Source organism: Streptomyces sp. NBC_00122 (assembly GCF_045160845.1).
Classification (GTDB): Bacteria; Actinomycetota; Actinomycetes; order Streptomycetales; family Streptomycetaceae; genus Streptomyces.
Window position 1 is genome coordinate 6,258,967 of the sequence record NZ_CP108191.1, and the last position, 115,343, is coordinate 6,374,309.

73 protein-coding genes and 6 pseudogenes (2 of these 79 only partly in view) are annotated in these 115,343 nt (G+C 70.9%); 33 read left to right on the forward strand and 46 right to left on the reverse strand.

All coding sequences use genetic code 11. The features are described from left to right. The 7 genes and pseudogenes from OG737_RS28565 to sbnA form a co-directional block, all read left to right on the forward strand. Nucleotides 1-4,751, forward strand: a pseudogene (locus OG737_RS28565) (non-ribosomal peptide synthase/polyketide synthase) (its annotated part extends 17,266 nt beyond the left edge of the window); the annotation flags it as partial. A 312-nt stretch (nt 4,752-5,063) separates the two neighbouring features. Continuing rightward, a complete protein-coding gene (locus OG737_RS28570) occupies nt 5,064-18,455 on the forward strand; it encodes an amino acid adenylation domain-containing protein (protein WP_405922142.1) in 13,392 nt (4,463 codons plus the stop codon). A gap of 106 nt (nt 18,456-18,561) precedes the next feature. Further along, entirely contained in the window at nt 18,562-18,780 is a 219-nt protein-coding gene (locus tag OG737_RS28575) for an MbtH family protein (protein ID WP_328929089.1), read from the forward strand. A 92-nt stretch (nt 18,781-18,872) separates the two neighbouring features. Next, on the forward strand, nt 18,873-21,407 hold the full coding sequence (locus OG737_RS28580; RefSeq protein ID WP_405922143.1) for an amino acid adenylation domain-containing protein: 2,535 nt from the start codon (nt 18,873-18,875) through the stop codon (nt 21,405-21,407). Beyond that, nucleotides 21,404-22,426, forward strand: coding sequence for a TauD/TfdA family dioxygenase (locus OG737_RS28585; protein ID WP_405677202.1), 1,023 nt, complete (start codon nt 21,404-21,406; stop codon nt 22,424-22,426). Before OG737_RS28580 ends, OG737_RS28585 begins: the two co-directional genes overlap by 4 nt. A 71-nt stretch (nt 22,427-22,497) precedes the next feature. Further along, complete coding sequence (gene sbnB / locus OG737_RS28590) at nt 22,498-23,571, forward strand: 2,3-diaminopropionate biosynthesis protein SbnB (RefSeq protein ID WP_405677200.1); 1,074 nt, start codon at nt 22,498-22,500, stop codon at nt 23,569-23,571. A 15-nt stretch (nt 23,572-23,586) separates the two neighbouring features. Next, on the forward strand, nt 23,587-24,564 hold the full coding sequence (sbnA, locus tag OG737_RS28595) for a 2,3-diaminopropionate biosynthesis protein SbnA (protein ID WP_405922144.1): 978 nt from the start codon (nt 23,587-23,589) through the stop codon (nt 24,562-24,564). A 65-nt stretch (nt 24,565-24,629) separates the two neighbouring features. On the opposite strand, the gene OG737_RS28600 is transcribed toward sbnA, so the two are convergent. Then, nucleotides 24,630-26,159 carry an amino acid adenylation domain-containing protein gene (locus OG737_RS28600; RefSeq protein WP_405922145.1) on the reverse strand — a complete coding sequence of 510 codons (1,530 nt, stop codon included), beginning with the start codon at nt 26,157-26,159 and terminating at the stop codon, nt 24,630-24,632. Between the two features lie 117 nt (nt 26,160-26,276). Between OG737_RS28600 and OG737_RS28605 the strand changes: the two genes are divergently transcribed. Both OG737_RS28605 and OG737_RS28610 read left to right on the forward strand, forming a co-directional pair. Continuing rightward, nucleotides 26,277-26,552 carry an acyl carrier protein gene (locus OG737_RS28605; RefSeq protein ID WP_405677194.1) on the forward strand — a complete coding sequence of 92 codons (276 nt, stop codon included), beginning with the start codon at nt 26,277-26,279 and terminating at the stop codon, nt 26,550-26,552. Further along, the gene (locus tag OG737_RS28610) at nt 26,549-27,838 is read left to right on the forward strand and encodes a condensation domain-containing protein (protein WP_405677192.1); all 1,290 of its coding nucleotides are present in this window, start codon (nt 26,549-26,551) and stop codon (nt 27,836-27,838) included. The genes OG737_RS28605 and OG737_RS28610 overlap by 4 nt, the downstream gene beginning before the upstream one ends. A gap of 105 nt (nt 27,839-27,943) precedes the next feature. On the opposite strand, the gene OG737_RS28615 is transcribed toward OG737_RS28610, so the two are convergent. Next, the gene (locus OG737_RS28615) at nt 27,944-29,137 is read right to left on the reverse strand and encodes a transposase (RefSeq protein ID WP_328929097.1); all 1,194 of its coding nucleotides are present in this window, start codon (nt 29,135-29,137) and stop codon (nt 27,944-27,946) included. Between the two features lie 372 nt (nt 29,138-29,509). On the opposite strand from OG737_RS28615, the pseudogene OG737_RS28620 reads away from it, so the two are divergent. Further along, nucleotides 29,510-29,695, forward strand: a pseudogene (locus tag OG737_RS28620) (Chromate resistance protein ChrB); the annotation flags it as partial. On the opposite strand, the gene OG737_RS28625 reads toward OG737_RS28620, so the two are convergent. Together OG737_RS28625 and OG737_RS28630 are read right to left on the reverse strand one after the other, a co-directional pair. Then, entirely contained in the window at nt 29,626-30,123 is a 498-nt protein-coding gene (locus OG737_RS28625) for a transposase (protein ID WP_405681305.1), read from the reverse strand. The pseudogene OG737_RS28620 and the gene OG737_RS28625 sit on opposite strands and share 70 nt — an antisense overlap. A gap of 189 nt (nt 30,124-30,312) precedes the next feature. After that, nucleotides 30,313-30,609 carry a hypothetical protein gene (locus OG737_RS28630; protein ID WP_328929098.1) on the reverse strand — a complete coding sequence of 99 codons (297 nt, stop codon included), beginning with the start codon at nt 30,607-30,609 and terminating at the stop codon, nt 30,313-30,315. A 342-nt stretch (nt 30,610-30,951) separates the two neighbouring features. On the opposite strand from OG737_RS28630, the pseudogene OG737_RS28635 reads away from it, so the two are divergent. Then, nucleotides 30,952-31,170 (forward strand): annotated as a pseudogene (locus tag OG737_RS28635) (transposase); the annotation flags it as partial. A 235-nt stretch (nt 31,171-31,405) separates the two neighbouring features. On the opposite strand, the gene OG737_RS28640 reads toward OG737_RS28635, so the two are convergent. The 3 genes from OG737_RS28640 to OG737_RS28650 all read right to left on the reverse strand — a co-directional run bounded on the left by OG737_RS28640 (nt 31,406) and on the right by OG737_RS28650 (nt 36,658). Next, the gene (locus OG737_RS28640) at nt 31,406-33,313 is read right to left on the reverse strand and encodes a copper resistance CopC/CopD family protein (protein WP_405922146.1); all 1,908 of its coding nucleotides are present in this window, start codon (nt 33,311-33,313) and stop codon (nt 31,406-31,408) included. A 315-nt stretch (nt 33,314-33,628) separates the two neighbouring features. Then, nucleotides 33,629-34,357, reverse strand: coding sequence for a DUF1775 domain-containing protein (locus OG737_RS28645; RefSeq protein WP_328929100.1), 729 nt, complete (start codon nt 34,355-34,357; stop codon nt 33,629-33,631). Between the two features lie 1,026 nt (nt 34,358-35,383). Next, a complete protein-coding gene (locus OG737_RS28650; protein WP_405922147.1) occupies nt 35,384-36,658 on the reverse strand; it encodes a PucR family transcriptional regulator in 1,275 nt (424 codons plus the stop codon). A 495-nt stretch (nt 36,659-37,153) separates the two neighbouring features. On the opposite strand from OG737_RS28650, the gene OG737_RS28655 reads away from it, so the two are divergent. Beyond that, nucleotides 37,154-38,491: a lipase family protein gene (locus OG737_RS28655; protein WP_405922148.1), complete on the forward strand. Its 1,338-nt coding sequence runs from the start codon at nt 37,154-37,156 to the stop codon at nt 38,489-38,491. Between the two features lie 65 nt (nt 38,492-38,556). Here the strand turns inward: OG737_RS28655 and OG737_RS28660 are convergent. The 3 pseudogenes from OG737_RS28660 to OG737_RS28670 form a co-directional block, all read right to left on the reverse strand. After that, nucleotides 38,557-38,847: pseudogene (locus OG737_RS28660) on the reverse strand (hypothetical protein); the annotation flags it as partial. Between the two features lie 30 nt (nt 38,848-38,877). Next, nucleotides 38,878-39,126: pseudogene (locus OG737_RS28665) on the reverse strand (hypothetical protein); the annotation flags it as partial. 63 nt (nt 39,127-39,189) lie between these two features. Next, nucleotides 39,190-39,426, reverse strand: a pseudogene (locus OG737_RS28670) (hypothetical protein); the annotation flags it as partial. Between the two features lie 1,025 nt (nt 39,427-40,451). On the opposite strand from OG737_RS28670, the gene OG737_RS28675 reads away from it, so the two are divergent. Together OG737_RS28675 and OG737_RS28680 are read left to right on the forward strand one after the other, a co-directional pair. After that, nucleotides 40,452-40,820, forward strand: coding sequence for a hypothetical protein (locus tag OG737_RS28675; RefSeq protein ID WP_405922149.1), 369 nt, complete (start codon nt 40,452-40,454; stop codon nt 40,818-40,820). 267 nt (nt 40,821-41,087) lie between these two features. Beyond that, nucleotides 41,088-41,591: a nucleoside deaminase gene (locus OG737_RS28680; protein ID WP_328929106.1), complete on the forward strand. Its 504-nt coding sequence runs from the start codon at nt 41,088-41,090 to the stop codon at nt 41,589-41,591. Nucleotides 41,592-41,789: 198 nt separating this feature from the next. Here the strand turns inward: OG737_RS28680 and xdhC are convergent, their stop codons facing one another. The 7 genes from xdhC to OG737_RS28715 all read right to left on the reverse strand — a co-directional run bounded on the left by xdhC (nt 41,790) and on the right by OG737_RS28715 (nt 53,459). Continuing rightward, on the reverse strand, nt 41,790-42,599 hold the full coding sequence (gene xdhC / locus OG737_RS28685; protein ID WP_405922150.1) for a xanthine dehydrogenase accessory protein XdhC: 810 nt from the start codon (nt 42,597-42,599) through the stop codon (nt 41,790-41,792). Nucleotide 42,600: 1 nt separating this feature from the next. Further along, nucleotides 42,601-44,997 carry a xanthine dehydrogenase molybdopterin binding subunit gene (xdhB, locus tag OG737_RS28690; RefSeq protein ID WP_405922151.1) on the reverse strand — a complete coding sequence of 799 codons (2,397 nt, stop codon included), beginning with the start codon at nt 44,995-44,997 and terminating at the stop codon, nt 42,601-42,603. Further along, nucleotides 44,994-46,475 (reverse strand): xanthine dehydrogenase small subunit, encoded by a 1,482-nt coding sequence (locus tag OG737_RS28695; RefSeq protein WP_405681304.1) that lies wholly within the window; start codon nt 46,473-46,475, stop codon nt 44,994-44,996. The genes xdhB and OG737_RS28695 overlap by 4 nt, the downstream gene beginning before the upstream one ends. Before the next feature lie 545 nt (nt 46,476-47,020). Continuing rightward, nucleotides 47,021-48,385, reverse strand: coding sequence for a carotenoid oxygenase family protein (locus tag OG737_RS28700; protein WP_405922152.1), 1,365 nt, complete (start codon nt 48,383-48,385; stop codon nt 47,021-47,023). A gap of 52 nt (nt 48,386-48,437) precedes the next feature. After that, a complete protein-coding gene (locus OG737_RS28705) occupies nt 48,438-49,934 on the reverse strand; it encodes an MFS transporter (RefSeq protein WP_405677179.1) in 1,497 nt (498 codons plus the stop codon). Between the two features lie 135 nt (nt 49,935-50,069). Continuing rightward, nucleotides 50,070-52,070: an ATP-binding protein gene (locus OG737_RS28710; RefSeq protein ID WP_328929112.1), complete on the reverse strand. Its 2,001-nt coding sequence runs from the start codon at nt 52,068-52,070 to the stop codon at nt 50,070-50,072. A gap of 132 nt (nt 52,071-52,202) precedes the next feature. After that, on the reverse strand, nt 52,203-53,459 hold the full coding sequence (locus OG737_RS28715; protein WP_328929113.1) for a cytochrome P450, cyclodipeptide synthase-associated: 1,257 nt from the start codon (nt 53,457-53,459) through the stop codon (nt 52,203-52,205). Nucleotides 53,460-53,751: 292 nt separating this feature from the next. Between OG737_RS28715 and OG737_RS28720 the strand changes: the two genes are divergently transcribed. Next, complete coding sequence (locus OG737_RS28720) at nt 53,752-56,235, forward strand: SpoIIE family protein phosphatase (RefSeq protein WP_405677177.1); 2,484 nt, start codon at nt 53,752-53,754, stop codon at nt 56,233-56,235. Between the two features lie 54 nt (nt 56,236-56,289). Here the strand turns inward: OG737_RS28720 and OG737_RS28725 are convergent, their stop codons facing one another. Continuing rightward, nucleotides 56,290-56,775, reverse strand: coding sequence for a hypothetical protein (locus OG737_RS28725; RefSeq protein WP_328929115.1), 486 nt, complete (start codon nt 56,773-56,775; stop codon nt 56,290-56,292). Continuing rightward, nucleotides 56,772-57,971 (reverse strand): molybdopterin-dependent oxidoreductase, encoded by a 1,200-nt coding sequence (locus OG737_RS28730; RefSeq protein WP_328930507.1) that lies wholly within the window; start codon nt 57,969-57,971, stop codon nt 56,772-56,774. The genes OG737_RS28725 and OG737_RS28730 overlap by 4 nt, the downstream gene beginning before the upstream one ends. A gap of 409 nt (nt 57,972-58,380) precedes the next feature. On the opposite strand from OG737_RS28730, the gene OG737_RS28735 reads away from it, so the two are divergent. After that, a complete protein-coding gene (locus OG737_RS28735) occupies nt 58,381-59,580 on the forward strand; it encodes a molybdopterin molybdotransferase MoeA (protein WP_328929116.1) in 1,200 nt (399 codons plus the stop codon). A gap of 15 nt (nt 59,581-59,595) precedes the next feature. On the opposite strand, the gene OG737_RS28740 is transcribed toward OG737_RS28735, so the two are convergent. The 3 genes from OG737_RS28740 to OG737_RS28750 all read right to left on the reverse strand — a co-directional run bounded on the left by OG737_RS28740 (nt 59,596) and on the right by OG737_RS28750 (nt 63,685). After that, entirely contained in the window at nt 59,596-60,393 is a 798-nt protein-coding gene (locus OG737_RS28740; protein WP_328929117.1) for a VOC family protein, read from the reverse strand. Nucleotides 60,394-60,756: 363 nt separating this feature from the next. Further along, nucleotides 60,757-61,944 carry an IS4 family transposase gene (locus tag OG737_RS28745; RefSeq protein WP_405677048.1) on the reverse strand — a complete coding sequence of 396 codons (1,188 nt, stop codon included), beginning with the start codon at nt 61,942-61,944 and terminating at the stop codon, nt 60,757-60,759. 58 nt (nt 61,945-62,002) lie between these two features. Next, the gene (locus tag OG737_RS28750; protein ID WP_405677174.1) at nt 62,003-63,685 is read right to left on the reverse strand and encodes an ABC-F family ATP-binding cassette domain-containing protein; all 1,683 of its coding nucleotides are present in this window, start codon (nt 63,683-63,685) and stop codon (nt 62,003-62,005) included. 198 nt (nt 63,686-63,883) lie between these two features. Here OG737_RS28750 and OG737_RS28755 point away from each other — a divergent pair, with 198 nt between their 5' ends. The 4 genes from OG737_RS28755 (at nt 63,884) to OG737_RS28770 (ending at nt 66,680) form a co-directional block, all read left to right on the forward strand. Continuing rightward, nucleotides 63,884-65,089, forward strand: a complete 1,206-nt coding sequence (locus OG737_RS28755) for an alpha/beta hydrolase (protein WP_405677172.1) — start codon at nt 63,884-63,886, stop codon at nt 65,087-65,089. Between the two features lie 143 nt (nt 65,090-65,232). After that, nucleotides 65,233-65,607 (forward strand): hypothetical protein, encoded by a 375-nt coding sequence (locus OG737_RS28760; protein ID WP_328929120.1) that lies wholly within the window; start codon nt 65,233-65,235, stop codon nt 65,605-65,607. A gap of 188 nt (nt 65,608-65,795) precedes the next feature. Continuing rightward, nucleotides 65,796-66,179 carry a metalloregulator ArsR/SmtB family transcription factor gene (locus OG737_RS28765; protein WP_328930508.1) on the forward strand — a complete coding sequence of 128 codons (384 nt, stop codon included), beginning with the start codon at nt 65,796-65,798 and terminating at the stop codon, nt 66,177-66,179. Nucleotides 66,180-66,386: 207 nt separating this feature from the next. Further along, nucleotides 66,387-66,680: an SHOCT domain-containing protein gene (locus OG737_RS28770; protein WP_328929121.1), complete on the forward strand. Its 294-nt coding sequence runs from the start codon at nt 66,387-66,389 to the stop codon at nt 66,678-66,680. A 93-nt stretch (nt 66,681-66,773) separates the two neighbouring features. Here the strand turns inward: OG737_RS28770 and OG737_RS28775 are convergent, their stop codons facing one another. The 7 genes from OG737_RS28775 to OG737_RS28805 form a co-directional block, all read right to left on the reverse strand. Beyond that, nucleotides 66,774-67,244 carry a DUF6325 family protein gene (locus OG737_RS28775; RefSeq protein ID WP_328929122.1) on the reverse strand — a complete coding sequence of 157 codons (471 nt, stop codon included), beginning with the start codon at nt 67,242-67,244 and terminating at the stop codon, nt 66,774-66,776. Beyond that, the gene (locus OG737_RS28780; RefSeq protein WP_405677169.1) at nt 67,241-69,115 is read right to left on the reverse strand and encodes a glycoside hydrolase family 15 protein; all 1,875 of its coding nucleotides are present in this window, start codon (nt 69,113-69,115) and stop codon (nt 67,241-67,243) included. Before OG737_RS28780 ends, OG737_RS28775 begins: the two co-directional genes overlap by 4 nt. Before the next feature lie 88 nt (nt 69,116-69,203). Continuing rightward, nucleotides 69,204-69,623, reverse strand: coding sequence for an SHOCT domain-containing protein (locus tag OG737_RS28785; protein ID WP_328929124.1), 420 nt, complete (start codon nt 69,621-69,623; stop codon nt 69,204-69,206). A gap of 86 nt (nt 69,624-69,709) precedes the next feature. Next, nucleotides 69,710-70,543: a class II glutamine amidotransferase gene (locus tag OG737_RS28790; RefSeq protein ID WP_405677167.1), complete on the reverse strand. Its 834-nt coding sequence runs from the start codon at nt 70,541-70,543 to the stop codon at nt 69,710-69,712. Nucleotides 70,544-71,323: 780 nt separating this feature from the next. Further along, the gene (locus tag OG737_RS28795) at nt 71,324-71,770 is read right to left on the reverse strand and encodes a hypothetical protein (protein WP_328929126.1); all 447 of its coding nucleotides are present in this window, start codon (nt 71,768-71,770) and stop codon (nt 71,324-71,326) included. Nucleotides 71,771-71,887: 117 nt separating this feature from the next. Continuing rightward, complete coding sequence (locus OG737_RS28800; protein ID WP_328929127.1) at nt 71,888-72,163, reverse strand: isoamylase early set domain-containing protein; 276 nt, start codon at nt 72,161-72,163, stop codon at nt 71,888-71,890. Between the two features lie 115 nt (nt 72,164-72,278). After that, nucleotides 72,279-74,423, reverse strand: a complete 2,145-nt coding sequence (locus tag OG737_RS28805; RefSeq protein ID WP_405922153.1) for a SpoIIE family protein phosphatase — start codon at nt 74,421-74,423, stop codon at nt 72,279-72,281. 228 nt (nt 74,424-74,651) lie between these two features. Here OG737_RS28805 and OG737_RS28810 point away from each other — a divergent pair, with 228 nt between their 5' ends. Together OG737_RS28810 and OG737_RS28815 are read left to right on the forward strand one after the other, a co-directional pair. Next, nucleotides 74,652-76,097, forward strand: a complete 1,446-nt coding sequence (locus OG737_RS28810) for a glyceraldehyde-3-phosphate dehydrogenase (RefSeq protein ID WP_328929129.1) — start codon at nt 74,652-74,654, stop codon at nt 76,095-76,097. A 341-nt stretch (nt 76,098-76,438) separates the two neighbouring features. Continuing rightward, nucleotides 76,439-77,653, forward strand: a complete 1,215-nt coding sequence (locus OG737_RS28815; protein ID WP_328929130.1) for a S8 family serine peptidase — start codon at nt 76,439-76,441, stop codon at nt 77,651-77,653. Between the two features lie 84 nt (nt 77,654-77,737). Here OG737_RS28815 and OG737_RS28820 read toward each other — a convergent pair whose 3' ends face one another. The 9 genes from OG737_RS28820 to OG737_RS28860 all read right to left on the reverse strand — a co-directional run bounded on the left by OG737_RS28820 (nt 77,738) and on the right by OG737_RS28860 (nt 92,582). Continuing rightward, nucleotides 77,738-78,619 (reverse strand): ABC transporter substrate-binding protein, encoded by an 882-nt coding sequence (locus OG737_RS28820; RefSeq protein WP_405681303.1) that lies wholly within the window; start codon nt 78,617-78,619, stop codon nt 77,738-77,740. Nucleotides 78,620-78,737: 118 nt separating this feature from the next. Continuing rightward, on the reverse strand, nt 78,738-80,810 hold the full coding sequence (locus OG737_RS28825) for an ABC transporter permease subunit (protein WP_405922154.1): 2,073 nt from the start codon (nt 80,808-80,810) through the stop codon (nt 78,738-78,740). A gap of 64 nt (nt 80,811-80,874) precedes the next feature. Beyond that, complete coding sequence (locus OG737_RS28830) at nt 80,875-81,990, reverse strand: glycine betaine/L-proline ABC transporter ATP-binding protein (RefSeq protein WP_405677159.1); 1,116 nt, start codon at nt 81,988-81,990, stop codon at nt 80,875-80,877. After that, entirely contained in the window at nt 81,987-83,558 is a 1,572-nt protein-coding gene (locus OG737_RS28835; protein ID WP_328929133.1) for a GMC oxidoreductase, read from the reverse strand. Before OG737_RS28835 ends, OG737_RS28830 begins: the two co-directional genes overlap by 4 nt. A gap of 16 nt (nt 83,559-83,574) precedes the next feature. Continuing rightward, nucleotides 83,575-85,059 carry an aldehyde dehydrogenase family protein gene (locus OG737_RS28840; protein WP_405677157.1) on the reverse strand — a complete coding sequence of 495 codons (1,485 nt, stop codon included), beginning with the start codon at nt 85,057-85,059 and terminating at the stop codon, nt 83,575-83,577. A 179-nt stretch (nt 85,060-85,238) separates the two neighbouring features. Next, nucleotides 85,239-86,525, reverse strand: coding sequence for a ClC family H(+)/Cl(-) exchange transporter (locus OG737_RS28845; RefSeq protein ID WP_405677155.1), 1,287 nt, complete (start codon nt 86,523-86,525; stop codon nt 85,239-85,241). 200 nt (nt 86,526-86,725) lie between these two features. Further along, complete coding sequence (locus OG737_RS28850; protein WP_405922155.1) at nt 86,726-90,694, reverse strand: CHAT domain-containing protein; 3,969 nt, start codon at nt 90,692-90,694, stop codon at nt 86,726-86,728. Further along, complete coding sequence (locus tag OG737_RS28855) at nt 90,691-91,764, reverse strand: hypothetical protein (RefSeq protein WP_405922156.1); 1,074 nt, start codon at nt 91,762-91,764, stop codon at nt 90,691-90,693. Before OG737_RS28855 ends, OG737_RS28850 begins: the two co-directional genes overlap by 4 nt. Further along, complete coding sequence (locus OG737_RS28860; protein ID WP_328929138.1) at nt 91,761-92,582, reverse strand: hypothetical protein; 822 nt, start codon at nt 92,580-92,582, stop codon at nt 91,761-91,763. The genes OG737_RS28855 and OG737_RS28860 overlap by 4 nt, the downstream gene beginning before the upstream one ends. A 343-nt stretch (nt 92,583-92,925) precedes the next feature. Here OG737_RS28860 and OG737_RS28865 point away from each other — a divergent pair, with 343 nt between their 5' ends. Next, the gene (locus OG737_RS28865) at nt 92,926-93,162 is read left to right on the forward strand and encodes a chaplin (RefSeq protein ID WP_328929139.1); all 237 of its coding nucleotides are present in this window, start codon (nt 92,926-92,928) and stop codon (nt 93,160-93,162) included. Nucleotides 93,163-93,262: 100 nt separating this feature from the next. Here OG737_RS28865 and OG737_RS28870 read toward each other — a convergent pair whose 3' ends face one another. Then, on the reverse strand, nt 93,263-93,769 hold the full coding sequence (locus OG737_RS28870) for an NlpC/P60 family protein (protein WP_328930510.1): 507 nt from the start codon (nt 93,767-93,769) through the stop codon (nt 93,263-93,265). Nucleotides 93,770-94,096: 327 nt separating this feature from the next. Here OG737_RS28870 and OG737_RS28875 point away from each other — a divergent pair, with 327 nt between their 5' ends. Further along, on the forward strand, nt 94,097-94,861 hold the full coding sequence (locus OG737_RS28875) for an alpha/beta hydrolase (RefSeq protein ID WP_328929140.1): 765 nt from the start codon (nt 94,097-94,099) through the stop codon (nt 94,859-94,861). Nucleotides 94,862-94,971: 110 nt separating this feature from the next. Here OG737_RS28875 and lysA read toward each other — a convergent pair whose 3' ends face one another. Together lysA and OG737_RS28885 are read right to left on the reverse strand one after the other, a co-directional pair. Further along, nucleotides 94,972-96,306: a diaminopimelate decarboxylase gene (lysA, locus tag OG737_RS28880; protein WP_328929141.1), complete on the reverse strand. Its 1,335-nt coding sequence runs from the start codon at nt 96,304-96,306 to the stop codon at nt 94,972-94,974. A gap of 12 nt (nt 96,307-96,318) precedes the next feature. Next, the gene (locus OG737_RS28885) at nt 96,319-96,726 is read right to left on the reverse strand and encodes an SAV_915 family protein (protein WP_405677146.1); all 408 of its coding nucleotides are present in this window, start codon (nt 96,724-96,726) and stop codon (nt 96,319-96,321) included. A 389-nt stretch (nt 96,727-97,115) separates the two neighbouring features. Here OG737_RS28885 and OG737_RS28890 point away from each other — a divergent pair, with 389 nt between their 5' ends. Genes OG737_RS28890 through OG737_RS28900 form a run of 3 tightly spaced genes read left to right on the forward strand, consistent with a single transcriptional unit; the run spans nt 97,116 to nt 101,003 of the window. Beyond that, nucleotides 97,116-97,886 carry an ABC transporter ATP-binding protein gene (locus tag OG737_RS28890; protein ID WP_328929143.1) on the forward strand — a complete coding sequence of 257 codons (771 nt, stop codon included), beginning with the start codon at nt 97,116-97,118 and terminating at the stop codon, nt 97,884-97,886. A gap of 25 nt (nt 97,887-97,911) precedes the next feature. Beyond that, nucleotides 97,912-98,907 carry an ABC transporter substrate-binding protein gene (locus tag OG737_RS28895; protein WP_405922157.1) on the forward strand — a complete coding sequence of 332 codons (996 nt, stop codon included), beginning with the start codon at nt 97,912-97,914 and terminating at the stop codon, nt 98,905-98,907. Further along, the gene (locus tag OG737_RS28900) at nt 98,907-101,003 is read left to right on the forward strand and encodes an iron ABC transporter permease (protein ID WP_405922158.1); all 2,097 of its coding nucleotides are present in this window, start codon (nt 98,907-98,909) and stop codon (nt 101,001-101,003) included. Before OG737_RS28895 ends, OG737_RS28900 begins: the two co-directional genes overlap by 1 nt. Here OG737_RS28900 and OG737_RS28905 read toward each other — a convergent pair. After that, nucleotides 100,991-102,529 carry an MFS transporter gene (locus OG737_RS28905; protein WP_405922159.1) on the reverse strand — a complete coding sequence of 513 codons (1,539 nt, stop codon included), beginning with the start codon at nt 102,527-102,529 and terminating at the stop codon, nt 100,991-100,993. The two genes, OG737_RS28900 and OG737_RS28905, sit on opposite strands and share 13 nt — an antisense overlap. Nucleotides 102,530-102,726: 197 nt before the next feature. Between OG737_RS28905 and OG737_RS28910 the strand changes: the two genes are divergently transcribed. From OG737_RS28910 to OG737_RS28930, 5 genes are read left to right on the forward strand one after another with little or no spacing between them, the layout of a single operon-like run. Beyond that, nucleotides 102,727-104,538, forward strand: coding sequence for an IucA/IucC family protein (locus OG737_RS28910; RefSeq protein WP_405922160.1), 1,812 nt, complete (start codon nt 102,727-102,729; stop codon nt 104,536-104,538). Nucleotides 104,539-104,550: 12 nt separating this feature from the next. Next, complete coding sequence (locus tag OG737_RS28915) at nt 104,551-106,104, forward strand: pyridoxal phosphate-dependent decarboxylase family protein (protein WP_405922161.1); 1,554 nt, start codon at nt 104,551-104,553, stop codon at nt 106,102-106,104. Next, on the forward strand, nt 106,101-107,918 hold the full coding sequence (locus OG737_RS28920) for an IucA/IucC family protein (RefSeq protein WP_405922162.1): 1,818 nt from the start codon (nt 106,101-106,103) through the stop codon (nt 107,916-107,918). The genes OG737_RS28915 and OG737_RS28920 overlap by 4 nt, the downstream gene beginning before the upstream one ends. Next, entirely contained in the window at nt 107,915-108,529 is a 615-nt protein-coding gene (locus OG737_RS28925) for a GNAT family N-acetyltransferase (protein ID WP_328929150.1), read from the forward strand. Before OG737_RS28920 ends, OG737_RS28925 begins: the two co-directional genes overlap by 4 nt. After that, nucleotides 108,526-109,866: a SidA/IucD/PvdA family monooxygenase gene (locus OG737_RS28930; protein WP_328929151.1), complete on the forward strand. Its 1,341-nt coding sequence runs from the start codon at nt 108,526-108,528 to the stop codon at nt 109,864-109,866. The genes OG737_RS28925 and OG737_RS28930 overlap by 4 nt, the downstream gene beginning before the upstream one ends. A gap of 72 nt (nt 109,867-109,938) precedes the next feature. Here the strand turns inward: OG737_RS28930 and OG737_RS28935 are convergent, their stop codons facing one another. The 4 genes from OG737_RS28935 to OG737_RS28950 form a co-directional block, all read right to left on the reverse strand. Next, entirely contained in the window at nt 109,939-111,441 is a 1,503-nt protein-coding gene (locus tag OG737_RS28935) for a M4 family metallopeptidase (protein WP_328930511.1), read from the reverse strand. A 277-nt stretch (nt 111,442-111,718) separates the two neighbouring features. Continuing rightward, the gene (locus OG737_RS28940; RefSeq protein ID WP_328929152.1) at nt 111,719-112,774 is read right to left on the reverse strand and encodes a M4 family metallopeptidase; all 1,056 of its coding nucleotides are present in this window, start codon (nt 112,772-112,774) and stop codon (nt 111,719-111,721) included. Between the two features lie 157 nt (nt 112,775-112,931). Then, nucleotides 112,932-114,041: an alpha/beta hydrolase-fold protein gene (locus tag OG737_RS28945; protein ID WP_328929153.1), complete on the reverse strand. Its 1,110-nt coding sequence runs from the start codon at nt 114,039-114,041 to the stop codon at nt 112,932-112,934. 220 nt (nt 114,042-114,261) lie between these two features. Further along, nucleotides 114,262-115,005 carry a carbonic anhydrase gene (locus OG737_RS28950; RefSeq protein WP_405922163.1) on the reverse strand — a complete coding sequence of 248 codons (744 nt, stop codon included), beginning with the start codon at nt 115,003-115,005 and terminating at the stop codon, nt 114,262-114,264. A 217-nt stretch (nt 115,006-115,222) separates the two neighbouring features. On the opposite strand from OG737_RS28950, the gene OG737_RS28955 reads away from it, so the two are divergent. Next, nucleotides 115,223-115,343 carry the 5' end (the start) of a DUF6153 family protein gene (locus tag OG737_RS28955; RefSeq protein ID WP_328929155.1) on the forward strand. The gene runs 293 nt beyond the window's last position, so the window shows 121 of its 414 coding nt (coding positions 1-121); the start codon lies at nt 115,223-115,225; its stop codon lies beyond the right edge, outside the window.

Genomic DNA, 115,343 nt, shown 5'->3' on the forward strand with positions numbered 1-115,343 from the left:
ACGGGCTCGCGGATCTGCTGCGGGAACACCCCGGCGGCCTGCGGCTCACCAAAATCCCCAACAGCCGACTGACCGAGGACGCGGCAGCACTCCGCCGGATCGACGGCCTGGAGCCGGAACCCGCGCATGCCGTGGCGGACCCGGAGACCGTCATCACGTACGCCGAGCGGCTCGGCCTGCGGGCCGTCGCCACCCCGTCCGAGACCGGCGACCCGCATCGTTTCGACATGGTCCTCCTGCCGCAGGCGGACGGCCCGGTCGCCGCCTACCGGGGCAGGCGACAGCCGTCCGGCGAACCGGCCCACGCGGCGCCGTACTCCAACAGCCCGGCCCGGACCGCCCGGCTCGCCCGGCTCCACCGGGAACTGCCGGCCCGGCTGCGCGAATGGCTGCCCGACTACATGGTCCCGTCGGCCTTCGTCGTGCTCGACGAGCTGCCGGTGACCCCGATCGGAAAGCTGGACCGCGCGGCCCTGCCGGCCCCGGACTACGGCATCCTCAGCAGCGGACGGGCCCCCCGCACACCCCGCGAGGAGATCCTGTGCGAGCTCTTCGCCGACGTCCTCGGGCTGAAGCGGGTGACCGTCGACGACAGCTTCTTCGAGCTGGGCGGGCACTCGCTGCTCGCCACACGGCTGGTCAGCCGGATCCGCGGCGCCCTGGGGATCGAGGTACCGATCGCCGCGGTCTTCGACGCCCCGACCGTGGCCGGGCTGGCCGAACGCATCGACTCCGGCGCGGCGACCGCGCGTGCGGCCCTGCTGCCCATGGAGCGGCCCGAGGCGGTCCCGCTGTCGTTCGCGCAGCGCCGCCTCTGGTTCCTGCACAAGCTCGAAGGCCGGTCGGCGACCTACAACCTGCCCCTGGCACTGCGCCTGCGGGGAGCCGTCGACGAGGAAACGCTGCGGGCGGCGCTCGCCGATGTCATCGCCCGGCACGAGTCGCTGCGTACGGTCTTCCCCGAGACCGACGGGGAACCGCGCCAGCACGTGCGCGACGCCGGAGCGGCCGACTTCGGCTGGCGGGTCACCCGGGCCACGGAAGAGGAGTGGCCGCAGCGCATGGCGGCCGCCGTCTCGTACGCATTCGACCTCGGGACCGAGATCCCGGTGCGCGCCGAGCTGTGGCACGTGGCCGCCCCGGTCGACGGCGACGCGACGGACGAATCCGACGGAACCGACGGCTCCCGCGTCCTGCTGGTGCTCCTGCACCACATCGCGGGCGACGGCTGGTCAGCCGGACGGCTGCTCCGGGACCTGACCGCGGCCTACAGCGCACGGATCCACGGAACCGCGCCGCACTGGCCTCGGCTGCCCGTCCAGTACATCGACTACACGCTCTGGCAGCGTTACATCCTCGGCGACGAGGACGACCCGGACAGCACCGTCGCGCAGCAGATCGTCTACTGGCGCAAGCTGCTCGCCGGAGCGCCCGAGGAACTCGCCCTGCCGGCGGACCGGCCCCGCCCGGCGGAGCCGAGCTACCAGGGCGGCACCGTCCGCTTCGAACTGCCGGCACGGGTACACCGCGCCCTGGCCGCGCTCGCCGAGGCCTCCGGCGCGAGCACCGCCATGGTGCTCCAGTCCGCGGTGTCCGTACTGCTGTCCAAGCTGGGCGCGGGCGATGACATCGTGCTCGGCACGCCCGTCGCCGGGCGCACCGACGAGGCGCTGGAGGACCTGATCGGGTTCTTCGTCAATACGCTGGTGCTGCGCGCCGATCTGTCGGGTGACCCGACCTTCGGCGACCTCGTCGGCCGGGTCCGCCAGGCCGTACTGGAGTCGTACGTCCACCAGGACCTGCCGTTCGAGCGGCTGGTCGAGCTGGTCAACCCGTACCGGGCGACCGCGCGGCACCCGCTGTTCCAGGTCATGGTGGACTTCGGTGTCACGGGCGACGCGTACGAGGGCCCGGCCGAGCTGGACATCGAAGCGGTCGGCATCGAGACGCCCACGGCGAAGTTCGACGTCGACTTCACCTTCTCCGAGCGCATGACACAAGACGGTGCCCCGGCCGGGGTCACGGGGGCCCTGCGCTACGCCGCCGACCTGTTCGACCACGGGACTGCGGCGGCGATGGCCGACCGGTTGACCGCGCTGGTGGACACCATGGTGGCCGCCCCGCACCACAGGCTGAGCGCGTTCGATGTCCTCAGCCCCGCCGAACGGCAGCACTGGGAGACGTCCGGGGCACGGGACTCGGCACCGCGGACGCCGGACGACACGACCGTCGTACGGCTCTTCGAGGAGCAGGCGGCGGCCACCCCGGACGCGACGGCGGTCGTCGAGGACGGCATCGCGTTGACCTACGCGCAGGTCAACGCGTGGGCCAACCGGCTCGCCCGACGGCTGATCGGGCACGGCGCGGGCCCGGGACGGGTGCTGGCCCTGGCCCTGCCACCGTCCGCCGAGGCGGTGATCGGGCTGCTCGCCGTCCTCAAGACCGGCGCGGCCTGCCTGGCCCTGGAAGCCGACCCGGACACCGCGACGATCGAAGCGGCCGATCCACTGCTGATCGTCGGCGTCGCCCGGGCGAGCGGTGACCGGCCGGTCCTGACGGCCGGTTCGCCGGACATGGACCGGCAGGACGCGACCGAGGCGGACGCGACCGACACGGACGTGACCGACGCGGAGCGCATCGAGCCGCTGCTGCCTGCGCACGCCGCGCAGGTGTTCGCCGGGCCCTTCACCCACGCGGTCACCCACGCCGAGCTGGCAGCCCTCGCGGCGGACCACCGCATCCACGTCTTCGGCCAGGCCGGACCGCTGCGCGTGGGACTGACCCACCCCCTGTCCTCCGTCAACGCGTGGGACGCACTGACGGCGTTGCTCGACGGCCATGAGCTGCACCTGATCGGCGGGCCCGCCCCGGCCGATGCGCGGGCAACCGTCGACGCCCTGCGCGCCGCCCGGATCCACACGCTCGCCGCGACCCCGCGGTCCGCCGAACGGCTCGTCAACGCCGGCTTGTTCACAGCGGGCGAGCACCACCCGGCGGCCTTGCTGCTGTCCGGCGAACCGGTCGGCGCTGCGCTCTGGCACCGGCTTCGCGTACTGCCGGCGACACGGGCGTACGCCGTCCACCGCCCGGCGGGCTGCGGTGCCGCCGCCTTGGCGACGCCCGTCGGCAGCGTGACCGGTCCCGTGCTCGGCCGTCCCCTCAACGGGGCCGTCGCGTACGTACTCGACGCGGGGCTGCGTCCTGTGCCCCGGGGGGTGACCGGCGAGCTGTACCTGAAGGGAGCCCGCCCGGACACCACCCCGACCGCTCAGCGGTGTGTGCCGAGCCCGTTCCACTCCGGCGAGTGGATGCACCGTACGGGCGAACTGGTGCGGTGGGGAACCGGCACGGACGACCTGGAGTTCGTCGCGGACGAAGGCGAGCACGCGGTCCTGCGCGGCCTGCGCATCGAACCGCGGGCGATCGAGGCCGTGCTGACCTCTCACCCCGCCGTCGCGCAGGCCGTCGTGAGCGTGCGCGAGGACGGGGGCGGCGGGGCCGTTCTGGTCGCACACGCCGTACCGGTGAGCCCGGATGCGGGCGCCGACCCGATCGCGTTGCGGGCCCATCTGGCCCGACACCTCGCGGAACACCTTGTCCCGGTGGCCGTCGTCATTCTGGAGCGGCTGCCGCTGACCGACCACGGGGAACTGGACCGGACCGCCCTGCCGGAGCCGCCTGCGGACGAGGCTGCCGATGGGTACCGCGGGCCGCGCAACCCCCGGGAGGAAATGCTGTGCGCGCTCTTCTCCGAATTCCTCGACGTGCCCAAGGTGGGCATCGACGACAACTTCTTCGAACTGGGCGGACACTCCCTCTCGGCCATCCGGCTGCTGGTGCAGATCAAGTCAGTACTGGGCGTGGAACTCCCGGTGAAGGCGATGATGGAAACGCCCACGGTTGCCGGTCTGTCTCTGCGCATGGCCGGTGACTCCGAGGGGAACTCGCTCGCCGTCGTACTGCCGCTGCGCACGGGGGGAACCCGGAATCCGGTGTTCTGCGTGCACGCCGGAAGCGGGCTCGGCTGGACGTATTCCGGTCTGCTCCGCCATATCGACAAGGACATCCCCGTCTACGCCCTCCAGGCGAGCGGACTCGACGGAAAGGGAGCCCTCGCACAATCGGTCCGGGAGATGGCCGACGACTATGTGCGCCGCATTGTGGAAGTGCAGCCGGAAGGCCCCTACCGCATTCTCGGCTGGTCCTTCGGAGGAGTGGTCGCGCACCAGATCACGGAGATCCTGGAGGAGCGCGGCCGGACGGTCGAGCTGCTGGCCCTGCTCGACTGCCACCCGGTCAGCACAGTCAGCAGACAAGAGGTCGAGGAGGCGATGGCCAAGGTGGACGTCGCCGATATCTACCGCGCCATGCTGGGCCTGTTCGACCTCGAGCTGACGGACGAGGAGGCGGCCGAACTCACCCACGAGCGCGCCGTCGAGATGCTCCGGACGCACAACACGGCCCTGGCCGGCCTCAGTGCGTCCGAGGTCCGGGACATGATGGACGTGACGCTCAACAACGCCCGGATCGGCCTGGACGTGGTTCACCGCCCGGTGGCCGCGCCGACGCTGGTGCTGGCCGCCGTGGGCGAGGAAGCGGACCACAGACTGGAGGCGGGGGTCTGGGATCCGTACGTCGGTCCCGGGATCGACTACCGAACCGTCGACTGCAAGCACACGCACATGATGAACCCGGAACCGCTGCGCGAGATCGGCGCGATGGTTTCCGACCGGCTGCGCCGGGCGCAGTAGCCGCGCCACGGAGCGCTGAGGGCTAGCGCCGGGCCGGGGCCCCGCGGTGAAATCCGGGGCCCCGGCCGATCCACGTCCGATCCGTGTCCCATCTGCGTACGGGCCGAGGCGGTCCAGGATCAGATGCGCGGGAGTTGACATAGTGCCCCCGCCCCAGTTCGCAGGAGAGGCTTTGTCGTCGACGCTGTTCATGGCGGCTGATCGATCAGCCCGAACGGTGAACGCGTCCGCGGGGGACGGGATAAGGCACGAAGTGAATTCCTGCGGCGCGCCCGAACTGCGCCCGACACGCAGCTCTGACCGCTGCCGGAAATGAAATCAGCCGAGTTTCGGCAGAAGAACACCGTCTGGAAAGCGAGCATCACGTTGGACGCCAAGGCATCGTCGAATTCGGCTCACCCGAACCCCGGCGCGGACAGGCAGCACCCTTCCTCGAACGTCGAGGTGCTGCGCGGTCTGTTCGCGGAGGTCCTGGGACACTCCGAAGTGGGCCCGGACGACGATCTCTTCACGCTCGGCGGGCATTCGCTCACGGCGATCAGGCTGCTGGTCCGGGTCCGCGCCGTTCTGGGGATCGAGCTTTCGATCAAGGAGGTCTTCGAGGCCGCCAACCCGGCGGCTCTGGCCCGGCGTCTCGACGCACACGCGGCGGGCGGCAGCGACGACGGCGGCGATGACGGCGACGGCGGCGGCGAGGGCATCCGACGGCCCGAGCTCGTTCCGGCGGTGCGCCCCGCCCGGTTGCCACTGTCGTTCCCCCAGCGCCGCCTGTGGTTCCAGCACAGGCTGGAAGGCCCGTCGGCGACCTACAACGTGCCCATGGCGTTCCGGCTGACCGGCAAGGTCGACGCCGACGCGCTGCACGGCGCCCTGCTCGCCGTGATCGGCCGGCACGAGTCGCTCCGTACGGTCTTCCCCGAGAGTGACGGCGAGCCGAACCAGCTGGTGCTGGGGCCCGAGGACGTGCGGTTCGACTGGCAGCGCCGTACGGTCACGGAGGCCGAACTCCCCGCCGCCTTGGAAGAAGCGGCCCGGTACGGCTTCGACCTCTCCTCCGAAATCCCGTTCCGCGCATGGCTGTTCGAGCACGGGGACGACGAATGCGTCCTGCTCATGCTGCTGCACCACATCTCGGGTGACGGCTGGTCCCTGGCGCCGCTGGCTCGTGACGTCATCGCCGCGTACACGGCGTACTCCGCCGACGCCGCACCCACCTGGTCCGAACTCCCGGTGCAGTACGCCGATTACAGCCTCTGGAAGAGCGAGCTGCTCGGGGACCCGGCCGACCCCGAGAGCGTCTTCGCGCGGCAGGTCGACTACTGGAAGGATCAGCTGGCCGAGCTGCCGCAGCTGGTCACCTTCCCCGCCGACCGCCCCCGTCCAGCCGTGGCCTCGTACGACGGCGCCAACCTGCACTTCAGGCTGAACGGGCAACTTCACCGTCAGATCGTGGCGTTGGCGCACCGCTCCAACGCCACCGTATTCATGGTGCTGCAGGCCGGCATGGCAGCGCTCCTGACCCGGCTCGGCGCGGGCACGGACATCCCGCTCGGAAACGGTGTCGCGGGCCGCAGCGATGAAGGCCTGGACGATCTGATCGGCCTGTTCGTCAACACCTACGTCCTGCGTACGGACACCTCCGGCGACCCCGGCTTCGGAGAACTGCTCGGCCGCGTCCGGGAAGCCAGCCTCGCGGCGTTCGAGTACCAGGACGTGCCCTTCGAGTACCTGGTGGAACTCCTCAACCCGCAGCGCTCCACTCACCACCACCCGCTGTTCCAGGTCGCGATGGTGCAGCAGAACGCGCCGTCGGTCGACATGCTCCTGCCCGGACTCGCGGTCCGTGAAGAGTTCGTCACCACCTCCACCTCCCGATTCGACTTCCTCGTCGAGCTGTTCGAGCGCCACGACGAGAACGACGCGCCGGCCGGTATCGAGGCCGTCGTCGAGTACGCGACCGAATTGTTCGACCACGCGACGGTCGAAGACCTCCTGGAGCGCTGGGCGCGGCTGCTGCAGCAGGTGGTGGCCGAGCCGACGCTGCCGATCGGGCAGGTAGACCTGCTGGCGGAGGCGGAGCGCGGCCGACTGCTGGGGGACTGGAACGACACGTCCGTCGAGGTCCCCGAGGCGTCGATGACCGCGCTGTTCGAGGCCCGCGTTGCCGCGGCGCCCCAGGACACCGCGCTGGTGTGCGGTGCCGAATCACTCACGTACGGGGAACTCGACGCGCGGGCGAACCGGCTGGCGCACTGGCTGATCGAGCGGGGGGTGGCCCCGGAACAGCGGGTCGGTGTTCTCCTGCCGCGCTCGTCGGAATGGGTCGTCGCGGTGCTGGCCGTACTCAAGGCCGGTGGCGCGTACGTGCCGGTCGACCCGGAATATCCGGCGGAGCGCCGCGCCTTCATGCTGGCGGACGCCGCCCCGGTCCTCGTACTCGACGAGGAGACACTGCGAACCGCCCTGCCGGACCTGCCCAAGTACCCCGACACCGTCCCCGATGTGCGCGTTCGCCTCGAGAACCCCGCCTACATCATCTACACCTCCGGCTCCACCGGCGTTCCCAAGGGCGTCGCCGTGTCCCACAGCGGCGTGGCCAGCCTCGCGGCGGCGCAGGTCAGCAGGCTGGGCGTCACGCCCGCGAGCCGGGTACTGCAGTTCTCCTCGCTGAGCTTCGATGCCGCGTGGTGGGAACTGGTGATGGCGCTGACCTCCGGCGCCACGCTGATCGTGCCGCAGCAGGGTCGCCTCGTCGGTGAGGCGCTGCTGGAGGTGCTGGCCGGGCAGGGGATCACGCATGTGACGGTGCCGCCGTCGGTGCTGGGGGCTTTGCCTGCTGGTGTGGAGTCTGGGTCGGGGCTTTCGTCTTTGGAGACGGTTGTTCTGGCGGGTGAGGCTGCTCCTGTGGAGTTGGTGGCCCGGTGGTCGGGGTCGCGGCGTGTGGTGAATGCGTATGGTCCGACGGAGTCGACGGTGTGTGTGTCGATGAGCGGTGAGGTGTCGGACGGTGTGGTTCCCATCGGTCATCCGGTGGTGAACACGTCCGTGTATGTGCTGGATGAGGGTTTGTGTCCGGTGCCGGTGGGTGTTCCGGGTGAGTTGTATGTGGCGGGTTCGGGTCTGGCGCGCGGGTATGTGGGTCGTGCTGGTCTGACGGCTGAGCGGTTTGTGGCGTCTCCGTTCGGTGTGGGTGCGCGGATGTACCGGACGGGTGATCTGGTGCGTTGGCGTGCGGATGGGCAGCTGGAGTATCTGGGGCGTGCTGATGAGCAGGTGAAGGTGCGTGGGTTCCGGATCGAGCCGGGTGAGATCGAGTCGCTGCTGGTGGGTTTTGAGGGTGTCCGTCAGGCTGCGGTGATCGCTCGTGAGGACGTTCCGGGGGATCAGCGTCTGGTGGCCTATGTCGTGCCTGATCTTGAGGTGGCTTCGGCTGCCGTGTTGCCCGATGCCGCGGACTCCGCCGTGTCTTCTTCGGTCGGGATATCTGGTACCGAGGCGCAGGTGGAGGAGTGGCGGGAGATTTACGACTCGGTGTATTCCGGGGCGGGTTCTGGCGGCTTTGGTGAGGATTTCTCGGGCTGGGACAGTTCGTATTCGGGTGAGCCGATTGCGTTGGGTGAGATGCGTGCCTGGCGGGATGCGGTCGTGGAGCAGGTGCGCGGGTTCGGTGCGCGTCGGGTGCTGGAGATCGGTGTCGGTTCGGGTCTGCTGATGGCGCATCTGGCCGGCGGTGTGGAGGAGTACTGGGGCACGGATTTGTCGTCGGCGGTGATCGGGCGTCTGGAGGGCCAGGTTGCCGAGGCGGGTCTGGGGAACGTCCGTCTGCGGGCACAGCCGGCAGACGTGACGGAAGGCCTGCCGGAGGGCTTCTTCGACACGGTTCTGATCAATTCGGTGGTGCAGTACTTCCCTGATGGGGAGTATCTGGCGCGGGTGATCGACCGGGCGGTCGGGCTGCTGGCTCCTGGCGGCCGGCTGATTGTCGGTGACGTGCGGCATGCGGGTTCGCTGCGTGTTCTGCATGCGGCTGTTCACGCGGGCCGGGGTGCGGTGGCGCGCGCGGTGGTGGACCGTGCGGTGCTGCTGGAGAAGGAACTCGTGGCCGCACCCGAGTTCTTTGCGGATCTGGCCCGGCGGGATGGCCGGATTGGCGGGCTGGATATCCGGCTGAAGCGGGGCGGGTATCACAATGAGCTGACCCGGCATCGCTACGAGGTGGTGTTCCACAAGGATCCGGCCGGAGTGCTGGACGTTTCCGGTGCCCGTGAAGTGGTCTGGGAGTCCGGTCTCGACCTTGGGGACTTCGCCGGGATCGATGTTCCGGTGCGTGTGGTGCGCATTCCGAATGCGCGGCTGGTGGCCGAGGTTGCCGCTGAGCACGTGGTCGACGGGCATGACGCGGAGGACTTCGGGCCGGCTGTTGATCCGGAGGCTCTGGTTGTCCGGGGCGCCGGGCTGGGTCTGCGGGTCGTGCCGACCTGGTCACCGGGGTCGGTGGCCCACTTCGATGCCGTCATCCTCCCGGTGGGGACCGCGGCCGATGCCGCCCTGTCCGGTGTCTACATTCCCTCCAGTTCTACTTCTGCCTGGGTGAACAGCCCCGGTGCCGCTCGTGGAATCGGGGCGGTCGTCAAGGCGGCCCGTGCGCAGCTGGCCGAGGGCCTGCCCGATTACATGGTCCCGTCGGCGGTCATGGCCGTGGCGCGGCTTCCGCTGTCTCCGAACGGTAAGCTGGACCGCCGGGCGCTCCCGAAGCCCGACTATGCGGCGGCCTCGGGCGGGCGGACTCCGCGGACTCCGCAGGAAGAGGTCCTCGCCGGTCTGTTCGCCGAAGTCCTCGGCGTCGACCGCGTCGGCATCGACGACAGCTTCTTCGACCTCGGCGGCCACTCCCTCCTCGCCACCCGCCTCGTGAGCCGCATCCGGACCATCCTGGGCGTGGAGCTGCCCATCAAGGACGTCTTCGAAGCCTCCACCGTGTCCCGGCTGGTGGAACGACTGGACCTCGGCGGTAGGACGCGCACCGCCCTTCTGCCCATGGACCGCCCGGACAGCGTTCCACTGTCCTTCGCGCAGCGCCGCCTGTGGTTCCTCCACAAGCTCGAAGGCCGTTCCGCCACCTACAACATGCCGCTTGCCCTGCGGCTCACCGGTGTCGTCGACCACGCCGCGCTCCGCGCTGCCCTGAGCGACGTGATCGGGCGCCACGAGTCCCTGCGTACGGTCTTCCCCGAGAGCGGCGGCGAACCCCGACAGCTCGTACTGGACGCCGAGGAGACCGGGATCGGCTGGGAACGCCGTACGGTCACCGAGGCCGAGCTCCCGGCCGCGCTGGAAGAAGTGGCCCGGTACGGATTCGACCTGGCCACCGAAATCCCGGTTCGCAGCTGGCTGTTCGAAACGGGTGCCGAGGACGCAGTCCTGCTCCTGCTGCTGCACCACATCGCCGGCGACGGCTGGTCCATGGCGCCGCTGGCCCGCGACGTCGTGGCCGCGTACACCGCGCGACTCCAGGGTGTGGCTCCGCAGTGGGCGGAACTTCCGGTCCAATACGCCGACTACACCCTTTGGCAGAGCGAACTGCTCGGTGATGAGTCCGACCCGGACAGCCTGTTCGGACGCCAGGTCGCCTACTGGCACGATCAGCTGACGGACCTGCCGCAACTAGTGACCTTCCCCGCAGACCGGTCCCGTCCGGCGATCGCTTCCTACGTCGGCTCGTCCGCCGAGTTCGATGTCGATGCCACGCTGCACCGGCGGCTCAGCGAGCTGGCCCGCGCTTCGGGCGCGACCGTGTTCATGGTGCTCCAGGCGGGCATGGCAGCGCTCCTGACCCGGCTCGGCGCGGGCACGGACATCCCGCTCGGCAGTGGTGTCGCGGGCCGCACGGACGAGGCGCTCGATGACCTGGTCGGTCTCTTCGTCAACACCTTCGTGCTCCGCACGGACACCTCGGGCGATCCGACCTTCGAGGAGCTGCTGGGCCGGGTCCGTGAGACCAGTCTGGCGGCCTACGCCAACCAGGACGTGCCCTTCGAGCACCTGGTGGAACTCCTCAACCCCCAACGGTCGGCGGCCCACCACCCGCTCTTCCAGGTGGCCCTGGTCCTCCAGAACACCGGCCAGGGCGACTTCACCCTGCCGGCGCTGACGGTCCGGATGGAAGAGGTCGACTCCGGTACTTCCCGCTTCGACATGCTGCTTTCGCTCACCGAGCGGTACGACGCCGCGGGCAACCCCGCCGGGATCGCGACCGTGGTCGAGTACTCCACCGACCTCTTCGACCGGTCCACGATCGAGCAGCTCTTCGCCCGCTGGATCCGCTTCCTCGACGAGGCGCTGACCGCGCCGAAGCAGTCGATCAGCCGGGCCGATCTGCTCGTCGGCACCGAGCGCCGCCAGGTACTGGCCGACTGGAACGACACCGACGCCGAGGTTCGTCAGGAGAGCCTGGCCGTTCTCTTCGAAGCTCAGGTGCGGCGGACCCCCGACGCCACCGCGGTCCTGTTCGGCGCCGCCGAACTCACCTACGCCGAGCTGAACGCCCGAGCCAACCAACTGGCGCGCCACCTCGTCGCCTCCGCCCCGGGTACGGGCGGCGGCACCGGCACCGAGCTGCTCGTGGCCGTCGCGTTGCCGCGCTCGGCGGACACCGTCGTCGCGCTCCTCGCGGTGGTCAAGGCGGGCGGCGCCTACGTCCCCCTCGACCCTGAGGATCCGGCAGAGCGACTGCGCTACACGCTGGACGACGCCCGCCCGGGACTGCTGCTCACCTGTACCCCGACCCTGACCGGCCTGGGCACGGAGCTCCCGTCCGTTCTCCTCGACGACGAGGAGACCCGCGCGGAGATCGACCGGCAACCCGCGGGCGACCTGACCGATGACGAGCGCTGGGGGCGGCTGGTTCCGCAGAGCCCGCTCTACGTGATCTACACCTCGGGTTCCACCGGCCGTCCGAAGGGAGTCCTGGTCGAACACCGGGGCCTGGTCAACAACCTCCAGTGGATGGGCGACGCCTACCCGGTCGGAGCCGGTGACGTGCTGTTGTTCCGTACTTCGGTGCGATTCGACTCGGTGGGACTGGAGCTCTGGTTCCCGCTGCTGCATGGCGCGGCGATCTGCGTGGCCCCGGGCGAGGTACTCCGGGACCCTCATGCGCTCGTCTCCTACATGGTGGAGCACGGTGTCACCGTCGCCCAGTTCCCGCCGTCCCTGCTGGCCAATCTTCCGGCTCCGCCCGCCGGCCATGACGTCACCCGCATCTGGTCCAGCGGTGAGGCGCTGCGTCCGGAACTTGCGGCGGAGATCTCACGCACGTGGGGTGCGGAGCTCTCGAACCTGTACGGCCCGACCGAGATGACCATCCAGGTCGCCTCCTCGACCTGGCACGCCGACGAGCTGGGCGCGAGCGCGACCGCGGGCAGCGTCCCGATCGGCCGACCGATGTGGAACACCCGGCTTTATGTGCTGGACGAGGGTCTGTCTCCGGTGCCGGTGGGTGTTCCGGGTGAGTTGTACGCGACCGGTGTACAGGTGGCGCGTGGGTATGTGGGTCGTGCTGGTCTGACGGCTGAGCGGTTTGTGGCGTCTCCGTTCGGTGTGGGTGCGCGGATGTACCGGACGGGTGATCTGGTGCGTTGGCGTGCGGATGGGCAGTTGGAGTATCTGGGGCGTGCTGATGAGCAGGTGAAGGTGCGTGGGTTCCGGATCGAGCCGGGTGAGATCGAGTCGCTGCTGGTGGGTTTCGAGGGTGTCCGTCAGGCTGCGGTGATTGCTCGTGAGGACGTTCCGGGGGATCAGCGTCTGGTGGCCTATGTCGTGCCTGATCTTGAGGTGGCGGCCGCGTCGGGTGCTGCTGATGTGTCGGGTGCTGAGGCGCAGGTGGAGGAGTGGCGGGAGATTTACGACTCGGTGTATTCCGGGGCGGGTTCTGGCGGCTTTGGTGAGGATTTCTCGGGCTGGGACAGTTCGTATTCGGGTGAGCCGATTGCGTTGGGTGAGATGCGTGCCTGGCGGGATGCGGTCGTGGAGCAGGTGCGTGGGTTCGGTGCGCGTCGGGTGCTGGAGATCGGTGTCGGTTCGGGTCTGCTGATGGCGCATCTGGCCGGCGGTGTGGAGGAGTACTGGGGTACTGATCTGTCGTCGGCGGTGATCGGGCGTCTGGAGGGCCAGGTTGCCGAGGCGGGTCTGGGGAACGTCCGTCTGCGGGCGCAGGCTGCGGATGTCATGGAGGGGCTGCCGGAGGGCTTCTTCGACACGGTTCTGATCAATTCGGTGGTGCAGTACTTCCCTGACGGGGAGTATCTGGCGCGGGTGATCGACCGGGCGGTCGGGCTGCTGGCTCCTGGCGGGCGGCTGATTGTCGGTGACGTGCGGCATGCGGGTTCGCTGCGTGTGCTGCATGCGGCTGTTCACGCGGGCCGGGGTGCGGTGGCGCGCGCGGTGGTGGACCGTGCGGTGCTGCTGGAGAAGGAACTGGTCGCCGCACCCGAGTTCTTTGCGGATCTGGCCCGGCGGGATGGCCGGATTGGCGGGCTGGATATCCGGCTGAAGCGGGGCGGGTATCACAATGAGCTGACCCGGCATCGCTACGAGGTGGTGTTCCACAAGGACCCGGCCGGAGTGCTGGACGTTTCCGGTGCCCGTGAAGTGGTCTGGGAGTCCGGTCTCGACCTTGGGGACTTCGCCGGTACTGATCTTCCGGTGCGTGTGGTGCGCATTCCGAATGCGCGGCTGGTGGCCGAGGTCGCGGCCGAGCATGTCATTGACGGGCATGACGCGGAGGACTTCGGGCCGGCTGTTGATCCGGAGGCTCTGGTTGTCCGGGGCGCCGGGCTGGGTCTGCGGGTCGTGCCGACCTGGTCACCGGGGTCGGTGGCCCACTTCGAGGCCGTGATCCTCCCGGCCGGGGCTGATGATGCGGTTCTGTCGGGTGTTTACAGGCCTTCGGCCGCGTCGGGTTCCTGGGTGAACAGCCCGGGCGCTGCCCGTGGAATCGGTGCGGTCGTCATGGCCGCTCGTGCCCGCCTGGCCCAGGGGCTGCCGGAGTTCATGGTTCCGTCCGCGGTGATGGTTCTGGACAGGCTTCCGCTGTCTCCGAACGGCAAGCTGGACCGCCGGGCGCTCCCGAAGCCCGACTACGCGGCGGCCTCGGGCGGGCGGGCTCCGCGGACTCCGCAGGAAGAGGTCCTCGCCGGCCTGTTCGCCGAAGTCCTCGGCGTCGACCGCGTCGGAATCGATGACAGCTTCTTCGACCTCGGCGGCCACTCCCTCCTCATCACCCGCCTCGTGAGCCGCATCCGCGGCGCCATGGGTGTGGAAGTGCCCATCGCCACGGTCTTCGAGACCCCCACCGTCTCCGGCCTCGCGGTTCGCCTCGCCGAAGGCGGCAGTACTCGCCTCGCTCTGGAGCCGATGCCCCGCCCGGACATCGTGCCGCTCTCCTTCGCGCAGCGCCGCCTGTGGTTCCTCCACAAACTGGAAGGCCGCTCGTCCACCTACAACATGCCGATCGCCCTGCGCCTGAAGGGCGAGGTCGATGCCGAAGCACTCCGGGCCGCGCTCCACGACGTGATCGCCCGGCACGAATCGCTGCGTACGGTCTTTCCCGAGGCCGAAGGCGAGCCGCACCAGCTGGTTCTGGAGCCGTCGAACGCACGGCTGGAGTGGGAGTGCCGTACGGTCACCGAGGCGGAGCTGCCGGCCGCGCTGGAAGACGTGGCCCGGTACGGGTTCGACCTGGCTTCCGAAATCCCGCTCCGCTCCTGGCTGTTCGATTTGGACGGCGCCGGTGAGTGCGTCCTTATGCTCCTGGTCCACCACATCGCCGGTGACGGCTGGTCCATGGGCCCGCTGACGAGGGACCTCGTCGCCGCCTACACGGCGCGTACCCAGGGTGAGGCTCCGCAGTGGGTCGAACTCCCCGTTCAGTACGTCGACTACACGCTCTGGCAGAGCAAGCTGCTCGGCAACGCGTCCGACCCGGGAAGCATCTATGCCCGGCAGCTGGACTACTGGAGCCGCCAGCTGGCTGGGCTTCCCGAGCAGGTGACCTTCCCGACGGACCGGCCGCGCCCGGCGATGTCCTCCTTCGAGGGGACGCACCTCACCTGGGACATGAAGCCCGAACTGCACTCGGGCATAGTCAAGTTGGCCAGCCGCACGAACACCACGGTGTTCATGGTGCTCCAGGCGGCCATGGCGGTCCTGCTGACCCGCCTCGGCGCCGGGACCGACATTGCTCTGGGCAGCGGCGTGGCCGGTCGCACGGACGAGGCACTCGATGACCTGGTCGGTCTCTTCGTCAACACCTTCGTGCTGCGCACGGACACGTCCGGGGATCCGACCTTCGAGGAGCTGCTGGGCCAGGTCCGTGAGACCAGTCTGGCGGCCTATGCCAACCAGGACGTCCCGTTCGAGGACCTGGTGGAGCTGCTGAACCCGCAGCGGTCCAGCGGTCACCACCCCCTCTTCCAGGTGGCCCTCGTCCTCCAGAACACCCCCGCGAGCGAGTTCGTGCTGCCGGGGCTGCGAGTGGGCTCCGAGGACGTCGGCATCGGCCGCTCGCGCTTCGACATGCTGCTCAGCCTCACCGAACACGTCGGCGAGCAGGGTGTGACCGCGACGGTCGAGTATTCGACGGATCTGTTTGATCGTTCGTCGGTTGAGCGGTTGCTTGGGCGTTGGGTGTGGTTGCTGGAGCAGGTGGTGGCTGATCCGTTGGTGCGGGTTGGTGGGGTTGAGTTGTTGGCGGAGGCTGAGCGGGAGCTGGTGTTGTCGGGGTGGAATGAGACGGGGTGTGTGGTTCCGGAGGCTTCGCTGGCTGGGTTGTTCGAGGCTCAGGTGGTGCGGGATCCGGGTGCGACGGCGGTGGTGCGTGGTGGGGAGTCGTTGTCGTATGGGGAGTTGAATGCGCGGGCGAACCGGCTGGCGCATTGGCTGATCGGTGAGGGTGTGGGGCCGGAGTCGTTGGTGGGGGTGATGCTGCCGCGTTCGGTTGATCTGGTGGTGGCGGTCCTTGCTGTGCTGAAGGCCGGTGGCGGGTATGTGCCGATTGATGTGGAGTATCCGGCGGAGCGGCGTGCGTTCATTCTTGAGGATGCGGCGCCGGTGCTTGTGCTGGATGAGCGTGTGCTGGGTGGGGATTTTTCGGGGTTTGCGGATTCGGATCCTGGGGTGGTGGTGGATCTGGGGCATCCGGAGTATGTGATTTATACGTCGGGTTCTACGGGTCGGCCCAAGGGTGTGGTGGTGTCGCATCGGGGTGTGGCGAGTCTGGCGGTGACGCAGGTCGGGTTGCTGGAGCTGGGGCCGGAGAGCCGGGTGCTGCAGTTTGCTTCGCCGAGTTTTGATACTGCGTTCTGGGATTTGCTGGTGGCTTTTGCTTCGGGTGCGGTGTTGGTGGTGCCTGAGCGTGGTCGGCTGGTGGGTGGGGAGTTGTTGCGGGTCCTGGCTGAGGGTCGGGTGTCGCATGCGTTGATTCCGCCGTCGGTGGTGGCGACGTTGCCGGTGGATGCTCCGGCGTTGCTGGGGGATCTGTGCTGTCTGGTGGTGGGTGCTGAGGCGGTGCCGCTGGATCTGGTGGCGCGGTGGTCGCCGGGGCGTCGGGTGATGAATGCGTATGGTCCGACGGAGACGACGGTCATTGTGGCGATGGCCGGCCCGATGGTGGGTGATGTGCCGATCGGGCGGCCGGTGGCGAATACCCGGCTTTATGTGCTGGATGAGGGTTTGTGTCCGGTGCCGGTGGGTGTTCCGGGTGAGTTGTATGTGGCGGGTTCGGGTCTGGCGCGCGGGTATGTGGGTCGTGCTGGTCTGACGGCTGAGCGGTTTGTGGCGTCTCCGTTCGGTGTGGGTGCGCGGATGTACCGGACGGGTGATCTGGTGCGTTGGCGTGCGGATGGGCAGCTGGAGTATCTGGGGCGTGCTGATGAGCAGGTGAAGGTGCGTGGGTTCCGGATCGAGCCGGGTGAGATCGAGTCGCTGCTGGTGGGTTTTGAGGGTGTCCGTCAGGCTGCGGTGATCGCTCGTGAGGACGTTCCGGGGGATCAGCGTCTGGTGGCCTATGTCGTGCCTGATCTTGAGGTGGCGGCCGCGTGGGGTGCTGCTGATGTGTCGGGTGCTGAGGCGCAGGTGGAGGAGTGGCGGGAGATTTACGACTCGGTGTATTCCGGGGCGGGTTCTGGCGGCTTTGGTGAGGATTTCTCGGGCTGGGACAGTTCGTATTCGGGTGAGCCGATTGCGTTGGGTGAGATGCGTGCCTGGCGGGATGCGGTCGTGGAGCAGGTGCGCGGGTTCGGTGCGCGTCGGGTGCTGGAGATCGGTGTCGGTTCGGGTCTGCTGATGGCGCATCTGGCCGGCGGTGTGGAGGAGTACTGGGGCACGGATTTGTCGTCGGCGGTGATCGGGCGTCTGGAGGGCCAGGTTGCCGAGGCGGGTCTGGGGAACGTCCGTCTGCGGGCACAGCCGGCAGACGTGACGGAAGGCCTGCCGGAGGGCTTCTTCGACACGGTCCTGATCAATTCGGTGGTGCAGTACTTCCCTGACGGGGAGTATCTGGCGCGGGTGATCGACCGGGCGGTCGGGCTGCTGGCTCCTGGCGGCCGGCTGATTGTCGGTGACGTGCGGCATGCGGGTTCGCTGCGTGTTCTGCATGCGGCTGTTCACGCGGGCCGGGGTGCGGTGGCGCGCGCGGTGGTGGACCGTGCGGTGCTGCTGGAGAAGGAACTCGTGGCCGCACCCGAGTTCTTTGCGGATCTGGCCCGGCGGGATGGCCGGATTGGCGGGCTGGATATCCGGCTGAAGCGGGGCGGGTATCACAATGAGCTGACCCGGCATCGCTACGAGGTGGTGTTCCACAAGGATCCGGCCGGAGTGCTGGACGTTTCCGGTGCCCGTGAAGTGGTCTGGGAACCGGGCCAGGACCTTGAGGCTTTCGCCGGGATCGATGTTCCGGTGCGTGTGGTGCGCATTCCGAATGCGCGGCTGGTGGCCGAGGTCGCGGCCGAGCATGTCATTGACGGGCATGACGCGGAGGACTTCGGGCCGGCTGTTGATCCGGAGGCTCTGGTTGTCCGGGGCGCCGGGCTGGGTCTGCGGGTCGTGCCGACCTGGTCACCGGGGTCGGTGGCCCACTTCGATGCCGTCATCCTCCCGGTGGGGACGGCGGCCGATGCCGCCCTGTCCGGTGTCTACATTCCCTCCAGTTCTACTTCTGCCTGGGTAAACAGCCCCGGTGCCGCTCGTGGAATCGGGGCGGTCGTCAAGGCGGCCCGTGCGCAGCTGGCCGAGGGCCTGCCCGATTACATGGTCCCGTCGGCGGTCATGGCCGTGGCGCGGCTTCCGCTGTCTCCGAACGGCAAGCTGGACCGCCGGGCGCTCCCGAAGCCCGACTATGCGGCGGCCTCGGGCGGGCGGACTCCGCGGACTCCGCAGGAAGAGGTCCTCGCCGGCCTGTTCGCCGAAGTCCTCGGCGTCGACCGCGTCGGCATCGACGACAGCTTCTTCGACCTCGGCGGCCACTCCCTCCTCGCCACCCGCCTCGTGAGCCGCATCCGCGGCGCCATGGGTGTGGAAGTGCCCATCGCCACGGTCTTCGAGACCCCCACCGTCTCCGGGCTGGTCGCGCTGCTCGCGGCCACCACGCAGCCGACGGCCCGTCGGCCGGCCCTGCGCCGAATGACGCGGCCGACGGGAACATCCTGATTCGTCCTTCATCCGTAACGACGCACACCAGTGCATACGCGATGTGCATGACATACACCGCCACGTCGTGTGACAACCCATCAGATAACACGTGAGGAAACACATCATGACGAACCCGTTTGAGAACCCGAACGGCACCTACCTGGTCCTGATCAACGACGAGGGCCAGCACTCCGTGTGGCCCGAGTTCGCCGAGGTGCCGGCCGGCTGGACCGTGGTGAAGCCCGCCGACACCCGCGAGGCCGCCCTCGCCTACATCGAGGAGACCTGGACGGACATGCGCCCGGCGAGCCTGGTCAAGGCCATGGCCGACACAGCCTCCTGAGGCACAGCACACACATCCGGACACCACCAGGCAGGGGCGCCCTCCGAGGCGAGGGCGCCCCTGGACCACCCTTTGGCAAAGGCACTGAACCGATGGGCACACCGACAGACGCCGACCCGCACCGCGGAGCGGCAATCGCGACCGCCATCCCACGATGGCGGCGGGAACCACTGCATGCCGATACGCCTACGACCGAGTACGCGTCCGACGTTCCCGCCGCTCTGGCCGGCGGACTCGAGGCCCTCGCGGACCGCCTCGGGGTCCCGGTCGCCTCCCTACTCCTGGCCGTCCACGCGAAGGTGCTGGCCTCGCTCTCCGGTGAACAGGACGTGCTGACCGGGTACATCGACCCGGGTTCCCCCACCGACACCGACAGCGACACCGCGCCGGAGCCGGCGCCCGTACTCGTGGCCGTGGCGGACGGGGGATGGGAGCAGCTGGTCCAGGCCGCCCGCCAAGCGGTGGGGCAGCCGACCCTTCCCCGGGGCCTCTACGAGGTGGTGCTCGACCTCTCGGCGCTGACCCACGAACAGCCCTTGCGCGCACTGGAGTTCGGGAAGTCGATCGTCCTGCGCGTCGCCTTCTGTGGTGCATCGGAGGGAATGTGCCTGCGGCTGGCCGGCGACCCCGGCGTACTCGACCTTTCGTACGCGCAGCGCATCGCCGGGTACCTGATGACCGCCCTGGAGCGGCTGGTCGCCGACAGCACGGCCGAGCACCACACCCGGAACCTGCTTTCCGCCGACGAGTTCGCCTACCAGATCGACGGTCTGGCGGGTCCGAGCCGGGAGCTCCCGAACCGTCGTGCGCACGAGCTGATCGAAGAACGCGTACGCCGCCACCCCGACCGGATCGCCGCCGTACACGCCGGGACCACATGGACGTACGCCGAACTCAACCGCCGCGCCAACCGCATCGCCCACGCACTCCTGAACCGCGGGCTGCGGAGCGAGGACGTGGTCGCCGTGGTCACCGAGCGCAATCTCGACTGGCTGGCCGCGGCACTCGCGGTCTTCAAGGCCGGGGGTGTCTACCTGCCGATCGAGCCGCACTTTCCCGCCGCCCGGATCGGCGCCATGCTCGCCCGCAGCGAGTGCCGGTTCGTGCTCACGGAGGCCGGTAGCACCACCACCCTCGACGAGGCGCTCGTGGCGTACCAGCCCGCGGCTTACCTCCTCATCGACGATGCCGTCGACGGGGCGGTGGACACCGACCCCGGCATACCGGTCGGCCCCGGCCAACTGGCCTACGTCTACTTCACCTCCGGCTCCACCGGGGAGCCGAAGGGGGCGATGTGCGAGCACGCGGGGATGCTCAACCACCTGCTCGCCAAGATCGAGGACCTGGACATCCGCCCGGGTCAGGTCGTCGCCCAGACAGCGCCCCAGTGCTTCGACATCTCCTTGTGGCAGCTGATCAGTGGCCTCCTGGTCGGCGCTCGGACCCTGATCGTCGGGCAGCGGGAGATCCTCGACATCCGGCGTTACGTCGACACCCTCGTCGACGGCGGGGTCGAGGTGCTCCAGGTCGTTCCGTCCTATCTGGAGGTCATGCTCAGCCACCTGGAGGAGGAGCCGCGTCCGCTGGGCCGGCTGCGCAGCGTCTCCACAACTGGGGAGGCTCTGAAGAAAGAGCTGACCGAGCGCTGGTTCGCGGCCTTCTCCGACATCAAGCTGGTCAACGCTTACGGCCTCACAGAGACGTCGGACGACACCAACCACGAGGTGATGGACCGGGTTCCGGTCCACGAGCGGGTGCCGCTCGGCTCGGCGGTCCGCAATGTGCGGGTGTACGTGGTCGACGAGCGGACGGAACCCGTCCCGCTCGGGGCGCCGGGCGAGATCGTCTTCTCCGGTGTGTGCGTGGGCCGTGGCTACATCAACGATCCCGAGCGTACGGCGACGGCGTTCGGCACGGACCCGCACCGGGTGGGGGAGCGGCTGTACCGCTCCGGCGACTTCGGCCGTTGGCTGCCGGAGGGCACCCTGGAATTCCTCGGTCGGCGCGATGCGCAGATCAAGATCCGGGGTTTCCGCATCGAGATCGGCGAGATCGAGAACCATCTGGTGCGCGTCGACGGGGTCCGCGACTCCGCCGTCGTCGTGGCACAGAGCGCGGACCAGGAGGAATACCTGGTCGCCTTCTACGCCTCGGACGCCCCCCTCGACCCGGACCTGCTGCGCCGGTCACTGGGGGAGTCCCTGCCCGCGTACATGGTTCCCCAGCTGTTCCACCACCGCGGGGCGCTGCCGCTGACCGCCAACGGAAAGATCGACAAGAAGACGCTGCGGCGGGAGGCGGCCGCCCCGGCCACCCCGCCAGCAGGGGTGCCCGACCCCGGCCGGCCGACGGATTTCGGAGCGGACTGGACCGCGAGCGAGCTGCGGCTCGCCGAGGTCTGGGCGCGAGTGCTCAACATTCCCCTCGCGGACATCACCCGTGACATGAACTTCTTCGAGTCCGGTGGCACTTCGCTGTCCGCGGTCCGGGTCGGGGCCGCTCTCGGCGGCGCCGCACGCCTGGAGGACATCATCGGCCGCGCCGACCTCGCGAGCCTTGCCGTCGCCATCGACGAGCACGTCCAGCAGGCGGAGAAGCAGGAAGAGAAGAAGGAAGAGAACGCATGACCGATGTCGAACAGGCCGGCTCGGAACGGCTCGGCCTGGAACTGGCCCCGGGCAAGCCGGCGATCCTGCGGGTCGACTCAGTCGCCCCCGCCGATCTGGGGGACTGGACGCAGGAGTACCGGGCGGCCCTGGAGGCCGCGCTGCTGGTGCACGGCGCCGTACTGATCCGAGGCCTCGACGTGCGCGACGCCGCTTCCCTCGCCCTGGTCGGGGACAAGCTGTCGGGCGGTACGGTCGCACACGAGACGGAGGCGTTCGCCCGCCGCCGGCCGCTCGGCGGACCGGTGGTCTCCTCCCTGGAATGGCCGCCCGATCAGCCGATGTGCATGCACCACGAGCTGAGCTACGCGCTGGAGTTCCCCAGGCTGCTGACGATCGGCTGCTTCACGCCGCCCTCCCAGGGCGGGATCACCGGCCTCGCCGACGGCCAAGCCGTGCTCGACGCGCTGCCGGATGCGCTCGTCGACCGGTTCGTGGAGGTGGGCTGGACGCTGGTCCGCTCGTACAACAGCCTGGTCGGTGTGCCCTGGCAGGAGGCGCTCGCCGCCGCCGACGAGGCCGCCGCCGAGAAGTACTGTGAGGCCCATGGCATCGACTTCGCCTGGCAGCCGGGCGGGAGCCTGCGGACGGCCCAGCGGCGCTCCGCCGTCATCCACCACCCGCTGACCGGCAAGCGCGTCTGGTTCAACCAGGTCGCCTTCCTCAACGAGTGGACGATGGAGCCGTCGATCCGCGAGTTCCTGGTGGCGCAGTTCGGTGCGGACGGGCTTCCCTTCAACACCCGCTACGGCGACGGTTCGCCGATCGAAGCGGCCACCGTGCAGATCCTCAACGAGGTCTACGAGGCGGCCACCCTGCGGGAGCCCTGGCAGGCAGGGGACGTGCTCCTGGTCGACAACATCCGTATGGCGCACAGCCGGGAGCCCTACCAGGGGCAGCGTGAGATCGGCATGGTGCTCGGCGCCCCCGTCCGTCTCGCGGCCTGCTCCCCGACGCATCACCCCGCCGCGCGCCCCTGACGCCGGCCCGCTCGGTCGCGCGCACGTGCGTACGTCCTCCCACCACTTTCCGACACGGAGCCACCCACCCTATGAACGCATCCATACCTCCCTTCGCCGTTGTCACCGGCTCACAGGTCCACGATGTCCTCGCGGGCCGGGAGCAGCACGTCATCGAGCTGATCGAGGAGGCCTACCGGGTGCATGGCGAGGGCGACTCGGTCAACCCGCCGTCGTACTTCCTGCGCTTCCCCGACCGCCCCACATCGCGGATCATCGCCTTGCCCGCGTCCATCGGCGGCGACACCCAGGTCGACGGAATCAAGTGGATCTCCAGCTTCCCGGAGAACATCCACTCGGGCATCCCGCGAGCCTCGGCCGTCGCCGTGCTGAACGATCGGGCGACCGGCTACCCGATCGCCTGTATGGAGAGCTCCATCATCAGCGCGGCGCGCACCGCCGCGTCCGCCGCCCTCGCCGCCGACTGGCTCACCCGGGGTCGCGGCGACGGCCGCCCGCGCCGGGTCGGCTTCTTCGGGACGGGCTTCATCGCGCGCTACATCCACGGCTACCTCGCGGGCGCGGGCTGGTCCTTCGACGAGATCGGCGTTCACGACCTCGACATCGAGCACGCCAACAGCTTCCGCTCGTACCTGGAGCGCACCGGCGCCGGCACGCCCACCGGCGGGCGGGTCACGGTGTACGAGAGTGCCGAGGAGCTGATCCGTTCCTGCGACCTCCTGGTGTTCGCCACTGTCGCGGGAGCACCGCACGTCACCGACACCACCTGGTTCGCGCACAACCCGGTGGTCCTGCACGTATCGCTGCGGGACCTGTCGCCCGAGATCGTGCTGGAGTCGGTCAACGTGGTCGACGACATCGAGCACTGCCTGAAGGCCGACACCTCGCCGCATCTGGCCGAACAGCTGGTGGGACACCGCGACTTCATCGACGGCACCCTGTACGACGTCATGTCGGGAAAGGTCATCGTGCCCACCGGCCGGCCCGTCATCTTCTCGCCGTTCGGACTCGGCGTCCTCGACCTGGCGGTCGGCAAGCACGTCTACGACACGGTCAGCGCGCTGGGTGAACTGAACGTCATCGAGAACTTCTTCCACGAGACCAGCCGCTACGGCTCCGACTCGGCACGAGGCGACGATGAGTGAGACGGGGTGGCCGCGTTGCCGATAATCACCTCTCCCCAGGAGTTCAACACGGAGGACCTGTACGTCGACCTCCGGCCGGTCATCGGCACCGAACTGCTCCTCAAGTGCGAGGGGTTCAACTTCGCCGGCTCCATCAAACTGAAGGCCGCCGCGGCGATGGTGGAGCAAGCCGAGCGGTCGGGACTGCTCCACCACGGATCCGTGCTGGTCGAGTCCTCTTCGGGCAACCTCGGAGTGGCCCTGGCCATGATCGCCGCGAACAAGGGCTACCGGTTCCTCTGCGTGACCGACACCCGGTGCAACCTCGGCACGCGGCGGCTGATGGAGACGATGGGCGCCGAGGTCTACACCGTCACACAGCCTGACGCGGAGGGCGGATATCTGGCCGCCCGGCTGGACCACGTACGTCGGTTGTGCGCCTCGGACGCCCGCTACGTCTGGCTGAACCAGTACACGAACGTCAACAACTGGGAGGCACACCACCGGACCACCGCGCCCGCCATCGCCGAGCGGTTCCCCGGCCTGGACGTGCTGTTCGTAGGGGCGGGAACCACCGGCACGCTGATGGGATGCGCCAGGTACTTCCGGGCTCGGGGGCGGCCGGTGACCGTCGTGGCCGTCGACGTGGAGGGATCGGTGACCTTCGGCGGCCCCGCGGGGACCCGGATGATCCCCGGGCTCGGCGCCGGCGTCCGGCCCCAGTTGCTGGATCGCTCGTACCTCGACGACGTGGTGATCGTCTCGGAGGCCGAGACGATCCGGATGTGCCGCCGGTTCGCCCGGAGCGGCTACCTCTTCGGAGGTTCCACGGGCACGGTCGTCGCCGGGGCCCAGCGCTGGCTGGCCAGGTACCGCCCCGACACGCCGGTCACCGCCGTGGCGATCTCGCCGGACCTCGGCGAGCGCTATCTGGACACGGTGTACCAGAAGTCGTGGGTCGACGACGTGTACGGCGACGCCGTCTACGACGCGGACCAGGCGGAAGTGCGCTGACCGTCCCCAGGGGCGGCCGGGCGCACCCCCGCAGGTCCGGCGCGGATCCGGTCAGCGGGCGCCGGTCAGTGGGCGCCGGCCGGCTCCTGCGCGGAGGCCCGGGCAGTCAGCAGCCGGCGGTCGACCTTGCCGTTGGGATTGCGGGGCAGTGACGGCAGCCGGTGGACGGCGCCGATGATCGAATGCCGGGGAAGCTGCTGCGCGCAGTGCTTCTTGAGATCGAGCAGGGAGGGATCATGTCCGTCGGCGACGACGATGAACGCGACGATGTGTGCGTCGATGCCGGCGTCGGCCACCACGGCCGCCGCCTCGTCGACCCCGTCGTGGCTCTGCAGCACCGCCTCTACCTCACCGAGTTCGATGCGGTTGCCGCGTACCTTGACCATCACATCGCGCCGTCCGACGAAATCGAAACTGCCGTCCTCCAGCACGAGCGCGATGTCGCCGGTCGCGTACGTACGGTCGGTCACCGGCGAACGTCCCCAGTAACCCAGCATCACCCCCGGACCGCTGACCACCAGCTCGCCCTCCTCGCCGGGCCCCGCCTGCCGCCCGTCCTCGCGCAGCGCGACCACGGTGTTCCCGCAGACACCGCTGCCGATCCCGACGGGACGCACCCGGTCGGCGGGGATCACGCCGACGTCGTGGGCGGTGGAAATGATGGTCTCGGCGGGCCCGTAGAGATTCGTGAACCGAATGTGCGGAAGATGCGCCCGAAGCTCACGCAGCGGGCCGATGGGGAAGGGCTCGCCCGCGAACATCAGGCTGCGCAGCGCCGGCGCATCCGTCTCCAGCAGTTCGCCGTGGCGCATCATCAACAGGAGCGCGGCAGGAACCGAATACCATACGGTGATCTCGCGGTCCACGAGAAAGCGGACCAGCCCTTTCGCGGAGTAAGCGGTCTCCTGCGGAACCAGGTGGACGGAAGCGCCGACGGTGAAGGGCGCATAGATGTCGTTCACCGACAGATCGAAATGGAACGGTGCGTGATTCGCGTACCGGTCCCCGGGCTGCGCCTGCTGGGCCTCGGCGACCCAGGAGATGAAGGCCCAAGCCGTGTTGTGGCTGTGACAGACGCCCTTGGGTTCGCCGGTGGACCCCGAGGTGTAGAGGATGAAGGCGAGATCGTCGCCGTCGGCCGCAGGCCCGGGCAGCACCACCTCCGGTGCTTCGGCCCCCGCCGCGGGCAGCCGCGACCAGGGCGTTCCGTCTGGCCACGACGACAGCACGGGCGTGTCCGCGATGGCCGCGAAACCGGCCACCGACGCGCTCCGGTCAGGGGTCGTGACCAGGGCGGCAGGCGCGAAGTCGGCCGTCAGTCCGGCGATCCGCTGTGCCGGGGACTGCGGGTCGAGGGGTACGTAGGCGGCCCCGAGCCGCAGCACGGCCTGCATCGCGGCGATGGCGGCCACCGACTTGTCGAGCCAGATCCCGACCCGGTCGCCGGCGCGTACGCCCCGGCCCGCCAGGGCGAGGGCGAGTTCGTCGGCCAGCGCGTCCAGCCGGCCGTAGCTCGCCTGGCCGTCCGGCGCGGAGACCGCCAGGGCCTCGGGGGTGCGGCGGGCCGTGTCCCGGACGAGTTCGTGGAGCAGCATGAGACTTCGGTCTCCTCTTCAGTCCAATGTGATCGATTTCGGCGGCCGTAGCCTGTTCGGCGGTCCCTGGAAAGTCAATCAGCAGTGTCCATTCATGTCAGGTACGAGGAGATGCACATGCCGGCGCAGGAGATGACCGATGCGGTCGAGCCCGTCAGGGATTTCGTCAAGAAGTTCATCACGGAAGAATTGCTGAAAGGGCAGGAAGAAGTGGAAGATGATACTCCGCTGATTGAATGGGGAATCCTCGATTCGCTCTCCGTCGCCCGGCTCGGTGGATCCATCGAGAAGCATTTCGATGTCGTCATCCTCGGAGAGACACCCATAGCGGAGAAGTTCCGAACCGTGGACACGATTTGCGCCTTCGTCTCGGAACTGAGGGTCGCCCGATGACCGCGGAACTGCCCCTCTCTCTGGCGCAGACCGGGGTGTGGCTCGCGCAGCAGCTCAACCCGGACGAGCGCTCGTTCAACATCGCCGAGTACTGCGACATCGAGGGCCCCGTCGACCCGGTGCTGTTCGAAGCGGCGCTGCGCGAGGTCGTGGCCGCCACCCCCGCCCTGCGCGCCCGTTTCGGCATCGGCGCGGAGGGCCTGTGCCAGTACATCGACGACACGGTCGACGTGACCTTGCACTGCTTCGACCTCGTGGACGAACCGGACCCGCGCGCCGCGGCCGAACGCTGGATGGCCGACAACCTGGCCGAGGAGTACGACCTGGCTACGGGCCCGCTCTTCACGTGGGCGCTGTTCGCGATCGGGCCCGAGCGCACCCTCTGGTACCGGGCGGCGCACCACGTGGCCGTCGACGGCTTCGCTTTCGCACTGATCGCCTCCCACGTCGCGGACGTCTACACCGCGCTGGCCACCGGTGCCCCCCGCAGCCCCCGTCCGCCGGGCACCTTGGAACAGGCCATCGCCGCCGACACCGCCTACCAGGCCGGGGAGGAGTTCGCGCAGGACCGTCGATTCTGGCTCGACCGGATGGCCGGGTGGGGAGAGGTGGTCGCCCTGACCGACTGGCACCCCACCCGCACCCAGGCCTCCCACCGCGAATCCGGCCACCTCGCACCCGCGGACCTCGATGCCCTGCGCTCGGCCGCCCGCGACCTGGACGTCACCTGGCCGGAGGTCGTCATGGCCGCCGTCGCCGTCTGGCTCCACCGTGCGACCGGAGTCCGGGACCTGGTCGTCGGCCTGCCGGTCACCGCACGCACGGAACCCCTGCTGCGGCGCGTCCCGGCCATGTTGACCAATGTGGTCCCGCTGCGCTTCGAGCTGAGCCCGGAACTCGACTTCGCCTCGGTTGCGGCCCAGGCCTCGGACCGTCTACGGGAGGCAATGGCGCACCAGCGCTATCCGCAGGAGCGTCTGGTGCGGGAGCTTCCCGCCCTGCCCAGTGGCAGAAGGCAGTTCGGCCCCGACATCAACATCATGTCCTTCAACTACGGCCTCGGATACGGGGGACACCCCGCCACGGTGCACAACCTGCGCCCGGGCCCCGTCGACGACCTGACCGTCAACGTGTACGACCGCATGGACGGCCACGGCCTGGACATCGTGCTCGACGGCAACGCGGAGCTGTACGCCTCCACCGAGATCGCTGCCCATGTCGCGGACCTCGTCTCGCTGCTGTCCTCGGTCGCCGGACTCCTTGAGGCGGATTCCATCACGTCCTGAGCGGGCCGCACGCGCGCGATCCAGGGCGCGGGTCGATTTCGCACAGGGCGGCGCGCACCGGCGAGCCGCAGAGGGGGAAGCCGCAGTTTGGCGCCCTGCCGGTACTCAGGCGAGGCCCTGCCCGGCCGACACCCCGGTTTCCGACAGGCAGCGCGCCGCGTGCGCCACCGAAGCCATCGTCACGTGCCGGTGCCACCCTGACAGTGAACGCCCCGCGAAGTCCCGCAGCCCCACCTCCTGCGCGCTGCGGGCCGAGGTCGCCGACACCCGGCCCATGTGCTTCGTCAGCCGTAGCAGCGCGGCCGGGGTGAGCGGCGCGGGCTGGGTGAGGTCGGTGAGCCACAGCTGCGAGGGCGCGCGGTGTCCGTCGGTCCATTCGCCCAGCAGGGTCAGATGCCGGCGCCGCGCGGGCGCGGGGTCCGGCATCATCACCCGTACGGCGGCCACCAGTGTGGTGCGCGGCCGTCCCGGGTGTATCGGGTCGGCCCATTTGACGGGGGTGCGGAGCGTCCTCACCTTCTGCAGCACCTCCGAGGCCGTCACGGCACCCGCACCGTGGCCGGGCAGCGCCGGGTCGGTCACCAGCAGCCGCGCGTCCGGGCTGACCCGGGCCAGTACCGGAAGTCTCGCATCGGCGAAACGATTCATCGTGGAGCGGGTGCCGATGTTCTGAATGTCCAGCAGTACCGGCCGCGGAGGCAGCCCGACCTGCCGCGCAGCCTCCAATATGCCGGTCACCGCGCACTCTTCGTAGGTCTCCCCGAAGCCGTCGCCCTCTTCCTCCGGGAGGTGCAGCCGCCACCCCACCGGGGTGACCACATCGGCCGACGTGAACCAGATTCCGAAGGCCTGCTGCCCCCGGAACATCTGCGCGCGCTGCGGGTCGTACTGCCGCCCCACTCCGACGGAGTGCTCCCCGCCCTTCGGGATCGCCATGGGCTGGACCACCCACGCGGTCAACGGGCAGGACTGCTCCAGATACTGGGAGAGCGCGGTACGGATCGGCCGCCAGTCCCAGGTGGACCCGGCGATGAAATGGTGCAGGCTCTGATCGGTGGCGGCCCCTCCGATCTGCTGCGCGATGTTCCGGATCGACTTGCGGCCGGGGGTCGCGAGCAGCCCCTGTACGTATTGCAGTCCCTTCTCCCGCTGGTCCCGGCGCCGTAGCGAGGTCAAGACCGCTCCGCACAGATCCTCCGCCGCCTCGTGGACGCGGCTGCCCGGTGCGGCGTAGGCGCCGGCACCGGGACGGGGCCGTGGACGATTCTGCAGATGGCTCCTGTGGGTGGTGCTGCTCACGCTCTTCCCCTTAAAGCATTGTGAGTTTCTCTTCACGACCCCGGTGCCGACGTGTTCTGCCTCGTGGTGCCCCTTGGCCCCGAGCGCCGTCGGCCGGGATGAAACGAGGGATGATGGTCGGTCAACCAGTCGTTTCTGAGCGGTCGTTGCCGGTCCGTTTCGGGCAGGCTGGTGATCGCTGGGACGAGACCCTAGTGGCTACGACCTGCGGAATCAACCATGGTTGATCGGCCACATCTGTAGTTGATTTCCGGAGGGTGTCCGTCTAGGTTCTTGTTGGGTCCAGCATCCGAACACCCGGGCCCGTCGCCTTCGGAGCGTCTGATCGCCGGGCGGAGGTCGTGGAAGGAGGGGCGCTCGGGGAGCCGTCAGGTGACCTGGAAGTTGCCCATCATCGCCGGGCGCGACACCGCGTACGGCGAAGTCGTCGAGCGAGCCCCCGAACTCCTCACGGAGCTGAAGCAGGAGACCGCCCGGGGCAACGCCACCTACGCCGAGGTAGAGGAGTCCGAGGCCGACCTCGAACGCTTCGGCAAGTGGCTGGCCCTGCGCTCCGTCGTACGGCGATCCGGAATCGACGCGGTACGCGCCCAATGGCCCGGCACCGACGACGGCTTCGCCGCCCTGGCCCGTCTGATCGGATTCCACCGCGCGGGCAACACGCCCCGAGCCGACTGCGACCCGCACAGTGCAGGCCCTCGGGGCCGCTCGGGGCCGGAGCGGCGCCCGTCGCGCATCACTCCGCGGCTGGGGGCCGAGGCCTCGAACTTCGAGCCGTCGACGGCGAGCACAGCCACCTCGACCAGGCCGGCCTCGGCGCAGAGGCCGAGCACCTGGCCGAAGAGGTGGGCGAGGGCCTCCGGGTGGCGGACCCGGAAGCGGGCGATCGTCCGTCGTCGGGGGGCCTGGTGTGCGCAGATCGCCCTGAAGGCGACGTTCTCGCGGCCGCGGCGCTCGATCCCGCGCGAGGCGAGCAGGGGGAACATCGTCTTCGGCTCGTGGGCAGCCCGGCCGTGCCCGTCGGAGCGATAGGCGCCGCTGTCAGTCGCGCAGGTCAGGGGCTGCAGGGCTGCAGCAGCGGTCGGTCTCGATCGCAGGTGAGGAAGTTCTGTGGCTTGCCAGATGGTCCCCAACGGCCTGGACAGCGCAGGTTTGTGTGACAGCCTTCTTGAGAATCAGGTGCCAGAGTTGTCGACGAACCCCACGATATCGAGGTATTCGATTTTGGGCCGGACGCCATAAATCCCCGTCACCTTGTCGACGAGCTCCTCCGTGAAGAAGGAGCGGCCTTTCTCCTCGTCATCCCACACGTAGAAGTTCTTTGCCTGAACGCCGTCTTCGTCGAGCATGAAGCTCTTGAAGCGAAGGCCGGCCATGCCTTCGAACGGTCCGCGGAGTTCGCCGGCAACCTTTGCGAGAGTTGAACGATCGAACTTGTCGGTCTGCGTGAAAGTCACGAGCACGCCGATCATCGGGCCTCCTATCGATTGGGTGAGCAACGGTCGATCGAGTGATGCTAGCGGCGGATCCTAGTACACGCGGCCGGAAATTCTGGTCGTTGGGCCGCGAGTCGGAGGTGCGGCTCGCGGTCGGCGATGCGGGCCAGGAGCGCGTCAGGATTTGCATGTGTGAACGCCCGCTCGGACGGGTGGGTGATTTGGCGCACATCGTTCCGGCCAATACGTGCGGCCGCGCCTACCTGGCACGTATCGAGTCGTGATCAATTTACGGGATTTTGCCCTCGCTCCGAGGTCTGATCCGGTAGGTCATCTCGCGTGACGCGAATGCAACTGACCAACCAATAGTGGGAGTTCATTGGGCCGTACCTGCCGATTGGTGAATATGGCCCGTACCCCGAGCGGTTGCGCCAGAGTTCGAGGGCGTGATCTGGCGGTTCAAGACGGGCGGGCAGTGGCGGGAGATGCCGCAGGAGTTCGGCGCCTGGCCGACCGTCTCCCATCGCTGCCGGGGGTGGCGGCGGCGACGGCGTGTTCGAGGCCCTGCTGGAGGGACTGATCGCAGGGTCGCACCGGCCGCCGTGGGCTGCACGGATGCCGCGGCATCGGGTCCGGTACCTCCGCCGCAACCGGCGATCAGCAGCGCGCAGGCGGCGGCCAGGACGGGAGCGATGAGTATGCCGCGCAGCCGCACACCGGCGTTACGGATGGGGACCGGCTGGGGTGCATGAGTGATGTGTGCATGGCCCGTTGGGGCCTCGCGCACGGAGCCCTCCGTGGCCGGGCGCATGGGCCATCGCCACCGTGGTGGCTACGTGATGCGCACGGCCCCGTGCACGGTGACCTGGTCGATATCGGAGGTGCGCACCGTGAGGTCGATGGCCCACTCACCGGGCATGGGTAGCCGCAGGTCGTATGCGGCCCAGTACCCCTTCTGGTTGTTGAGCTTGGCGTCGAGCGGGCCGATTCCCAGGTCGCGCTGGGTGAGCGTGAGGCGGAGTTCGGGAACGGTGGCGAGGCCGCCGTCCGCGGTGTACACGACGGCTTCGACCGTGTTCTCGCCGACGCGTCCAGGGGCCAGCGTGATCTGGACCTCGCCGCGGTGGTTGGCCGTCCCCATGTCGAACGGAAGCGTGACCACCTTCACCTGCGGCTTCTGCACGATGGCCACAGAGGCGCCCTCGGCGGCTGCTGCGCGGCTGGGTTGGGTGCCGGTGAGCAAGGTGGTGATCGCCAGGACCACCACACCGAGTACGGCTTCGGCCGCCACGTTGCGGCGTAGGCTGCGGCGGTACCGTGCGGCCTCCGCGACGGGCGGCCCGACGGCATCGCCCGCCCGGCCTTCGGCGCGGGCATCGGGCCCCCTGCTCAGGCCCGTCACCTCCGGGGGCCCGGGCGCGCCGACCATCTGCGCCACTCTCACCTCCTCGGGCACGGGCGCCCTCGGTGTCTCCGCGGCCGGCACCGGTTCGTGGAGGAGGCGGGCGGTCCACCGGCGGGAGAAGGACGCCACGTACAGCACGAGCACCACGACGGCGACCTTCACGATGAGGGTCCTGCCGTACGACGTGGTGGTCAGCGCCTCCCATGAACCGACCTGTCGCCAGGACTGGTACACCCCGGTGCCGACCAGAACGGCGACCGCGGTGAAGGCCAGCGTCGAGAAGCGGCCCACCGCGGACGCGGGGACGTCGTGGCCGCCGGCCCCTCGGTCTCGCAGGGCGATCACCAGCGTGACCAGGCCGCCCAACCAGACTCCCATGGCCAGCAGATGGAGCGCGGCGACCGGAACGGCAAGCGGCACCTGGAGCCCGGCGGAGGCGTGTTCGGCGGCGGCCCAGGTGAACGCCAGGCCCGCGGCGAGCACCGCCCCGGCCAGGCGGACCCGGGCCCCGGGATCAGGCGGCTGCGATCCGTCATCATGGCGGGCGAGTGGCACGGCCGGGCGCCACAGCATCACCGCGGCAGCCACGAGCAACAGCGCGAGCCGTGCGATCAGTGCGACCCCGGGCCTCCCGGTGGCGGTTCGGCCCAGCTGAGCCAGGTCGAACGCCGACGTCAGCCGGTCCGCCGTCTCGTACGGGCCGCGCAGGAGGAGCAGGGCCACGGTGGCCACTGCCAGGGTCGCCCACCCGGCAACCAGCAGCCGCCGTACCGGGCGAAGCTCAGCTGCCGCGGGCCAGCACACGAGGATGAACGCGGCCGCACCCACGAGGAGGGCGAGGCCGCTGTAGGCGACGTAGCGGAAGAAGCCGTAGAGGCGGCCGACTGCCGAGTCGTCCGGTGAGCCCGTCGCCACCGCGGCGGCAGTCTCGGAGGGCTTGCCGATGGAGAAGGTGAACGCGCCCGAGATCGGGTGGCTGTCGGCGGAGACGACCCGCCAGGCCACCGTGTAGGTGCCCTGGGGCAACTTGTCGGACAGCTCCACCCGGGCTGTGTTCCCCTTGCCGTCGGCATGCTGTGCAGGGCGGGGGTTCACGCGTTCGTTCGCCGGTGACAGCACCCTGAGTGCGTCGTCGGGGAAGCTCACCGACTCGGTGAACGTGAGCGTGACCTGGCGGGGCGGTGTGTCGAGGACGGCTCCGTCCGCGGGATCGGATCCGCTGAGAGCGGTGTGTGCGAGGGCGGGGCCGGCCCCGCCGAGCAGCAGGGCGAGTACGGCGCCGACCAGTGCCAGGACGGTCAGCGGCTTCCTGGCAGGAGTTGAGCCTGTGTGCATGACGGGCGGTCTCCGGGGTGGCGGTCGTGAGCGGGGGCCATGGCCACCCGGGACTCGATCGTGCGGAGGGGCAGTCGGACGGTGTGGCTCACGGGAGGCGACACGGCGGACTCAGGCAGGGCAGGGACTGATGACGAGATGGCGACCATAGTGCTGCCGGACGGGGGACTGAGCCGGTTGCGCAACTTCGGCTAAAGCCGGGTACCGGAGTCTCGGATCGGGCGTTCTCCCTGTACATTGCATCCGCTGTTCGGGCCGGGCTCCGGTTCTCCCGGCGGGCCGGCGCAAGCCCTGCACGCGCCCCTGCCGCTTCGGTCAGGCCCGGCTGCGGCTGCGGCGCAGCCACCAGAAGGCGCCGACGGTGGCCAGCGCCACGACGGCCGCCACCACGCCGAGGATCGCTCCGGTATTGCTGCCCGCATCCTTCTCGTTCGTGGCCTCGGCGCTCGCGGCAGCGACGGGAGCAAGAGGAGCCGCCGTCGACGGCTGCACGGACGGGACGGCGCTCGGCGTCGGCGACGGGCTCGGGGCGATCGGCTTGGCCCCAGGGGCCGCTGCCTTCAGCTCCAGCACGGGAGCCGGGTTGTCGACCTTCTGCCCGTCGGTGGGCACCTCGATCCAGCGGGAGATCTTTCCGTCGCTGTAGGTCTCAAGGGTTTTGAACGCCAGGGACTTCTCGTCGGGCAGCTGGCGCACCGTGATGCTGTACTCGGCATCGGTTCCCGAGGCCAGGGCAGTGCCACCCACGCTGTACCCGTCGGGGGTGGCCGTCAGCTTCCACTCCTTGGGGGCTTCCTTCAGCGTGACGGCGTCCGGGGTGATGCCCTTCGGGAGGACGACCCGCAACTCCGTGATGCCCGCGGTGTCCGACTCGGCCTCGGAGGTGAAGGAGAGTGTGACGTTCTCGGCGAGGGCGCGCGAGTCCGAGGCGGTGACCTCGGCGTGCGCGGCGGCCGGCCCGGCGGTAACGCCGAGGACCACCAGGGCGCCGAAGGTTGCCAGGCCCAGGCTGCGGAGACGGGGGCGGGTGTGTGTTCCGGTCATGATGGAGGAACCTCTCGGTACGAGGGGCGGGCTTCACCGCGCAGGGGTGCTGCCCGCCGGGATCAGGGGAACGTCTCCCGCGCACGCGGCAGGAGGCCCCCGACGTACCACCGCGTGACAGAGCGTCGTCGTGACCGCCGGTCGTACGGCGAGATCGCTGTGAGGTACGGGTGCGGTCCGCCGGCGCGGGCCGGGCCATGGCCGGCAGAGGGCGCCGAAAACAGCGGCGGCAGCCGCGACGGCCCTCTGGCCCCACCGGCCCACCGTCTCCGGCAGGCGGCTGAGCGCCTGATCCGCGCGGTACATGAGCAGAGCCATCACACATGTGGCCACGCCATGCGCTGCCGCCATCGCCCACATGCTGTGGTGTGCGGCGTGCATGATCTGTGGCACTGCTGCGTGAGCTTCGGCGTGTCCGTGGAACACCGGATGCCGCACGGACAGAGCCCGGTGCAGGACGAGTTGGGCGGCGCCGGTGGCTGCGACCACGTGCCACCAAGGCCGGGATGTCCGCGTGACGAGCCACGACAGGGCGAAGGCGACCGCCGCCCCGCCCGCCACCCGCTGCCAGGAAACCGGGTCTCCCGCGGCCAGATGATGACCTACGACGGCCAACGCCGAGCTGAGCAGGGTGAACACGGCAGCCCGCAGCCACCGTCCGCTCCGCCACTCGGGCTGCGGACACGAGCGCATCCCTGCACGGGCTCCGGTCATGTCCGGCTCATCATCCACCGGCTCTGCCGCCGTCAGTCCGCAACTATCAAATGTGGAGCAGCTTTCCGGATCGGCTCCGATGCGGCGGGGTTTGGCCGGCACCGCACTACGCGAAGGCCGCCCTTGCCCTGCCTGCGGTCCTTGCCGCCGCCGTACCGAAGGATGCCGGGCCCGGCAGCAGGGGGCCGCCGGACCCGGGGGAGGGCTCGCCCGAACGCCCTCGTACCCCGGTCAGGCCGCGGGGCCTCGCCGTGCCGAAGAGGACCCCTGCGTGGCCCTGCACTCCGCGTTTGCCCAGTGTGGCGAGGACGCTCAGCCGGTGTCGGGCTCGCCCCGTCGTACGGCGTCGTGGGCAGCCAGTGCGGCGTGCAGCGTCAGCAGGTCGGCGCCCCGGGCCGCGTCCAGTGTGGTGAGCTCCGTCGCCTTGCGCAGGCGGTAGTCCACCGTGTTGGGGTGGACTAGGAGCCGGGCGGCGGCCCGGCGCCGGTCGAGGCCGCAGGCGAGGAAGGTGCGCAGTGTGTCGAGCAGTTCCGGGCGCCCGGCCAGTGGGCCGAGCAGCGCGGCGAGCCCGTCCCTGGCCCGGCTCGGGCGGCTCAGCTGGTACTCCAGCAGCACATCGTCGAGGAGGTAGAGTCCGGGCCCCCGGCCGGATGCCTCCGCCACTCTCCGTACCTCGCCGACCATCCGGGCGGCGTCCGCGACGCCGTCCGGCGCCGCCGCGGCCGCCGCCACCAGCAGCTCGGCGCCGCACATCCGACCGAGCTGCTCGACGAGCCGCGTGAGCCGCTCCCGGTCCGCGGCGGCGAAGCCGGCGGCCGGCGTCTCGTACGGGATCAGTACCAGCCCCCCGTCGCCGGACAGCACGGACAGTGGGACACCCGCTGTCTGGCGCTGCAATTCGTTGCGCAGCCGCCGGAGTTTGCGGCGAGCGGCGACAGAGTGGTTCACGCCGGGCCGCAGCTCATCCGGGTGCGGTCCGATCGCGATGCGCAGGACGAGGTAGGAAGGAGGCAGCCGGATGCCGGCGCGGTCGGCCGCGGCCTGCGGGTCGCCGCCCTCCAGCAGCCGGGACAGCAGGGACTGTCGGGCGACCTGCTCGTCACCGAGGGCCGCCTGCCGCTCTTGTACGTACCCTGCCGCGACCGCGCAGCTCACCTGCCGGAGGTAGCCGAGCAGCCGGCGCTGGACCAGCAGCACGTCCGGCAGGTCGCCCGGCTCGGCCGTCGAAAGGACCTGGGCCGCGCACTCCTCCGCACCGAAGTGGTAGGCGCCGACGACGGCCTCCAGCGGTACGCCCTCGTCAGCGCGCCGAGCCGATGACTCGCTGATCCTCGCCAGTTCGGCCTCCTCCGGCAGCTCGCCGCTGCGCAGCACCTGGATGAAGGCCCGGATTCCGCGGTCCACTTCCTTGGTGATCTCGCCGCGGAGCTGTTCCGAGGGCAGTGCTCCGTAGGCGGGCAGCTGCTCGACGAGCCGGGCCATCACCGCGGGCGCCAGGGCCGGCGCGGCAGCCAGAAGCCGCTTGTGGACCGGGATGCCGCCGAACTGCGGTCCCACCGCGCTTTCCGCGGGTTTGGACTCGGTCACAATCCACCTCACGTATCTCTGTTGTACAACCCGGAGACATCGCTCCGTCCCGCCCCCATTCTGGTTACCGGGACGTTACTTACTAGTTGGTAACACGCCCGCCCGGTGGATCGCCAGACGCGTTCCGACCCAGACCGCATCTCCACCGGATCCCCACGCCCCCACCCGCACCGGAGGACCGCCGTGCCCGCGCAACAGGCCGCCGCGCCCCCACCTGATCACGCCGCCTCCCTGCCGGGGCGACCCGCGCCACCTGATCGGTGCGCATTCCACGGACCGGAAACCTGAGCACACATCAGGCCCGGCACACGGCGGCCGATGGACCGCCACGGTGGCGTTGCTGCGCCCCCACCGTGGCGTTGCTAGGCCCCCGCGGTGGCGTTGTCCGGAACGTCCAGTTCCGGTCGGTCCACCAGACCGCGCGGAGCAGCCACTTCGCTGACACCTTCCCTCTCCGACAAGTCCAGCGATCCCATTCCACGATTCGGGGGAGTCATGCCCAAAAACACTGTCCGTCTCCTGGCCACCGCCCTTGTCGCCGCGATGGTCGTGACCGCGGCTCCGGCGGCCACGGCCGCCGCGGCCACGCCGTCGAGTGCCACCGCGAGCGATCCCTTTTACGCCTACACCGGCAACGAGCCCCTGTCCTCGTTCGCGCCGGGCACCGTGCTGAAGACGAGGACACTGCAGTACCACCTCGTGGGCCTTCCCACGCCGGTCACGGCGATCCAACTGCTCTATCGCACGACCGACGCCCAGGGCCGTCCGTCCGCCAACGTGACCACGGTGGTGCGCAGCCTGACGGGCGATGGCAGCAAGGCGGTGTCCTACCAGTCGTTCTACGACTCGCTCAACCCCGAGGACGGCCCGTCCCGGGCCATCGCCGGTGACCTCAGCCTGGGCGGCGTCATCGCGAACGCCGAGTCCGTCTTCCTGGCGCCGCTGCTGCTGCAGGGCTACAACCTCGTCATCCCGGACACGGAGGGGCAGACCGCCAACTTCGCGGCCGGCCCGGAGTACGCGACCAACACGCTGGACTCGATCCGCGCCGCGACCAGGTCCGCGGAGACCGGCATGAACCCCGACACCAGGTTCGGCCTGATGGGATACTCCGGCGGCGCCATCGCGACCAACTGGGCGGCCGCGCTCGCACCGTCCTACGCGCCCGAGGTCAACAGCAAGCTGGTGGGTTTCGCCGAGGGCGGTCTGCTCGTGGACCCGGCACACAACCTCAAGTACGTGGACGGCTCCCTCGTGTGGACGGGTGTCATCCCCATGGCGATCATCGGCGTCTCCCGGTCGTACGGCATCGACCTCAAGCCCTACCTGAACAGCTACGGCCTGGAGGTGTACGAGAAGCTGGAGCGCGGGTCGATCGTCGACGCGCTGGGCCACTACCCCGGGCTGACCTGGAAGAAGCTGGCGAAGCCGCAGTACGCCGACCCGAATTCGGTGCCTGCCTTCGCCGAGGCGGTGAACAGGATCAACCTCGGCTCGGCGCCCACCCCGGCCATCCCGGGGCTCATCGCGCAGGGCAACGGGGGCGTCCTGGAGGGAACCTTCAGCAACCGCCCGGGCATCGGCACCGGCGACGGGGTCATGGTCGCCGGAGACGTGCGGGCACTCGCCCGGCAGTACTGCGGGACCGGCAACGGGTCGATCAAGTACCAGCAGTTCGACCTGCTCAGTCACGTCGGCGTGCCCGTCGTCTGGGCACCCCTCGCGATGAGCTGGCTGGGCGACCGGTTCGCGGGCGGCAACGCCCCGTCCGACTGCGGCCGCATCCCCGCGGGCAACTCGCTGGCGCCGGAAATTCCGGTGCCTGCATCCTGACGCCTCAGGCACCTCGGACCCCGCCGCAACAGATTCCGCGGCGGGGCCCCGCCGGTGCCGGTCGCTCAGCCCACGCGTTCGATGCGTGCTCGTCGGATGAGGTTCTTGCCGGGTTCGCGGACCTTGTCGAAGGCTGCGTTGTTGAGGAGGACGCAGCTGCCGGACGGGCCGTTCACGGTCACGGTGGTGGCTTGGCCGTTGTCGAGGTTCGTGACCTTCAGCTTCGTTCCCACGGGGAAGGTCCCGCTGGTTGCCGCCGGGGCTCCCGCCTGGCCCGACAGTGTCACGGTCGATCCGGGGCAGACCACTTCTCCGGTGGCCGGGGGTGCCTGTCCGGCTGCTGCGCCGGGTGTGCTTGTCGCGCTGGCCGGGGCGTCGTTGCCGGCGACGCGTTCGATGCGTGCTCGTCGGATGAGGTTCTTGCCGGGTTCGCGGACCTTGTCGAAGGCTGCGTTGTTGAGGAGGACGCAGCTGCCGGACGGGCCGTTCACGGTCACGGTGGTGGCTTGGCCGTTGTCGAGGTTCGTGACCTTCAGCTTCGTTCCCACGGGGAAGGTCCCGCTGGTTGCCGCCGGGGCTCCCGCCTGGCCCGACAGTGTCACGGTCGATCCGGGGCAGACCACTTCTCCGGTGGCCGGGGGTGCCTGTCCGGCTGCTGCGCCGGGTGTGCTTGTCGCGCTGGCCGGGGCGTCGTTGCCGGCGACGCGTTCGATGCGTGCTCGTCGGATGAGGTTCTTGCCGGGTTCGCGGACCTTGTCGAAGGCTGCGTTGTTGAGGAGGACGCAGCTGCCGGACGGGCCGTTCACGGTCACGGTGGTGGCTTGGCCGTTGTCGAGGTTCGTGACCTTCAGCTTCGTTCCCACGGGGAAGGTCCCGCTGGTTGCCGCCGGGGCTCCCGCCTCGCCGGACAGTGTCACCGTCGACCCCGGGCACACGACGTCGGGGATGGCGGCGTTGCCGGTCGCCACCGTGGCGATGACCCCTCCGGTCACCAGGGCTCCGGTGACGACAGAGAGCACGAGCTTCTTCTTAAAACTCATAGTCCGTTTCCGGGACATTGACACTCCTCGATCCGATGGACGCTGTCTCCCCCCGTCCTGGATACGCCCGACATCACACGCGAGGTCATTCCTTGTCGCCGCGTTACAAATCCAGCGGTGAGGGGGTTTTGGGCGCCGCGCGGCATGCCACCCCGGCTCGGGGCTCACGGAGCACGTTCAAAGGCGCAGGTGGAAGCGCTGCCGCCCTTGGTGATCGACGCGTGCAGCGCTCGTGCCGGCCGTCGTGACCGACGCGGAGGCGAGGAGACCAGGCAGCCTTAAGGCTCAGTTGATCCACCCTTAATGCTCCGGCCGGACTTCGGGCCCGACACCGTGGATGGCGGCGCCCGCCCTCAGCGGACAACGAAGTCGTGGACACGATCATCTCCCTGATGGCGAAGCATGCCGATTCCATGCGGGACCACTTCGCGCAGAAGCAGCCGCGGCGCGGGCCGGGTTCGACCCCGGCCCACGTGGCGGTCCGCATGCCATCCATACGAATCAGGGAACAGACGTGACGCAGCCATTGCCGTACGAAGCGGATACCTCGTCCGAGGTGTCCGGCCGGACCACCGAGACTTCCTGGCCAGATCTGGGGATCGCCGTCACCGCGGAGCTCGACGACAGGAACCCCGCATGAGCCGAACTGCTCTGGGAGTCGCTGCCGTACCGCAGCCTGCAGGGTCACGCGCTGGTGGCGGGAGAGCACCTGTATCACGTGGCGCCGATCCACGAGCTGCTGTACACGCACCCGTCGCACCGGTTCGCCGACCGGCGCGAGGCGCCGAACGGGACCGTGTTCCTCTCCGGACCGCAGCATCTGGGCATCAAGTACGGCGAGTTGACCGAACCGATGCCGGTCGCGCCCGTCGGCCGGATCCGCCGCCTACGGCGGCCTCATCCGAGCCGCCGTCCAGGACGTGCCGATCGACTCCCTGCGCCACATGGCGCGCCTCCTGGTCGGCGTCCCCGCCGAGTTCCTGGGCTACTGCGGCCTGGAGAAACTGTGGTACTTCACCCAGCGCTCGGGCTGTGCCAGGCACCCGCCGCCGGCGAGACCGTCCGCGACCTGGTGCTCGGCAAGCTGCCCTGGACCGACACGACGCGTCTCACCACCGCTCGCTGCCCCGGTGGTTCAGCCGAGTCTGCGAAGGATCCACTGCACCCTGTCTTTCATACGTCTCTACAAGAGGAGTCAGTCGGCCAGCCAACTCCTTCATGGGTTCGGTGACTTCCCGCCACGTGGCCTGGCGGATGTACTTGCGCTATTCCGCATTGACAGCATGTGAACAGGCACGGAAGGGACAGTAGAGGTTTCCTGATGACAACTCAGACTTCTTCCGTCCGCACCACGCAGGACCTCGATGAGCCGATCACCGACCCGGAGCACATGGTCGGCGCACCGCCGCGCTGATCACCCGCGGGTGTCGCCGACCGAGCTGGTCTCAAGGCGGCACCCGCGGGACCCACTTGTTGGCCCGGCTGATCTGTCCGTGCGGTGTCCCGCACGGCAGAGCATTCGGGTAATCCCCACCGTCTGCGACATAGGAGTGACCATGACCGCGCACGCTCAGGAAACGAGCATCCAGGAGCTCGAGCGCAGCTGGATGGACGAGGCCATCGGCCTTGCCACCAACAGCGTGAAGAACGGCGGCGGTCCGTTCGGCGCACTGATCGCCAAGGACGGCGCAATCGTCGCGATCGGGAACAACAACGTCACCTCGAACCTGGACCCGACGGCCCATGGTGAGGTGACCGCGATCCGTGCCGCCTGCCAGATGCTGGGCACCTTCTCGCTCGAGGGCTGCGTGCTGGTCACCTCGTGTGAGCCGTGTCCGATGTGTCTTTCCTCTGCGCTGTGGGCGAGAGTCGACCGGATCCTCTTCGCCGCCGATCGGGATGACGCCGCGGTGGCCGGTTTCGACGACCGCAAGTTCTACGACCTGTTCGAAAAGAGGCCCGCGGAGCTGTGGCCGATGACGATCGAGCGAGTGGACATGCCGAACCGTACGGCGCCGTTCGACGCGTGGCTGGCCAAGTCCGACCGCATCGACTACTGAACACCTGGTTCACCGCGCACCGGCATCGAGCGAATCGCGGAAGCCTCAGGACTCACTTGCCGTGACCTGGGGCTTTTGCCCTTCCTTCACCGCCGATGCCGGTTGGGGTGACGGGCGTGGGCGTGCCGAAGGGGTGCCCCGCGCGCATGTGTGCGTTCGCACGAGCGCGGGGCACCCCCTGTCGATGCGGGTGGAGAGTCAGTCGCCCTCGGTGTCGAAGGTGCGCAGCAAATCGGCAGCGACGCTCACGGCGATCGTCGCGGGTTCCTTGCCGGTGATGTCGGCCAGCCCGATCGGGGTCTTGACCCGATCGATGGTGGCCTCGTCGTGACCGCCCTCGGTGGAGAGGCGTTTGCGGAACCGCACCCACTTGGCCGCCGAACCGATCAGCCCGATGGAGCCGAGGTGGGTGGTGCGCAAGGCGGCGTCGCACAGAGCGGCGTCCTCGGCATGATCATGGGTCATGATCAGGATGTGGGTGCCGCGCGGCAGCTCCTCCAGCACCTCCTCGGGCAGCAGCGGCGTGTGATGCACATGTACCTGCGCCACCGCGTCCGCCAGCACGTCGAGCCGCTCCTTGGCGAGCATGTCGGAGCGGGTGTCGATCAGGTGGAGGTCGAGGTCCTGGCGTGCCATGATGCGCGCCAGTTCCAGCCCGACGTGCCCCACGCCGAAGACCGCCACCGCCCGTACCACTGGCAGGGGTTCGAGCAGCACCGAGACCGTGCCGCCGCAGCACTGCACGCCGTGCTGGTTGGTCACTTTGTCGTTCAGGGCGAAATCGATCAGCTCGGGCTCAGGCATGGACGCGGCGATCATCTCCCGGGCCCGATCGATCGCGACGGCCTCCACGTTGCCGCCGCCGATCGAGCCCCACGTGTCACTCTGCCCCACCACCAGCTTCGCACCGGCGTCGCGCGGGGCATGGCCGCGCACGGTCGCGACGGTCACCAGCACGCCGGCTTCCCGGCGTGCCCGCAACCGTGCGACCGCGGCGACCCACGTCATGTCAGGCACCACTCAGCGCTGTCGCGTCGATTCGGACCGTGCCGTTGTCGGCGTGACCGTTCTGGGAGGCAGCTCCCCGGCGGGCCTCCTCGATCGCCCAGTACACCGCTTCCGGCGTCGCCGGCGAGGCCAACTCGACGCTGACCCCGCTCGGCCCGAACGCGGCGGCCGCCTGCCGCAGCGCCTCTCGCACCGAGAACGCCAGCATCAGCGGAGGCTCGCCCACTGCCTTGGACCCGTACACGGCGCCCTCTTCGGTGGCGTTCTCCATCAGCGTGACGTTGAACTCCTCGGGCATCTCCGAGAAGCTCGGCAGCTTGTAGGTACTCGCGGCCTGGGTCAGCAGCCGACCTCGATGGGGCCCGTCACCGGTGTCCCACCGCATGTCTTCGAGCGTCAGCCAGCCCGCGCCCTGCACGAAGCCGCCCTCCACCTGACCGATGTCGATCATCGGGGACAGGCTGTCGCCGACATCGTGCACGATGTCCACGCGCCGGATGCGGTAGGCGCCGGTGAAGCCGTCCACCTCCACCTCGGCCGCGGCGGCGCCGTAGGAGAAGTACTTGAACGGCGAGCCCTGGAACGCCTTCGCGTCCCAGTGCAGGCCCTCGGTCCGGTAGTAACCGGACGCCGACAACTGGACCCGCTGAAAGTACGCGGTGCGCACCAGGTCGTCCCAGGCCAGTTCCTTGTCGCTGCCGAGGCCGCGTGCGACGCCCTCGACGATGCGCACGTCCGAGGCGTTCGTACCCAGCTGGGTGCCGGCCACCTGGAGCAGCCGCTCGCGGATCTGCTCGCAGGCGTCCTTCACCGCGGCACCGTTGAGGTCCGCACCGGAACTGGCGGCGGTGGCAGAGGTGTTGGGCACCTTGTCGGTGCGCGTCGGGGCCAGCCGCACCTTGTGCAGCGGGATGCCCAGCGTGGTCGCGGCCACCTGCAGCATCTTGGTGTGCAGGCCCTGGCCCATCTCGGTCCCGCCGTGGTTGATCAGGACGGAACCGTCCTTGTAGACCAGCACCAGCGCACCGGCCTGGTTGAAGGCGGTGAGGTTGAACGAGATTCCGAACTTGATGCCGGTGATCGCGAGCGCCCGCTTGGTGTTCGGGTGCGCGGCGTTGTAGGCCGCGATCTCCCGCTTGCGGTCGGCGATGCCCCCGTTGTCCAGAACCTGGTTCCACACGGCGGAGATCCGCTCGGGGTGACCGACCGTCTGACCGTACGGCGTCGCCTGGCCCTGCTGGTAGAAGTTGCGCTCCCGCAGCTCCATCGGATCGAGGCCGAGCAGCGGCGCGCACCGGCCCATGATGTCTTCGATGACCAGCATGCCCTGCGGTCCGCCGAAGCCGCGGAAGGCGGTGTTGGAGACCTTGTTGGTCTTGGCGATGCGACCGGCGATGCGCGCGTTGGGAATCCAGTACGTGTTGTCGATGTGGCACAGCGCACGGGTCACCACGGGCTCGGAGAGGTCCAGGCTCCAGCCGCCGTCCCCGGTCAAGGTGGCGTCCAGGGCACGGATCCGGCCGTCGGCGTCGAAGCCGATCTTCCACTGGGCGTGGAAGCCGTGGCGCTTGCCGGACATGGTCAGGTCCTGGGTCCGGTTGAGCCGTACCCGGACCGGCCGGCCGGTCAGCTTGGCGCCGAGAGCGGCGACGGCCGCGAACCCGTGCGGCTGCATTTCCTTGCCGCCGAAGCCGCCGCCCATCCGCAGACACTGCACGGTCACCTCGTGGCTGTGCAGACCGAGCACGTGCGCGACGATTTCCTGGGTCTCCGAGGGGTGCTGGGTGCTGCTCTGGATGAACACCTGCTCGCCCTCGTCGATGTGGGCCAGGGCGGCGTGCGTCTCCAGGTAGAAGTGCTCCTGATCGGAGAACTGGAACTCGCCGGTGAACACGTGCGCGGAGTCGGCGAATCCGGCGTCGACGTCGCCGGTCACCATCAGGGGCCGGGCGCCGTGGAAGCTCTCGCCGGCGATCGCGTCCTGCAGCGTGACCACGGAGGGCAGTTCGTCGAGTTCCACCTCGACGGCCGCCGCACCGAGCCGGGCCGCCTCCAGGGTCTCGCCGAGCACCCAGGCGACCGCGTGGCCGTAGAACATGACCGTGTCGGGGAAGAGCGGCTCGTCGTGCTTCATTCCGGCGTCGTTGACACCGGGTACGTCGGCACCGGTCAGGACGCGGACCACGCCCGGCACGGCGAGCGCGGGCTCGGTGCGCAGCGCGATGATCCTGCCGTGCGCCTTCATGACCTGGACCGGGTAGGCGTGCAGGACGTCCTTGGTGCGGTGGACCAGGTCGTCGGTGTACAGCGCGGCGCCGGTGACGTGCAGGGTGGCACTCTCGTGCGGCATCGAGACGCCGACGACAGGCTTTTCGGGGCGTTCGGACAAATGGCTCATGACGACACCGCCTCGGTGGTTTGCGCGTACAGCTTCAGCAGGCTCTGGCCCAGCATCGCGGAACGGTAGAGGGAACTGGCGCGGTGATCGCTCATCGGTGTGCCCTCGCCCCGCAGCTCCCGGGCAGCGGCCTCGACGGTCTCCGTCGACCACCGCTTGCCCTCCAGGGCCGCCTCGGCGGCGAGGGAGCGGATCGGGGTGGCGGCCACGCCGCCCAGGCCGATGCGGGCCTTGCGGACGATCCCGTCCTCGATGTCGAGCGCGAAAGCGACCGCCACGCTGGAGATGTCGTCGAAGCGCCGCTTGGCGATCTTGTGGAAGGCCACGACCGGCGACAGCGGCAACGGGATGCGTACCGAGCGGATCAGCTCGCCGGGACGCCGCACGCTCTGCCGGTAGCCGGTGAAGTAGTCCGCCAGCGGGACCTCGCGCTCACCGTCGGCGCCGGCGAGCACCACCGATGCCTCCAGCGCGAGCAGCACCGGCGGACTGTCGCCGATGGGGGAGCCGGTACCCAGGTTGCCGCCGAGGGTGGCGCCGTTGCGGATGAGCCGGGACGCGAACTGCGGGAACAGTTCAGCCAGCAGCGGGACGTCGCCGTCGAGACGGCGTTCGATCTCGGTGAGCGTCAGCGCCGCCCCGATCTCGATGTGGTCGGATGCGACCCGCAGCTCGCGCAGTTCGGGCAGCCGGTCGATGCCGACCACGCAATCGGCCCGTCGGGAACGGATGTTCACCTCGACGCCCCAGTCGGTGGAGCCGGCGACCACCACCGCGTCGGGTCGCTCGCGCAGCAACTGCAGCGTTTCGGCGAGGGTGTTCTTCCGCAGGAACGTGCTGTCGTCCTGGGTGTATTCGGTGGCGACCGGTGCGGGCGGGGACTGCTCGCGACGCTGCGCCAGCGGGTCCTCGTCCGTGGGCGTACCGACGGCGAACGCGGCATCGCGAATCGGGCGATAGCCGGTGCACCGGCACAGGTTCCCGCTCAGCGCGTGCAGATCGAAACCGTTCGGACCGTGCTCGGCGTCGGCGTCGTCGCCCGAGTCAGCGCTGTCGCCCGGCTCCCCGTGCGCGCAGCGGTCGGGCCGGTAGTACTCGGCGGCCATACTGCAGATGAATCCCGGAGTGCAGTAGCCGCACTGGGAGCCGCCACGGACCGCCATCTCCTCCTGCACCGGGTGCAGGGTGGCCGGTGTGCCGGGCTCGCCGGCGGTCGCGAGGCCCTCGGAGGTGATGACCTCCTGACCGTCGAGGGCCGCTGCCGGGACCAGGCAGGCGTTGACCGCCACCCAGTCGGTGGGCTTGTTCACTCCGGGGCGAGCCACCAGGATCGAACAGGCGCCGCACTCACCCTCGGCGCAGCCCTCCTTGGTTCCCGTGAGGCCGCGCTCGCGCAGGAAATCAAGCGCTGTGGTGTGGGGCGCAGCCGGTGAAATCGGTGCTTCTTTCCCGTTGACCGTGATCCGCGCCGCTACCATGGCAGGCCTTCGTTTCGGTGCGTGATCGGTCGATGCATCATGTTCGCCAATTTCAGGCAGCTTTCTGTGTTCAGACGCGCCGCGCGTGAGAGGAACGGGCGCAGAAAGGCACGCAACAGCGACGTGCCGGAAGGTGTGACGGGAAACCCGGAATGTGCCGCGAACGGGCACATGACGTGCCGCGAACGGGCACATCAGAACGGCGTGCTAGCAGCCGTGCGCGATCCGACCCGGAACCCAGACCGTGCACTGGGCGAGGCGACCAAGATCAGAGCTGGTGTACATCCGCCGGTCGCCTCCTTCCGGTCGTCATGGGTCGGCAATTACCGCAAGCTAGTGGCTCAGGCCACACAGGTCAAGAGAGTGACCTCGGCGTCTCAAGGACCGATCGGATCCGAGGCCGCGAGGAGGGGGAGGGGAAGGGGAGGGAGGGGAGCGCGGTGCCGGCGGAGATACGGCGATGCCGGCCCGCGAAGGATTCGCGGGCCGGCAGGGGTGGGTCTCGTCGCGTCGCCGGGTCAGCCCTCGGCGCCGTCCAGGGAGGTTCAGCCCTCGGCGCCGTCCAGGGAGGTGTCGGGGATCCACGAGCCGTGGAGTCCGGCGCTCACCCGGTGGGGCAGGTGGACGGTGGCGACGTGGTCGAGGCCGGAAGCGTCGAGGACCAGCAGGTGCGAGGCGTCCTGCTTGAGGTCGGAGACGACGGTCAGGAGGTAGCCGTCGTCCTCGCCCGCGGCCCCGGCCGCGGGGACGAACACCGCTTCGCTGGGCATGCGGGCGTCGCCGACCTGGCGAATGCGGCGGGCGCCGCTGGTGCGGTCGTACTTGACGACGCCGTAGCCGCCGAAGCCCTTCTCGTCGGGGAACGAGATGGCGTACTGGAAGCGGTTCTCGGCGCCCAGGTAGTCCTCGTTGAGAGTGGGGAACTCCACCGCGAGGTCGTCGATGATCTGCTCGTCGACGGTACCGGAGGCCATGTCGACCACCCAGCGGCGCGTGTAGGAGCGGGAGACCGGCTCGGTACCCCGCCCGGGAGCGCCGACCCACCAGTTCCAGGACAGCCGGAATCCCTCGCGGTCCACGGTGGGGCCTTCCAGGACGATGCGGCCCTGGCCGTCCTCGTAGGCGTTGGAGACGTGGAGCATGTTGCCCGGTTCGATGGAGAACCAGCGGGTGCGGCCGGCGCCGTCGCTGCCGCGCGGCATGATGCCGATGCGCGAGAGCTGCCCGTCGCTCCAGCCGTAGGGGATGCCGGAGTGCTCGGTCGGGTCGAAGGTGACGTTGCCCTCGACGAAGACCACGTGGTTGCGGGTGAGGGCGAAGTCGTGCTTGAGGGAGGCCGTCGCTCCCGGGACCTCGGCGCTGTCGACGATCTCGCCCTTGGCATCGGCGACGTAGTACGTCAGGAACGGCGGGAACGGGGAGGACCCGAAGAAGTGCAGCTCCCCCGTCACCGGGTCCTCCTTGGGGTGCGCCGTCATCGCGGTCCGCAGCTTGCCGCGGAAGTCGTGGGCTCCGACCGTTTCCAGCTCCGGGGTGAGCTCGAAGGGGAGGTTCGCCTCGCACAGGGCGAGGAGGCGACCGCCGTGTTCGATGACGTGGGTGCCGGCGGCGCTGGCCGTCAGGTCCGGGCCCTGCTCCGTCATGTACGGGGCGCCCTCCAGCGCGGGGGTGTGCACCCAGCGGTTGCGGTACCACTCCGCCCGGCCCTCGCGCAGCCGGATCCCGTGGACCATGCCGCTGCCCTTGAACCAGTGCGTCGGGGTGACCCCGGGCTTGGGGTTGTGGCCGTTGCGGAGCAGCCGGCCGGTCAGCTCGGGGGGCAGGGTGCCCTCGACGGTGAGGCCGGTGGCGGTGACCTCGTTGGTGACGGGGGTGTAGTGACCGGTCAGGTACGGCTTGTCGGCAGTCATGGCAGGAGACTTCTTTCGGTTGATGTGACGATGTGTCAGGTAGGTGGTTTGTTCAGCCCGCGACGTGAGGCGGGCGGACGAGCCGCTCGCCGGGTACCGGTTCGTGCACGCCGGAGGTGGTTGCGGTGCGCGGTCCGGCGCGGCGGGCGAGGTACAGGGCGAGGAGGGCGGTGGCGGCCAGGACCGAGGCCGAGACCGTGAAGGCGGTGCGGTAGCCGGCGGTGAGCGCCTCCAGGCGCGGCTGGTGGACGGCGGCGTGAGCGGTGACGGAACCGGCCAGGGTCGCCAGGGCGGCGAGGCCGATCGCACCTCCGACCTGGCGGGTGGTGTTCACCAGGCCGCCGGCCAGCCCCGCGTCCTGCGGCGGGACACCTTCCACGGCGAGCGCGGTGAGCTGGACGAAGGCGACGCTCAGACCCAGACCGACCAGGACGGTCGGACCGAGGACGTCCGTGGCGTAGCTGCCGTGGGCGCTGATCCGGGACAGCCACAGCAGGCCCGCGGCCTCGGTGAACAGGGCCGCGGTCAACGCCGTGGTGGCGCCGATGCGCCGGGCGATCCGGGGTGCCACGGCCGCGCCGAGCATATTGGCCGCCGCGAGCGGGAGTTGACCGGCTCCGGTGACCAGGGGATCCGACCCCAGGACCTGTTGCTGGTAGAGCGGCAGGAAGAAGAACAGCGCGATCCACACGGACCCCAGCAGCGCCATCAGCAGGTTGCCCGCGGCGACCCGGCCGGTGGTGAACAGGCGTGGCGGTACCAGGGCGTTCGGTCGGCGCAGTTCGATCACGGCGAAGGCCGCGAAGAGCGCGGCGGCGCCGACGAGCGCGCCCAGCACCCGGGCGTCCGTCCAGCCGGCGCCGCGTGCGGTGGTCAGTCCCCAGACCAGGCAGGTCAGGGCGACGGTGACGACGACGGTGCCCAGCAGGTCGAACCGCCCGGTCGCCCGGGCGGCCGGCCGTGGTACGAGCACCACCACGGCGACCAGGACCAGGGCCGTCCCGAGCGCCACGGAATGGAAGATCCAAGGCCAGCCCCAGGCCTGGGTCAGGGCGCCACCCAGCACGACGCCGCCCGCCCCACCCGCGCCGGAGACCGCGCCCCACACCCCCAGTGCCCTGCCCCGCCCGGGTCCGGGCGGGAACAGGTCCATCGCCAGGGCGAGCGCGGCCGGGGCGATGGCCGCGGCACCGAGGCCCTGAACGGCACGTGCCGCGATGAGCACGTTCGCGGAGGCGGCCAGTCCCGCCATCAGCGAGGCCACCGCGAACAGCGCGAGACCAAGGACCAGCACCCGGCGGCGCCCGAGGAGATCGGCCGCCCGGCCGCCCGCCAGGAGTAGCGCCCCGAAGGCCAGGCCGTAGGCGTTGACCACCCAGGTGGTGCCGCCGTCCGACAGCCCCACCCCGGCGCCGATCTGCGCAAGCGCCACATTCACGATCGAAGTGGCGAGCATGACCGTGAACTGGGCTGCGGCGAGCGCCGCGAGCGCGGCCCCCCGCCGAGGTGCGGGCGGCGCCGGGGCCGTCGGTGTGCGTGGGAGGTTCATGGCGCACAGACTCGTGCGGGACGCTGTCCACTTTCCAGGCAGAAAACGGGCCGGGACTGTCCAGTCCTGTCCGCACCCGTCCATCGGCCGCGCGCAGCCGTGCGTCGGCGGACGCACGGACGCCGAGGGCGCCGGCTATGAATCCTTGAGGGGGCCGTGCAGTTCCCGCTGCCACAGGGCCTCGCACAGCAGGTCGAGGCCCTGGCGCAGGTGGCGCCGGTAGGTGCCGTACGGAAGGCTGAGACGGCGGGCCGCTGCTTCCTGCGTGGGCGCACCGGAGAAGTAGCCCGCCGTCAGGGCCTCGCGGGCCCGCACTCCGCGCGGGTCCTGGGCGAGGTCGTCGACAGCCTTACGCAGCAAGGCGCGCAACTCCTCGACGGGCTCAGCGAAGTCGGCCGCGAGACGGGCGCGCATCAGTGCACCGGCGGCGAAGGCGCCCGCATCGCGCCAGTGCGTCAGCGCCTCCCGTACGGCCTGGTCGAACGCGGCGCGCGATACGGGCGACGGTGCCGACCGGACAGGTACGTCGGTGGCCGACATGAAGCGGCGAAGCCAGGTCTCCACGGGTTCCTGGCGCCAGTCGACGCTGAACAGCCCGTAGGTGTGCTCACCGACTCGCGGTCGTGCCCCGGTATCGGCGAGTGTGCCCTTGACGCGCTCGGCCCAGGTCTCGGCGTCCCGGAAGACGGCGAAGCCGTACGCGCGGCCGCGGGCACGGGCGGATTCCGCCTGGGCGCGGGAACTGCTCAGGTCGATGACGCGCGAGGGCACCTGGTAGCGCTCCGGGTAGACCGAGAAGCGGCTGATGCCGATGTGTTCGCCGGGGTTCACCGCAGCGGTGGTGGCGGTGTGCTCCCACGCCGCGGCGACGACGGGATCGGTGGCCAGGTCCTGGGGGTCGGGCGGGGCCGGCAGGGCGAGTCGGGCCGTGAACGCCACGATGCGGCCCGTGCTCACGAGGCGGTAGACGCTGAAGGCCTGCGGCTGGCGCTGCGCCCAGTAGCGGACCAGTTCCGCGGAGGCCGCCCCCTCGGTCTCCGCGGCCATGCGCAGGACGACGGCGAGGTCGCCCGGGTGCAGAGGGCGGTCGTGCACCTCGTCCTCGCGGGACCAGGTGCGCAGTCGCGCCAGGGTCTCGCCCTCCCGGAAGAGGTAGAAGAGCTCGTCGGTGACGGTCCACACCCGCTCCTCGGGTGCCTCGCGCAATACGCGCAGGTACTCCTCCGCCAGGCGCCGGCGCATCGCCGCGAAGGCGGTGGGTGCCCGCCAGCGCAGGTCGGCGGCCAGGGTCTCGCGTGCGGCGTCGTGGGGGTAGAGCCCGCGGTGCGTGGACTCCATGAAGGGCAGGTCCCTCAGCCAGGAGAAGAGGAGGTGGGCGTCTTCCTCGGGCAGCACCGAGGAGAGGAGCTCCTCGGAGGTCGCGTACGCCTGTGCCGCCACCTCCAGGGCGCGGCGGTGAGCGGCCGTGGGCACCTCACCGATCAGCCCCGCCAGCAGGGTGCGCAGGATGTCCGCCGAGGGGGCCCAGATCTCCTCCTCGCCGTACCCTGTCGATCCCGCGGCTGCCGCGAGCGACAGGGCCAGCGGGTTGCCTCCGGCGAATCGGAGTACCCGGCTGCGCAGCTCGGGGCGGAGCTGCGACGCGGCCAGCAGGCTCCGCGCCTGATCGTCGGAGAACGGTTCCAGTTCGGTCACGTGCAGGAGTCCGGCCCAGGCCGGGTCGGCGGCCCACTGCGGCTGCGGTGCGAGCCGACCGGCCAGGACGGCCAGGGTGCCGTCCGCGGCACGGGGCAGGAAGTGGTGCCACAGCCAGCTCTCCAGCCACTGGCAGTGCTCGAAGGAGTCCACGACCAGGACCGTGCCGGGAACGTCCAGGAAAGGGCCGGCCGCTCGCTCGAAATCGGCCGGGTCCCGGCTGACGAAGCGGCCGTCGAGTTCGACGAGCCGTCGTCCCGCCGTACGGGCGTGGTCCGCCAGACGACGCAGCAGTGTCGACTTCCCGATACCGCCCGGCCCGTACACGTAGAACGCGAACGGCGCCTGCGGATCGCCGGCCAAAGCCTCCCCGAATCGCGCGAGTTGTTCGTCCCGGCCGATGAAGGCCCGAACTCGCGCGGTGCTGAGTCTCTCTCCCACGGACACCATGGCGTCTCCCATTTCCCCTTGTTGCCGGCGCCGGACAGCCCATGCCCGGAGGCACCGCACACCGGTGCCCGCCTCGTGAAGACGGTCACGAGGCACGTGTGGTGCCGGTCCGGCCCCTCATTCCTACGCCCGCCCGCTCCGGCGGTGGCCGGTGCCGGCTTCGTGGACGGGAGTGAAGTCCAGGGACAGGGAGGCGGGACCGCGGGTGTACAGGCCGGTCTCCCGGTAGTGGAAGCCGGGGCTGTAGCGGACCTGGTCCAGCAGGGGCAGCAGCATCGCGGCGACGGTCTCGATCTCGGCGCGTGCGAAGGCGGCACCGACGCACTGGTGGAGTCCGGTACCGAAGGCGAGGTGCTGGGCGGCGGCGGTGAAGGAGCGGGCGGTGCCCAGGTCGGTGCGGTGGATGTCGAAGGTGTCCGGGGCGGCGAAGGCGTCGGGATCGCGGTTGGCCGCGCCGATCATGCAGAAGACGGTGGCGCCTGCCGGGACGGTGGTGCCGGCGAACACGGCATCCTGTTCCGCCTGGCGGGGGATGAGCTGGACGGGCGGGGTGTAGCGCAGGGTCTCGGCGATCGCGGCGGGCAGCAGGGTCGCGTCCTGGCACACCCGGGCCATCTGCTCGGGGTGGTCGATCAAGTGCTTGAAGAGCAGGGCGAGCGTCTTGTCCGCCGGCTCGGCCGCGGCCACGAGAACGTTGATGATCAGCGCGGTGACGTCGCGGTCGCTCATGGCGATGCCGTCGAACTCGGCAGTGCACAGCTTCGATATCAGGTCCTCGCCCGGGTGGCGGCGCCGCTGTTCGATGACGGGGACGAGGTAGGCCTCCAACCGCTCGGCGCAGTCCAGACAGTGCCGGCGGCGCTCGGGAGTGAGGACGATGCTGGTGATGAACTCGGCGACCCCGCTGTGCCAGGCGGCCACTTGTCGCCAGTCCTTCTTGTCCAGGCCGAGGATGTCGAGGGTCACGTTGATGGCGAAGGGCTTGCCGAAATCGTTGACGAGGTCCATCCGCCCCCGAGGGAGGAAGGGGGCGATGAGGTCGTCGGCGCTGGCGCGGATGGCGCGAATCTGGTCCTGCAGGGCCTGCCCCGTGAAGCCCCGGACGACGATCTTTCGCTTGGCGGTGTGCTCGGCCCCGGTCATCTGGGCGAGGACCGGACCGCGCATCACCGGCTCGGCGCGCACCTGGAGCATCTCGGTGGAGAACGCCTCGTGGTCGGTGAGCACCCGCTTCACGTCCTGGTAGCGGGAGAGGAAGTAGCTGTCGACCGCCGGCTCGTAGTGCACCGGTACGTGCTCCCTCAGCCACGCGAAGTAGCGGTACGGGGCGGCGGCGAAGTCCTCGGACAGGACACTGAAGCCGGAACTAACCATGGGCATGACAGAGAACCTCTCGCAGTGGGGGAAGAGGGGGACCAGCCAGTCCTCGGGAGCGGGCCCACCGGAAGGTCAAGACGTCAGAGCGGCGCCATCGGTTGTCTCGGTGGGCAGCGCCTCTCAGGTCGGCGACCAGGAGGAAGCCCCGTTCGGCCCCCAGGCACCCGCCGTCTTGACCGCCGTACGCGGACCGTGGCCGCACCCGCCCTGTCACGTCATGGTGCACGCAACGTAGGCGGCACCGGCCGCCCCGGCCTGCGTTCCGACTCGCCCGAACGGTCCCGGGCGCGACAGCATGGAGAGAGGGCGGTCGGCCGGAGCTCCTCGGGAGGAGGCGATACAGACAGTGACCAGACATCGCTTTGCGTTCTGCGGGGCTGAGCTTGCCGCTGTCTACGTGGTCGCCGACCAGGACAGGGAGCTCCATCTGGCCGAGCTGACCGGAAACCGAGGTGTCCTCTACGGACTGCCCGCGATCCTCGCCGTGGCCGGCCATTCGCCCGCCGCCAATGCCTTCCGCTCCGGTCGGCCGCTGTGGCTGACTCCCAAGGAACTCGCCGCGTTCATCGAGGAAGATCCCCACCACTTCCCCACCCGGGTCGGGGACGGTGCCCCCAACTCGCCGGCCAGGATCTCGCTGGGCGCGCTGCCACTGGGACACGGCGACCAGGAGCTCGGGTGCCTGATCGTCGCCGGCGCGGTCGGGGACGGCTTCAGCGCCGACGACCGCAGCCTCCTGGAGCTCTACGCCGATCAGGTGGCCGCCGGACTCGAATCGGTCGCCGCTCGCTTCGCCGGGCGCAAAGCCCCGCAGGCACATCTGGGCCAGTCCCTGGTGCCCCACCAAGGCGGCGCGTTCATCCTGGAACTGAGCACCGGCCGCATGGAGGCCCACGCGCATGTGCTGGAACTGCTCGGTCTGCCTCCCGAGCAGTTCGACGGGCAGGTGGAGACCCTGCTCGCCTGCGCCGTGCCGGACGACATGCCGGCGCTGATGGCGATCGTGGAGCCGGACCGGCTGGCCGCCGCAGGGCAGCAGCTGGCGTTCCGTATCCGCCGCCCGAACGGAGAGCTGCGCTGGCTGGGGCTGCGCTGCCGCGTGGAGGTGGACTCCGACGGCACACCGCAGCGCGTCCTGGGTGTGGTGGCCGATGCCACCTATCTGCGTCCCAGCGCCGACGAGGTCTCCCTCGTGCAACGGCTGTCGGCCACGCTGGCGGGAGCGGCGACCATCCGAGAGGTCAGCCGACTGGTGGTCGCCGCCCTGCGCGAGCCACTCGGCGCCTCCCGGGTCGCGGTCGGCGAACTGGAGCCCGAGCGGCTCATCGTCACCGCTCTCGACCCCCCGGACCCGGACGCCTGGCCCGAGGTCTGGCGCTCGGAATGGCGGTCCGAGTGGCCCGATGTGTCGCTCAGCGACCTGCCCACCCTGCAGAGCGCGCTGCGTGGGGGGCACATGAGTCTGTGGCCGCCGGACGCGGCTCTCGAGCCCGGTCTTCTGGGCGTCGGGCCCGGTGGCCTCGCGGTGCTGCCGCTCCCCGCCGAGGGCAGGATCGTCGGGGTGTGTCTGGTGGGGTGGGACGCGGAGCACCGGTTCGGACCGGAGGAGCGGTCGCTGCTGACCGCGACCGCGGGGCTGGTGGGGCAGGCCCTGGTACGCGCCCACGGACTGGACGCGAGCCGCGAACTCGCCACCATGCTCCAGCGCAGTCTGCTGCCCCGTAAGCTCCCGGAGCTGCCGGGCGGGGTCGCTGTCGCCCGCTACCTGCCCGCGACGGCGGGACTCGAGGTCGGCGGCGACTGGTACGACGTCATTCCGCTCGGCAACGGTCATGTGGCGTTCGTCATCGGGGACGTGCAGGGGCACAGCGCGGGAGCCGCCACCATCATGGGCCAGATGCGTACGGCGGTCAGGGCCTACGCGGTGGAGGGCCACCCGCCCGATGTGGTGGTCGCGCGGGCCAACCGTCTGCTCGTCGGCATGGAGACCGATCTCTTCGCCACCTGCGGGTATGTGGACCTGGACATGGAGGAGGGCATCGCCAGGGTCGTACGGGCCGGCCACCTGCCGCCGATAGTGCGCCATCCCGACGGCGTCGCCGAGGAGATGGCGGTGGAGGGCGGGCCTCCACTGGGCGTGTCCGCGGAAGCCGAATTCCCCATGACCGAGGCGGGGCTGCTCCCCGGAACCCTGCTCGTTCTGCTGACGGACGGCCTGGTCGAGTCCGCCAGGCTGCCTCTGGAGGAGGGCATGCGGCGGGTGTGCGACGTGCTCGCCGCGGTCGACCCGGTCGATGTCGGAGGGGTGGCCGACGAGTTGGTCGTGGGTGTGGGCCGTCGCGACGACGATGTGGCGTTGCTGTTGCTGCGCTACGACGGCACACAGGGCCGGCCGATGCGGAGCCACTGGACGGTGTGGCGGCTGCCCAAGGCGGTCTTGCACGCGCGCCGCTTCACCGCACGCACCCTGCGCTCGTGGGGAGTGGTGGAGGAACTCGACGCGGCTCTGCTGGTCGTGTCCGAGCTGGTCACCAATGCCATCGCGCACACCCAGGGCGAGGTGGGGATGGATCTGACCCTGTCGGCGGACCGGCTGCGGATCGCCGTGAACGACGCGTCGCCGCGCAGCCCCGTCAAACCGGTGTCGGTGAGCTGGGAGTCGACCGGCGGTCGCGGGCTGCTCATCGTCGAGGCGACTTCGACGGCCTGGGGCTCGGTGCCGCTCAGCGGCGGCAAGCAGGTGTGGGCCGAGATCCCCTGGCGCCGCGCGAGCGGCTGACGCGGAAGGCGAGGGCCCCTGGGCCTCTGTCCCTGCACCGTCCCCCCGCCGTGATCACGACCGTGTGCCGGGGCGGCGGCTCCAGTGCCGGGTCCGTACGACCAGGACCACGGCCGAGGCCGCGAACAGGGCCGCGGTGATCAGCATCCACCGGGCCAGGAAGCCGTCCGCCGGGAGGGCGGTAGCAGCCGTGTAGTGCCCGACCCGGCGGAAGACCAGCGGCCACCAGACCAGCAGCAGGACACCGGAGACGAACGCGGGCACCCGGACGTAGTTCACGCTCACCCGTGGCGCGGGCCGATCGTCATCCCGGCCCCGGGGGAACAGGGCCTGCGCCGCCCGGTCGGTCACCGCATACAGGGGAAGCAGTACCAGGTCGTGGAGGAGGGCCGCCCCGACGAACCACAGGGCCACGCCGAGCGTGTCCCCCTCGAACAGGCGCAGTCCGGCGTAGGCGGCGAGGGCGAAGGAGACCAGGACGAGGAGCAGGTGAAGCGGGGAGGCGCCGTAGCGGCGGCGGAAGACGGTCGAAGCGGTCATGCCGGCTCTCCGAACGTCAGACGGGTGACCCACTTGGTGTTGTGCACCCCGGGCGCCCCGGGGACGATGATCCGCGCCGGATGGCCGTGGTCGGGCGAGAGGACCGCTCCGTTGACCCGGACGGCCAGGAGCGAGCGGCTGTCGCGGACCTGGTTGTCGCGCAGCACGGCCGAACGGAACGAGCCGCCGCGCTGCACCGACTCCACCAGGACCTCGGGCGTGTGCGCGCCGAGCCCGACGACGGCGGCCAGATCGGTGAGCCGGACCCCGCTCCACAGCTGGTCGGGGGTGGACCAGCCTTCCACACAGGCGATCGGCAGGGCCGCCTCGCGCTGCGTCATGGCCAGCAGCTGCTCGTACGTCAGGTCGACCTGACGTCCGGCGCCGCGTACGGTCAGCCGCCAGGCGGGACCGATGTCGCTGGGCCGGATGCCGACGGAGGCGGCGGTCTTGTTGATCTGGAAGCCGTTCGGGCCCGAGCCCGGGTCCCGGCCGTGCGGTGCCAGCAGCGCCGTCTGCCGCCACCATCCGCCGATGCTCTGCCCCGCCGTGACCACCAGCAGGGTCATCGACCCGAGCCCGACCATGGCCACGGCGCCCCGGCGCGAGATGGTCGGCTCCGCAGGCCGCGGCGAGACCAGACCGACCGCCTCCTCGGTACCCGCCGCGGGCTTCTGAAACCGGTGCCGGACGGCCCGCAGCGCCCTGGGCAGCCGGAAGGTCACGTGCACCACGAAGGCGCCGATGAACACCCAGGCCCCGTAGAAGTGCAGCGTGTAGAAGGAGCCGGGGAAGATGTAGTGCAGCTGGACGTTGAGGATGCCGGTGACGAACTCGAAGCCGGCGCCGCCGACCAGCAGGAGCAGCGACAAGCGGTCGAGGGCGTGGCTCACCGAGCGGATCGGGGGCCACTCGAACAGCTTCGGAATGACCGACCACAGCTTCGCGAGCAGCACGGGTACCAGCACGATCCCCAGCGTCACGTGCACGCCTTGGGTCAGCCGGTAGAGCCAGTACGGGGAAGTCGGCCAGGAGAACAGGTAGAAGCCGAGCCACCCCTTGTCCGGAGTCTGGTCGTTGACGGCCGCCAGATCGGGGTTGTACGCCGCGTACGACAGCAAGCCCGTCACGAACAGCACCGTGATCCCGAACAGCAGGACGAGCCCGAACACCGCGGTGAACCAGGGCCCCCGCAGGGGACTGCGCCAGAACTCCGGACGCGTCGGCCCCGGTGGAGGCCCCGCGGGCGCGGCGGCGGTTCCCTCCGGCTCTCGGGCTGTCGTCGGTGGCACGTCATCCGGCTCTTCCTTCCCGACGCCGCTCACACCCATCGGAAACCTCCCCATGGCACTGAATTGCCGCATGTGCGCGACGTGGGCCAACGGAGAGAACATGGCGCACCGGAGGTACCTCCGTTTCCGGCGACACACCGGATGGGAGCAGTTGCGCACATTTGGGTGCCCGCCGGGACGAGGAGGACAAGGATCTCGGACGTACGGGGAGGACCAGGGCTCACAGGGATCGGGGGCAGTGCGTGAGCAAGCTGGTCCACAACGGCAACCCGCCCCGCAGCCAACGGAAAACCCACGGTCCCAGGCTGGTGCCATGCTTCTGACGACCGACACCACCACCGCGCACCGCGCACCCGCGCAGGAGATGCCCTGGGAGCGGGCCCGGGCGCTGGCCCATGAAGTGCCGCTGCCACTGGCCGCCCGCACGGTACCCCTGGCCGCGGCAACGGGGCTGACCCTGGCCGACGCCCTGCGGACCCACCACCCGCTCCCGGCGTTCGACACGGCAGCGATGGACGGCTACGCGGTGGCGGGCGAAGGGCCCTGGCGCATCAGGGGGACGGTCCGGGCCGGCACCGCCTGGGACGGACCCATCGCGCCGGGAGAGGGAGTGGAGATCTCCACCGGGGCTCCGGTCCCGGCAGGCGCCCGCGCGGTCCTGCCACTGGAACGGGCGGCGGGAGGCGACGGCTGGGTGTCGGGACCCGCGCAGGCACCCGGCGAGCACATCCGGCGCGCCGGTGAGGACGCCCCGGCGGGGACGTGCCTCGCTCCGGCCGGGACCCGGGTCGGCCCGGCGCTGCTCGGGCTCGCCGCATCCTGCGGCTACGACGTGCTCCGGGTGCGGCCCCGGCCCCGGGTCAGGATCCTCGTCACCGGTGACGAGCTGGACCGCGACGGCAGGCCCGGCCCCGGGCGGATCCGCGACGCCCTGGGTCCGCTCCTGCCGCCCCTGGTCACCGCTCTCGGCGGCGCGGCCGTCGGAGTGCAGCACGTCCCCGACCGCCCGGCCGGGCTGCTCGCCGAGGCCGTGCACGGGCTGCGGGACGCGGACGTCATCGTCGTCACGGGGTCCACCTCCGTCGGGACCACCGACCAGCTGCGGCACCTGCTGGGCGACGCCGACGCCCGGATGGTCGTCGACACGGTGGCCTGCCGGCCGGGGCATCCGCAGCTGCTCGCGGGACTCGGATCCGGGCGGTGGGTGGTGGGCCTGCCGGGGAACCCGTACGCGGCACTCGTCGCCGCCCACACCCTCCTCGCCCCGCTGCTCGCCGGGCTGTCCGGCCGCAGCCTTCCGCCCCTGCCGCAGGTCCCGGTGAGCGGCGACCTACGGCCCGTCCCCGGCCTGGCGCGGCTGGTGCCGGTCGCCTGGGACGGTTCGGGCGCCCGGGTCGTCGGCGGCCACCGCGCGGCCTTCCTCCACGGGGCGGCGGTGGGCGACGCGCTCGCCGTGATCACCGAGGGCTGGGCGGACGGAAGCCCGGCCCCGCTGCTCCTCCTGGCGGGATGAACCGCCCCGCCGGGCTCAGCTCCGGGTGGGGGTGAGCAGTACGAAGTCCGCGTTCGACGGGTCGAGGCAGACGGCCAGCCGGCCGACACCCTCGGCGTCCTCCGGCCCCATCTGCACGCTGCCACCGTTCTCGGTGACCCTGGCGACCGCGGCGTCGCAGTCGGTGACGTGGAAGACCGGGTGCCAGTAAGGCCGTCCGCCGGACAGGGCGAGGTTCTCCCCGGGGAGTTCCATGAGCCCGCCGTGCATGCGCTCGGCGGGCAGCCCGGCGGGGGTGATGAGGGCGTACGTGCCCCCGCCGCCCGGCAGCGGCATGTCACTGAACTGCCAGCCGAAGACACCGCCGTAGAACTCCTTCGCGGCGGCGGCGTCGCTCGTGTACAGCTCGGTCCAGGACAGCGAGCCCGGCTCGTCCACCAGCTCGACGCCCGTATTCGTTCCCGGCTGCCAGACGGCGAACTGGCCTCCCAGCGGGTCGGTGTACTGCGCCATCCGGCCCCACTCGTCGAGGTCCCTGGGCGCCACCCGCACCGTGCCGCCGGCGCCCTCGACGGCCTGCGTCGTGGCGTCGGCGTCGGCGACGCTGTAGTAGATCATCCAAGCCGAGCGCGCGCCCCCCTCGGTGAGCTTTCCGAGCCCGGCGACGATCTTGCCGTCCTTCCGGAACATCCCGCCTTCCATGTCCTCCGCCTCACCCATGGACTCGTAGTCCCACCCGAGTACGGCGCCGTAGAAGGCCGCGGCGGCAGGGACGTCGGGGGCGCCGAGGTCGAGCCAACAGGGGGAGCCGGGGACGAAGTCAGTGGTGATCACGGCGATTGCCTTTCGTAGACCGCTTGTGACCTCAGCGTGACACCGGCCACTGACACCCGCCCCTCGACCGCTCCCGCGCGGGCGGCATTCGCGAGGAGCTAAGCGGCCTCGGGGAAGTGGGGCAGGTATCCGAGGCCGCTTAGACGTCGCTTAGACGCAATGCCGTTGCTTTATGGCGGTTGGATCACGATGGCGTCGTGTGAGGGCCGGGTTGGCTGGGGCCAGTCGCGGTGGCGACTGGCCTTGGCCTTGTAGTTCGACATCTTGCGTTTGACGACCCGGGGCTGGCTGCGCAGTCGCCTCGGGGGCAGGAGCCGCTCGGTGACCTCGGCGCGGAAATGCCGCCAGGCCCTGTGCAGGTGGTCAGGGGGAAAAAGAGCCGGGCAGGATGGTCACGGTGCGGCGGGCCGCCCGCAGGGCGGTGGTGAAGGAGAGCCGGTCACAGTCGACCGGCTCGGGACCACCGGCCGCCGCTTCGGCCATCAGTGCGCGCAGGGCGTGGTGCACCAGCAGGTGGGCATAGATCTCCTGGCGGACGCCGGTGGGCGTCTTGCTGGCCAGGACAACGGTCTTGGCGCCGCGCTGATGGGTCTTGATCTCGTCCAGGACGCTCTCGCACTCCCAGCGTTGCGGGTAGAGCGCGGCCAGGTCGGCGGCCGGGGCCCGGACCGGGTCCAGGACCGAGGTCAGCAGCACGTACTGGTCCTCGCCGGGTCGTCCCGGGTCGTCCAGGCGGTAGCGGATCACGCGGACCGCCACCGGCTCGCGGCCGGCCTTCTTGTCGTCTCCGGCCTGGATCACGGTGAGCCAGGACCCGTCGGGCAGTGTTTGCAGGACGGGCAGGCGGCGGTTGGTCTTGGCGCGGAAGCACAGGTCAGCGCCGCTGCTGGTCAGGGCTCGCCATAACCGGGTCGAGGGCAGGTTGCGGTCGCCCAGGACGAGCATGTCCTCGGTCAGTGAGCGTTCCAGGTCCTCGGCGAGGCGGACCTCGCCGTCATGCCAGCCGCCGAGCACCGCATCGACGACGGCGTGGGTGCCGCATTCGACCAGAGCGACGACCTGGACCTGCGGATATCCGCCGGTGCCTTCCCCGCGGCCGGTCCCAGGGCGGCCGAACTCAGCGGCGTTCGCCGCACTGTCGGCGACATCGAAACGGGTGCCGTCGATGGCCATCAGCCGCCAGCCCCTCCAGAACACCCCGGGCATCGCGGGCGTGCCCAGCGGTCGGGCGCATCTGTCGAACAGCGCGGCCATCGGTTCGACCCCGAGCCGTCCACGCGCCCGGAAGATGGCAGCCTTGCTCGGTGGATGCCACGACCCCCACAGCCCCGCCCACCGCAGGCCCTCAGCAAGGTGCCGCATGACCTCCAGATACGGCGCGGGCGAGAACAATGCCATCGCCAGCAGGAAGTACACCACCAGCCGGGCCGGCAACAGCCGCCGACGCTTCTCCGTCCGGTCGCACTGGGCCACGACCTCGTCCACCAGCCACGGCGGATACATCCGGGTCAGCACACCCACCCCGGCCAGATCCGGCAGAGACGACGCCATGCCACCACCCCCGATGACGTCGTCTCACCGATCCAGATCAATGTCAACGGCATTGCGCTTAGACGTGCCGTACCGACCCCGCCACCGGGGAGCCCGAGCGGAGCTCCAGGCCAGGGCCGGCGAAGGTGGAGCGGAAGCGGCGGTCGTGGGAGACCGCGACCACCGCGCCGCGGAAGGCGGCCAGGGCCTCCTCCAACTCCTCGACCAGTGCCGGGGACACGTGGTTGGTCGGCTCGTCCAGGACGAGCAGTCCGGCGGGCCGGGTCACGAGCCGGGCCAGTTCCAGCCGGCGGCGCTGGCCGATCGAGAGCGACGCCACGGGCACCCGCAGGTCCTCCGCGCGGAACAGCCCGAGGCCGAGGAGCTGCTCTGCGTACTCCTCCGGGTCGCCGGGGCGTCCGGCGGCGAAGCCGTGCAGCAGTGGGTGCTGGCCCGGATCGAAGGCGACCTCCTGCGGGAGGTAGCCGACCGATGTCCCGCACCGCACCGTGCCCTGGTCCGGTGTGAGGTCACCGGCGAGCACCCGCAGCAGCGTGGACTTGCCCGCCCCGTTCGGACCCGAGACCAGCAGCCGGGCTCCCGGGCCGATCGCCAACTCCGGAACGTTCAGCCGCCCGCCGACCCGGACCGCGGCCAGTTCCGCCACGTACGGGGTGTCCTCCAGCAGGGCGCCGCCGTCCTCGTCGATCCGCGCGGTGAACCGAAGCGGATCGGGCGGCGCCGCGACGGGCTCCCGCAGCAGCTGGTCCAGATGCCGACGCGCTGCCCGGACCTGCCCGGACAGCTTGGCCTCGTGCGAGCGCCGGTGCTTGCCGAAGCCCTCCCGCGGGTCCTTGCCGGTGGTGGCGAGCCGGTGCCCTGCGGCGTCGACGAGGTGCCGCGTGCGGGCGAGTTCGCCGAGGTACTCCTGGTGGCGTTGCTCGCGTCCCCGACGGGCCGCGGCTCGCGCGGCCCGGTATCCTGCCCAGCCGTCCCCGTACCGCGTGACGGTCCGCAGATCGTGGTCGACCTCCAGCACGGTCGTCGACACGGCCTCCACGAACGCGCGGTCATGCGTGATGACGACCGCCGTGCCCCGGTGCGCGCGCAGCCGCTCCGCCAGCCATGCCACGGCCGGTTCGTCGAGGTGGTTCGTCGGCTCGTCCAGCAGCAGCAGTTCCGGGGACGCGCCGAGCACACAGGCGAGGGCGAGCCGGGACTGCTCGCCGCCGGACAGTGAGCCGAGGGTCCGCTCGCGGCCGATGTGCCCGATGCCGAGCATGTGCAGGGCGGCATCGGTGCGGGCGTCGGCCGTGTAGCCGTCGCGGGCCTCGTACGCGGTGAGCAGGTCACCGTACGCGTCGAGCTCGGCGGGCCCGGCGTGGGCGAGCGCGGCCTCGGCGGCCCGGATGTCGGCCTCCAGCGTCCGCAGCTCGTACAGGGCCGAGTCGACGGCGTCCCGCACGGTGCGGTCCGGCCCGAGAGCGAGGGTCTGCGCGAGGTGCCCGATGCCGCCGGGGAAGCTGCGGGTGATCTGGCCGTGGTCGGGTGCCTCGACCCCGGCGATCAGCCGCATCAGGGTCGACTTGCCGGAACCGTTCTCGCCGATGACGGCGGCCTTCTCGCCGGGACGCAGGGTCAAGGAGACCTGGTCGAGCACGACGCGGTCGCCGTAGGCCTTGCAGACGTCGGTGAGGGCGAGCTGCGAGACCGGTGTGGTGGAGGCGGCGGCGGTGGGAGCGGCGGGACTGGTGGAGTGCATGGGAATCCTCTGGGGCGTGGTACCTGCTTCCTGGCGAAGGGCAGCGCGAACCGGCTACGCGGTGGCCGTGTCCGGATCGCGCAGCGGGGTCAGAGGAACAGGTAGTGCACGCACATGGGAACAGCCTACTGCGGTGCGAACCGTCTCGTCTTGTTGATTTCCACAGGAGGAGAGCCGGGGGAGAAGGGGAGCCGGAGCATGCGGCGTGCGTACGTCGCCGCGTACGCCGACCTCGCGAAGCGGTGCGAGCGCCGTGAGCCGGAGCTGCTGCGCCACATCTCGACCGCCGACACCGCGCGCGATCTGGACCTGCTGCGCCGGGCGGCTGGGGAGGACCGGCTGCGCTACTGGGGCATCTCGTACGGAACCCTGCTCGGCGCGACGTACGCGAACCTGTTCCCCGACCGGGTCGGACGGCTCGTGGCCGACGGGAACGTCGACCCGCAGGCATGGGTGAACCGCGGCGCGGACGGCGAGCCCGAGCTGAACACCTTCCTGCGCCTCGGCTCGTACCTCGGCTCCGCCGACACCCTCGGTCAGTTCCTCGACCACTGCGGCCGCGCGACGGTGTCCCGGTGTGCGTTTTCCGCCGGGAGCCCGGCGGCGACCCGGGCCAAGTACGACACCTTGCTGGAGCGCCTCGCCGGGCGGCCGGTCGGGAGCTGGACGTACGCGCGCGCGGTGAACGAGGTGCGCAGCGGGCTCTACACGGTGCATCCGGGCTGGACGGGGACGGCCGGAACTCTGCAGTCGCTGTGGCAGGGACGGGTGCCGGCGGAGCCTCCGGCGCCGGCCGGGCCCGCCCGCCATCCGGGGTTCGAGCAGTCGCTCGCGGTGCTGTGCGCCGAAAGCCCCAACCCCGCCTCGTCCGGGCGCTATCCCGCGCTGGAGGAGCGGGCCGTGAAGCAGGCCGGGGCGCTCGCCCGGTGGTGGGCCTGGGCCAACGAGCCCTGCACCGCGTGGCCGGCCCGGGCGGCCGCCCCGTACACGGGCCCGTGGAACCGGACCACCGGGCATCCGGTGCTGGTGGTCAACGCGGTCTACGACCCGTCGACCCCTTACCGGGCGGGGCAGGCGATGGTCACGGAACTCGCGGGGGCCCGGCTGCTGACGCTCGACGGCTACGGGCACACCGCGCTGGACAATCCGAGTGCCTGTGTGAAGCGGCACGTGGTCCGGTACGTCCTGACCGGGGCGCTACCGCCGGAGGGGGCGCGGTGCGGGCAGGACACCCCGCCGTTCGGGACTGGGCGGGAGCGGCCGGCGGGAGCCGCGCCGGACCGTGCGGGCAAGGCGGGCGGGTGGTGGTACGCCGCACCCTTCACGTCCTGGCCGCAGCGGCCGCTGGGTCTCTTCCCGGCTCGTCCCGGCTGGACCTCGGCCGTGGTGCCGGGCGGATCATAGCCGGGCAGGGGTCGGTTTCCGCCGAATCCGTCATTCCGGGTGCAGAGCGGTGCACGCTCAGTAGCTTCTATCTGACAGACGGTCCTGCCCTGTTGGAACCGAGGGCCGGGCGTGAACAGAGAGCAGTGAGGGAGCGGACGGCGATGGCGAATGTGGAAGTCTCGTTGAAGGAGACGATGACCTCGATCGAGGGCGCGCTGGGTGTCGCGCTGGTGGACTACGCCAGCGGCATGGCCTTGGGTACCCTCGGCGGCGGGAAGGACCTCGATCTGACGGTCGCGGCGGCGGGCAACACCGATGTGATCCGGGCGAAGGTCCGCACCATGGAAATGCTGGGCATGAAGGACGAGATCGAGGATCTGCTGATCACGCTGGGCTCCCAGTACCACCTGATCCGGCTGCTCAAGAGCCGCGGGAGCAATGGACTGTTCCTGTACGTGGTGCTGGACAAGAACAATTCCAACCTGGCCATGGCGCGTCACCAGCTCAAGCGCATCGAGTCGGCGCTGGAGTTGTAACGCCGGATCATCAGGGCCCACGCATGCCCACAAGTTGAAGCTTTCTTCAACTCGGCACATCCGAAACCGGTCAAGTTCGGGCATGCGTGGCCCCAACGGACGCGACGATGGACACCGAAGACCGGCCGACTCGATGCCCCCGCGGCCGCGGCCGCGGTCCAAGCAACGCAGCAGGAGTGTTCGTGGGAGTGCAAGTACCGCTGTACCAGGCCAAAGCCGAGTTCTTCCGGATGCTCGGACACCCGGTTCGCATCCGAGTCCTGGAGCTCCTGCAGCACGGACCCGTGCCCGTACGGGACTTGCTGGCGGAGATCGACATCGAGCCGTCCAACCTCTCCCAGCAGCTGGCGGTGCTGCGCCGCTCTGGGATCGTCGTCTCCACCCGCGAGGGCGCCACGGTCAACTACGCCCTCGCCGGCGGCGACGTCGCAGACCTGCTGCGCGCTGCCCGGCGCATCCTGACCGAACTACTGGCAGGGCAGAGCCAGCTCCTGGCCGAACTCCGGCAGGTGGAACCGAGCCCCGCAGAAAGGGGGGCGGAAACCGATACGGCCGCGCACCTGGGCCGCTGAACCGCCGCGCATGGCGGCACCGCCAGTGCCGCAGTGGCTACGGTGCGTGGTGGTGCGCCTTGGTGACGAGGACCGTACGGCGGCACCCTGCCGCGGGCACCCGGTTCCCGGAGCGCGCGAAGCCTTCTGTCGGTGCGATGCTGGAAGAGAAGCGGAGGACCGGCAGCCGAGCTGTCCGGTCCGCCTCGTCAGCAAGGGAGGAACGACGTGCCTGGTCTTCTTCGAGGAGTAGCGCGCACCGCCGTGGTGGCCGGTACGGCGACGGCGGTTTCCAACCGGGTCTCGCGGCGCCAGGGAGGCCGGTGGGCCCAGCAGGATGCTCAAGCCGAGCAGCAGTCCGCCGCACCCGCGCCTGCCCCCGCACCCGCTGCCGCGGCCCCGATGGCCGATGACATGAGCAGCAAGATCGATCAGCTCAAGGAACTCGGAGCACTGAAGGATCAAGGACTTCTGACCGAAGCGGAGTTCGCGGAGCAGAAGAAGAAGATCCTCGGCGCCTGACCCTCCGGTCGTGCCGACCGGATCGCAGACCACGACGTACGCCGGAGGCCGGGACAGCGTCCCGGCCTCCGGCGTACGTCCGATGCCGCCCGGTCATTCCGTGGCGGGCGGGCTGCCGTTCTCGGCGGCCTCCACCGCGTCGATGGAGGCCAGCAGGGCCTGCACGGGGATGCGGCCGCTCGCCACCAGCTGCGCGCCACTGCGCCGCAGGGCTACGGCGAAGGGCGCCGCCCAGCGGTTCTCGTACACCATGATGGCGGCCGCGTTGCCGGGCTGCAGGGCGTTGCCGGCCTCCTCCAGGTCGTCCTGGCCCAGCAGCTCGGACGATGCGCCGTCGAAGACGGACAGGCTGAGCGTCCCCTCACCGTCCCCGGCTTCCGAGAGCTCCATGGCGGTCACGGTTCCGTCGGCGTCCTTCCTCACGAAGCGCAGGTCGAGGAGGCGGATGATCCCCCTGTCCACGAGGTCGACCAGCAGAGGGAACGCCTCGCCCGTCATCTTGTTTCCGGGGAACTCGACGACCACGTAGTCGACGGGGCCCATTTCTTCGATGTTGTCGCTCATGAGCGCTCCAAAGCGGTGTGTGCGGTCTGGTCGAGTGCGCTGTCGAGTGCGAGTGCCGCGGTGATGAGGGAGAGGTGGGTGAAGGCCTGCGGGAAGTTGCCGAGCTGCTCGCCGGTGAGGCCGACCTCCTCGGCGAAGAGCCCGACGTGGTTGGCGTAGGTGAGCATCTTGTCGAAGGCGTAGCGGGCCTGGTGGACGCGGCCGGCCCGGGCGAGGGCGTAGACGTACAGGAAGCTGCACAGGGAAAAGGTGCCCTCGGATCCCTGCAAGCCGTCGGGGGAGGCGGCGGGGTCGTAGCGGTAGACGAGGCTGTCGGAGACGAGTTCCCTGTCCATGGCGTCGAGGGTGGAGAGCCACCGCGGGTCCTTGGGGGCGATGAAACCGACGAGCGGCATCAGCAGCAGGGAGGCGTCCAGGACGGGGCTGCCGTAATGCTGGACGAAGGCCTGGCGTTCCTCGCTCCAGCCGCGGGTCATGACCTGCTCCATGATCGCGTCGCGCGCCGCCGTCCAGCGGGGCAGGTCGCCCGGGCGGGAGTGGGCCATGGCCTGGCGGATGCCGAGGTCGAAGGCGACCCAGCACATGAGCCGGCTGTAGGTGAAGTCCTTCTGGCCGCCGCGGGTCTCCCAGATCCCCTCGTCCGGGCGGTCCCACGTGTCGCAGAGCCAGTCCAGCAAGGAGGCGGAGCGCTGCCAGTCGTCGTAGCCGAGGACACCGCTGACCTGGCCGGTCTGGGCCAGGGCGAAGACGGCCTCGCCGTAGATGTCCATCTGCAGCTGGTCGGCCGCGCCGTTGCCCATACGCACCGGGGCGGATGCCTGCCAGCCCTCCAGGTGTCCGAGGACCTCTTCGGACAGGTGCGGGTCGCCGTCGACCCGGTACATGATCTGCAGGGGTTCGCCGTTGGGCGCGCCGCCGTCCCGCAGGCGGTCTTCGAGCCAGCCGCGGAAGGCGCCCGCTTCTTCGGTGAAGCCGAGATCGAGCATGGCGCGCACCGCGAGGGAGGCGTCACGGACCCAGGTGTAGCGGTAGTCCCAGTTGCGCTCGCCGCCCACCTGCTCGGGCAGCCCCATGGTCGCGGCGGCGATCGGCGCGCCTGTGGGCGCGTACGTCATGAGCTTGAGGGTGATCGCGGAGCGGTTGACCGTTTCCTGCCAGCGGCCGCGGTAGGTGCAGCGCCCGATCCAGTCGTGCCAGAAGCGGCACACGGCGTCGAACTCCTCCGTCATTCCGGCCACGCTCAGCGGCGGCGGGGCGGGGCTGTCGGCGCCGCAGACCGTCAGGACGACGGCAGCGCGTTCACCCTGGGCCAGGGTCACGGTCGCCCGTACGTCCACCTCGTCGGTCTCCAGGGCCACGGGGCCCAGGACCTGCAGGTGCGCGGTGATGCCGGGTCCGTCGAAGCGGGCGGTGGTGCCGTCGCACGTCAGGTCGTGCGGCGCCCGGCCGTAGTCGAAGCGCGGTCGGCACTCCAGCGTGAAGCGCACCGTCCCGCGCACCACGCGGAGGATCCGCACCACTTGGTGCCGGTCGGTGGCGGCCTGCGGTTCGTGGACGGGCATGAAGTCGACGACCTCGCCGACGCCTTCGTGGGTGAGGAAACGAGTGATGAGCACGGCGCTGTCGGCGAGGTAGAGCTGGCGGTTGATGACGTCGGCGTCGCTCGCGGGCTCGCCTTCGGAGGCGTCGGGCGCGTCCGCGGTGATCGCGAAGTATCCGCCGCGGCCGTGGTCGAGCAGGCCGGCGAAGACGCTGGGCGAGTCGAAGCGAGGCGAGCAGAACCAGTCGAGCACTCCCTCGGACGATACGAGGGCACAGGTCTGCAGGTCCCCGATCAGGCCGTGCTCGGCAATCGGCGGATACACGCGCATCGTTTCTCCAGGGTGGGCGCTGTCGCCGCCCGGCCGGGCGGCGACAGGGATCGCGGCGGGCGATTGCCGTGGCAGGAAGGACCGGATCTCAGGTCGAGAGGACCTTGGCCTTGGCGGTCTCGTACTCGGCCGCCGTGATGTCACCGCGGTTCTTCAGCTCGGCCAGCTTGGACAGTTCCTCGGCGTGGCTGGTGGGCCCGGCGCTCTCGCGCACGTAGGAGCGGAAGGCCTGCTCCTGCTGCTGGGCCCGCTGCATCTCGCGTTCGCCCATGCCGCGCCCCCGGGCGATCAGATAGACGAAGACGCCCAGGAAGGGCACCAGGATGACGAAGACGGTCCATCCCGCCTTGCCCCAGCCGCTCAGGCCGTCGTCACGGAAGACGTCACCGATGACGCGGAAGAGCAGCATGAACCAGAGGATCCACAGGAAGAAGATCATCATGGTCCAGAACGCGTTCAGCAGGGGGTAGTCGTAGTCCGCTGCCAGATCGAGTACAGAGTCCCGCATGGCCTGGTCTCCTGTCGCTTGTGACGGGCGGGCCGCCGCTGCCTCACCGGAGCCGGCGACGCCCCGCCTGGGGCTCGTTCACCGCGTCACGCGGGTATCGGGGCGAAGGGGTGCAGTGCGTCCGCCCCGGGCTGTACGAGGCCGTAGCTGCCCTCCGGGACCTCGTTCCAGGCGCCCGGCAGGTCGCCGAGGGGTTCGGACACGATGAGACGGGTCTCGTCGGAGACTTCCTGCAGGAAGGTCATATCGGGGTGGAGTTTGCGCAGCGATTCCACCTTGCTGCTGTAGAACAGCGACCGGGAAGTGCCCTGGGTGGAGTAGCGGAAGGCCCACACGGTTTCGCCGTTGGTCACCGCGACCGTCATCTGGAGCGGGAACTCCACGCCGTGTTCGCGCCCGGCGCGCTCCACCACCCCGGCCATTCGGGCCACGGCGGTCGGCGGGTCCTGGTCCAGGCCGAAGGTGAGGGCCAGGTGGAACATCACCTCGGAGTCCGTCGTTCCCTCGATGTCGGTGAACTGGGCGGGGTCGACGAGCAGGCACAGATCCCGGCGCATGAGGTGGAAACCGGCGATGGAGCCGTTGTGCATGAACATCCAACGGCCGTACCGGAAGGGGTGGCAGTTCGACCGCTGTACCGCTGTACCCGTCGACGCCCGGATGTGGGCGAAGAACAGCGGGGAGCGGACATGATCCGCGATTTCCCGCAGGTTGGCGTTGTTCCACGCGGGGCCGACGTCTTTGAGGAGCGCCGGGGAACTGTCCTCTCCCGTGTACCAGCCGATGCCGAACCCGTCGCCGTTCGTCGTCTCCACACCCATCTTCGAGTGCAGGCTCTGGTCGATCAGCGAGTGGGTGGGTTTGTACAGGATGGTGTCGAGCAACATGGGTGTTCCCGAGTAGGCGAGCCATCGGCACATACGCGATCACCTTGTTCCTACTGCACCGCGGGACCACCACTGCGTTCCCGTCCGTGCTGCGGGCGGCGCCGTCTGCTACCGGGCGCCTTCATCCGGCCATCTCATTCTCGTCTCGCTCACTGTGTATCGCCATCCGGGCCGGACACGGCCGCCCGGGGAACCGGCGCCCGCGAGGCGGGGCCTGCGGGCCGCCGGGCACCGTGCTCCCGGCCGGGCCCCCTGGGCGATCACGCTCAACTCACCGCGCCGGCGGGTGAAGTGGCTCGTCTTCGGATCCCGGCCTCGACCCACGTGCCGACGCCGCCGGTGCGGCCCCGGTGACCGGCGCGTCAGTGCGCGGCGGACGCTCACGTACATCAGGACTCCGCCCTCCCGCGCGCTTCGGGTGGCGCGTGGGAGGGCGGTTCGGGCGGAAGACTCATTGGGCTCCGAGGGACGGTGGTGAGGCAAGGGCGCTCATGACCTGCCGCACCGCTTCCATACAGGCCGCGCAGTGCCTCTCCTCCCTGGTTTCCGGGTCGGGGGCCGGGCCGGGGACGACCTGGCCGCACAGGGCAACGTGCTGAGCTCTTGGGATGACGTGCCAGCCGAGGCCGGTGACGGTGCACGCGGGACCTATACGCATCTCGTACATGGCTGCCTCCTCACGCCGGGGCGGGGCCGCTGGGCGTACTCCCAATAGGCCACCGCGCCGACCGGGGTGCGGGTTGTGAGCGGCCGTTCGGGTGACGCGGCCCCGCCCGGGGGAGGGCCTCCCGGCTCTTCGGGCCCTGCGTGGGGTCAGGCCGTGGCGGCGTGGGAGGGATCGGTGTCGCTGCACAGCGCCCAGATGATGAAGACGTCGACGGCGATCGAGATGATCGCCCAGAACGGCGTGTAGGGCAGCCACATGAAGTTGAGGACGATGCTGCAGGCGGCGAACGCCACACCCAGCGCCCGCGCCCAGCCCGCGAGCTTGAGGACGCCGATGCCGACGACGACGAGGATGATGCCGAGGATGAGGTGGATCCAGCCCCAGGCCGTCACGTCGAACTTGAAGACGTAGGCACCCAGGCGGGTGTAGACCTCGTCCTCGGCGATGCTGGTGATGCCCTTGATGATGGCCAGGGCGCCGTCCACCAGGAGCAGGACGCCGGCGAACATGGTGCCTCCCGCCGCCCAGGCGCTACGGCTGTCGTGCTGCCCGCTGGGAAAGCGCGGAGAGGCGGGGGTCGAAGGCTGTGCCATGAGGAGCTCCTTCATCGGACTGTGCGCCCGGAGGCGGGCGCCGCTATGAGGTGGGGGCGACCGGAAGGCCCGGCCGGACGGGCCGGCCGGGCCGACGGGGACGGGCCGACCGGTCCGTCAGGTGCGCAGGCAGCTGTTGACTCCGTCGTGGGTGTCCGCGTTCTCGTCGTTGAACCAGTAGTCGCCGGCTGCCAGGTACCGGAAGGAGTGCTCGCTCTTGCCGGGCAGGGTGACCGTGACCGCCCGGGTGCCGTCGCTGCGGGCTTCGAGGGGGTGGGCGCCGGGCTGCCAGTCGTTGAAGTCGCCCACCACACTGACCGGCCCGGGCGGGGCGTCGGCGGGCAGGACGAAGGTGACCTCGGTACGGCCCTTGCGCGGCTTGCGCTCCAGCATGGGATCGACTCCAGACGTCGTGACGGGTTGGGATCGAGACCATCCTCGGTACGGGACGGTCGATCCGCATTCCGGCGCAGCCGCCGCATCACCCTTCTGGCGCATCGTGCTGCCGTTAGGGCAGGAGGGCCTGTTCGGTCCAGACCGTCTTTCCGTCGACCGTGTACCGGGTGCCCCACCTCCTGGCCAGCTGGGCCACGATGAACAGGCCGCGCCCGCCTTCGTCGACCGTGCGGGCGTGGCGCAGACGAGGGGTGGCGGTGCTCGCGTCGTGGACTTCGCAGGTGAGGGTGCGGTCCTTGATGAGGCGCAGGTGCAGGGGCGGAGTTCCGTAGCGCAGCGCGTTGGTGACCAGTTCGCTGACGATCAGTTCGGTGGTGGCGGCGGTGTCCTCGTCCACCTTCCAGTCCGCGAGCTTCCGGCGGGTGTGCCTGCGGGCGGCGGCGGCCTCGCCGAGTTCGTGGCCGAGGACCCAGGTGGCCGTGGCGTCGGCGGGGAACGCGTGGGTGCGGGCGAGCAGGAGGACCGCGTCCCCCGGGCTGCTGCCGCGGCGGGCGTAGAGCGCGTCGTCACACAGGTCCTGGAGCGTCCGGTGGGGCTGAGTGAGGACATCCCGGAGCAGGGCGCGGTCGCCCTCGTCGCCGTCGCCGTCGCGGTCCGTGGAGTGGAGGGAGGGGGTGTACAGGGCCAGGATGCTGCCGTCGGTGAGTTCGGCGGTGGTGGTGGCGAAGGGCGAACCCTCCGCGCTGCCCAGGGCGGGTCCGATGGTGATGTCCGCGGTTTCGATCGTTCCGTCGGCGTGGACGATCACCGGCGGTGTGGGGTGACCGGCCGAGGCGAAGGTGCACGTGCGCGTGAGGGGGTCGTACACCGCGTAGACGCAGCTGGCGGAGAGCGGCTGCCGGTACATGGGGTCACCGGTGGGCAGAGCGGCGCGTTCTCCCGCCAGGAAGGCGGCCGTGTCGTTGAGGCGCGCGAGGAGCTCGTCCGGATCCAGCTCCAGTGCCGCGAGAGCGTGGATCACGGTGCGCAGCTGTCCCATGGTGGTGGCGCACTGGATGCCGTGGCCGGTGACGTTGCCGAGGACCAGGGCCGTGCGGGCGCCGGACAGGGCGATCGTGTCGAACCAGCCTCCCCCGCCGTCGGTGCCGGGTACGTGGAGGTGCGCGGTCTCCAGGGTGCTCTGCGGGGAGGAGCGGCCGGCCAGCAGATGGTGCTGGACCGTCGCGGCGATGGTGTGCTCGCGGGTGAAGCGCCGCGCGTTGTCGACGCACAGGGCGGTGTGGGCGGTCACGTCGCGTGCGAGGCCGATGTCGCCCTGGTCGTACGGATCGGACGGTGCGGTGCGGTAGAGGCTCAACAGGCCCAGGGCCGTCCCGCGCCACGCCAGGGGGGCCACGAGCAGGGTGTGGGCTCCGGACGCGCGGATCGCGGCGGCTCTCGGCGGGTCGTTCCCGAGCCACAGGCTGTCCTCGCCCAGTGGCACGAGCCGGGGCATGAGATCGGCCAGGGTCTGGGTGAAGGGAGTGGGGGAGTGGAGGCTCCGGACGTCGCCCACCGGGTGCGCCTGAGCCCAGTCCAGGCCCTCGCGGGCGCGGAAGGCCGCACGGCGCAACGGCACGTCCTGGGCGAGCGGCCCGCTCGGGGGCTCCTCACCGCGCACCACCGCATCCACCACCTCGACGACGGCTACATCGGCGAACGCCGGCACCAGGGTCTCCACCAGCTCCTGGCAGGTGGAGATCACATCGAGGGTCTTGCCCACGTTCTCCCGCACGCTGTCCCGCACGCGCAGCCGGGCCCGCGCCTCTTCCCGGTCCGTGACGTCGACCACCGCGAGGGCGGCCCCCAGGACCGTCCCCTCCGGGTCCTGCAGGCGGAACACCGAAACCGAGTACGTCCTCTCCCGGCCGTGATCGGCCGCGAGCCGGTAGCCCACCAGCCGATCGCGCACGGCCACCCCGCTGTCCAGCACGCCGCGGACCATCGTCTCCACTTCCTCGGGTGCGGAGAGGCTCGCGAACTCCGGTACGGAGAGATCGGCGAGCGCGTCGATGAAATGCCGCCCGAGGATCCGCTCGGCAGGCACGCCGTGCATGGCCCGGGTGGCGGTGTTGACCCGCACCACCCTCAGCTCCGTGTCCAGAACCTGCAGGCCCACCGGTGACTGGGTGAACAGGGCATCCAGCACCGCCGGCCCCAGGTCCTCCGGAACGCCCTGCGGCAGCCGCCGGAACGGATCATGGTGCGCCACAGCCATCACCTCCTGTACCAGCCTGCCCGACGGAGCTGCCCGCGGCCGTCCGCGATACCGGGACGTACCTCGATCAGCCCCTTCTCCGACCTGGCTGGAGCCCTGGTGGAGTCCGAGCTGACCAGGGATTTCGTAGCGGAGGGGATCAGCGGGAGCGTGCGGGCGGCACCCCTTGAGTGGCCAGAGAAGCGGGGAGGTAGCATATGAGCGCCGCCTAGCTCGAAAGATAAACCTGTGACTGTCAAAGACGACTCGTTCACCAACTGGAAGAACCGCGAGGAGATCGCGGAGTCGATGATCCCGATCATCGGGAAGCTGCACCGGGAGCGGGACGTAACGGTCCTGCTGCACAGCCGCTCCTTGGTGAACAAGTCGGTGGTCAGCATCCTCAAGACCCACCGGTTCGCCCGCCAGATAGCCGGCGAGGAGCTCTCGGTCACCGAGACCCTGCCGTTCCTGCAGGCGCTCACCACCCTCGATCTCGGCCCGTCCCAGATCGACATCGGCATGCTCGCCGCGACGTACAAGAGCGACGACCGTGGCCTGTCGGTGGAAGAGTTCACCGCCTCCGCCGTCGCCGGCGCCACCGGCGCCAACAAGATCGAGCGCGCCGCCGGCCGCGACGTGGTCCTCTACGGCTTCGGCCGCATCGGCCGCCTCGTCGCCCGCCTCCTCATCGAGAAGGCCGGCTCGGGCAACGGCCTGCGCCTGCGCGCCATCGTCGTCCGCGGCGGCGGCGAGGCGGACCTCGTCAAGCGCGCCTCGCTGCTGCGCCGCGACTCCATCCACGGCCAGTTCCAGGGCACCATCACCGTGGACGAGGCGACGAGCACGATCATCGCCAACGGCAACGCGATCAAGGTGATCTACGCCAACGACCCGTCGGAGATCGACTACACGGCGTACGGCATCAACGACGCCATCCTCATCGACAACACCGGCAAGTGGCGCGACCGCGAGGGCCTCTCGCTGCACCTGCGTCCGGGCATCGACAAGGTCGTCCTGACCGCTCCGGGCAAGGGCGACGTCCCGAACATCGTGCACGGCGTCAACCACGACACGATCAAGCCGGACGAGCAGATCCTGTCCTGCGCCTCCTGCACGACCAACGCGATCGTCCCGCCGCTGAAGGCCATGGACGACGAGTACGGCGTCCTGCGCGGCCACGTCGAGACCGTCCACTCGTTCACCAACGACCAGAACCTGCTGGACAACTACCACAAGGCCGACCGCCGCGGCCGCTCCGCGCCGCTGAACATGGTCATCACCGAGACCGGCGCCGCCTCCGCCGTCGCCAAGGCGCTGCCCGACCTCAAGGCGCCCATCACCGGCAGCTCGATCCGCGTCCCCGTCCCGGACGTCTCGATCGCCATCCTCAGCCTGCGCCTGGGCCGCGAGACCACCCGCGAGGAGGTCCTCGACTACCTCCGCGACGTCTCGCTGCACTCGCCGCTGAAGCGCCAGATCGACTTCACGACCGCTCCCGACGCCGTCTCCATGGACTTCGTCGGCTCGCGCCACGCCTCGATCGTCGACGCCGGCGCCACCAAGGTCGACGGCGACAACGCGATCCTCTACCTGTGGTACGACAACGAGTTCGGCTACTCGTGCCAGGTCATCCGCGTCGTCCAGCACGTCTCCGGGGTGGAGTACCCGACCTACCCGGTTCCGCTGGTCTGATCCGCACAGCCGACCGCCGACTGCCGCCCAGAGCGGCGGTCGGCGGTTTGCTTTCTGGCTGCGGAATGTCATGGACATGACATTCATGAGTGGTGTGTTCGCTAACGCATCGACAAGTGTCGTCCATGTGTGGGTAGTTCGAAGAGTGTGGCCATTGTGGGGGGCCGACGGGGAGGTCTCTTTGAGAAAGCTTGTTGAATAACGCTGACGGCCGGGGCGGCCTTGAATCAACTCCGTTAATCGGTCAGGGTTTCGATCTGACCCCGGGAGATCTTCCGGTCCGGAGGGGTCACGCAACACGCATTGACGCCCCACACGTCAACACGAGGAGCACTCTCTTCATGTCAACTCGACTGCACGCACGCACCCGTTCGCGCGGCTTCCGGATCCTTGCAGTAGCCACGGGAGTCGCCACTGCAACCGGTGTCTGCATGCTCTTATCCCCCCTCGCCGGCGCGACCGCTCCGGCCGAGGGAACGGTGTACGGGCTCGGCGCACCTGGAGCGCTCAGCGGCAGCTACATCGTCATCCTCGACAAGAACGCGGACCAGCAGGCACTCGCCAAGAAGTACGGCGGCGAGCTGAAGCGCACCTACACGTCCGCCGTCAACGGCTTCTCCGCGTCCGGCCTTTCGGAGACCGGGGCCAAGCGGCTCGCCGCCGACCCGGCGGTGGGCAAGGTCGTCCAGAACAAGAAGTTCTCCATCAACAGCACCCAGGACAACCCCCCGTCCTGGGGCCTCGACCGCATCGACCAGAAGGAGACGGCGGGGGACAAGAAGTACACGTACCCCGACGCGGGCGGCGACGGGGTCACCGCGTACGTCATCGACACCGGTGTACGCATCACCCACAAGGACTTCGGCGGTCGCGCCCAGCACGGCTTCGACGCCGTGGACAACGACGACAGCGCCGACGACGGCAACGGGCACGGTACGCACGTCGCCGGGACCATCGCGGGCACCTCCCACGGGGTGGCCAAGAAGGCCAAGGTCGTCGCCGTCCGGGTGCTCGACGACAACGGGTCGGGCACCACCGAGCAGGTCGTGGCGGGCATCGACTGGGTGACGAAGCATCACAGCGGGCCGTCGGTGGCCAACATGAGCCTCGGCGGGGGCGCCGACGAGGCGCTCGACGAGGCGGTGCGCCGGTCGATAGCCTCCGGCGTCACCTTCGCCGTCGCGGCGGGCAACGAGTCCTCCGACGCCGGACAGGGCTCTCCCTCGCGGGTCAAGGAGGCCGTCACGGTGGCCTCCAGCGCGGCCGACGACTCACAGTCCTCGTTCTCCAACTTCGGCTCCGTCGTGGACCTCTACGCGCCGGGATCGGAGATCACCTCTGACTGGAACGACAGTGACACCGGTACGAAGACCATCTCCGGCACCTCGATGGCGACCCCGCACGTGGTCGGGGCGGCAGCCCTCTACCTGGCCGGACACAAGGACGCGTCGCCCGCGCAGGTCGCACAGGCCCTGACCGAGGGGGCGACCGCGGGGAAGATCAGCAACCCGAGCAGCGGAACCCCGAACAAGCTGCTGAAGGTGTCCGCGCAGTAGGCGCAGCCGCCCGCAGGAACACCGAGGCCGTCGCACCCGAGGGGGGATGCGGCGGCCTCGGCGCGCGTCAGGGAGGGAAGCCCCTCAGCCCACCCACGGCTTCCAGACCGCCTCGTTGCGCTCCACCCACTTCTTCGCCGCCTGCTCCGGCGGCAGCTTCTCCTCGGCGATCATCAAAGCCACCTCGTTCTGTTCCTCGACGCTCCAGCGGAACTTCTTCAGGAACGCGGCGGCCTTCCCGCCCGACTCCGCGAAGCGCGTGTTGAGGTACTTCTGCAGCGGCGTGTGGGGATAGGCACAGGCCACCTTCTGCGGGTCGGCGTCGCAGCCCTCTTGGTACTCGGGCAGCTTCACCTCCGTCATGGGGACCCGTTCGAACAGCCACTGCGGCTTGTACCAGTAGGTGAGGAAGGGCTTGTGTTCCTTCGCGAACTGCCTGATCTGGGTGATCTGGGCGGCCTCGGAACCGGCGAAGACCACCTCGAAGTCCAGGTCCAGATTCTTCACCAGCGCCTTGTCGTTCGTGACGTACGACGGAGAGCCGTCAAGCAGCTGGCCCTTGCCGCGGCTCTCTGCGGTGCGCAGCTGGTCGGCGTACTTGTCGAGGTTCTTCCAGTCGGTGACGTCCGGATGCGCCTCGGCGAAGTACGTCGGGACGAACCAGCCGATGTGCCCGGTCACGCCCAGTTCGCCGCCCCGGGTGATGGTCTTCTTGTTCTCGACGTACCGCTTCTCCTGCTCGGGGTGGCCCCAGTCCTCCAGGATCGCGTCGACCCGGCCCTGGCTGAGCGCGTCCCACGCGGGGACCTCGTCCACCTGGACGGTGTCGACGCGGTAGCCCAGCTCGTGTTCGAGCAGGTAGGCGGCGACGGCGGTGTTCGCCTGGGCGCCGACCCAGGACTGGACGGACAGGGTGACGGTCTTCGCGCCCTGCGCGGCGGCGTACGGAGAGGCCTGGCGCGTCATGTCGGCCGCGCCGCAGCCGGTGAGCACGGCGAGGGCCGTGCCGGTGGCGATCGCGGCGGGGAGCACGGCGGCGGCCCGTCGGCCCCGGCGGCCGGGCGCATGGTGTCGGATCGGCATGTCAGGCCTCCTTCGCGGGCTGGGTGACGCGGTCGAGCAGCAGGCCGAGGCAGACGATCGCGGCGCCGGCGACCAGGCCGGTGGCCAGGTCGCCCTGCGCGAGGCCGAGCACGACGTCGTAACCGAGCGCGCCGCCTCCGACCAGGCCGCCGATGATGACGACGGCGAGTACCAGAACCACAGCCTGGTTCACGGCCAGCAGCAACGCGGGCCGAGCCAGCGGCAGTTGGACCTGCCGCAGTTGCTGTGACCCGGTGGCGCCCAGCGAGCGGGCCGACTCCAGGGCCGCGGGGTTCACGTCGCGCAGTCCCTCGGTGGTGATGCGTACGACGGCGGGTAGCGCGTACACGACGGCGGCGGCCGCCGCCGGAGCGCGGCCCACGCCGAACAGGGCGACCACCGGGATGAGGTAGACGAACTGGGGCATGGTCTGGCACACGTCGAGCACCGGGCGCAGCAGCCGCTGGGCGCGGGCGCTGCGGGCGGCGCCGATGCCGATGGTGAAGCCCAGGACGAGGGTGAGGGCGACGGCGGCCAGCACCTGGGAGAGCGTGTCGAGGGCGGGCTCCCACACGCCGAGGACGCCGATGGCGGCCAGGGCGACTACGGCGGTCAGCGCGGAGCGCCAGGTGCCGACGATCAGGCCCAGTACGGCGACCAGGAGCAGGAGCAGCCACCACGGCGCGGCCTGCAGTCCGGAGCGCAGCGGGTCGAGGATCCAGCTGGTGAAGCGGGCCGCCCAGTCGGCGGTGCCGCCGACGACGGGCACCCCGGAGTAGAGGTGACCGGTCATCCAGGCGACCGCCCGGTTGACCGGCTCCGCGATCGGCACGGTCCACGCCCCGGGCCACAGGGAGCTGCCCGCCATCCGGCCCGCGACCGCCACGGCGACGGCCGCCAGGACGGTGAGCAGCCGTCCGTACCAACCCGAGAACACCCTTCTCAGCAAGGGCTGTTCGGCGGGGGGCGCCGGTGGGACCGACAGGCGGGTGCCCGCCGCTTCGGTGGTACGGTCCAGGACCACGGCGAGCAGCACGATGGGGACGCCGGCCGCGAGCGCGGCACCGACGTCCACCGAGGCGAGAGCCTGGTAGACACGGTCGCCGAGGCCGCCCGCACCGATCACGGAAGCGATGACGGCCATCGACAGCGCCATCATGACCGTCTGGTTGACGCCGAGCAGCAGCTGCCGGTGGGCCAGCGGGAGCCGCGCGGTGAGCAGGCGCTGGCGCCCGGTCGCGCCGAGCGAGGCCGCTGCCTCCAGCACCCCGGCGTCGGCCTCGCGCAGGCCCAGGGCGGTGAGCCGGGCCATCGGCGGGGCCGCGTACACCACCGTGGCGAGCACGGCGGCCGGTACGCCGATGCCGAAGACCAGCACCATCGGCAGCAGATACGCGAAGGCGGGGAGCACCTGCATGGTGTCGAGGACCGGGCGCAGCGCGCGGTCGGCGCGCGGCGACAACCCGGCGGCGAGACCCAGCAGCGCGCCGACCGCGACGGAGGCGGCGACGGCCACGACCATCAGGGCCAGGGTCTGCATCGTGGGCACCCACATGCCGAGCAGGCCGCAGGCGGCGAAGGCGGCCACGCAGGTGACGGCGAGCCGGACGCCGGCCAGGCGCAGGGCGATCAGGCCCGCCAGGGCGGTGACGCCGGTCCAGCCCGCGGCGAGCAGGACGACGTACACCGCGCGGACGGACACCACCACGGCATTGCTGACGTGCCCGAAGAAGTAGAGGAAGAGCGGATGGCCGTCCCGGTTGTCGATGATCCAGTCCCCGGCCCGGCCGAGCGGCCCGGAGAGGTCGACGGCGAGGGCGGCCGGCCAGCTGCCGGCGCCCGGGAACGCCATCGCGAGCGGGAGCAGCACCGCGGCGAAGACGGCGAGGGGCAGGACCCTGCGGCCGGCGCGGCGGTGGAACAGCAGGGCCTTCAGGCGGCCGCCGGGCGACCCGGCGGCCGCGGACCGCGGGCGATCGGGCCGTCCGCCCGTGCCCGGCCGGGCCGTCCGTCCGGATCCTGCGGACCGGTCCCGCCCTCCGGGGTCCCGTACGGGTGTGGTGGTCGCGGTCATCCGCGCCACCTCCCTGTGACGGGGACGGTGCCTCGGACGGGGACGGCGCGGCGGGGACGGCGCGTCATGCCGCCACCCCCCGCCCGGTCGCGGCCGCCGGCAGCCCGGCCACCACGGCGAGCAGCCCCGCGTCGTCGACGACACCCAGGCACCGGCCGTCGTCGACGATCCGCGCCGGACCGCCGCTGCGGGCGACCGCCTCGATGGCTTCCGCCACCGTGGCGGCGGGGGTGAGCGCGGGGCCCTCGCCGGCCTCGTCGGCCGTCGCGGGGCGCATCGCGCTGCGTACGGTGAGCACCTGCTCGCGCGGCACGTCGCGGACGAAGTCCCGCACGTAGTCGTCGGCGGGCGAGCCCACGATCTCCTCGGGGGTGCCGAGCTGCACGATCCGCCCGTCGCGCATCAGCGCGATCCGGTCGCCGAGGCGCAGCGCCTCGGACAGGTCGTGGGTGATGAAGACCATCGTGCGGCCCTCCTCGTGGTGGAGCCGGGCCACCTCGTCCTGCATCTCGCGGCGGATCAGCGGATCGAGCGCGCTGAACGGTTCGTCGAACAGCAACACTTCAGGATCGGCGGCCAGGGCGCGCGCGAGACCGACCCGCTGCTGCTGACCGCCGGACAGCTGGCCGGGACGGCGGTCCTCAAGGCCTTCGAGACCGACCTTGGTGATCATCTCGGCGGCCTTGGCGCGCCGGTCGGACCGGCTCACGCCCTGGATCTCCAGGCCGTAGGCAACGTTGTCGAGGACGGTGCGGTGCGGCAGCAGTCCGAAGTGCTGGAAGACCATGGCGGCGCGGTGGCGGCGCAGTTCGCGCAGCCGGGCCGGGTCCATGGCGAGGACGTCCTCGCCGTCGATGGCGAGGGACCCGGCCGTGGGCTCGATCAGCCGGGTCAGGCAGCGCACCAGGGTGGACTTGCCCGAGCCGGAGAGGCCCATGACGACGAAGACCTCCCCCTTGCGGACGTCGAAGGTGACGTCACGGACGGCGGCGGTGCAGCCGGTCCGCTCCCGCAGTTCGGCGGCCGGCAGCCCGGCGTGCTCGGAGCCCGGCACGCGCGCCGCCTTGCGAGGCGGGCCGAAGACCTTCCACAGGCCCTGGATGGAGAACACGGGAGCGGCGTCGGCGTCGGGGCCGCCGTCCGCGCCGGGAGCGGTGGAGCCGGTATGGACCGCGGTCACCGGACCTCACCGCCCAGGAGTTCGGCGGCCTTCTCGCCGACCATCAGCACTCCGATCATCGGGTTCACCGCGGGCATCGTCGGGAAGACGGAGGCGTCCGCGATGCGGATGCCGTCGAGGCCCCGCACCTTCAAGTCAGGTCCCACCACTGCCCGTTCGTCGTCGGCGGCGCCCATCTTGCAGGTGCCGGCCGGGTGGTAGACGGTGTGCGCCACCGAGCGGGCGTACGCGCTCAGCGCCTCGTCGTCGGTGATCTCGGGGCCCGGGCACACCTCGCGCCCCAGCCATCCGGCCAGCGGCTCGGCCGCGGCGATCTTCCGGGCCAGCTTGATGCCGTCCACCAGCGTCCGGGCGTCGTAGTCGTCCTCGTCCGTGAAGTAGCGGAAGTCGAGGGCGGGCTTGACCTCGGGGTCCGCGCTCGTGAGGTAGAGACGCCCGCGGCTGCGCGGCTTGGGGATGTTGGGAGTCAACGAGACGCCGTGCGCCGGACGTTCGTAGCCGAGGCGCTCCGGGTTGTCGGTGAACGGGATCTGGTAGAAGTGGAACATCAGGTCGGGCCCGGGGGAGTCCGGGTCGCGCCGGACGAACAGCCCCGCGTCGCTGTCCATCGCCGAGTTCTCGGGGATCGGACCGTCCGTCTCCCAGACGATCACGGACTCCGGGTGGTCGAGGAGGTTCTCGCCGACTCCCGGCAGGTCGTGGAGGACGGGAATGCCGAGTGCCTCCAGGTCCGCGGCGGGGCCTATGCCGGAGTGCAGCAGCAGGCGCGGGGTGTCCACGGCGCCCGCGCACACCAGAACCTCGCGACGGGCGCGGATCAACGATTCCGTGCCGTCCGCGGCACGGACGTGGACCCCGCGCGCCCGGGTGCCGTCCAGCTCCAGGCGGTACGCCCAGGTCTCCAGCAGGATGCGCAGGTTGGGCCGGTCGTCCATGACCGGGTGGAGGTAGGCGACCGAGGCCGACGAGCGCTTGTTGTCCTCGGGGTGGTAGGCGAGGTCGAAGAATCCGACGCCCTCGTGGAAGGGCTTGCGGTTGAAGCCCTCGACGAGGGGCACTCCCAGCGCGCCCCGGGCCGCGTCCACGAAGTCGCGGGCGATGGCGTTGCGGTCCGCCTCGCCGACCGGAACGATGTTGTTGAGGAGCCGCTCGAAGTACGGGTCCATGGCGGCCGCGTGCCAGCCCTCGGCGCCCGCCCGCGACCATTCGTCCCAGTCGGAGGGGAGCGGCTTGAACGCGATCAGGGTGTTGTGCGAGGAGCAGCCGCCCAGGACGCGTGCCCGGCTGTGCCGGATGTGCGAGTTGCCGCGCGGCTGCTCGGTGGTGGGGTAGTCGTAGTCGAGCTCGCCGCCGAGCAGGCCCATCCAGCGGCGCAGGGTGAGTACGTCGGGGCGGTCGACGTCGCTCGGTCCGCCCTCGATGACGGCGACGGTGACGTCGGGGTCCTCGGTCAGGCGGGAGGCGATCACCGAGCCGGCGGTGCCGCCTCCGACGATGACGTAGTCGAATTCCCGGCCGTGGCCGTGGCCGTCGCCGTGGTTGTCGTGGTGCGTGGTGGTCGTGTTCATGTCTCTCCTGCCCCCGTCAGCCCGCGAACCAGCGCACGGGGCGCGGAGCGAGGTTCTCGTACACGTGCTTGGTCTCCCGGTACTCGGCCAGGCCCGACGGGCCGAGCTCGCGGCCGATGCCGGACTTCCCGAAGCCGCCCCACTCGGCCTGCGGCAGGTAGGGGTGGAAGTCGTTGATCCAGACGGTGCCGTGGCGCAGCCGGCCGGCCACCCGACGGGCGCGGTCCCGGTCCGCCGACCAGACGGCACCGGCGAGGCCGTACTCGGTGTCGTTGGCGAGCGCGACGGCCTGCTCCTCGGTGCGGAAGGTCTCCACGGTCAGGACCGGTCCGAAGACCTCCTCGCGCACGACGCGCATCTCGCGGTGGCAGCGGTCGAGGACGGTGGGCCGGTAGAAGTAGCCGGGGCCTTCCGGTCGTTCGCCCCCGGCGCGCAGTACGGCGCCCTCGGCGAGCGCGGAGGCGACGTAGGACTCGGTCCGCGCCAGCTGGGCGGCGGAGACCAGCGGGCCGCATTCGATGCCCGGATCGGTACCGCGGCCGATGCGGATCTTCTCGGCGCGGCGGGCGAGTTCGGCGACGAAGCGCTCGCGCAGGGACTCCTCGACGATCAGGCGTGAGCCGGCCGAGCACACCTGGCCGCTGTGCATGAAGGCGGCGTTGAGGGCCTGGTCGACGGCGGTGTCGAAGCCGTCCGCGGTGGCGCAGGCGTCGGCGAAGACGACATTGGGGTTCTTGCCCCCGAGTTCGAGGGCGACCTTCTTGACCGTGTCCGCGGCCGCGCGCATGACCTTCGTACCGCTGGTCAGTCCGCCGGTGAAGGAGACCAGGTCGACGTCGGGATGGGCGGCGAGCCGGGCGCCGACCGGATCGCCCGCCCCCGTGACCAGATTGGCGACTCCGGCGGGCAGGCCCGCCTCGGCCAGCAGCTCGATGAGGACCACCGTGGTCAGCGGGGTGAGCTCGCTCGGCTTGATCACGAAGGTGTTGCCCGCGGCCAGGGCCGGGGCGATCTTCCAGCTGGCCTGGAGCAAGGGGTAGTTCCACGGGGTGATCAGGGCGCACACCCCGACCGGCTCGTGCACGACGACGCTGTGGATGTCGGGGGATCCGGCGTCCACGACCCGGCCCGCGCTCTCCTCGGTGACGAGGTCGGCGAAGTAGCGGAAGGCGTCGCTGACGCAGTCCACGTCCGCGCGGCCCTCTTCGAGCGTCTTGCCCGCGTCCCGGCTCTCCAGGAGACCGATGCGCTCACGGTCGCGCTGGAGCAGGTCGGCCGTGCGGCGCAGCAGTGCCGCACGCTCCGCGACCGGGGTGCCCGGCCACTGCCCGCCGTCGAACGCGGCCCGTGCGGCGCCGACCGCCGCGTCGGTGTCGGCGGTGGCGCCCTCCGAGACCACGGCGAGGACGGTGGCGTCCACGGGATCCAGGACTTCCCTGGTGGCTCCAGAGGCCGCGGACCGCCAAGTCCCGGCTGTGTAGATCGTCTTTTGCTCCGACACGACGCGCTGTACCTCCGGTTTCGCCACCGCGGCGAACCCGCGGCGATCTGGCAATCACCGCGCATGCCCCCCGACCCGGAAGTCATGTCCCATCCGCCACTTGAAGTGACTGGAGTCACGCGGACCCGTGGGCCGTGCCGGGTATGTCCGGGACCCCGGGACCCCGGGACCTCGGGGTCTCAGGATGACTTCGCCATGCGCAGGCGCAGGCTGTCGTAGACCGGCGGGCTCCCCATCCGGTCCGCGGTCAGCGTCGCGGCGAAGCAGGCGGCGAGCAGCGGCACGAGCAGCGAGGTGGTCCCCGTCATCTCGACGACGAGCGTGATGCCCGTGACGGGCGCGCGGACGACCGCGGCGAACAACGCGGCCATGCCGACGATCGCGAAGGGCACGGCGCCGGAGCCGTCGCCCGGCAGGAGGGGCAGCGCGAGGCCGTGCACGAGAGCCCCCCACAGGGCCCCCAGCGCCAGCAGGGGAGCGAACAGCCCGCCCGGGGTGCCGGCCGAGTAGCTGAGGGGGCCGGCCAGGAACCGCACCGCGAAATACCCCGCGAGTACGGAGCCCACGGGCATGTCGCCGCCCAGCAGGCGCCCGCTCAGCTCGTCCCCGCCGCCGGCCAGCAGCGGGTCGATGCCGAGCAGGAGGCCCACGACGGCCCCGATCAGAGCCGCCCGGGCCACCGGTCCGACCCGGGTGGCGCGATCGGCGAGGTCCAGGAACCCGACGATGAGCCGGCTGTAGGCCACACCCAGGACCGCGGTGGCCGCGCCGAACAGCAGGACGGCGGGCAGCAGCGCGAGCGGTGGGTCGGCCAAGGTGGCCGGGACCCGGAAGACGGGCCGGTCGCCCACGATGAGCTCGGAGCATCCGACGGCCGTGGCGGTCCCGATGAGCGTGAGGAGGACCACACGCGCCTCGACCGCCTTGGCCACTTCCTCACAGACGAACACCACCCCGCTGAGGGGCGCGGTGAAGGCCACCGCGAGGCCGGCGCCGGCGAGCGAGGTGTGCAGCACCGTGACGTCCCGCGGGCTCATCCTCGCGAGCCGCCCGGCCTCCGCCCCGATCGCCGCACCCATGTGCACCGTCGGGCCTTCCCGGCCGAGCACCAGGCCCGAGCCCATGGCGATCACGCCGCCCACGAACTTGGCCGGCAGGAGCCAGAGCAAGGGCCGTGGCTCCCGCTCGCCGCGCCACACGGCCTCGACGTCCTGGATGCCGCTGCCGGCGGCCAGCGGGACCCGCCGGGCCAGCGCGCACGCGACGGTGGCGCCCGCCGCCGTGGTGAGGACCGGAATCAGCCAGCCGGGCCCGGCGAGGCGCTCCGTGGCGCTCAGCAGTGAAACGTGCAGTTCCTGGACCCGTACGAGGCACCAGCGGAAGCTCGCGCCGACCAGCCCGACGAGGCAGCCCGCGACCGCCGCCACGAGGTAGGCGGCCGGCCCGCCACGGGGAGCACCGGGCATGCACAGACCTCCGCCGAGCCGTGGTTCGCGTCGATCAGAGCGTCACCCGCCGCCACCGGGCCTTTCCGGACGTCGGCGCAGCCGCGCCGAAACCGGCCCCGACTGGGCCAACGGCGACGGCGCGCGCCTCCCGGCGGTGTCCGTCGACGTCCCGCCGAGCGCCGGTCAGCTCCCGTTCGGCCTCCGAATGCCCTGACCGGTCATCTCGACTCCCCTTCCTGGGGCGGAGACAGGCCGGGGCCGAGCCAGACGTCCTCCACGGGGCGTCCGAGCAGGTACTCGGCGCCGTAGGGGTAGCGCTTGAAGGCCGCGGGCCGGTACATCGCGTGCTCGCCCTTCCGGGGCGGCGGCAGCGACGGGGCATCCCGCAGGGCCTCGAACTCCGGGCGTACGGAGTCGGGGAGCACCCCGCGGTCGAGGTGGTGCGCCGCCAGCCGACGGACCAGGTGCCGTGCCAGCTCCCCGCTGTCCGTGTCCCGTTCGAAGAGCAGGGTGAGCCGGTAGTAGGTGTCGTTCCCGTCCGGGCCGTCCTGCTGGATCTCCACCACCATTTCGCAGTCGTTGAGGAAACTCTGCTTGGGCCGGAAGCCGACCGAGTTGGCCCACGGATAGCGGATGTGGCCCGCGAGTCTGAGGCCTTCGGCATCCGGCTCGTCGGCGACCAGCACCAGCCGGGCGTCGGTCACGTACAGGCTCAGCCCGAAGATCCGCCACTCGGTCTCCGAAGCCGAGCGGAAGTTGGCGAAGTCGAGCGTCTCCTTCGTCCACCACGCCCCGCGGACCGGAACGGGACCGTGTACCTCACCGTCGAACGAGGTGAACCTGATCCGGCCGTCCGGATGGAACCGGGTGTGCCGCACATCCGCCAACTCCTGCTCGTCCGGGCCGTGCCGGGCCATCATCATGAACGGCTCGTGCACGACGCGGGAGGGCGGCCGGGGCGGGACGGCCGGACCGCCCGGAGCGGCGGCCCGCGCGCTCACCGCAGGCCGCTCCGGCTCCCAAGGCTTCTCGGACCGCCGGCGCCGCCGGGAATCCGGACGGGCCGGGGGAGCGGCGGCCGGTTTCCTGCCCGGTCCCTCGCCGAGTCCCACGTACGCGTAGGCGAGGAAGGCCAGCGGGAACGAGCCGCGGCCGTCGCGCCACCGCTGCAGCTCCGCGCGCTGCACGGCGCGCAGCGCCGCCGCGGGTTCGACATGGTGGCGCAGGGCCTCGACGAGGCCGAGGTCGATCCGCTGCGCGGTCGGGGAGTCCAGGAGTTTGAACAGGGTGCAGTACACGTGCTCGGCGCCGCCGTGGACGACCGCGGCGCCCAGCCCGAGCCACTCGGGTACGTCCAGCAGGGACGGGGCGTACCCGCTGTCCGGCTGCCCGTACACACCGAGGCTCGCGCAGGCGGCGAGCAGCACGCGGCGGGGCATCCGGTAGAGGGGCGCCCCCGCGTCATCGGTCTGGTACAGATCGTGCAGCCCCAGGGGGCCGTCGCAGAACTGGAAGCCGGAGCCGCCGGGATCGCTCCGGGTGGGGCCGGCCACGTGGCCCGCGAGGTAGAGGACGGCCTCGTCCGTGCCCTCCCGGGCGAGGAGCGAGGCGAATTCGGCCTTGCTCAGGGGGCCGACGACCACCTCGCTGTCCTCGGGGACGGTGGCCACGGCGCTGCGCAGCTTCTGGTCGGGATGGTGCGGGGGCAGGTCCGGCCCCAGGACGGCCAGGGCCGCGGGCGCCTCGCCGCCCCTCGGGGCCGCCGCATCGTCCCGTGCGGGGGACGCGAGCGCAGCGTCCCGCACGGTGATCCGCCGCCGCTGCGACAACAGGGCGATCGACGGCAGGTAGGACACCTGCGCCGCGTCCAGGACCAGTCGTTGCGGCGTGAGCGTGAGCGCACAGACCGGTACGAGGGCCAGCGCGCCCGTGGGCGCCAGCACCAGCGGCACCGGCGCCGGGGCCGTGCGCAGGGCTTCGCGCAGCACCTCGGGGAGCATCGCGGCGCCGAGCCCGTCGAAGATCCGCGACCACACCTGACCCGCGGTCAGGGATTCTCCCGCCACCGGGTCGTCGGCGCCCACGAGCATCAGGGCGCTGCCCCGCAGCCGCTTCGCCTGCGAGGGCGCCCCCGGCAGCCGGACGGGCAGGTGCCGGACCAGGTCCTCGTAGGGACCGGCGAACTCCGCGTGCACGGTGCGCTGGGCGTGCCAGTCGCCCGACGGGCTGCGGACCGCGTGATAGATCCACTCTCCGACCCGTGCGTAACTCCAGTACCACCCGCCCGGAAACATCGTCTCGATCTCGCCGTCGAGATCGACGGCCGCGGGCTCCTCACCGCCGACCCAGGAGGCGCGGCGCACCAGGATGGTCCGGTCGGTCAGCAGCGGGTCGGAGGACTGCGGATCCGGCGGCGCAGCCTTCCCGCCCGCGCCACCGGGGCCGGGGCCGAGCGCGGGCGGCAGGCCCGTGCTGGAGACCAGCGCGTCGAGCACCGCGCGCAGACGGCTGCCCCGTTCGTCCGACTCGACGGGCACGGACTGTGCGCGGATGATCTCCAGCAGCTCGCCGACCAGGGCCGGATCGGCCGCCGCGAGGTCCAGCGCGAGGGCGTAGGTGGAGGCGTGGGAGGCGACCCAGCGCGCCCGCCACTGGGTGGTGGGCAGCTGGTAGCGGACGCGCTGGACGGCGCCCAGGCTCTCCAGGGCGTTGCCCAGCGCTTCCTCGTGCATCCCGACGGCCCGCTGGATACGGGCGAGCGCGGCGTAGGCCTGGGACTCCAGCAGCGGCATCCGCGACCGGCTCAGGTGGCGCAGCACGTTGTCCATGAGCCCGGCGGCGTAGACGTAGCGCTCGTGCCGTCCGTCCTCGTCGACGCGGTCGGTCTCGGGATGGTCCTGCGGGTTCTCGATGATGTCCAGGTAGAGGGTGACCAGCAGCAGCACCTGCGCCGCGTGGTCCCCGACGGAGGCGCCCAGATCGGCCAGGCCGTCCTTCTGCTCGTACTGGCCCATCAGCTGTTCCACCACGCCGACCGTGTTGCCCGCGTCGTGCATCAGGCGCAGCACCAGCAGCTCCGTCCGGGCCAGCACGGCCAGGTTCCCGGCGCGCATCGCCGCGTGGCGGGTGCGGCACATGAGCCGGAGGCCTTCGACGCACCGGACGGAGTCCCGCGGGTCCGCGGTCAGGGCCTCGGTCATGCGCAGTTCGGCCTCGGCGGCCCAGTAACGGGCCCGGCGGCCCTGCCCCAGCAACTGGACGGCCTCCCGCCAGCGCGCTTCCGCGGCCGCGGGCTGACCCGCGGCCAGCAGGACGTCCCCGGCCTGCAGCGCGCACCAGCCGCGGATCCCGGGCGGCGCGGCCGCCGCGAGGGCGCGGGCTTCCTCCGACAGCACCATGGCCGACTGGAATTCGAGCCGGGCGACGGCGGCCAGGGCCCGGCACTGCACGAGGACCGGCCCGACCCGGTCCGGCAGCGGTTCGCCGCCGTCTCCGAGGAACCACTCGGTCCGGGCCCGGTCGTCATGGGTCGCCTTGTCCACGGCGAGGACCACACGGGCCGCCGTACTGTCCCACATGGCGCGCAGCAGGAAGAACCGGCCCAGGAACCGTACGGGGCTGTCGGCGGGTGCCTGGGACGTGATGCCGAGCCGCAGCATCGACAGCGACAGCCGCACGAGGGCGACGAGCGCGGCGGCGGGCAGGGCGGCGATCAGCAGGGCAGGGCCGGTCCAGGCGGCCCAGAGGAGGACGCCGGCGAGTGAAGCGCCGGCCAGGGGCCTGCGCCAGCCGGTCAGGGCCCACGCCGTCACCGGGAAACAGACCGCGGCCCAGCCGGGAGCGGACAGCAGCAGACACGCCGTCACCGTCAGCGCCACGACGGCCGAGCGGACCGCGAGGACCTTCCACCACAGGGTGCGTTCGAGAGCGGCGAACAGATCGCACTCGTACAGCCCGATGCGGGTCCTCCCCGACCGGCCGGCCCGGGCCAGCCACCAGGACACGGCGAAACGGGGGAGCAGCCCGAGCAGGGTCCATGGACGGAGCCCCTTCGAGAACAGCCCCGACAGGGGGATCGCGTCCTCGATGATCGCTTCGTCGTGGTCGAGCCGGTTGCGCTGCGCGAGCCAGTCGCGCAGCCCGTCCTCGGCGTCCGGGCCGAACGGATCGAAAACCGAGATGTTCACTCCGGCGCCAGCTTCCCCGTCAATTTCAGCGTCCGGTAGAAGGTGGCCGCCCGGCGGTCCTCCCGGCGGTCGGCCCTGATGTCCTTCTCGGTGAGAGCCGGATCGGCCATGTCGCTCTTGACCAGGAGCAGCAGGAGCCGGCCGTCGAGCAGGTCGAACACCCGGTTCGCCAGGGCGAGCAGGGCCAGCCACCAGGGGATGCCGAGAACCGCCGTCGCCACGAGGAGGGCGAGGTCGACGGCCAGCCGGGCCCCGGGCGAGAGGTACTGCCGCCGGGCCAGCTGGCTCGCGAGCCAGAGCGCGGACCAGGCAGTCACCGTGAGGGTGGCCCAGGCCGTGGCGGCCAGCGTGCACAGGATCACCAACTGGGCCCAGAGCCGCACCCGGACGTGCAGACGGATGAGATGGGCCTGCACCCGTGAGCTGATGTGTGCGACTCCGCTGTTCTCGGACCGCATGCCGATGCTCCGCGCCGTCCGCTTGCCCCGCCGCCGCTCCCGGGTCTCGAAGGAGTACGCCGCGGGGCGGTCCGGGCGGCCGGGCGAAAGGATCGGCCCCCGGTCGGACGGCTGCCGGTCCAGGGCGCAGACCCGGTGGCGTTCCGTCATGGCGCTGCGCAGCACGGCCCGTTCGGTCAGCCCCGTCCCGCGGAGGAACCGGCGTACGTCCTCGTCGTCCGCGCGGGCCTCCAGGCAGACGAGCAGGAGATGGGCGGTGTCGGCGGAGCCGTCCCCGGTCCGCCCCGTCCAGTACGCCAGCCTGCCGAGCGCGGCCGACGCGGCGGGGGAAAGGGGCACCACCCGGGTCCGGCCGTTCATGCCGGCCTCCGCGGCGGCGACCGCGTCGGTCGCCTCCTCGGTGAGGAAGTGGTGCGCGGCCAGGGACTTCATCACGAGCCGGGACCGCGAGGAGGGATCGCCCGAGCTCATCGACGCGTGCAGCAGGTGCATGAGTCCGACCGGTTCCCCCTCGCCGTCGGCCAGGGCCTGCGCGACCTCGACGCACCTGGTCAGAGCGGGAGTCCGGCGGGCGGAGGGTGATGCGCCACCCCGGGGCGGCTGCGCGGTCATGGGGCGGTTCGGTCTTCGAGCGGGCCGGACTGCGCGGGGACGCAGTCGGTCCAGCTGACGGGCGCGAGCTCCAGTTCCACGGGCTCGTCGGACCCTCCATGGAGGCCTGCCTCGTCCTCGTATTCCTCCTCGTCGTCGTCCTCGTCGGAACGGAAGACCAGTTCCGGCGGGCCCACCAGCCTCCTGCGCAGCTGTACGGCCTGGAACAGCGGGGTGGCGCCGTCCGGGGCGAGCACGCTGGCAGCGATCCCGGACTTGGCGGTGACCGAGTAGTTCCCGATGGCGCCGGCGACCGCCAGTGGTCCGCCCAGGCTGCCCGCGCGAACCCGGAGGTTCATCTGGGCGCCGTGCTGCTCGGAGACGAGGATGGCGGTGGGGCCGGTGCGCACGACCTCGGTCACGACGACGTACTCGGTGCGCCACGTCTTGTTCGCGTACCGCTCGCGAAGCGCCTCCTGGAGTGCGAGCAGGTTCCCGATGGTCTCCTGTACGCAGCCCGATGCCTGGAAGAGCGTGGCTCCGCCCCGGTCGAAGGTGATGGACAGGTTGGTCATGACATCGGCCGCGGGGTCGTCCACGCGGGTGCCGGCGGTCACCGCGACACAGTCGGCCGAGGAGTAGTCGAGATCGACGGTCTTGCTCTCGGCGCCCCTGGTGAACGGGATGCCCAGTTCGTCGAGCGTGGTGACCTTTCTGAACCTGTGCTGCGAGATGAGGCCGACATCGCCCAGCGCGAGGGGGGTGGAGGGGAGCCAGCAGGCGAGGTACTTGTACTTCTTGTGCAGCTCACGCGTGTACCGGTCGGGGATGGAACTCATGTCTGGCCTGGCCTCTCGCGCCGAATACTCCGTGAAACGAAGGGAGTTGGGACTCGGCCATCAGGCTAGGGGGAGTGGGGCGGCCTTGTCCTGCGATACGGGACGGGGGCGCTGCCCGAACGTGCGGGCGAACCCGGGCGGACAGCCGGGGCTGCCGTGCAGGGCCTGGGCCGTGGAGGGGTGCGGTACGGCCGATCAGAGGGGGGAAGGGCACTCCTTCGAGGGAACCGGGCGGCCGCAGCCAGTCGGTGGGGCACTCGGCTGCCGAAGAAACTGTGTCGGCCCCAGCCGGGGCCGTGCGGCACCGCGGTGCCGCTGGCAGTTGCGAGGAGATGTACACGTGATGCGTGTGTGGAAGAGCGCGGGCCTTGCCCTGGCGGTCGGTCTGGCGGTCCTCGGCGGTGCGTCCTCGGCCTCGGCGGACGCCGAGGCTCACGGGATCGCGGCGGGCTCGCCCGGTGTCCTGTCGGGCAACCTGATCCAGATCCCGATTCACATCCCGATCAACGTCTGCGGTAACAGCGTGAACGTGATCGGTGCGCTGAACCCGGCCGGTGGCAACGTCTGCGTCAACACCTGAGGTTCCTGATCCCCACTCGTCCCGTCCCGGCGCTCGCTGCCGGGGCGGGACGAGGTCGTATGCGGACGCGGCCCCGGCCGCGTCCGCATCCCTCACGAGGTCAAGAGGCCCGCCCGTACCGGACGTTCCCGCTCCAGATCCGTTCGAGCCGTACGCGGGTGCCCGGGCGGGGGGCGTGCCAGATCTTGTCGTCGCCGGCGTAAATGCCCACGTGTTCCATGGTCGAGCCTCTGGGGAAGAACACCAGATCGCCGGGCGTGCGGTTCCGCCGGGAAATGTGCGAGGTTTCCTCGTACTGCTGGTCCGCGGTGCGCGGAAGTTGTCTGCCCGCTTTCTTGAAGGAATAGAGCGTCAGGCCCGAACAGTCGAACCGTTTGGGTCCTGTGGCGCCGCGGGCATAAGGTGCGCCTTCCTTGGAAGCGGCCACGGCCAATGCCGTGACCCCGTACGGCGCGGCCGCGTCGGCGGGCGAGGCGGGGCCGGCCGAGGCGCCGACGGTCAGCAGGAAGAGGAGCAGAAAAGCCCGGGGTAGAGGGAATCTTGCGGCGCGGCGAACAGGGTGCTGAGCCTGTCGGGCCTTACGGGAGCCGGTCCTTGAGACGGACATCGAGTTACCTCCGCGTTCGGGTGTGGGGGACGGTCGGTCGAATACGTCGAAGTCCTGCTTTCGGTGACCTAGGTCCTGGCGGCGGCGGCCGACCAGTTTTCTCCGATGCCGCCCGCAATTCACTTTCGACATGGGTTGAGTTGTATCGGTTCTGCAACAAATCCGCGAATTTATGGCAAACATATCCGACTGGCGTGTCCGACGTGCAATTCAGGGCCGGGTAGTTCGCGTGGTGCGGTTGACCGGGCCCGGCGGACGTCGCCAGACTCGATTGCCCGTGACCTCCGGCATCCGGACCGGGCGACCACCTCACGAGCAGGGGACGTTGTGACTGGACAGGTAATTCCGCACGAGGTGCAGGGCAGCGGCTCCCGGCACGCGCTCGTGCTCCACAACTGGTTCGGCGACCGGTCGAGCTTCGACCCGATGCGCGAGTACCTGGACGGCGACGCGTTCGGCTACGCCTTCCTGGACTGCCGGGGATACGGGGAGGCCATCGACACCGAGGGAGCCTTCACCATGGAGGAGGTGGCCGCGGACGCCCTCGCCGTGGCCGACCACCTGGGCTGGGACACCTTCTCCGTCATCGGCCACTCCATGGGCGCCAAGGCGGCCCAACTGATGCTGCTGGACGCCCCGGCGCGCGTCCGCTCGATCGTCGCCGTCTCGCCCGTGCCCGCGTCCGGCTTCCCGCTCGAAGGGGAAGCGTGGGAGCTGTTCGCCGGTGCGGCGAAGAACCCCGGCAACCGCAGGGCGATCATCGACAACACCACCGGCGGAAAGCGCGACGACGCCTGGCTGGACGCCATGGTGAGCCGCTCGGTGGGGAACTCGTCGGCGACGGCCTTCCGCGCGTACCTGGACTCCTGGTCCCGTGACGACTTCCACGAGCACGTGAAGGACCACCCCGTCCCCGTCCTCCTCGTCGCCGGTGTGAACGACCCGGCGCTGGGACCCGAGGCCATGCGGGCCACCTGGCTGCGGTGGTACCCCAATGCCGAGCTCGAAGTGCTCCCGGACGCGGGCCACTACGCGCCTGAGGAGAGCCCCGAGGCCCTCGCCGCGCTCGTGGAGGGGTTCCTCGGCCGCTGAGGGCCGTGGGCGAGGGATCCGCGGGGCCGAGCGGGACCGCGTCCGGTGCGCGCACCTCCGTACGTCCGTGCGTCCGCGGCGGGATCACGGATCCCGCCGCGGACGCGGCCTCAGTCGCCGATGTCCCGACTGCGGAAGTCTTCCAGCGTCTCGCGCCGCACGAGGAGCCTGGCCGCGCCCTCGTGGACCGCGATGACCGCCGGGCGGCCCACGAGGTTGTAGCCGGATGCCATCGACAGCTGGTAGGCGCCCGCCACCGGGACGGCGAGCAGATCGCCGGGGCGGATGTCGTCCGGCAGTTCGACGTCGGCGGCGAGGATGTCGCCCGCCTCGCAGTGCCGGCCGACGACGGTGGCCGTGCACGGCGCGGCCGTGGAGCCGCGGCCGATCAGGCGGGGCGCGTAGCGCACCCCGTACAGCGCGGGCCGCGGGTTGTCGCTCATCCCGCCGTCGACGGCGACGAACACCCGCTCGCCGGTGTGCTTGACGGCGAGGACCCGGTACAGCGCGACCCCCGCCGGACCGGCCACGGCCCGCCCGGGCTCGATGACGAGCCGGGGAACGGTGAGTCCTGCGGCGGCGCAGCCCCGGGCGAGCTCGGTACGCAGCCTCCCGGCGAGCGCGGTGATGTCGAGGACGGGCTCGCCCGGCCGGTAGGCGATGCCGTGGCCGCCGCCCATGTCCAGCTCGGGCAGGCAGATCCCGTGCGTGTCGCGGATGCGCGCCATCAGCCCCACCATCCGCCGCAGGGCCACCAGGTAGGGCTTCACGTCGGTGATCTGCGAGCCGATGTGGCAGTGCAGGCCGGTCAGTTCGAGCCGCGGCTGGCCGAGGATCCGCTTGACGGCGTGCTGCGCGCCCCCGTCGGTGAGGGAGAGGCCGAACTTCTGGTCGTCCGTACCGGTGCGGATCTTGTCGTGGCCGCCGGCCGAGACCCCCGGTACGACCCGCACCATGACCTTCTGGCGCCCGTCGGGGCCGACGGCGGCCGCGATCCTGGCGATCTCGGACGGACTGTCGATGACGATCCGCCCCACGCCGAGGCGCAGCGCCGCCTCCAGGTCACGGGGCGATTTGGCGTTGCCGTGCAGCACGATGCGATCGGGCGGGAAGCCGGCGGTGACGGCGAGCTCCAGCTCCCCGGCCGAGCACACGTCCAGGCCCAGCCCTTCCTCCTGGACCCAGCGGACCATGGCGCGGGACAGGAACGCCTTGGCGGCGTACAGCACGTCGGCGTCGGGGAATGCGTCCCGATAGGTCCGGCAGCGCCCGCGTACCTCGCCTTCGTCCAGTACGTAGGCCGGTGTGTCGAACCGGTCGGCGATCTCGGTGAGGGGGACTCCGCCGACGGCCAGGCCGCCGTGCGGGAGCGGGGTCGTGGACGCGGGCCAGATGGACAGTTCGCCGGCACCGGCCGGCATCTCGGAGAGGACGGCGATGGTCATGTGCGATCCCCTTCAGGCCGTCCTGGCCGTGGTCTCGGGTGCCGAAGGGACCGGCGGGACCGGTGGGACCGGTGGGACCGGCGGGAGCTGGGGGACCGGTACGCCGACCGGGACGGTGGCCGCCGCCGCGGCGACCGGGGGAGCGGTGAGGGCCGGGTCGACGGTCAGCAGGTGCACTCCGAGCGGTTCGGCCATCGCCCGGAGCGCGGCTTCCGAGAGCCGTATCCAGGGCTGCTCCGTGCCGAGCGCGGCGGCGAGCCGGTCCGGGCTCGTGAAGCCGACGGCGGTACGCGTTCCCAGCGGGGTGCGGAACAGCCGCACCACCAGGTGCGCTCCTACGGGCCGGGCGGGCACGTACAGCGGCCCGGCCGGGGTCCGTTCTTCAGGCTCGGGGTCGTCGTCGTACAGGAACAAACACATGGGGCCCTCCCTGAGGAACCACGAATGGCGACTGGTGCCCCGGGCGCGGGGAGGCGGTCCGGGACGCACCTCGAAGGTATCCCCGTATCCGCGCGCCGACGGCCACCCCGTAACGCGACCCATACGCCGACTGGCCGAGTCCTGACGCATCGTTGATGCCCGCGCAAGGGGGCGTGAGAGCGACGAGGGGGCGCGTGGTGGTGCGTGAGATCTCGACCTGATCACAAGGCGTCCGAGCCCGGACCATTCCTTTTAGGTGTGCCTTACCTAAGTTGTATGGTGACGCGGTCGGATCGGCGATCGGGAGGCAAGTGGTGTCCTTAGGTGACGTCCGTCTGGTGGCGGACGATCTGGACGTCGGGCACGCGGGTCGCCCTGTCCTGAAACAGGTGAGCCTGACGCTGCGGGCCGGCGCGATCACCGTACTGGTAGGCCCCAACGGCTGCGGCAAGTCGACCCTTTTGCGCACGGTGGCCGGTCTCCTGCCGCCGATCGGCGGCGAAGTGCGCATCGACGGCGAACCCCTTCGCCGGCTCGCCCGGCGCACGCTGTCCCAGCGCCTGGCGTTCCTCCCGCAGACCTCGCACGCTCCGGCCGGGGTGACGGTACGTGAGCTCGTACGCCACGGCCGGTACGCCCATCGCGGCGCGCTCGCCCGGCACACCGGCGAGGACACCGAATCCATCGAGTGGGCGCTCGACGTCACCGACGCGGCCCCGCTGATGGACCGCCGACTCGACGAACTGTCGGGCGGTGAGCGCCAACGGGCCTGGCTGGCCATGGTGCTGGCGCAGCGCGCGGGGGTCCTGCTGCTGGACGAGCCCACCACCTACCTCGACATGCGCCACCAGTTCGAAGTGCTGGACGTGGTGCGGCGACTGGCCCGGGAACACGGCATCGCCTGCGGGGTGGTGCTGCACGACCTGATGCAGGCGGCGGCTTACGCGGACGAGGTGGTCGTCGTCGCGGACGGCGCGATCGCCGCGTCCGGGGCACCGCAGGACGTGCTGACCCCGGACGTCATCCACCAGGCCTTCGGCCTGCGGGTCGCCGTCGTCCGCGATCCGCGGACCGGATACCTCGCCTGCTTCCCGCAGCGCTCCGACGCAGATGCCGAAGCCGGCGCCGATTCCGGCGCCGAGCCCGCCGCCACGTCCTGAACCCGCACACAAGGAGAGTCCCACCATGCAGAGGATCCTGCGCGCCCTCGCGACGAGCGGTACGGCCGCGGCGCTCATGCTGTCGGCCGCCGGCTGCGGTTCCGGTACGGCCGGTGACGCGGCGGGCGGCAAGCCCGCCGCGGACAAGCAGGCGATCGGCAAGATCACCGTCGACACGGCGCAGGGCCAGGTTGCCCTGGACAAGCCCGCGACGAAGGTGGTGACGCTGGAGTGGACGTACACCGAGGAACTCGTCGCCCTCGGCGTCACCCCGGTGGGCAACGCCGACAACAAGGGCTACGGCACCTGGATCACCGCGAAGGGCGCCGGCCTCGCGGAATCCGTGACCGACGTCGGCAGCCGCAACGAGCCCAGCCTGGAGAAGATCAGGGCGCTCCAGCCCGATCTCATCGTGATCGACGACGACCGGTCGAAGGCGAACCTCAAGGCCCTCCAGGGCATCGCCCCGGTCGTGTCGTTCAAGTACACGACCAAGCCCCAGCTCGACACGATGAAGAAGAACTTCACCGAACTGGCCAAGGCGTTGGGCAGGGAGGACAAGGCGGCCGAGGTCACCCGGCAGATCGACACCAAGGCCGCCGACCTCAAGGGGCGGCTGGACAAGGCGGGCAAGGGCGGCCTCAAGTACGCCGCCGCGCAGGGCTTCACGGCCAACGGCACCGCCTCGATCCGGATGCTCACCGACGACGCCATCGCGCCCCAGGTGCTCAACCTCGCGGGGCTGAAGAACGGCTGGAAGGGCGAGCCCGACGCGTGGGGCATGACCACCGTCGGCGTCGAGGGCCTGACCAAGGTCGAGCAGGGCGCGACCTTCCTGTACGTCGCCAGCCAGAAGGACAACCCGTTCACCGGCGACCTCGCGGGCAACGCGGTCTGGAAGGGGCTGGAGTTCGTGAAGAACGACAAGGTCCTGCCGCTCGACCCCGGGACCTGGCTGTTCGGCGGCCCGCTGTCGGCGCTGCACATCCTCGACGAGACCGGCAAGGCTCTGAAGGTCTGATGACTTCCCCCGCCCGTCCGCTGCGCCCTGCCCGTCCGCTCGCCCCCGCAACCGCGCTCGGCCGCAGCCCGCGTGCCGTGCTCGTGGGTTGCGCGCTGGCGCTCGTCCTGTGCCTGGTCACCGTCGTCCACCTCGGTCTGGGGGCCTCCGGGGTGGGCATCGGCGACATCGTGGACCTGCTCGCGGGCCACGGCGAGCCCCACACCCGCGACGTCCTGGTCGGCAGCCGCCTGCCGCGCACGCTGACCGGCCTGGTCGTCGGCGTCGCGCTCGGTGTCTCCGGGGTCCTCGTCCAGGGCGCGACCCGCAATCCGCTGGCCGCTCCCGACACCCTGGGCGTCAACGCCGGCGCCTACTTCGCCGTCGTGCTGGTGGCGTTCACCGGGGTGAGCCTGGGCCCGCTGCCCGCCGGAGGCGCCGCCTTCCTCGGCGGCCTCCTCGCGATCGCCCTCGTCTACCTGCTCAGCAGCAGGGGCGTGCTCACGCCGGGACGGGTCCTGCTCGCCGGGGCGACCGTCGCACTCGCCGGCACGGCGGCCGCCGAGTTCCTGCAGATGCTCGACCTCCAGGCGACCCGGGGACTGTTCTTCTGGGGCAACGGCACCCTGATGCAGTCCGGGCTCGCGCGGCCGCTGACGCTCGGCGCGGTCGTCGCCCTGGGCGCGTCGGCGGCGCCGCTGCTGGCGCGCCCGCTGGACCTGCTGGCGCTGGGCGACGAGACGGCCGAGGCGATGGGTGTACGCGTGGAGCGCATCCGTCCCGCCGCCTTCCTCATCGCGGTACTGCTGTCCGCCTCCGCGGTGTCGCTGGCCGGACCGATCGGCTTCGTCGGACTCATCGCGCCCGTCATGGTGCGGCAGTTGGGCATCCGGAGGCACGCCCTGCTCATCCCGATGGCGGCGGTGCTGGCCGCCACGGTGCTCCTCGCGGCGGACGCCGCGGCGCAACTGGCCGTGCCGCCGTCCGCCGTCTACACCTCGGAGATCCCGGTCGGCGTGGTGACCGCGCTGATCGGAGGCCCGGTCTTCATGCTGCTCGCGCGCCGGGTGAGCACCGGCGACGCCGACACCGGTGCCGCGGTCACGGTCTCGGGCGGCCGCCGGACCCCCGCCTACACCGTGGCGATCGGGAGCGGGATCCTCGCGCTGGGAGTCGCGATGGCGCTGTCCCTGCGGGTCGGCGACGTCGAGATCGGCTGGAGCGAGCTCGGCTCGGCGCTGGCCGGGTCCGCCGGGCAGGTCACCGAGGCCGTGGTCTCGTACCGGCTGCCGCGCATCCTGGTGGCCGCCCTGGCCGGCGCCTGCCTGGCCGTGGCGGGCGCGGCCGTGCAGGCGGTCGTACGCAACCCGCTCGCGGAGCCCGGGCTCGTCGGCGTGACCGGCGGGGCCTCCCTCGGCGCCGTCCTGGTCATCCTCGTCGTGCCCTCGGCGCCGGCGGCCGCCCTGCCCGCCGCCGCGGGAATCGGCGGTGTGCTGATGCTCGCCCTCGTGCTCCTCGCGGCCCGGGGGAGCAGGGAGGGAGGACGCGCCGGTCTGGACCCGACCCGGGTGGTCCTGGTCGGGCTCGGCGCCGCCGCCACCTCGATGGCCCTGGTCAACATCATGGTCGTCGGCGCGCAGATGAACATCTCGGCCGCGCTCGGCTGGCTCGCCGGCAGTACGTACGCCCGTGACTTCACCGCCCTCGGCTGGCTCGCCCTGCCGGCGCTGGCCGCGATGCTGCTGGTGATCGCCGCGAGGCCGGTGAACCTGCTCGCCCTCGGCGACGAACTGCCGCGCGCGCTGGGCCTGGACCTGGGACGGGCCCGGCTGCTCGTGCTGGGCGCGGGCGCCGTACTGGCCTCCGGTACGGCCGCGGCGGTGGGCGCGGTGGGTTTCGTCGGGCTGGTCGCCCCGCACCTGGCCCGGCGCATCGTCGGCAACAGCACGGCGCGGATGGTGCCGATGGCGGCGGTCCTGGGAGCCGTCCTGGTCGTCTCCTCGGACGCGCTCGGCCGCTGGCTGCTCGCGCCGACCGAGATTCCCGTGGGCATCGTCACCGCGCTGGTGGGTGCCCCGTACCTGGTGTGGCTGCTGCGCCGGAGTCAGGAGGTCTGAGTCACCGAGGACGAGCGGCGCCCGGGGGAGCCGAGACCGCACGCCTCGGTCCTGAGCGTGCGCGCCGCGAGCACGCCGAGCACGCAGACGAGGGCGGAGGCCAGGCAGACGGCGGTGAAGGCGCCGGAGAAGGCCGACCGGGCGATCGGCCGGAGGGCGGGTTCGAGCAGTTCGAACCGCCCGGTCTCCACGGCCGCCCGTGCCGGTACGAGGCCGTCGGCACCGGCCGTCGGCCCGGACCCGTGGCCGGTCCCCAGCCCGGACTCCAAGCGGGCCGAGAACAGCGCCCCGAAGACGGCGACACCGGCCGCGGTGCCGAGCGGGTAGCAGGCGTTCGTCAGCCCGGAGGCCATCCCGGCCCGATCGGCGGGCACCGCGCCGACGGCCACCCCCATCAGCGGCGGGAAGATGACCGCCCCGCCGGCGCCGAGCAGCACCAGTCCCCAGGCCGTGGCGGCCGGCCCGGCGTCCGCCCCCGCGGCGGCGGCGAGTGCGAGCAGGCCCAGCGCCTGGAGGGCGAAGCCGGCGGCGACGAGCTGTCCGGGAGCGAAGGCCGTCTGCAGCCGTGCGACGAACAGGCCCGCCACCAGCAGACTGCCCGTCAGCGGCAGCAGGTACAGGCCGACTTCGAACGCGGACAGGGCATGGGCGCTCCGCAGCCAGAGCGTGGTGAAGGCGAGTACGCCCAGACTCGACATCCGGGCGAGGAATCCCAGTACGGCCGCCCCGGAGAAGGCGCGGATCCGCAGCAGTGCCATGTCGATCAGCCCGTCGCCACCGCGCTGGCTGGCGACCAGGGCCCCGGCGAGCACGATTCCGGCCGCGGCGGAGCCGAGTACCTGCGGCGCCGTCCAGCCCGCCTGCGGGCCGGTGACCAGCGGATAGTGCAGCGCCAGGAGCGCGGCCACACCGAGGGCCGCGCCCACCGGATCCAGGCGTCGGCGCGTCTGGTGCGGTGCGGCGGACTCCGGCATACGGGCCAGCGCGCCCGCCACGACCAGGACCCCGATCGGGACGTTGACGAGGAAGATCCACCGCCACCCGAGCGTCTGCACGAACAGACCGCCGACCACCGGCCCCAGCGCCCCCGCGGCGGAGGCGACGGCCGCGAACGCGGCGATCGCGCGCTGGCGGCGGACGCCTTCGTACGCCGCCGCCAGCAGGGCGAGCGTGGGCGCGAACACCAGGGCGCCGCCCAGGCCTTGGGCCGCCCGGGCGGCGATGAGCGTGCCGGTGCCGGGCGCCAGTCCGCATCCGGCCGAGGCGAGGGTGAACAGAGCCATCCCGGCGGCGAACACGGTCCGTCGCCCCACGCGGTCGGAGAGCGCCCCCGCGGTGAGCAGCAGGGCTCCGAAGGCCAGCGAGTACGCCGACACCGTCCACTGCACCCGGCCGAGCCCGGCATCCAGGTCCCGGGCGATGTCCGAGAGGGCGACGTTCACGACGGTCACGTCCAGGGTCATGACCACGCCACCGGCGCTGACCAGGGCGAATGTCCATCGGGGAGTGCGACGGCAGGAAGGCACCGCTGATCACCTCGAAGAAGGATCCTGAAGAAGAGGATGGTTTGGTTAGCCTAACCTAATCAATTCGCTGACGGTACGTCATGCGCGCTGGATGGCCGGAAGTTGGGCTTGTTGGTTAGGTGAGGCTTACCTAATCTAGCCCCTGTCTGGGTCTCCCTCACCCGGGCGAGCCGATTCAGCGACCACGGAGCCCTTTGATGCCCATCCCCCCCGACCATCCCGTACCCGCCCTCGCCGAAGTGGCCCCCGAGGCCTGGCGGGAGGCCAACCGCCGGCTCCTCGCCAAGGCGCTGGGCGAGTGGTGTTTCGAGGACATGCTCAAGGCCCAGGAGACCGGAGACGGCGGCTACCGCGTCGATCTCGACAGCGGTACGACCTACGCTTTCAGCGCCGCGCCCGGTGCGTTCGGGTGGCTGCGGGTCGACGCGGGCTCCATCACCCGCACCGCCACCAGCATGCTCGGCAACGCGGTGGCCGAACCGGCCTGGGACGCCCTGCAGTTCCTTCTCGAAGCGGCATCGACCCTCGGCAGCGACGCCTCGACGATCGCCACCTACTTCACCGAGCTGTCCGCCACGCTCGCGGTCGACGCCGCGCGCATCACGCACGGCGGCGAGACCGTGGCCGAGCTGCGCGCCCTCGGCCACACCGAGCTGGAGTGCCGGATGACGGGGCACAACCTCCTCGTCGCGAACAAGGGCCGCATCGGCTTCTCGGCCACCGACGTACGGGAATACGCCCCCGAGTCGGCCCGCCCGCTCAGGCTCCGCTGGCTGGCCGTACACCGCGGTCTCGCCGAGTTCCGCGGCACCTCGGAGCTGTCCGAGCAGGAGATCCTGGCCCGTGAGCTGGACGAGGAGACCCGGACCCGCTTCACCGCGGTCCTGGAGGCGGCGGGAGTCGACCCGCAGGGCTACGTGTGGATGCCCGTGCACCCCTGGCAGTGGGATCACGCCGTCCAGATCCTGCACGCGGCCGACGTGGCGCAGCGCCGCGTCATACCGCTGGGCGACACCACGGACGCGTACCTGCCGGGCCAGTCCATCCGCACCATGGCCAACGCCACCAGCCCCGACCGGTACGACGTCAAACTTCCGCTGAAGATCCTCAACACCCTCGTCTGGCGCGGCATCCCGCCGCACTGCACCATGGGCGCCCCCGTCGTCACCCAGTGGCTGCGCGGACTCGTGGAGCGCGACGCGTTCCTCAGCCGTGAGTGCCGGACCGTCTTCCTCGGCGAGGTCGCCTCCGTCACCGTCCGCCACCCCTACCTGTCCACGCTCCAGGACGCGCCCTACCAGCACCTGGAGACCCTGGGCTGCATCTGGCGGGACTCGGTCACCGCCCGCAAGGACCCGGACGAGAAGGTCCGCACCTTCTCCTCGCTGCTCCACGTCGACCACACCGGCGACGCGTTCGTGGCCGAACTCGTCCGCGCCTCCGGCCTCGAACCGCAGGAATGGCTGCGCCGGCTCTTCGACACGCTGCTCGTCCCGATCCTGCACGTGCTCTACCGGTACGGAGTCACCTTCAACCCGCACGGCCAGAACACGCTCATCGGCTACGACGCGAACGACGTCCCGGCCCGCCTCTACCTGAAGGACTTCGTCGACGACGTGTGCGTGTCCTTCACCGACGTGCCCGAGCGCGGACCGGAGCCGGACGGCCACGACCACGTCCTGCCCCGCAAGCACCCCTCCGTCATCAAGCAGCACGTCATGGACCAGGTCTTCGTCGGCCACTTCCGCTACCTCGCCCCGCTCTGCGCCGAACAGCTCGGCGTACCGGAGAAGGCGTTCTGGCGCATGGTCCGCCGGACGATCCTCGACTTCCAGCGCCGCTTCCCCGAACTGGCCGACAGGTTCGCCGAGTACGACCTGCTCACCCCGCAGATCCCCCGGTACGGGCTCAACCGCGACCGGATCGTGGTCACCCGGTACGGCGACCGCGCCCTGCGCCACGCGCTGTACCCGAACGGCACGCACCCCAACCCGCTGGCAGAAGCCTGAGGAGGCCAGGGCGTGATACCGCTCACCGAGGCACCACCCGCGACGTTCGCCCTCCCGCCCTCCTACCCGCGCTCCCTGCTCGCCGGGTCCCGTGAGGGTCTGGCCGGGGTCTCCGCCGCGCTGGCAGACGCGGTCGGCACCGTGCGCGAAGCCCGCCGTCCCACGGGACCGGTACCGGCCGGCAGGCCCCGCGACGTCCTCGCGGCGGCGGCCGGGACACTGGGACCGGCCCGGCTCCCCGCCGAGGGGCTCGGCGCCGAAGCCGCGCTCAGGCTGCTGGCCACCGTGCTGGTCGAGCACGGCATCGATCTGGCCCACCCCCGCGCCGCGGCCCACCTGCAGCCGCCCCCGCTGGCGGTCGCCGTCGCCGCGGACACCCTGGCGAGCGCGGCCAACGCCTCCCTGGACACGTACGATTCCGGCCCGTCGGCCCTCGCCGTCGAGCGCTGGCTCATCGGCGTACTGACCGGCCTCGCCGGACTGGGGGAGCGGGCCGACGGCGTCCTCACCCCGGGCGGCTCGCTGTCCAACCTGCTGGGCCTGCTGCTGGCCAGGGACGCCGCCGCCCTCCGGCTCGGTGTCGACGTCCGGGAGGACGGGGTGGCCGCCCTCCCCGGACCGGTCGTGTTCTGCTCGGAACTCGCCCACTTCTCGGTTCAACGGGCCTGCGCCGTCCTCGGGCTGGGCGAGCGGGCCGTGCACCTCGTACCCACCGACGAGCGCCGGCGGATGCGGCCGGCGGCGCTGGCCGCCGCCCTGGACGGACTCGGCCCCGGCCGGACGCCGCTCGCCGTCGTCGCGACCGCCGGCACCACGGACTTCGGCTCCGTGGACCCGCTCCCGGAGCTCGCCGAGATCGCCGCGGGACACGGCACATGGATGCACGTGGACGCCGCGTACGGATTCGGCGCCCTGTTCTCCGAGCGGCTGGCCGGCCGCCTGGCCGGACTGGAACTGGCCGACTCCATCACCCTCGACCTGCACAAGACCGGCTGGCAGCCCGCCGCCACCAGCGCTCTGCTCGTGTCCGAAACGACCGCCTTCACCGCCCTCGACCGGGAGGTCGCCTACCTCAACCCGGCCGACGACTCCGACGCAGGTTACGACGGCCTGCTCGGCCGCAGCCTGCAGACCACCCGGCGGGCCGACGCCGTGAAGGCCGCCGCCACCCTGCTGGCGTACGGCCGCACCGGAATGGGCCGGATGGTCGACGTCTGCCACGGCCTCGCCCGGCACGCCGAGCGCCGCATCATCGCCGAACCGGAACTCGAACTGGTCTCGCCCGCCGAACTGACCACCGTGGTCTTCCGCTACCGGGGCGCCGGCAGCCCCGGCGCCGCCGACCGCCTCAACGGCGACCTGCGCAGACGGCTCCTGGAAACGGGCAGCGCCCTGATCGGGCGCACCGAGGTCCGCGCCGCCGGACCGGGCTCCCCGGCGCGGGTGTGCCTGAAGTTCACCCTGCTCAACCCCACGGCCACCGTGGACGACATCGACGGCCTCGTGGACATCGTCCTCGACGCCGGCCGCACCTGTGAACGACTCGTAGAGGAGAGCGCCGCATGAGCACCACCGCCGCGGCTTCCACCCCTGTCCCCGCTCCCGTTGCCCCCGCACCGGTCGCACCTGCCGATCCGTTGCACGGCCCCGACGCCCGTGGCGCGGCCGAACACGCCCACATCGAGGCCCTGTTGCGCTGCTGGCTGCTGGAGACCGGAACACCGGTCACCGCCGGCCCGCTGCGGATCGAGCTCCCCGCCTCCGGACTGGCACTCGTCACCGAGGTGACCCACCGCTCGCCGACCGGCTGGCACCGCTTCGCCCCCGTCCGTCTGGAGGGACCCGGCGGCCCGCTCGGCGCGAGCGCCGATCCCGTCACCGCCGTCGCACTGCTCTCCACCGAGGCGGCCGTACGCGGCGCGGCCCGCCCCGGCGGCGTCCCGGCCGGCGAGGTCGCCGACCTGGTGGAACGCACCGCCGAGTCCGTACGCCGCGTCGCGTCCTTCCTCTCCGACCGGCGTGCGCACCCGCAGCCGCCCGCCGGGACCGACGGCTTCCTCGACTCCGAACAAGCCCTGTTGCTGGGCCACTTGAACCACCCCGCGCCGAAGAGCCGCGACGGCATCTCGGACAACGACGCGGCCGCCTTCTCGCCCGAGCTGCGCGGCTCCTTCCGGCTCCACTGGTTCGCCGCCGACGAGTCGGTGGTCTCGCACGACGCGGTGGACAAGGCCCCCTCCCTGGGCGGACAGGACACCGTCGCCCTCCTCGCCGACCTCGCCGGCCGCCGCCTGGACGACGGCCGTGTCCTGGTTCCCGCACACCCGTGGCAGGCCCGCGACCTGCTGCACCGCCCGCGCACCGCCGCCCTGATCGCCTCCGGCGCACTCGAACCGCTCGGCGAACTGGGCCCCGAGTGGTGGCCGACCTCCAGCGTGCGCACCGTGTACCGGCCGGACACCGACGTGATGCTCAAGCTCTCGCTCGGCCTGCGCCTGACCAATTCCCGCCGCGAGTCCACCCGTACGGAGCTGCGCCGCGGCCTGGAGATCAACCGGCTCCTCGACGCCGGGTACGCGGACGGCACCTTCCACGCCCACCCCGGCTTCGCCATCACACGGGACCCCGCCTGGCTCGCGGTGGACGAGCCGGGGCGCCCGGACGGGCCCGAGGTGACCGGCCTCGACGTCGCCGTACGCGAAGTGCCCCGCGCCGTCGCCGACCTGCGCTGCCTCGTGGGCCTGGTCGCACCCCGGCCGGGTCTGGGCCGCAGCAGGCTGGGGGAGCTGGTGTCCGGCCTCGGCCCCGGCGCCGCCGAGCAGTGGACCGCCGACTACACCGACCAGGTGCTGGTCCCCATGCTGCACCTGTACGCCGCCACCGGGATCGGCCTGGAGGCCCATCAGCAGAACACCCTCGTCCGGCTGGACGGCCGGGGCCGGGTGACCGGCGGCACGTTCCGCGACAACCAGGGCTACTACCTGGCCGCCTCGTACCTGCCCGGTCTGCTCGGGCGGCTCGGCGCGGCCTCCTCCACCCTGGCCGTGGTCGACGACGCCCTCGTCGACGACCGGCTGTCGTACTACCTGCTGCGCAACCAGGCCCTGTCGGTCATCGGCTGCCTCGCCGTCGACGGCCTCGGCGACGAGCGCGAGCTGCTCGCCGTACTCGCCGGCCGGCTGCGCGCCGCACTGCCCGCCCTGGTTGCGGCCGGACCCGACGGCGACCGCCTCGCCCGCCGCTGGCTGGAGGCCGACACCCTGCCCTGCAAGGGCAACCTGCTCACCCGGCTGCACGGAATCGACGAGGTCCTCGCCCCCCTCGACGCCCAGTCGGTGTACCTCGACGCCCCCAACCCCCTCCAGGAGGCCACGGCATGACCTCGGCGCAGCCGTTACACCAGGACGAGGACCAGCCCGGCGCCGTCGGATCCGCCGTCCCCGGCCCGCCGCTCCCGCGCCTGGACGGCCCCTGGTCGGCACGGGTCGCGCAGGCCCGGGGAGCCGATGCGGACCTCGTGCACGGCTGGATGCGGTCACCGCACATCGACGCCTTCTGGCACCAGGCATGGCCCCGCGAGCGCTGGGTGCGCGAGCTTGCGGGGCACCTCGCCGGCGACGCCGTTCTCCCCGTCCTGATCGGCCGGGACGGCCGGCCGTTCGCGTACATCGAGATCTACCGGGTGGCGCGGGACCGCCTCGCCGGCCACTACCCGCACCTGCCCCACGACCTGGGCCTGCACATCGCCATCGGCGAGGCGAGCCGCACCGGCCAGGGCCTCGGCCGGGCCCTGCTGCGCGCGCTCGCCGAGGGCCTGCTCACCGCCGACCCCGCGTGCACGCGGGTGGTCGCCGAGCCGGACGTGACCAACGCCCCCTCGCTGAAGGCGTTCGCCGCCGCCGGTTTCCGCCACGCCGGGGAGGTCACTTTCCCTGACAAGACCGCCGCGCTGCTCGTGCACCCGCGCCGGGAGGAGGACATGCCCCGATGAGCGAACCCACCAGCGAGCACGACGTGGTGGCCGTCGGCTGCGGCCCCTTCAACCTGGGGCTCGCCGCTCTCGCCTCGACGGTGGACGGCCTGGACCTGGTCGTACTGGAGGAGCAGCCCGAGCTCACCTGGCACCGGGGGATGATGTTCGCCGACGCCTCGATGCAGGTGAACTTCCTGGCCGACCTCGTCACCCTCGTCGCACCCGGCCATCCCCTGTCGTTCCTCACCTACCTCCACGACATGGACCGGCTCTACACCTTCACGGTGCGCGAGAACTTCTTCCCCTCCCGTCGTGAGTACGAGGACTACCTGCGCTGGGCGGCGGCGAAACTCTCCTCGGTGCGCTTCTCGCACCGCGCCGTGGAGGTCCACTGGGACGCCGCCGCCGAAACCTTCACCGTGCACGCCGTGCGCGGCGACGGCACACGCCTGCGGATGCTCGCCCGCAACCTTGTCCTGGGCATCGGCACGGCCCCGTACGTGCCGGACGCCCTCGCCGGCCTGCCGCCCTCACGACTGCTGCACACCGCCGACTACCTGTACCGGGCGTCCGACGTGGACGGTGCCGCGAAGGTCACGGTGATCGGCTCGGGCCAGTCGGGGGCCGAGGTCACGGCCGCCCTGCTGGGGCGCAACCTCGCGGGCGGACCGGCGGTGAGCTGGCTGACGCGCACCTCCTCGTTCGCCCCGCTGGACTACACCAAGATGGTCCTGGAGATGACCACCCCCGCGTACATGGAGTACTTCCACTCTTTGCCCGAGGAGGTACGGGACCGGCTGACCCGGGAGCAATGGCAGTTCTACAAGGGGATCTCCACCGACACCCTGGAGGAGATCCACGAACTGCTCTACCGCCGCCAGCTGGAGCACGGACTGGCCGAGGCGGAGCTGCGCTTCGGCATCACGGTGGAGTCGGCGGCCACGGATCCGGCGGGGCGGGCGGTGCTGACCTGCCGGCACCGCGACACGGGCCTGCTCTTCGAGCACACCACCGACCTCGTGGTGGCCGCCACCGGCTACCGGGGCCGCCCGCCCGCGTTCCTGAAACCGGTCGAGGACCTGTTGCTACGGGACGGACGCGGGCGCCACCGGGTACGCCTGGACCATTCCGTCGAGCTGGCGGAAGGGGTGACCGGCCGCGTCTTCGTGGCGAACGCCGAGACCCACAGCCACGGTGTCTCCTCGCCCAATCTGGACATCGGCGCGGTGCGCAACGCCACGATCCTGAACGCGGTCACGGGCCGGGAGGTCTACCGGCTGCCGAAGCGGAGCGCGTTCACGACGTTCGAGGCCCCGCGACGGACGCTCCGGGCAGGGCCGGACGCGGTGCGCTGAACGCGCCCGGAGCGGGTGCGGCCACCGCCCCGGACGTCGACGTGACGTCCGGGGCGGTGGCCGAGGTGTGCGCTACTTGACGTTGACGGCCTTCCAGGCGGCCGCCACCTGCTGGTACTCGGCGCCGGTCGAGCCGTACAGGTCGGCCGTCGCCTGCAGGGTCGCGGTCCGCGCCCCCGCGTAGTCGGTGGTGGACGTCATGTAGGTCGAGAGCGCCTTGTACCAGATCTTGTAGGCCTTGGTCCGGCCGATGCCGGTGACCGTCGAGCCGTCGTACGTGGGCGAGTCGTAGGAGACGCCGTTGATCGTCTTCGCGCCGCTGCCCTCGGACAGCAGGTAGAAGAAGTGGTTCGCGACGCCCGAGGAGTTGTGCACGTCGAGCCGGCCCACGGACTTGGACCAGTAGTCGGCCGAGGCGCCGTCCTTGCTGGGCTTGTCCATGTAACGCAGCGGGCTGCCGTTGCCGCGGATGTCGATCTTCTCGCCGATGAGGTAGTCGCCGACGTCGCTGGAGTTGTTGGCGAAGAACTCCACCGAGGTGCCGAAGATGTCGCTGGTGGCCTCGTTGAGACCGCCCGACTCGCGGCTGTAGTTCAGCTTCGCGGTGGAGGCGGTCAGGCCGTGGCTCATCTCGTGGCCCGCGACGTCCAGGGAGGTGAGCGGCTTCTGGTTGGCGGCGCCGTCGCCGTAGGTCATGCAGAAGCAGCTGTCGTCCCAGAAGGCGTTGACGTAGGCGTTGCCGTAGTGGACGCGGGAGTAGGCGGCCTTGCCGTCGCCGGCGATGCCGTTGCGGCCGAACTCGGACTTGTAGAAGTCCCAGGTCACGGCAGCGCCGTAATGGGCGTCGACCGCGGCGGTCTGACGGTTCGACACCAGCCCGTCGCCCCACTTGTCGTCGGCGTCGGTGAAGAGGCTTCCGGTGCCGCTGGTGCCGCCGTTCAGGTCGTAGGTCTTGTGGCCGCCGCGGCCGCCGTCGGTCAGGTCGTAGGCCGACCCGTTCGGCGTGGAGCCGACCGTGACGCTGCCGGAGTACTGGCTCGTGCCGGTGCCGGTGTCGATGGCCTCGTACGAGTACAGCTCGGCGCCGGTGGCGGCGTCCGTGATCACGTGGCGCTCGCTGGGCGTGCCGTCGGGCTGGGTGCCCGTGACGACGGCCTCGTAGGCGAAGACCGGCTTGCCGCTCGCGGCCCAGACGACCTGACGGGCGCCGGCGGGCGCGGCCTTCAGGGAGGTGCGGGCGGCGGCCGGGGCTATTCGGGCCTCGATGCCCTTGGTGGTCTTGCGGCTGCCGTCCTTCTTCTGGTGGACCACCAGATCGCCGCCGAGGACCGGCAGTCCGGTGTAGGTGCGCTCGTAGCGCGTGTGCACCGTACCGTCGGCGTCCTTGATCACATCACGGGCCACGAGGCCCTCGTCGTCGGCCAGGCCGATGGCCCGCGCGGTGTCGGCCGCCGTGCTCTGGGCCGCGGTGATCGCCTGGGCGCGTGCGCCGGAGGTCAGGGCGAGCGAGGTCGCTCCCGCCTCGCGCTCGGCCGACGCGTTGGCCGAGCCGCTCTGGACGGAGATCGCGACCATGGCCGCCGAGGCGACGACGGCGGCGGCGCGCAGCGCTCGGGTGCGGCTGCGGGAGGTGCGGGATGAGGACGTGGGGGTCACTCGTACTCCTTCAAATGCCGTGGGGGGCTAGGCGGTTGAGATTGCCAGGAAGGAGCGTGTAGATGACAGGTATGCAGCAAGGATTTGACCATTTGTTGTCCGAAGACAGGTGATCGATGTTCGCTCAGCGACCGAAAATGGCACATTCCGTTTCCCCGGACGCGGTGGTGAACCGCGCCCGGGAAGCGGCCGGCTGCTACTGGATGCCGGGGATCTGACGGGCCTTGAACGCGGCGCGCACGGCGTCGGCGGCGCTCTTGCCGTACATGCGCTCGGCGGTGGCGATCGTCGTCAGCGCCGCGTCCTGGAAGGAGGTGCCCGGCGCGAAGCCGAACTGCGCGTTGACGATGACGCGGTCGGCCGTCCGGGCGCCCAGGGCGCCGCGGATGTCGAAGAGCGCGCGGGACCAGATCTCGCCGTCCGCGTGCACCTCACCCTCGAGGTCGCCGTAGACCTTGTTCCCGTCGACGCGGCGCAGGCAGTGCGGGGCGGCGCTGTAGGCGATCGAGTCCCAGTCCGCGACGCAGGCCAGGTCCGCCCGCTGCGGCCAGCCGTAGGCGGCGGCCGCGTGCGACCCGACCGCCACGGCCAGGTAGTCGCCGAAGGCCTCGCCTATCGCACCGGCTTCGGGGGAGGTGCCGAAGCCGGGTACCTGCGCCTCGTGCACCGCGTGGCCGTACTCGTGGACGATGACCTCGGCGTCCTCGGCGTCGTCGACCCCGCCCTTGCCGAAGCGGATCTCGTTCTTCTTGTCGGTGAAGAAGGAGTTGTCGGACCCCCACTGGTTGATGCGGACCGGCTGGGCCCGGTCGTTGGCCCCGGGCAGCTCTGTCCCGAAGCCCAGCGACTGCAGGTACTCCTGCGCCTCGTTGACCCAGAAATAGGCCATGACCTGCTCGAACTGGTCGTCGCTGCGGTTGTAGCCGCCGACGTCGGCGAGGTTGGCCGAGGCGCCGGTGTCCGATCTGACGTACGCCCACTTCCCCGACAGCCGGCCGCTGCCGTCGAGGCCCCGCAGGGCGGCCGTGGTGTAGGCCGAGGCGGGCACGGCCCCGGCGGAGTCCTTGGCGTCGACGAGGGTCTGGTCCCCCGAGGACTGGACGGGGTTGACCATGAAGATGCGGGCCTGGGGGAGCGGCGCGGCAGCGGAGTTCCCGGACGCCGAGGCCGGTCCGGCCAGGGTAGTCAGGGTGGCCAGCGCCAGGGTGGCGGTGGCCGCGGCGGTGAGGCCGCGGGGTGTGCGGCGAGGCATGGACATCCTCCTGTGACGGGATGTGGTGCTGGTGAGGGCGTGATCCTCGCGCACCCCGGCCCCCTGCGCCAGGCCCATCTACCGGGCAGTTCGCCACCAGTCCGCCCCTATCCGGTCACACCTGATTCCCCCGATCGGCACCGCACCCGCCGCGCCCTCACTCGGCGGAGAGGCGGCCGCTGAGCCACTCCAGGCTCGGCGGGATCTCCCGTCCCCAGGTGATGAAGTTGTGCCCGCCGTGGTCGAGGGTGATCGACGAGACGCGCGCGGGCGCCTTCACCTTCTCGACGAACTTCTGCGTCGGCTGGTAGTTCTCCTCGCCCTGCAGGGACGTGGCGACCAGGAAGGAGGAGTTGCCCTGCGGCAGATGGTCCAGGCTCCACAGCAGGTCGGCCCGCTTCTCCTCGTCCTTGTTGCCGTGGAAGAGGTCTCCGGAGTCCTTGTCCAGCTCGGGCTTGTAGTCCGCCGACAGGCCCACACCGGCCGCATAGCTCTCCGGATGCTCCAGTGCGACCTTCAGCGCGCAGTAGCCGCCGGTGGAATCGCCCATGATGCCCCAGCCGCGGGGTGAGGGGGTGATCCGGTAGGTACCGGACAGCGCCTGCGGCAGGTCGGTGCCGAAGAAGGTCTCGCTGGCCGGTCCGCCCGGGACGTCCACGCACTGGGTGTTGCGCGTCGGCTCGACGGTGGGCCGCATCATGACGAGGATCATCGGCTGCATCTTCTTCTGCTTGGCCTGCGTCCACGCGGTCTTCGGGTACGGGAGCTTCTCCAGCAGGTTCTCCGTCATCCCGGGGAAGCCGGTCAGTACGACGGTGGCGGGGAAGGTCCGCTTCTCGTTGCCCTTCTGGAAGTACTCCGGCGGCAGGTACACGTAGGCGGGATTGGCTGCCTTGGACAGCCGGCCCTGCACCATGACCTTCTCGATCTCACCGCTCAACTGGGGTGCCCCGCTGCCGGGGACCTTCGGCCGCTGCCTGCCGAGGACCTTCACGACCGAATCGCCCGAGTCCTGGGCGATGAGCGCCGGCGCGCTCTTGCGGCCCAGCAGCTCGCTCCACGATCCGTAGAGCAGGAAGGTCCGGTTCGCGGTCAGGCCGACCGAGGCGAGCAGCAGCGCCTGCACGGTGAGGATCAGCCCGATCCGGCCCAGGACCGCCCGCCCGCTCCGCCGCGCCAGGCGCGGCCACAGCCACACGGTGGCGGCGAACATCAGTGCCGTGCAGAGCACGGCGGAGACAAGGAGCGTGGTACTGGTCAGACTCATGGATCAGGATGACTCTCTGTCACGTTTCGGCCCGGGCGGCGTCGCCGGGCGGCACCGCTCTGGGGTGCACATCCGGGTAGAGCGCCCTTCAGTCTGATCCGTTGCCCGACGGACTGTTCGGATTTCGGACGTTCTTGCCCGTCGGGGCAGGGCCGGGAGAGAGCCGTATGGAGTCACGCCGGGGTCAGGACAGCCGTCAGGACAGATGTCAGGACAGGGGTCAGGACAGGGTGCGGACGCGCTGGTCGCGCAGTTCGTAGCGGGCGGCCACCACGGCCAGTTCGCCGGCTGCCACCTTTCCGGCGAGGTCCGGCTCGGCCGCGAGTCGGCGGCTGACGCGCCGTACGTGTGCGTTCACCGTGGCGTCCACACGGGCCTCGCCGTGCTGGCCGTGGTCGATGGACGGCCGTATCTGGTCGGCCAGGTACTGGATGTGCGCGGGGAGCGGCTCACCGGTCTCGTCGGCGTGCACCGCCGCCGCCACGGCCCCGCACGACTGGTGGGCCAGTACGAGAACCAGCGGTATGCGCAGTTCGAGGACCCCGTACGCGATGCTTCCCAGCACCGCCTCGTCGAGCACCTCACCCGCGGAGCGTACGGTCAGCAGGTCGCCCAGCCCCTGGTCGAAGACCAGCTCCGGGGGAACCCTCGAATCGACGCAGCCGAGCACGATCGCGAAGGGGTGCTGTCCCTGGACGAGGCGGCGGCGCACGGCCGCGGACTCGTGCGGGTGCTCCTGGTCCCCGGTCCGCCAGCGCTCGTTTCCGGCCGCCAGCCTGCGCAGCGCCTGGGCGGGAGTGACCGGGCGGTCCGTGGTCTCCGGCTCCCGGGTGGCGGCGGAGGCGGGGAAGGCCGGACCGAGGGCCAGGCCCGCTCCGGCGGCCGCCGTACCGGCCACGGCGGTGCGCAGCAGGGTGCGGCGGCTGTGTGAGAAGGCTGCGGGTCTGCGCGTGTTCGAATCCATGGCCGGACCGTAACCCGCCATATGCGGAAGGAAGTTGACGTGCCGGACGTAATGGCGTGATCCGCTCGGGAGCAGGCCGGATGGGATCGGGATGATCTCATCATGCGGGAACGGCACGGCACGGCACGGCCGCGGTTCGCCCGCGCGTCGGCTGCGGCTCAGGCGCGGCTCGGCGGGCCGGTCGGGTACGTCCGGAGCCTGGCCGTAGGATGAGCGCGTGATCCCCGCACCGCAGCCGACGCGTCGCCGCCCTGCCGGGCCCGGCCGCCTGCTGCTGGTGCTCGCGGTACTGGCCGGTGTGCTGGCCATGCACGGTCTGGGCACCGGCGGGATGACCG

Coding starts and splice junctions, on each gene's coding strand:
- OG737_RS28825 (WP_405922154.1), bottom strand. CDS start 80,810: ATGACCGCGACCACCACACCCGTACGGGACCCCGGAGGGCGGGACCGG.
- OG737_RS28580 (WP_405922143.1), top strand. CDS start 18,873: ATGGGCACACCGACAGACGCCGACCCGCACCGCGGAGCGGCAATCGCG.
- OG737_RS28720 (WP_405677177.1), top strand. CDS start 53,752: ATGGAGAGAGGGCGGTCGGCCGGAGCTCCTCGGGAGGAGGCGATACAG.
- OG737_RS28885 (WP_405677146.1), bottom strand. CDS start 96,726: ATGTGTTTGTTCCTGTACGACGACGACCCCGAGCCTGAAGAACGGACC.
- OG737_RS28930 (WP_328929151.1), top strand. CDS start 108,526: ATGAGCGAACCCACCAGCGAGCACGACGTGGTGGCCGTCGGCTGCGGC.
- OG737_RS28655 (WP_405922148.1), top strand. CDS start 37,154: ATGCCCAAAAACACTGTCCGTCTCCTGGCCACCGCCCTTGTCGCCGCG.
- xdhC (WP_405922150.1), bottom strand. CDS start 42,599: ATGACGTGGGTCGCCGCGGTCGCACGGTTGCGGGCACGCCGGGAAGCC.
- OG737_RS28870 (WP_328930510.1), bottom strand. CDS start 93,769: ATGTCCGTCTCAAGGACCGGCTCCCGTAAGGCCCGACAGGCTCAGCAC.
- OG737_RS28845 (WP_405677155.1), bottom strand. CDS start 86,525: ATGCCCGGTGCTCCCCGTGGCGGGCCGGCCGCCTACCTCGTGGCGGCG.
- OG737_RS28700 (WP_405922152.1), bottom strand. CDS start 48,385: ATGACTGCCGACAAGCCGTACCTGACCGGTCACTACACCCCCGTCACC.
- OG737_RS28785 (WP_328929124.1), bottom strand. CDS start 69,623: ATGCGGGACTCTGTACTCGATCTGGCAGCGGACTACGACTACCCCCTG.
- OG737_RS28625 (WP_405681305.1), bottom strand. CDS start 30,123: ATGTTCCCCCTGCTCGCCTCGCGCGGGATCGAGCGCCGCGGCCGCGAG.
- OG737_RS28935 (WP_328930511.1), bottom strand. CDS start 111,441: ATGGTCGCGATCTCCGTCCAGAGCGGCTCGGCCAACGCGTCGGCCGAG.
- OG737_RS28800 (WP_328929127.1), bottom strand. CDS start 72,163: ATGCTGGAGCGCAAGCCGCGCAAGGGCCGTACCGAGGTCACCTTCGTC.
- OG737_RS28725 (WP_328929115.1), bottom strand. CDS start 56,775: ATGACCGCTTCGACCGTCTTCCGCCGCCGCTACGGCGCCTCCCCGCTT.
- OG737_RS28780 (WP_405677169.1), bottom strand. CDS start 69,115: ATGCGCGTGTATCCGCCGATTGCCGAGCACGGCCTGATCGGGGACCTG.
- OG737_RS28645 (WP_328929100.1), bottom strand. CDS start 34,357: ATGACCGGAACACACACCCGCCCCCGTCTCCGCAGCCTGGGCCTGGCA.
- xdhB (WP_405922151.1), bottom strand. CDS start 44,997: ATGAGCCATTTGTCCGAACGCCCCGAAAAGCCTGTCGTCGGCGTCTCG.
- OG737_RS28950 (WP_405922163.1), bottom strand. CDS start 115,005: ATGGATTCGAACACGCGCAGACCCGCAGCCTTCTCACACAGCCGCCGC.
- OG737_RS28735 (WP_328929116.1), top strand. CDS start 58,381: ATGCTTCTGACGACCGACACCACCACCGCGCACCGCGCACCCGCGCAG.
- OG737_RS28695 (WP_405681304.1), bottom strand. CDS start 46,475: ATGGTAGCGGCGCGGATCACGGTCAACGGGAAAGAAGCACCGATTTCA.
- OG737_RS28760 (WP_328929120.1), top strand. CDS start 65,233: ATGGCGAATGTGGAAGTCTCGTTGAAGGAGACGATGACCTCGATCGAG.
- OG737_RS28640 (WP_405922146.1), bottom strand. CDS start 33,313: ATGCACACAGGCTCAACTCCTGCCAGGAAGCCGCTGACCGTCCTGGCA.
- OG737_RS28790 (WP_405677167.1), bottom strand. CDS start 70,543: ATGTGCCGATGGCTCGCCTACTCGGGAACACCCATGTTGCTCGACACC.
- OG737_RS28920 (WP_405922162.1), top strand. CDS start 106,101: ATGAGCACCACCGCCGCGGCTTCCACCCCTGTCCCCGCTCCCGTTGCC.
- OG737_RS28910 (WP_405922160.1), top strand. CDS start 102,727: ATGCCCATCCCCCCCGACCATCCCGTACCCGCCCTCGCCGAAGTGGCC.
- OG737_RS28705 (WP_405677179.1), bottom strand. CDS start 49,934: ATGAACCTCCCACGCACACCGACGGCCCCGGCGCCGCCCGCACCTCGG.
- OG737_RS28860 (WP_328929138.1), bottom strand. CDS start 92,582: ATGAGTTCCATCCCCGACCGGTACACGCGTGAGCTGCACAAGAAGTAC.
- OG737_RS28795 (WP_328929126.1), bottom strand. CDS start 71,770: ATGGCACAGCCTTCGACCCCCGCCTCTCCGCGCTTTCCCAGCGGGCAG.
- OG737_RS28575 (WP_328929089.1), top strand. CDS start 18,562: ATGACGAACCCGTTTGAGAACCCGAACGGCACCTACCTGGTCCTGATC.
- lysA (WP_328929141.1), bottom strand. CDS start 96,306: ATGACCATCGCCGTCCTCTCCGAGATGCCGGCCGGTGCCGGCGAACTG.
- OG737_RS28775 (WP_328929122.1), bottom strand. CDS start 67,244: ATGAGCGACAACATCGAAGAAATGGGCCCCGTCGACTACGTGGTCGTC.
- OG737_RS28600 (WP_405922145.1), bottom strand. CDS start 26,159: ATGCTGCTCCACGAACTCGTCCGGGACACGGCCCGCCGCACCCCCGAG.
- OG737_RS28680 (WP_328929106.1), top strand. CDS start 41,088: ATGACCGCGCACGCTCAGGAAACGAGCATCCAGGAGCTCGAGCGCAGC.
- OG737_RS28835 (WP_328929133.1), bottom strand. CDS start 83,558: ATGAACACGACCACCACGCACCACGACAACCACGGCGACGGCCACGGC.
- OG737_RS28940 (WP_328929152.1), bottom strand. CDS start 112,774: ATGCCTCGCCGCACACCCCGCGGCCTCACCGCCGCGGCCACCGCCACC.
- OG737_RS28585 (WP_405677202.1), top strand. CDS start 21,404: ATGACCGATGTCGAACAGGCCGGCTCGGAACGGCTCGGCCTGGAACTG.
- OG737_RS28925 (WP_328929150.1), top strand. CDS start 107,915: ATGACCTCGGCGCAGCCGTTACACCAGGACGAGGACCAGCCCGGCGCC.
- OG737_RS28945 (WP_328929153.1), bottom strand. CDS start 114,041: ATGAGTCTGACCAGTACCACGCTCCTTGTCTCCGCCGTGCTCTGCACG.
- OG737_RS28715 (WP_328929113.1), bottom strand. CDS start 53,459: ATGCCCATGGTTAGTTCCGGCTTCAGTGTCCTGTCCGAGGACTTCGCC.
- OG737_RS28570 (WP_405922142.1), top strand. CDS start 5,064: ATGAAATCAGCCGAGTTTCGGCAGAAGAACACCGTCTGGAAAGCGAGC.
- OG737_RS28895 (WP_405922157.1), top strand. CDS start 97,912: ATGCAGAGGATCCTGCGCGCCCTCGCGACGAGCGGTACGGCCGCGGCG.
- OG737_RS28605 (WP_405677194.1), top strand. CDS start 26,277: ATGCCGGCGCAGGAGATGACCGATGCGGTCGAGCCCGTCAGGGATTTC.
- OG737_RS28820 (WP_405681303.1), bottom strand. CDS start 78,619: ATGACGCGCCAGGCCTCTCCGTACGCCGCCGCGCAGGGCGCGAAGACC.
- OG737_RS28755 (WP_405677172.1), top strand. CDS start 63,884: ATGCGGCGTGCGTACGTCGCCGCGTACGCCGACCTCGCGAAGCGGTGC.
- OG737_RS28900 (WP_405922158.1), top strand. CDS start 98,907: ATGACTTCCCCCGCCCGTCCGCTGCGCCCTGCCCGTCCGCTCGCCCCC.
- OG737_RS28610 (WP_405677192.1), top strand. CDS start 26,549: ATGACCGCGGAACTGCCCCTCTCTCTGGCGCAGACCGGGGTGTGGCTC.
- OG737_RS28750 (WP_405677174.1), bottom strand. CDS start 63,685: ATGCACTCCACCAGTCCCGCCGCTCCCACCGCCGCCGCCTCCACCACA.
- OG737_RS28815 (WP_328929130.1), top strand. CDS start 76,439: ATGTCAACTCGACTGCACGCACGCACCCGTTCGCGCGGCTTCCGGATC.
- OG737_RS28805 (WP_405922153.1), bottom strand. CDS start 74,423: ATGGCTGTGGCGCACCATGATCCGTTCCGGCGGCTGCCGCAGGGCGTT.
- OG737_RS28855 (WP_405922156.1), bottom strand. CDS start 91,764: ATGACCGCGCAGCCGCCCCGGGGTGGCGCATCACCCTCCGCCCGCCGG.
- OG737_RS28745 (WP_405677048.1), bottom strand. CDS start 61,944: ATGGCGTCGTCTCTGCCGGATCTGGCCGGGGTGGGTGTGCTGACCCGG.
- OG737_RS28630 (WP_328929098.1), bottom strand. CDS start 30,609: ATGATCGGCGTGCTCGTGACTTTCACGCAGACCGACAAGTTCGATCGT.
- sbnB (WP_405677200.1), top strand. CDS start 22,498: ATGAACGCATCCATACCTCCCTTCGCCGTTGTCACCGGCTCACAGGTC.
- OG737_RS28865 (WP_328929139.1), top strand. CDS start 92,926: ATGCGTGTGTGGAAGAGCGCGGGCCTTGCCCTGGCGGTCGGTCTGGCG.